This is a genomic window from Streptosporangium amethystogenes subsp. fukuiense, assembly GCF_042665875.1.
In the GTDB taxonomy this organism is placed as follows: domain Bacteria; phylum Actinomycetota; class Actinomycetes; order Streptosporangiales; family Streptosporangiaceae; genus Streptosporangium; species Streptosporangium fukuiense.
Genome location: NZ_JBHTEE010000001.1, coordinates 340,684 through 455,176, shown reverse-complemented (window position 1 = coordinate 455,176; position 114,493 = coordinate 340,684). Strand labels below are relative to the sequence as shown.

Annotated in this window: 101 protein-coding genes and 1 riboswitch (2 of these 102 running past the window's edge); of the genes, 52 read left to right on the top strand and 49 right to left on the bottom strand. The window is 70.7% G+C overall.

Annotated elements, in window-relative coordinates; genetic code table 11:
* Positions 1–925: the 3' portion of a M20 family metallopeptidase gene (locus tag ACFQVD_RS02040; protein WP_343967362.1), read on the top strand. 170 nt of this gene lie to the left of the window's left edge; the window shows 925 of its 1,095 coding nt (coding positions 171–1,095); its start codon lies off the left edge, out of view; it ends in the stop codon at positions 923–925.
* A 92-nt stretch (positions 926–1,017) separates the two neighbouring features.
* On the opposite strand, the gene ACFQVD_RS02035 is transcribed toward ACFQVD_RS02040, so the two are convergent.
* The 9 genes from ACFQVD_RS02035 to ACFQVD_RS01995 form a co-directional block, all read right to left on the bottom strand.
* Positions 1,018–1,917, bottom strand: coding sequence for a hypothetical protein (locus tag ACFQVD_RS02035; RefSeq protein WP_343967364.1), 900 nt, complete (start codon positions 1,915–1,917; stop codon positions 1,018–1,020).
* Between the two features lie 25 nt (positions 1,918–1,942).
* Positions 1,943–2,290, bottom strand: a complete 348-nt coding sequence (gene mnhG, locus ACFQVD_RS02030) for a monovalent cation/H(+) antiporter subunit G (RefSeq protein WP_343967366.1) — start codon at positions 2,288–2,290, stop codon at positions 1,943–1,945.
* On the bottom strand, positions 2,287–2,547 hold the full coding sequence (locus tag ACFQVD_RS02025) for a monovalent cation/H+ antiporter complex subunit F (RefSeq protein ID WP_343967367.1): 261 nt from the start codon (positions 2,545–2,547) through the stop codon (positions 2,287–2,289). Before ACFQVD_RS02025 ends, mnhG begins: the two co-directional genes overlap by 4 nt.
* A complete protein-coding gene (locus tag ACFQVD_RS02020; protein WP_343967368.1) occupies positions 2,544–3,104 on the bottom strand; it encodes a Na+/H+ antiporter subunit E in 561 nt (186 codons plus the stop codon). Before ACFQVD_RS02020 ends, ACFQVD_RS02025 begins: the two co-directional genes overlap by 4 nt.
* Positions 3,101–4,699, bottom strand: a complete 1,599-nt coding sequence (locus ACFQVD_RS02015) for a Na+/H+ antiporter subunit D (protein WP_343967370.1) — start codon at positions 4,697–4,699, stop codon at positions 3,101–3,103. Before ACFQVD_RS02015 ends, ACFQVD_RS02020 begins: the two co-directional genes overlap by 4 nt.
* On the bottom strand, positions 4,699–5,517 hold the full coding sequence (locus ACFQVD_RS02010; protein WP_343967372.1) for a Na(+)/H(+) antiporter subunit C: 819 nt from the start codon (positions 5,515–5,517) through the stop codon (positions 4,699–4,701). The genes ACFQVD_RS02015 and ACFQVD_RS02010 overlap by 1 nt, the downstream gene beginning before the upstream one ends.
* Positions 5,514–8,303, bottom strand: coding sequence for a Na+/H+ antiporter subunit A (locus ACFQVD_RS02005; RefSeq protein ID WP_343967374.1), 2,790 nt, complete (start codon positions 8,301–8,303; stop codon positions 5,514–5,516). Before ACFQVD_RS02005 ends, ACFQVD_RS02010 begins: the two co-directional genes overlap by 4 nt.
* Positions 8,304–8,513: 210 nt before the next feature.
* On the bottom strand, positions 8,514–9,191 hold the full coding sequence (locus ACFQVD_RS02000) for an SRPBCC family protein (RefSeq protein WP_343967376.1): 678 nt from the start codon (positions 9,189–9,191) through the stop codon (positions 8,514–8,516).
* Positions 9,192–9,298: 107 nt separating this feature from the next.
* Complete coding sequence (locus ACFQVD_RS01995; protein WP_386274231.1) at positions 9,299–10,366, bottom strand: fatty acid desaturase family protein; 1,068 nt, start codon at positions 10,364–10,366, stop codon at positions 9,299–9,301.
* Between the two features lie 262 nt (positions 10,367–10,628).
* Here ACFQVD_RS01995 and ACFQVD_RS01990 point away from each other — a divergent pair, with 262 nt between their 5' ends.
* The 3 genes from ACFQVD_RS01990 to cydB all read left to right on the top strand — a co-directional run bounded on the left by ACFQVD_RS01990 (position 10,629) and on the right by cydB (position 14,383).
* Positions 10,629–11,531, top strand: a complete 903-nt coding sequence (locus tag ACFQVD_RS01990) for a polysaccharide deacetylase family protein (protein WP_343967378.1) — start codon at positions 10,629–10,631, stop codon at positions 11,529–11,531.
* Positions 11,532–12,005: 474 nt separating this feature from the next.
* Entirely contained in the window at positions 12,006–13,430 is a 1,425-nt protein-coding gene (locus ACFQVD_RS01985; RefSeq protein WP_343967381.1) for a cytochrome ubiquinol oxidase subunit I, read from the top strand.
* Positions 13,431–13,441: 11 nt separating this feature from the next.
* Entirely contained in the window at positions 13,442–14,383 is a 942-nt protein-coding gene (cydB, locus tag ACFQVD_RS01980; RefSeq protein ID WP_343967383.1) for a cytochrome d ubiquinol oxidase subunit II, read from the top strand.
* Positions 14,384–14,467: 84 nt separating this feature from the next.
* Here the strand turns inward: cydB and ACFQVD_RS01975 are convergent, their stop codons facing one another.
* Entirely contained in the window at positions 14,468–16,030 is a 1,563-nt protein-coding gene (locus ACFQVD_RS01975) for an LLM class flavin-dependent oxidoreductase (protein WP_386274228.1), read from the bottom strand.
* 120 nt (positions 16,031–16,150) lie between these two features.
* Here ACFQVD_RS01975 and ACFQVD_RS01970 point away from each other — a divergent pair, with 120 nt between their 5' ends.
* From ACFQVD_RS01970 to ACFQVD_RS01950, 5 genes are all read left to right on the top strand, one after another.
* Positions 16,151–16,696 (top strand): MarR family winged helix-turn-helix transcriptional regulator, encoded by a 546-nt coding sequence (locus ACFQVD_RS01970; protein ID WP_343967387.1) that lies wholly within the window; start codon positions 16,151–16,153, stop codon positions 16,694–16,696.
* Positions 16,697–16,938: 242 nt separating this feature from the next.
* A complete protein-coding gene (locus ACFQVD_RS01965) occupies positions 16,939–17,952 on the top strand; it encodes a BtrH N-terminal domain-containing protein (RefSeq protein ID WP_343967389.1) in 1,014 nt (337 codons plus the stop codon).
* A 245-nt stretch (positions 17,953–18,197) separates the two neighbouring features.
* Positions 18,198–20,330, top strand: coding sequence for a protein kinase domain-containing protein (locus ACFQVD_RS01960; protein WP_343967391.1), 2,133 nt, complete (start codon positions 18,198–18,200; stop codon positions 20,328–20,330).
* 196 nt (positions 20,331–20,526) lie between these two features.
* Positions 20,527–21,603 carry a sigma-70 family RNA polymerase sigma factor gene (locus ACFQVD_RS01955; RefSeq protein WP_343967393.1) on the top strand — a complete coding sequence of 359 codons (1,077 nt, stop codon included), beginning with the start codon at positions 20,527–20,529 and terminating at the stop codon, positions 21,601–21,603.
* 169 nt (positions 21,604–21,772) lie between these two features.
* Entirely contained in the window at positions 21,773–22,195 is a 423-nt protein-coding gene (locus ACFQVD_RS01950) for a hypothetical protein (protein ID WP_343967396.1), read from the top strand.
* A gap of 157 nt (positions 22,196–22,352) precedes the next feature.
* On the opposite strand, the gene cutA is transcribed toward ACFQVD_RS01950, so the two are convergent.
* The 6 genes from cutA to ACFQVD_RS01920 form a co-directional block, all read right to left on the bottom strand.
* On the bottom strand, positions 22,353–24,761 hold the full coding sequence (gene cutA / locus ACFQVD_RS01945; RefSeq protein WP_343967398.1) for an aerobic carbon-monoxide dehydrogenase large subunit: 2,409 nt from the start codon (positions 24,759–24,761) through the stop codon (positions 22,353–22,355).
* A 79-nt stretch (positions 24,762–24,840) separates the two neighbouring features.
* Complete coding sequence (locus ACFQVD_RS01940; RefSeq protein ID WP_343967400.1) at positions 24,841–25,317, bottom strand: (2Fe-2S)-binding protein; 477 nt, start codon at positions 25,315–25,317, stop codon at positions 24,841–24,843.
* Positions 25,310–26,179 carry an FAD binding domain-containing protein gene (locus ACFQVD_RS01935; protein ID WP_343967402.1) on the bottom strand — a complete coding sequence of 290 codons (870 nt, stop codon included), beginning with the start codon at positions 26,177–26,179 and terminating at the stop codon, positions 25,310–25,312. Before ACFQVD_RS01935 ends, ACFQVD_RS01940 begins: the two co-directional genes overlap by 8 nt.
* Positions 26,176–27,558: a uracil-xanthine permease family protein gene (locus tag ACFQVD_RS01930; protein WP_343967404.1), complete on the bottom strand. Its 1,383-nt coding sequence runs from the start codon at positions 27,556–27,558 to the stop codon at positions 26,176–26,178. The genes ACFQVD_RS01935 and ACFQVD_RS01930 overlap by 4 nt, the downstream gene beginning before the upstream one ends.
* Before the next feature lie 316 nt (positions 27,559–27,874).
* Positions 27,875–28,096 (bottom strand): RNA-binding S4 domain-containing protein, encoded by a 222-nt coding sequence (locus tag ACFQVD_RS01925; RefSeq protein WP_343967406.1) that lies wholly within the window; start codon positions 28,094–28,096, stop codon positions 27,875–27,877.
* A 48-nt stretch (positions 28,097–28,144) separates the two neighbouring features.
* Positions 28,145–29,707, bottom strand: coding sequence for a PucR family transcriptional regulator (locus tag ACFQVD_RS01920; protein WP_364153282.1), 1,563 nt, complete (start codon positions 29,705–29,707; stop codon positions 28,145–28,147).
* A gap of 191 nt (positions 29,708–29,898) precedes the next feature.
* On the opposite strand from ACFQVD_RS01920, the gene ACFQVD_RS01915 reads away from it, so the two are divergent.
* The 5 genes from ACFQVD_RS01915 to ACFQVD_RS01895 all read left to right on the top strand — a co-directional run bounded on the left by ACFQVD_RS01915 (position 29,899) and on the right by ACFQVD_RS01895 (position 37,365).
* Entirely contained in the window at positions 29,899–30,783 is an 885-nt protein-coding gene (locus tag ACFQVD_RS01915; protein WP_343967413.1) for a DUF2877 domain-containing protein, read from the top strand.
* A complete protein-coding gene (locus ACFQVD_RS01910) occupies positions 30,780–32,168 on the top strand; it encodes an FdrA family protein (RefSeq protein WP_343967415.1) in 1,389 nt (462 codons plus the stop codon). The genes ACFQVD_RS01915 and ACFQVD_RS01910 overlap by 4 nt, the downstream gene beginning before the upstream one ends.
* Positions 32,169–32,238: 70 nt before the next feature.
* Entirely contained in the window at positions 32,239–33,645 is a 1,407-nt protein-coding gene (locus ACFQVD_RS01905) for a YlbE family protein (protein ID WP_343967417.1), read from the top strand.
* Between the two features lie 224 nt (positions 33,646–33,869).
* Positions 33,870–35,948, top strand: a complete 2,079-nt coding sequence (locus tag ACFQVD_RS01900) for a serine/threonine-protein kinase (protein ID WP_343967420.1) — start codon at positions 33,870–33,872, stop codon at positions 35,946–35,948.
* A gap of 55 nt (positions 35,949–36,003) precedes the next feature.
* Entirely contained in the window at positions 36,004–37,365 is a 1,362-nt protein-coding gene (locus ACFQVD_RS01895; protein WP_343967423.1) for an MFS transporter, read from the top strand.
* A 48-nt stretch (positions 37,366–37,413) separates the two neighbouring features.
* Here ACFQVD_RS01895 and ACFQVD_RS01890 read toward each other — a convergent pair whose 3' ends face one another.
* Both ACFQVD_RS01890 and ACFQVD_RS01885 read right to left on the bottom strand, forming a co-directional pair.
* On the bottom strand, positions 37,414–39,009 hold the full coding sequence (locus ACFQVD_RS01890) for a bifunctional 3'-5' exonuclease/DNA polymerase (protein WP_343967425.1): 1,596 nt from the start codon (positions 39,007–39,009) through the stop codon (positions 37,414–37,416).
* A gap of 39 nt (positions 39,010–39,048) precedes the next feature.
* Positions 39,049–40,557, bottom strand: coding sequence for a metallophosphoesterase family protein (locus ACFQVD_RS01885; RefSeq protein ID WP_343967427.1), 1,509 nt, complete (start codon positions 40,555–40,557; stop codon positions 39,049–39,051).
* A 199-nt stretch (positions 40,558–40,756) separates the two neighbouring features.
* On the opposite strand from ACFQVD_RS01885, the gene ACFQVD_RS01880 reads away from it, so the two are divergent.
* Positions 40,757–41,167, top strand: coding sequence for an acyl-CoA thioesterase (locus ACFQVD_RS01880; RefSeq protein WP_343967429.1), 411 nt, complete (start codon positions 40,757–40,759; stop codon positions 41,165–41,167).
* A 79-nt stretch (positions 41,168–41,246) separates the two neighbouring features.
* On the opposite strand, the gene ACFQVD_RS01875 is transcribed toward ACFQVD_RS01880, so the two are convergent.
* Positions 41,247–42,830: an FAD-binding oxidoreductase gene (locus tag ACFQVD_RS01875; RefSeq protein ID WP_343967682.1), complete on the bottom strand. Its 1,584-nt coding sequence runs from the start codon at positions 42,828–42,830 to the stop codon at positions 41,247–41,249.
* A 46-nt stretch (positions 42,831–42,876) separates the two neighbouring features.
* On the opposite strand from ACFQVD_RS01875, the gene ACFQVD_RS01870 reads away from it, so the two are divergent.
* From ACFQVD_RS01870 to ACFQVD_RS01855, 4 genes are all read left to right on the top strand, one after another.
* The gene (locus tag ACFQVD_RS01870) at positions 42,877–43,443 is read left to right on the top strand and encodes a TetR/AcrR family transcriptional regulator (RefSeq protein WP_343967431.1); all 567 of its coding nucleotides are present in this window, start codon (positions 42,877–42,879) and stop codon (positions 43,441–43,443) included.
* Entirely contained in the window at positions 43,440–44,942 is a 1,503-nt protein-coding gene (locus ACFQVD_RS01865; protein WP_343967433.1) for a glycerol-3-phosphate dehydrogenase/oxidase, read from the top strand. The genes ACFQVD_RS01870 and ACFQVD_RS01865 overlap by 4 nt, the downstream gene beginning before the upstream one ends.
* A gap of 101 nt (positions 44,943–45,043) precedes the next feature.
* On the top strand, positions 45,044–45,991 hold the full coding sequence (locus ACFQVD_RS01860; RefSeq protein WP_343967435.1) for a sucrase ferredoxin: 948 nt from the start codon (positions 45,044–45,046) through the stop codon (positions 45,989–45,991).
* 106 nt (positions 45,992–46,097) lie between these two features.
* Complete coding sequence (locus tag ACFQVD_RS01855) at positions 46,098–46,412, top strand: WhiB family transcriptional regulator (RefSeq protein ID WP_012893126.1); 315 nt, start codon at positions 46,098–46,100, stop codon at positions 46,410–46,412.
* A gap of 127 nt (positions 46,413–46,539) precedes the next feature.
* Here ACFQVD_RS01855 and rsgA read toward each other — a convergent pair whose 3' ends face one another.
* The 5 genes from rsgA to ACFQVD_RS01830 all read right to left on the bottom strand — a co-directional run bounded on the left by rsgA (position 46,540) and on the right by ACFQVD_RS01830 (position 51,881).
* Positions 46,540–47,658 carry a ribosome small subunit-dependent GTPase A gene (gene rsgA, locus ACFQVD_RS01850; RefSeq protein ID WP_343967452.1) on the bottom strand — a complete coding sequence of 373 codons (1,119 nt, stop codon included), beginning with the start codon at positions 47,656–47,658 and terminating at the stop codon, positions 46,540–46,542.
* Positions 47,659–47,993: 335 nt separating this feature from the next.
* Positions 47,994–49,250 carry a serine hydroxymethyltransferase gene (gene glyA / locus ACFQVD_RS01845; protein ID WP_343967454.1) on the bottom strand — a complete coding sequence of 419 codons (1,257 nt, stop codon included), beginning with the start codon at positions 49,248–49,250 and terminating at the stop codon, positions 47,994–47,996.
* A 32-nt stretch (positions 49,251–49,282) separates the two neighbouring features.
* Positions 49,283–49,366: riboswitch (ZMP/ZTP riboswitch) on the bottom strand.
* Between the two features lie 8 nt (positions 49,367–49,374).
* Positions 49,375–50,388, bottom strand: coding sequence for a YihY/virulence factor BrkB family protein (locus ACFQVD_RS01840; protein WP_343967456.1), 1,014 nt, complete (start codon positions 50,386–50,388; stop codon positions 49,375–49,377).
* Positions 50,389–50,465: 77 nt separating this feature from the next.
* A complete protein-coding gene (locus tag ACFQVD_RS01835; RefSeq protein WP_343967458.1) occupies positions 50,466–50,864 on the bottom strand; it encodes a YccF domain-containing protein in 399 nt (132 codons plus the stop codon).
* 180 nt (positions 50,865–51,044) lie between these two features.
* The gene (locus ACFQVD_RS01830; RefSeq protein ID WP_343967460.1) at positions 51,045–51,881 is read right to left on the bottom strand and encodes a TIGR03084 family metal-binding protein; all 837 of its coding nucleotides are present in this window, start codon (positions 51,879–51,881) and stop codon (positions 51,045–51,047) included.
* A gap of 72 nt (positions 51,882–51,953) precedes the next feature.
* Between ACFQVD_RS01830 and ACFQVD_RS01825 the strand changes: the two genes are divergently transcribed.
* The 6 genes from ACFQVD_RS01825 to ACFQVD_RS01800 all read left to right on the top strand — a co-directional run bounded on the left by ACFQVD_RS01825 (position 51,954) and on the right by ACFQVD_RS01800 (position 55,856).
* Entirely contained in the window at positions 51,954–52,079 is a 126-nt protein-coding gene (locus tag ACFQVD_RS01825) for a hypothetical protein (RefSeq protein ID WP_343967462.1), read from the top strand.
* Positions 52,080–52,160: 81 nt separating this feature from the next.
* Positions 52,161–52,244, top strand: a complete 84-nt coding sequence (locus ACFQVD_RS01820; RefSeq protein WP_350917820.1) for a putative leader peptide — start codon at positions 52,161–52,163, stop codon at positions 52,242–52,244.
* Positions 52,245–52,392: 148 nt separating this feature from the next.
* Positions 52,393–54,075, top strand: coding sequence for a nitrite/sulfite reductase (locus ACFQVD_RS01815; RefSeq protein ID WP_343967464.1), 1,683 nt, complete (start codon positions 52,393–52,395; stop codon positions 54,073–54,075).
* Positions 54,072–54,215 (top strand): hypothetical protein, encoded by a 144-nt coding sequence (locus ACFQVD_RS01810; RefSeq protein WP_012893136.1) that lies wholly within the window; start codon positions 54,072–54,074, stop codon positions 54,213–54,215. Before ACFQVD_RS01815 ends, ACFQVD_RS01810 begins: the two co-directional genes overlap by 4 nt.
* A 154-nt stretch (positions 54,216–54,369) precedes the next feature.
* Positions 54,370–55,098 carry a phosphoadenylyl-sulfate reductase gene (locus ACFQVD_RS01805; protein ID WP_343967467.1) on the top strand — a complete coding sequence of 243 codons (729 nt, stop codon included), beginning with the start codon at positions 54,370–54,372 and terminating at the stop codon, positions 55,096–55,098.
* Positions 55,095–55,856 carry a sirohydrochlorin chelatase gene (locus tag ACFQVD_RS01800; RefSeq protein WP_343967470.1) on the top strand — a complete coding sequence of 254 codons (762 nt, stop codon included), beginning with the start codon at positions 55,095–55,097 and terminating at the stop codon, positions 55,854–55,856. The genes ACFQVD_RS01805 and ACFQVD_RS01800 overlap by 4 nt, the downstream gene beginning before the upstream one ends.
* Before the next feature lie 10 nt (positions 55,857–55,866).
* On the opposite strand, the gene ACFQVD_RS01795 is transcribed toward ACFQVD_RS01800, so the two are convergent.
* From ACFQVD_RS01795 to ACFQVD_RS01785, 3 genes are all read right to left on the bottom strand, one after another.
* On the bottom strand, positions 55,867–56,676 hold the full coding sequence (locus tag ACFQVD_RS01795) for a hypothetical protein (protein ID WP_343967473.1): 810 nt from the start codon (positions 56,674–56,676) through the stop codon (positions 55,867–55,869).
* 1 nt (position 56,677) lies between these two features.
* Positions 56,678–57,175, bottom strand: coding sequence for a SigE family RNA polymerase sigma factor (locus ACFQVD_RS01790; RefSeq protein WP_343967475.1), 498 nt, complete (start codon positions 57,173–57,175; stop codon positions 56,678–56,680).
* Positions 57,176–57,494: 319 nt separating this feature from the next.
* A complete protein-coding gene (locus ACFQVD_RS01785; RefSeq protein WP_343967477.1) occupies positions 57,495–58,229 on the bottom strand; it encodes a DUF1707 SHOCT-like domain-containing protein in 735 nt (244 codons plus the stop codon).
* A gap of 187 nt (positions 58,230–58,416) precedes the next feature.
* Here ACFQVD_RS01785 and ACFQVD_RS01780 point away from each other — a divergent pair, with 187 nt between their 5' ends.
* The 4 genes from ACFQVD_RS01780 to glgX all read left to right on the top strand — a co-directional run bounded on the left by ACFQVD_RS01780 (position 58,417) and on the right by glgX (position 64,619).
* Entirely contained in the window at positions 58,417–59,865 is a 1,449-nt protein-coding gene (locus ACFQVD_RS01780) for an ankyrin repeat domain-containing protein (RefSeq protein WP_343967479.1), read from the top strand.
* Between the two features lie 205 nt (positions 59,866–60,070).
* Positions 60,071–61,690 carry an isovaleryl-CoA dehydrogenase gene (locus tag ACFQVD_RS01775; RefSeq protein ID WP_343967481.1) on the top strand — a complete coding sequence of 540 codons (1,620 nt, stop codon included), beginning with the start codon at positions 60,071–60,073 and terminating at the stop codon, positions 61,688–61,690.
* A gap of 101 nt (positions 61,691–61,791) precedes the next feature.
* Positions 61,792–62,220, top strand: a complete 429-nt coding sequence (locus ACFQVD_RS01770; RefSeq protein ID WP_343967483.1) for an OsmC family protein — start codon at positions 61,792–61,794, stop codon at positions 62,218–62,220.
* A 278-nt stretch (positions 62,221–62,498) separates the two neighbouring features.
* Complete coding sequence (glgX, locus tag ACFQVD_RS01765) at positions 62,499–64,619, top strand: glycogen debranching protein GlgX (RefSeq protein WP_343967485.1); 2,121 nt, start codon at positions 62,499–62,501, stop codon at positions 64,617–64,619.
* 19 nt (positions 64,620–64,638) lie between these two features.
* On the opposite strand, the gene ACFQVD_RS01760 is transcribed toward glgX, so the two are convergent.
* Positions 64,639–65,043, bottom strand: a complete 405-nt coding sequence (locus ACFQVD_RS01760; RefSeq protein ID WP_343967487.1) for a hypothetical protein — start codon at positions 65,041–65,043, stop codon at positions 64,639–64,641.
* A gap of 126 nt (positions 65,044–65,169) precedes the next feature.
* Here ACFQVD_RS01760 and ACFQVD_RS01755 point away from each other — a divergent pair, with 126 nt between their 5' ends.
* From ACFQVD_RS01755 to ACFQVD_RS01730, 6 genes are all read left to right on the top strand, one after another.
* Complete coding sequence (locus ACFQVD_RS01755; protein ID WP_343967489.1) at positions 65,170–65,907, top strand: pyrimidine reductase family protein; 738 nt, start codon at positions 65,170–65,172, stop codon at positions 65,905–65,907.
* A 66-nt stretch (positions 65,908–65,973) separates the two neighbouring features.
* The gene (locus tag ACFQVD_RS01750) at positions 65,974–66,339 is read left to right on the top strand and encodes a hypothetical protein (protein WP_343967492.1); all 366 of its coding nucleotides are present in this window, start codon (positions 65,974–65,976) and stop codon (positions 66,337–66,339) included.
* Positions 66,340–66,422: 83 nt separating this feature from the next.
* Entirely contained in the window at positions 66,423–67,862 is a 1,440-nt protein-coding gene (locus ACFQVD_RS01745; RefSeq protein ID WP_343967494.1) for an aldehyde dehydrogenase family protein, read from the top strand.
* Positions 67,863–67,915: 53 nt separating this feature from the next.
* Positions 67,916–70,063 carry an acyl-CoA dehydrogenase gene (locus ACFQVD_RS01740; RefSeq protein WP_386274207.1) on the top strand — a complete coding sequence of 716 codons (2,148 nt, stop codon included), beginning with the start codon at positions 67,916–67,918 and terminating at the stop codon, positions 70,061–70,063.
* A gap of 344 nt (positions 70,064–70,407) precedes the next feature.
* Complete coding sequence (gene msrB, locus ACFQVD_RS01735; protein ID WP_343967498.1) at positions 70,408–70,809, top strand: peptide-methionine (R)-S-oxide reductase MsrB; 402 nt, start codon at positions 70,408–70,410, stop codon at positions 70,807–70,809.
* 148 nt (positions 70,810–70,957) lie between these two features.
* Complete coding sequence (locus ACFQVD_RS01730; protein ID WP_343967500.1) at positions 70,958–71,095, top strand: hypothetical protein; 138 nt, start codon at positions 70,958–70,960, stop codon at positions 71,093–71,095.
* On the opposite strand, the gene ACFQVD_RS01725 is transcribed toward ACFQVD_RS01730, so the two are convergent.
* The 3 genes from ACFQVD_RS01725 to hemG all read right to left on the bottom strand — a co-directional run bounded on the left by ACFQVD_RS01725 (position 71,074) and on the right by hemG (position 74,046).
* On the bottom strand, positions 71,074–71,634 hold the full coding sequence (locus ACFQVD_RS01725; RefSeq protein ID WP_343967502.1) for a hypothetical protein: 561 nt from the start codon (positions 71,632–71,634) through the stop codon (positions 71,074–71,076). The two genes, ACFQVD_RS01730 and ACFQVD_RS01725, sit on opposite strands and share 22 nt — an antisense overlap.
* Before the next feature lie 265 nt (positions 71,635–71,899).
* Positions 71,900–72,640 (bottom strand): hydrogen peroxide-dependent heme synthase, encoded by a 741-nt coding sequence (gene hemQ, locus ACFQVD_RS01720; protein WP_084195536.1) that lies wholly within the window; start codon positions 72,638–72,640, stop codon positions 71,900–71,902.
* On the bottom strand, positions 72,604–74,046 hold the full coding sequence (hemG, locus tag ACFQVD_RS01715; RefSeq protein WP_343967504.1) for a protoporphyrinogen oxidase: 1,443 nt from the start codon (positions 74,044–74,046) through the stop codon (positions 72,604–72,606). The genes hemQ and hemG overlap by 37 nt, the downstream gene beginning before the upstream one ends.
* A 147-nt stretch (positions 74,047–74,193) precedes the next feature.
* On the opposite strand from hemG, the gene ACFQVD_RS01710 reads away from it, so the two are divergent.
* Positions 74,194–75,204 (top strand): DUF4349 domain-containing protein, encoded by a 1,011-nt coding sequence (locus ACFQVD_RS01710; protein ID WP_343967506.1) that lies wholly within the window; start codon positions 74,194–74,196, stop codon positions 75,202–75,204.
* Between the two features lie 40 nt (positions 75,205–75,244).
* Here ACFQVD_RS01710 and hemE read toward each other — a convergent pair whose 3' ends face one another.
* Both hemE and ACFQVD_RS01700 read right to left on the bottom strand, forming a co-directional pair.
* On the bottom strand, positions 75,245–76,282 hold the full coding sequence (gene hemE, locus ACFQVD_RS01705; protein ID WP_343967508.1) for a uroporphyrinogen decarboxylase: 1,038 nt from the start codon (positions 76,280–76,282) through the stop codon (positions 75,245–75,247).
* Positions 76,283–76,702: 420 nt separating this feature from the next.
* Positions 76,703–76,828: a hypothetical protein gene (locus ACFQVD_RS01700; protein ID WP_343967510.1), complete on the bottom strand. Its 126-nt coding sequence runs from the start codon at positions 76,826–76,828 to the stop codon at positions 76,703–76,705.
* A 138-nt stretch (positions 76,829–76,966) separates the two neighbouring features.
* Between ACFQVD_RS01700 and ACFQVD_RS01695 the strand changes: the two genes are divergently transcribed.
* Both ACFQVD_RS01695 and ACFQVD_RS01690 read left to right on the top strand, forming a co-directional pair.
* Positions 76,967–77,563 (top strand): DUF3000 domain-containing protein, encoded by a 597-nt coding sequence (locus ACFQVD_RS01695; RefSeq protein ID WP_343967512.1) that lies wholly within the window; start codon positions 76,967–76,969, stop codon positions 77,561–77,563.
* Positions 77,560–78,786 carry a ribonuclease D gene (locus tag ACFQVD_RS01690; protein ID WP_343967514.1) on the top strand — a complete coding sequence of 409 codons (1,227 nt, stop codon included), beginning with the start codon at positions 77,560–77,562 and terminating at the stop codon, positions 78,784–78,786. The genes ACFQVD_RS01695 and ACFQVD_RS01690 overlap by 4 nt, the downstream gene beginning before the upstream one ends.
* 89 nt (positions 78,787–78,875) lie before the next feature.
* On the opposite strand, the gene ACFQVD_RS01685 is transcribed toward ACFQVD_RS01690, so the two are convergent.
* Complete coding sequence (locus ACFQVD_RS01685) at positions 78,876–79,508, bottom strand: HNH endonuclease family protein (protein ID WP_343967516.1); 633 nt, start codon at positions 79,506–79,508, stop codon at positions 78,876–78,878.
* Positions 79,509–79,903: 395 nt separating this feature from the next.
* Here ACFQVD_RS01685 and ACFQVD_RS01680 point away from each other — a divergent pair, with 395 nt between their 5' ends.
* The 4 genes from ACFQVD_RS01680 to ACFQVD_RS01665 all read left to right on the top strand — a co-directional run bounded on the left by ACFQVD_RS01680 (position 79,904) and on the right by ACFQVD_RS01665 (position 83,893).
* Positions 79,904–81,046, top strand: a complete 1,143-nt coding sequence (locus ACFQVD_RS01680; protein WP_343967518.1) for a Gfo/Idh/MocA family protein — start codon at positions 79,904–79,906, stop codon at positions 81,044–81,046.
* Complete coding sequence (locus ACFQVD_RS01675) at positions 81,046–82,176, top strand: dihydrodipicolinate synthase family protein (protein ID WP_343967520.1); 1,131 nt, start codon at positions 81,046–81,048, stop codon at positions 82,174–82,176. The genes ACFQVD_RS01680 and ACFQVD_RS01675 overlap by 1 nt, the downstream gene beginning before the upstream one ends.
* Entirely contained in the window at positions 82,173–83,021 is an 849-nt protein-coding gene (locus ACFQVD_RS01670; protein WP_343967522.1) for a sugar phosphate isomerase/epimerase family protein, read from the top strand. Before ACFQVD_RS01675 ends, ACFQVD_RS01670 begins: the two co-directional genes overlap by 4 nt.
* Positions 83,022–83,146: 125 nt before the next feature.
* Positions 83,147–83,893 (top strand): hypothetical protein, encoded by a 747-nt coding sequence (locus ACFQVD_RS01665; protein ID WP_343967524.1) that lies wholly within the window; start codon positions 83,147–83,149, stop codon positions 83,891–83,893.
* A gap of 128 nt (positions 83,894–84,021) precedes the next feature.
* Here the strand turns inward: ACFQVD_RS01665 and ACFQVD_RS01660 are convergent, their stop codons facing one another.
* On the bottom strand, positions 84,022–85,014 hold the full coding sequence (locus tag ACFQVD_RS01660; protein WP_343967526.1) for a LacI family DNA-binding transcriptional regulator: 993 nt from the start codon (positions 85,012–85,014) through the stop codon (positions 84,022–84,024).
* A 189-nt stretch (positions 85,015–85,203) separates the two neighbouring features.
* Here ACFQVD_RS01660 and ACFQVD_RS01655 point away from each other — a divergent pair, with 189 nt between their 5' ends.
* Positions 85,204–86,403, top strand: coding sequence for a thiolase family protein (locus ACFQVD_RS01655; protein WP_343967528.1), 1,200 nt, complete (start codon positions 85,204–85,206; stop codon positions 86,401–86,403).
* A complete protein-coding gene (locus tag ACFQVD_RS01650) occupies positions 86,400–88,472 on the top strand; it encodes a 3-hydroxyacyl-CoA dehydrogenase NAD-binding domain-containing protein (RefSeq protein WP_343967530.1) in 2,073 nt (690 codons plus the stop codon). Before ACFQVD_RS01655 ends, ACFQVD_RS01650 begins: the two co-directional genes overlap by 4 nt.
* 58 nt (positions 88,473–88,530) lie before the next feature.
* Here ACFQVD_RS01650 and ACFQVD_RS01645 read toward each other — a convergent pair whose 3' ends face one another.
* On the bottom strand, positions 88,531–90,000 hold the full coding sequence (locus ACFQVD_RS01645; protein WP_343967533.1) for an amino acid permease: 1,470 nt from the start codon (positions 89,998–90,000) through the stop codon (positions 88,531–88,533).
* Positions 90,001–90,105: 105 nt separating this feature from the next.
* The gene (gene dxs, locus ACFQVD_RS01640; RefSeq protein ID WP_343967536.1) at positions 90,106–92,025 is read right to left on the bottom strand and encodes a 1-deoxy-D-xylulose-5-phosphate synthase; all 1,920 of its coding nucleotides are present in this window, start codon (positions 92,023–92,025) and stop codon (positions 90,106–90,108) included.
* Positions 92,026–92,216: 191 nt separating this feature from the next.
* Here dxs and ACFQVD_RS01635 point away from each other — a divergent pair, with 191 nt between their 5' ends.
* From ACFQVD_RS01635 to ACFQVD_RS01625, 3 genes are all read left to right on the top strand, one after another.
* Positions 92,217–93,035, top strand: coding sequence for a neutral zinc metallopeptidase (locus tag ACFQVD_RS01635; RefSeq protein WP_343967539.1), 819 nt, complete (start codon positions 92,217–92,219; stop codon positions 93,033–93,035).
* A gap of 125 nt (positions 93,036–93,160) precedes the next feature.
* On the top strand, positions 93,161–93,940 hold the full coding sequence (locus tag ACFQVD_RS01630) for a neutral zinc metallopeptidase (RefSeq protein ID WP_343967541.1): 780 nt from the start codon (positions 93,161–93,163) through the stop codon (positions 93,938–93,940).
* Positions 93,941–94,210: 270 nt separating this feature from the next.
* The gene (locus ACFQVD_RS01625; RefSeq protein WP_343967543.1) at positions 94,211–94,663 is read left to right on the top strand and encodes a hypothetical protein; all 453 of its coding nucleotides are present in this window, start codon (positions 94,211–94,213) and stop codon (positions 94,661–94,663) included.
* 186 nt (positions 94,664–94,849) lie between these two features.
* Here ACFQVD_RS01625 and ACFQVD_RS01620 read toward each other — a convergent pair whose 3' ends face one another.
* The 6 genes from ACFQVD_RS01620 to ACFQVD_RS01595 form a co-directional block, all read right to left on the bottom strand.
* Positions 94,850–96,058 carry an ROK family transcriptional regulator gene (locus tag ACFQVD_RS01620; protein ID WP_343967545.1) on the bottom strand — a complete coding sequence of 403 codons (1,209 nt, stop codon included), beginning with the start codon at positions 96,056–96,058 and terminating at the stop codon, positions 94,850–94,852.
* A gap of 35 nt (positions 96,059–96,093) precedes the next feature.
* Positions 96,094–97,341: a sugar ABC transporter permease gene (locus tag ACFQVD_RS01615; protein ID WP_343967547.1), complete on the bottom strand. Its 1,248-nt coding sequence runs from the start codon at positions 97,339–97,341 to the stop codon at positions 96,094–96,096.
* Entirely contained in the window at positions 97,338–98,102 is a 765-nt protein-coding gene (locus tag ACFQVD_RS01610; protein ID WP_030914731.1) for an ATP-binding cassette domain-containing protein, read from the bottom strand. The genes ACFQVD_RS01615 and ACFQVD_RS01610 overlap by 4 nt, the downstream gene beginning before the upstream one ends.
* A 189-nt stretch (positions 98,103–98,291) precedes the next feature.
* On the bottom strand, positions 98,292–99,410 hold the full coding sequence (locus ACFQVD_RS01605; protein ID WP_343967551.1) for a sugar ABC transporter substrate-binding protein: 1,119 nt from the start codon (positions 99,408–99,410) through the stop codon (positions 98,292–98,294).
* Positions 99,411–99,788: 378 nt separating this feature from the next.
* Positions 99,789–102,560, bottom strand: coding sequence for an aconitate hydratase AcnA (gene acnA / locus ACFQVD_RS01600; RefSeq protein WP_343967553.1), 2,772 nt, complete (start codon positions 102,558–102,560; stop codon positions 99,789–99,791).
* 190 nt (positions 102,561–102,750) lie between these two features.
* Positions 102,751–103,479 carry a metal-dependent hydrolase gene (locus ACFQVD_RS01595; protein WP_343967555.1) on the bottom strand — a complete coding sequence of 243 codons (729 nt, stop codon included), beginning with the start codon at positions 103,477–103,479 and terminating at the stop codon, positions 102,751–102,753.
* Positions 103,480–104,177: 698 nt separating this feature from the next.
* Here ACFQVD_RS01595 and ACFQVD_RS01590 point away from each other — a divergent pair.
* The gene (locus ACFQVD_RS01590; protein ID WP_343967557.1) at positions 104,178–104,939 is read left to right on the top strand and encodes a PadR family transcriptional regulator; all 762 of its coding nucleotides are present in this window, start codon (positions 104,178–104,180) and stop codon (positions 104,937–104,939) included.
* Between the two features lie 7 nt (positions 104,940–104,946).
* Positions 104,947–105,477, top strand: a complete 531-nt coding sequence (locus ACFQVD_RS01585) for a DUF1707 SHOCT-like domain-containing protein (RefSeq protein ID WP_343967560.1) — start codon at positions 104,947–104,949, stop codon at positions 105,475–105,477.
* Here ACFQVD_RS01585 and ACFQVD_RS01580 read toward each other — a convergent pair.
* The 3 genes from ACFQVD_RS01580 to ACFQVD_RS01570 all read right to left on the bottom strand — a co-directional run bounded on the left by ACFQVD_RS01580 (position 105,455) and on the right by ACFQVD_RS01570 (position 108,608).
* Entirely contained in the window at positions 105,455–105,868 is a 414-nt protein-coding gene (locus tag ACFQVD_RS01580; RefSeq protein WP_343967562.1) for an SRPBCC family protein, read from the bottom strand. The genes ACFQVD_RS01585 and ACFQVD_RS01580 overlap by 23 nt on opposite strands.
* A gap of 156 nt (positions 105,869–106,024) precedes the next feature.
* Positions 106,025–107,434, bottom strand: a complete 1,410-nt coding sequence (locus tag ACFQVD_RS01575; RefSeq protein ID WP_343967564.1) for a sugar porter family MFS transporter — start codon at positions 107,432–107,434, stop codon at positions 106,025–106,027.
* 250 nt (positions 107,435–107,684) lie between these two features.
* A complete protein-coding gene (locus ACFQVD_RS01570; protein ID WP_343967566.1) occupies positions 107,685–108,608 on the bottom strand; it encodes an LLM class F420-dependent oxidoreductase in 924 nt (307 codons plus the stop codon).
* A 148-nt stretch (positions 108,609–108,756) separates the two neighbouring features.
* On the opposite strand from ACFQVD_RS01570, the gene ACFQVD_RS01565 reads away from it, so the two are divergent.
* From ACFQVD_RS01565 to ACFQVD_RS01555, 3 genes are all read left to right on the top strand, one after another.
* The gene (locus tag ACFQVD_RS01565) at positions 108,757–109,821 is read left to right on the top strand and encodes a hypothetical protein (protein WP_343967568.1); all 1,065 of its coding nucleotides are present in this window, start codon (positions 108,757–108,759) and stop codon (positions 109,819–109,821) included.
* A 66-nt stretch (positions 109,822–109,887) separates the two neighbouring features.
* A complete protein-coding gene (locus tag ACFQVD_RS01560; RefSeq protein ID WP_343967570.1) occupies positions 109,888–110,655 on the top strand; it encodes a Clp protease N-terminal domain-containing protein in 768 nt (255 codons plus the stop codon).
* A gap of 3 nt (positions 110,656–110,658) precedes the next feature.
* Positions 110,659–110,805, top strand: a complete 147-nt coding sequence (locus ACFQVD_RS01555; RefSeq protein WP_343967572.1) for a hypothetical protein — start codon at positions 110,659–110,661, stop codon at positions 110,803–110,805.
* A gap of 79 nt (positions 110,806–110,884) precedes the next feature.
* On the opposite strand, the gene ACFQVD_RS01550 is transcribed toward ACFQVD_RS01555, so the two are convergent.
* From ACFQVD_RS01550 to ACFQVD_RS01540, 3 genes are all read right to left on the bottom strand, one after another.
* On the bottom strand, positions 110,885–111,178 hold the full coding sequence (locus tag ACFQVD_RS01550) for a hypothetical protein (protein WP_343967574.1): 294 nt from the start codon (positions 111,176–111,178) through the stop codon (positions 110,885–110,887).
* An 881-nt stretch (positions 111,179–112,059) separates the two neighbouring features.
* Positions 112,060–113,307, bottom strand: a complete 1,248-nt coding sequence (locus ACFQVD_RS01545; protein WP_343967576.1) for a class I SAM-dependent RNA methyltransferase — start codon at positions 113,305–113,307, stop codon at positions 112,060–112,062.
* A 66-nt stretch (positions 113,308–113,373) separates the two neighbouring features.
* Positions 113,374–114,493: the 3' portion of an APC family permease gene (locus tag ACFQVD_RS01540; protein ID WP_343967578.1), read on the bottom strand. 920 nt of this gene lie beyond the right edge of the window; 1,120 of the gene's 2,040 nt are visible here — the last part of the coding sequence; its start codon lies off the right edge, out of view — the gene reads right to left on this strand; the stop codon is at positions 113,374–113,376.

Here is a 114,493-nt window from a genome sequence, read left to right as displayed (position 1 = left end):
GGGCGTGCCCGTCACCCTCACCGGTCACCTCGACACGGTCCCGCTGGGCGGCCGGCCGTGGACGCACGAGCCGCACACCGCGGAGGTGGACGGCGACCGACTCTACGGGCGGGGGTCGAGCGACATGAAGGCCGGGGTGGCCGCGCTGGTCGTCGCCGCCGAGCGGCACGTGCGCGGGCCGAACCACCGGGTGGCGCTGGAGATCGTCCTCACCGCGGGAGAGGAGACCGGCTGCGAGGGGGCGATCGACATGGTCGCCCGTGGACTGGTCAGCCGGTCCCGGGGGCTGCTGGTCGCCGAGCCGACCGCGAACCGCGCCCTGCTCGGGCACAAGGGCGCGCTCTGGCTGAAGGCGACCGCCCACGGCCGGACCGCCCACGGCTCGATGCCCCACCTGGGCGACAACGCGATCTACAAGCTGGCCCGCGCGATCGGCGCCGTCGAGCGCTTCGATCCCGGCGTGTCCCCTCATCCCTGGCTCGGCGCGCCGACCGTGAACGTGGGGACCGTACACGGCGGGATCAACGTGAACTCCGTCCCCGACCTCGCCGAGGCGACCGTCGACATGCGCACGGTCACCGGTCAGGACCACACGGAGCTACGCGAGCGGCTCCGGGAGAGGCTCGACGGGGAGACCTCGCTGGAGGTGCTGACCGACCTGCCCTCGGTGTGGACCGACCCGGACGACCCCTTCGTGCGGGTCCTGGTCGCCGCGGGGGCCCGTCCCCCGGGCGAGCGACCGGCCGCCAGCTACTTCACCGACGCCTCGGTGCTGGCCACCGCCTGCGGTGACGCCCCCACCGTGATCTGCGGCCCCGGGGAGCCGGAGCAGGCGCACGTCACCGACGAGTACTGCGAGATTCCCCGGATCGAGGAGGCCGTCGAGATCTACGCCGGCGCCCTGGCGGGACTCTCGGCCCCCTAGCGCTCCGTTCCTCGGCGGAGGTTGCGAACGCGCTGCGGGAAACCGGCCTGCCTTCCCGATGCCGGGACCGGGGTGGATCTGTGCTTCCGGCGCTAGGGTACGTCGGTGATCTCCCCAAGTCGGGCGGCCAGTTGCCCGGATTCGCCGTCTACCAGCGCGGACACCCCACGCCACCAGGCGAACCACTCGCCGCTGCGCCACATCCAGTCGATCCGCTCGATGGCGGCGATGACGTCGCCCCTGTTGCGCCAGACCGCACCCGCCTGTTCCGCGGAGGCGCCCTGGCGCAGCGCCCAGGTGTGCAGGATCCCGGCCGCCTCGGCGTCGACCGGCTGCTCGTACGGGTCGGGGTGCTCGTCCAGCCGGTGCGGGCCCAGCCCCGCGGCGACGCCCCAGCTCCACTGGGCCTCGGCGGGACGGGAGTAGCGCAGGGAGTCGAAGTCGAGGTTGGAACCGAGCTCGTTGTCCGTCCGGCGCAGGACCAGCGCGTCGAGGCGGCCGCCCGCGTCGAAGGAGACCACGATCCGCTGGCCTGGGCGCGCGTCGGGTGGCAGCTCGACCCGGTCCTCGGCCTGCCAGGAGTTGAGGTCCGCGACCGCGGCGGGGCGGCCCCAGGCCTCGTCCGCCGCGTCGTCGGCGATCCAGGCGGCGAGCATCTCCAGGACCGTCAGGTCGGTCCACGGCTCGATCGCGGTGGAACTCCAGAGCACCTCGTCCGGCGCGGGCAGCTTGCCGCCGCGCTCGCGCCGCCACCACCGCTCGCCGAGCTCGCGGGTTCCGACCAGCAGGGCGGCCAGCGCGGCGAGCCCGGTGGATCTGCGGGTGAGGGGGGCGCCTCGGGCCAGTTCGACGGAACGCGCGACACGGTCGGCGCCCAGCACCGCTCCCGCCTCGCCCAGCAGCAGGGCGGCGTCCGGCCGCTCCTCGCCCAGTAGGTCACGGATCAGTCGTCTGGCCTCGGTCCTCGCGTCCTCCGCACGTCCCTCACGCATACCGACACGGTACGCCGGGAGATCCTTAGGCGCGAGCGTCACCGGAGGACGGTACGGCCGTGCCGTCGTCGCCGTCGTCGCCGCCCTGCGGCTTCGCGGTGAGATAGGCGGCCCTTCCCACCATGTAGGCGGCCACCGCGGCCGTCACCACCTGGTAGACGGCGACCAGGATGATGACACCGGCGATCTTCCAGCTGGGGTCGCGCAGCCACATGGCGAGCAGGATGAGGTGGAGGCCGAGCACCTGGGGCTTGGTCGCGGCGTGCATGCGCGCCAGGGTGCCGGGAAACCTGACCATGCCCACCCCCGCCGCGAACGCCAGCGTCGCCCCCAGCAGCAGGCAGACGGCCGCGGCCACGTCCATCGCGGTCATCGGGCACGCCCGGAGAAGAACCTGGCCAGCGAGACCGAGCCGACGAACCCCAGCAGGGAGAGCACCAGCAGCACGGGCAGCATCGAGTACTCCCGGTAGGTCGCCGCCCCCGCCCCGATCGCGCAGATGACGACGGCGGTGAGCACGTCCAGCGAGACGGCGCGGTCCAGCATCGTCGGACCGCGCACCAGGCGGTAGAGCGTCATCGCCGCCGCGGCGGCGAGCAGCCCCAGCGTGATCAGGTAAACCGTCGTCATCGCACCTCCTCCTGATCCGCGCGGGTGCCGAAGGCGGTCACGATGCGGTTCTCCAGCCGGGTCACGTCATCCTGGGTGACCTGGCCGACCGTCGACGGGTCACCGGGCACGCCGAGCACGTGAAGCAGGAGCGTTCTCTCCCGGACGTTCGCCTCCAGCACCAGGCTGCCCGGCAGCGCCGACAGCGCCACCGTCACCAGCACCGCCATCGCCTCCGACGAGGCGCGCAGCCTCACCTCGACGACCTGGACCGGCGGCGGTCTGCCCAGTCTCAGCGCCCAGAAGGCCACCCGGAAGCTGGAGATCACCATGTCCCGCGCGAAGCGGACGAGGAACAGCAGGATCCCGACAGGGTGCAGCCGGATGCCGGTGTCCTGGATCGGCAGGGGCAGCAGCCACACGAGGACCAGCCCGACCAGCAGGCCGCCGAGCACGTTGCCCACGCTCAGGTCTCCCCAGAGCAGCAGCCAGATCAGCGTCAACCAGAGCACCTGCGGCAGCGGCACGGGCCTGCCCAGCAGCCGTAGCACCGTGAACGCCGGGCGGGGCTCGCTCATCGCTCACCGCCGAGCACCGCGGAGATGTACGGTTCGCGGGCCAGCAGTTCCGCCGCGGCCCGCTCCGACAGGGCGGACAGCGGGCCGGCCAGCACGGTGAAGGACAGGGCCAGGGCCACCAGGGCGGCCGTGGAGGCGAACATGAGCTTCGGCATGGTGACGGAGGTGACGATCGTCTCGCCGGCGGGCCCGGCGGCGGGCCTCGGGTCCGCTCCGTCCCCGTCCCCGTCCTCCTGGGTCTCCAGCACGGTGCCCCCCTCGGTGACCATTCCCTCGGGCGGCACCCGCCAGAACGCCTTGTTCCAGGTCGTGGCCACCGCGTACAGGGTGAGCAGGCTGGTCACCAGCCCTCCGGCGACCAGGGTCAGGGCCATCGGACCGCCGTCCGCCACTCCCGCCTGGATCAGCCCGAGCTTGCCCAGGAAGCCTGACATCGGCGGGATGCCCGCCAGGTTCATCGCGGGCACGAAGAAGAGCACCGCGATCACGGGTGTCAGTTTCGCCAGACCGCCGAGACCGTCCAGTGAGGTGGTGCCGGTGCGGCGCTCGATCATGCCGGTCACCAGGAACAGACTCGTCTGCACGGTGATGTGGTGGGCCACGTAGAAGATGGCACCCGCCATGCCCTGGACGCTGAACAGGGCGACTCCGAACACCATGTAGCCGATATGGCTGACCAGGGTGAAGGAGAGCATCCGTTTTATGTCGGTCTGAGCTACCGCCCCGAGCACCCCCACGAGCATGGTCAGCAGCGCCGCCCACATCAGCACGCCGCCCACCGGGCCCCCGGGGAACAGCAGCGCCTCCAGCCGGATGATCGAGTAGACGCCGACCTTGGTGAGCAGCCCGGCGAAGAGCGCCGTCGCGGGGGCGGGCGCGGTCGGATACGAGTCGGGCAGCCACGCCGACATCGGGAAGATCGCGGCTTTGACCACGAAGACCAGCAGGAGTGTCAGCTCGACCAGCAGCCTGACGTGCTGGGGCAGCACCGAGAACCGCTCGGCCAGCTGCGCCATCGACACGGTGCCCGTGGCGCCGTAGGCCACCGCGATCGCGACCAGGAACAGCAGTGACGAGGCCAGTCCTATCACCGTGTAGGTGGCGCCCGCCCGGATGCGGGACTCGGTCCCGCCGAAGGTCAGCAGCACGTACGAGCCGCCGAGCAGCATCTCGAACCCGACGAAGAGGTTGAACAGGTCGCCGGACAGGAAGGCGTCCGACACTCCGGCGACCATGATCAGGTAAGCCGGGTGGAAGATCGACAGTGAGGCCTTGTACTCCTGGTCGGCCCAGGACTGGGACAGCGAGTAGATCATCACGCAGAGCGTCACCGCGGAGGAGACCGCCAGCATCAGCGTGGAGAGCCGGTCGGCGACGAGCGCGATGCCGATCTGCGCGCCCCAGCCTCCGGCGCGGGCCACCAGCGGCCCCTGCTGATCCGCCGCGAACAGCAGGACCAGCGACACGAGCAGCACCACCGTCAGCGTGCCCACACTGATGAGCGCCTGCAACCTGCGCAGCCGCTGGCCGATGGCCAGCTTGAGACCGACGGCCAGCAGCGGCAGCACCACGGGCACCGGGATCAGCGCCTCCATCAGTCCTCCCCCTCCAGCTCGGGATCTTCCGCCCTGGCCTGTCGTGCCCGGTCCTCCCGGATCGCGGCGCGCATCTGCCTGCGGGCGTCGCGCTGGCGGGCGCGGAGCCGTTTGCGGATCTCACGTTCGCGCGCCGCCTGCTCCCGCTGCCTGCGGGCGAACTCGGCGCGCACCTCACGGAGGCGCTGCTCCCGGCTTTCCTTGGAGACGTCCTCCGCCTGCTGGGCCTCGGCGAAACGCTCGGCGAGCCGCTCGGCGGACAGACCGTCGTTCTTGTGCTCCTGCAGCCAGCGGCCCAGGTCGACGTTCACGTCCAGGATCCGCTGCTCCAGTTCCTCGGCCTCCCTGCGCTCCCACTCGTGGTGTTCCTCCTCCAGCCGGGCCAGCTCGGCGCGCTGCTCGCGGACCAGCCGCTGGTAGGCGGCCTGCCGGTCGAGCACGGCCTGGCTCAGCTCGCCCTGCCTGGCGCGCAGCCGCACCTGGCGGTCCTCGGTGTCGTCCTGCACCTCGTCGGCACCGGTGAGCTGCCAGGACCGATGGATCATGGCGAGCAGGAAGGCGGTGACGCCCAGCGTGATGACGATGGAGGTGAGCACCATGGCCTGCGGCAGCGGGTCGGCCATCCGCTCCGGATCGGAGGCGCCCAGGATCGGCGGTTCTCCCGGTGGCCCGCCCACGGTGAGGATCAGCAGGTTCACCCCGTTGCTGAGCAGGATGACGCCGGCCAGCAGCCGGACCAGGCTCCTCTCCAGCAGCAGCGTGACCCCCGCGGCCACCAGCACGGCGACCACCAGGAGCGGCAGCACGGGCGCGGTCACCGGCCCTCCCCCTCGGCGATCTGCCGATCCAGTTCGGCGCCCAGGCTGCGCAGGATGTCCCGCACCATGCCGATCACCGTGATGTAGACCCCGAGGTCGAACAGGAGCACCGTCGACAGGTGCAGCTTGCCGACCAGCGGGACGTACAGGTCGGCGGAGAGCATGTCCAGCACTCCGGCGCCGCCCAGCAGCCCCACCAGCGCGGTGAGCGTGGACAGCAGGAGCCCCAGCCCGATCATCACCCCGGGGGCGACCGGCGCGGCGGCGGCCAGCTCGTGCCTGCCTCCGGCGAGGTAGCGCAGGACCAGCGCGAGACCGGCCACGATGCCTCCGGCGAACCCGCCGCCCACCCCGCTGTGCCCGGTGAACAGCAGGAAGACCGAGACCAGCATCACGGTGTGGAAGGTCACCCGGGCCACGAACTCGAGGACCACCGTCCGCTGCCCCTGCGGCAGGGTGGTCGCCAGCCAGTACGTCCGGGGCTCCTCCCCGGTTCTCTCCGACGGCGGCTGCGGCGCGTGCGAGCGTCTGCGCAGGAAGATCAGGCCGGTCATGCCAAGGGTGAGCACGACGAGCACGGAGCTCTCCCCCATGGTGTCCCAGGCCCGGATGTCGACCAGGAGCGCGCTGACGATGTTGGCGGCCCCGGCCTCCTTGGCCGCTTCGGCCATCAGTGTGCCGATCGGTGTCGCCTGCCGCGCGTTCATCGCGAACATGCCGGCCCCCGCCACCACGACACCGCTCACGATGCCGAGGGTGAGCCGCGCGCCGAACGACAGCCGCCCCCGCTCCTCCCTCGGCCCGAGCGGAAGCCTCCGCAGCACCAGCACGAACACGACCAGGCTCAGCGTCTCGACGAGGAACTGGGTCAGCGCCAGGTCGGGCGAGCCGTGGACGAGGAAGAGCAGCGCCGTGCCGTACCCGGTCAGGCCGGCCAGCAGCACGAGCACGATGTGCGCGCGCACCCTGAGCGCGATGGCCGTCGCGGCGATGACGAGCACGCCGATGACGGGCTGCTCGATGCGGTCCCAGGCCACCACGTCCAGCTGGAGGACGGGTCCGGGACCGTACAGCAGCGAGAAGGCCCCCACCGCCGCCACCAGGACGAATGCGATCATGAGGTAGTCGGGCAGCGAGCCGCGCTGGACCACGCCGGTCAGCTGCAGGGAGAAACGTTCCAGCCCGCGGACCAGGCCCCAGTAGGCCCGGCCGGAGTCGATCACGTGCAGGGTCTCCCCGATCCGCGCCAGCGGTCTCCTGGCCAGGAAGAGGAGCGCTCCACCCGCCAGCGCGACGGCCGAGAGCATCAGCGGCACCGGGGCACCGCTCCACAGCGCGAGGTGGGTGCCGTGGCCGGGCCCGGGGAAGGTGTCGGTGTAGCTCCGCATCGCCTCGCCGTAGCGTGCGGCGAGCGGGGCGACGGCGAGGCCGAGCGCGGAGAGCAGCGCGGGCGGCAGGAACAGCGCGGCACCGAAGGAGTGCACGGGCACCGGCTCGACACCGGGCTTGACGGCGAAGGCGCCCCACAGGAAACGCGCGCTGTAGCCGGCGGTGAGCGCCGACCCGAGGACGACTCCGGCGAGCACCACCGTGTCGATGCCCCGTCCGGTCAGCAGCGACTCGAAGGCGGCCTCCTTGCCGACGAACCCCAGGAACATCGGGATGCCCGCCATCGAGGCGGCGGCCCCGGTGGCGATCGCGGCCAGCCACGGCGCCGAACGCCGCAGGCCGCTCAGCTCTCGCAGGTCACGGGTGCCGGTGGCGTGGTCGATGATGCCGACGATCAGGAAGAGGGAGGCTTTGAACAGCGCGTGCGCGAGCAGCATGCCGACCCCGGCGATCGCGGTGTCGCGGGTGCCCGCGCCGAACAGCACCGTCAGGAAACCCAGCTGGCTCACCGTTCCGTAGGCGAGCAGCTTCTTGAGGTCGTGCTCGCGCAGCGCCCGCCAGGCGCAGAGCAGCATGGTGAGCAGGCCCAGGGGTACGGCGGTCCACCGCCAGGCGGCGAGCTCCCCGAAAGCCGGTCCCAGGCGGGCGAGCAGGTAGATTCCCGCCTTCACCATCGCCGCGGCGTGCAGGTAGGCCGAGACCGGGGTCGGCGCGGCCATCGCGGCGGGCAGCCACATGCTGAACGGGAAGACCGCCGACTTCGACAGCGCGCCGACCAGGATCAGCACCACCGCCACCGCCACCAGGCCGCCGGACGGCGGGCTCTGCACGATCCGCGAGATGCGGTACGTTCCCGCCGCCTCGCCGAGCATGATCATGCCACCCAGCATCGCCAGGCCACCGGAGGTGGTGACGATCAGCGCCTGCATCGCGGCGCGGCGGCTGGTCCTGCTGGCGGGGTCGTGGCCGATCAGCAGGTAGGAGAAGACCGTGGTCAGCTCCCAGAACACGTACAGCAGCAGCAGGTCGTCCGCGACCACCAGCCCGAGCATCGCCCCGGCGAAGGCGACGAGCACCCCGGCGAACCGGCCCAGCCCCTCGGCGTCGGCGGAGAAGTAGCGCGAGCAGTACAGCACGACCAGCGCGCCCACGCCCGTGACCAGGGCCATCATGAGCAGGGCCAGCGCGTCGGCGCGGAAGGACAGTCCCAGGCCGAGGCCGGGCGCCCAGTCGTGGTGTGACTCGACGGGGATGCCGGTCAGGGCGACCCAGATCGTGTAGCCGAACCCGCAGGCCGGTGGCACGGCGAGCATGAGGAACGCGGCCCTGCCGAAGCGGCGCACCAGCGCCGGAGCGATCGCCGCCGCCACGGCGTGCAGGATCAGCAGCGGCTCCATGTTCCCCCGTGACCCGTCGTGGCAGACGTACGCCAGGATCCTAAAAGGCGTAAGTTTGCCTGGTCAAACGCGCGAAGCGCTGACCCGAACACCGTAGATCCTTCACCTGGGCATGATCGACTCCTCGAATGTTCCTGCTGGCAGGGACATTGGCCCTCCCCGGCAACGCCGTCGGCGGAAGCGCTTACCCTTCTCCTTTTGTGAGCGACGTCACCGCTTCCTGCCGGTGCGGCCGAGCACCCAGCCGATCACCGCGCTGCCGAGCGCGATGCCCGCGCCCATGCCGAACGCGGCGAGGAGCGACCAGGCGGGGACTCCGGCCCGGGGCTGTTTCGCCGGGCGCTCGAAGACGTGCGCGGGGCCGACCTCGACCGGTGCTTTCGGTGCGGCGGACGCGGCGACCTCCGCGGGTACGGTCGCGGCGGGGATCTCGCCGGAGACACCGGATACGCCGGAGACGAGATGGCTCTCCACCGCGGAGAAGAAGTCACCCGCGGTCTTCCTCGCGACGGAGCCGAGCATGCGCTGGCCGACACCCCCGATCATGCCGCCGATCACGGCCTCGGCGTCGTAGTCGATCCGGGTGCCGCCCTCGACCTCGCTGAGACGGACCCGCACCGTGGCGTCCACGGTGCCGGGGGCCCCCTGGCCGCGGGCCCTGAGCACGAACCGTTCCGGAGCCTCGGGCTCCGACAGGGCGACCTCGCCCTGGTAGACGCCCTTGATGGAGGCCACGCCCGCGGTGACGGTCATCCGGTAGGTGTCCGGGCCCGTCTCCTCAAGGCGCTCGCACCCCGGAATCGTGCGTACGAGCACGGCCGGGTTCTGGAGCGCTGACCACACACGATCTCTGTCGATGCCGAGCACGGCACTGCCTGCGAGCTTCACACCAGCACCCTAGGCAATCTCGGGGCGGGCGGATAACAGCAACATCTGCCCGCCGGCGCGGCCCTTCGTTGTCAGTGCTGCCGCCCTGGCGCACGAGACCGGCCGGGTCAGCCGGGCGCGGGGCTGCCGGCTCGCAGGGACGCGCCCACGTCGTGCAGGTGACGCAGCGCCTGCGCGTACGAGCTGACGATCCCGGTCTCCAGGTAGTCGACGCCCAGCTCCTGGCAGTAGGCCTGGACGATCGGCTGGGCGCGGCGCAGGTTGGGCATCGGCATGCTGGGGAAGAGGTGGTGCTCGATCTGGTAGTTGAGCCCGCCGAGCACGGTGTCGAGGACCCTGCCGCCGCGCACGTTGCGCGAGGTCAGCACCTGGCGCCGGAGAAAGTCGAGCTTCTCGGAGCCCCTGAGCATCGGCATCCCCTTGTGGTTGGGCGCGAAGGTGCAGCCGAGGTAGACGCCGAAGATCGCCTGGTGCAGCAGCAGGAAGGCCACGGCCTTGCCCGGCGACAGCACGGTGAACAGCGCCCCCAGGTACAGGGCGGCGTGCACGGCCAGCAGCGACGCCTCCGCGGCCCGGTTCCTGGTCGTCGGGCGCGTCAGGGCCCGGACACTGGACACGTGGAGGTTGAACCCCTCCAGCGTGAGCAGCGGGAAGAACAGGAACGCCTGCCGGCGGCCCAGGAGCCTGGGCAGTCCCCTGCTCTCGGCGGCCTGCTCGTGCGACCAGATCAGGAAGTCGGGGGCGACGTCGGGGTCGTGGTCCTCGTGGTTGGGGTTGGCGTGGTGGCGGGTGTGCTTGTCCATCCACCAGCCGTAGCTCATGCCGATGGCGAGGTTTCCCGCCACCAGCCCGGCGAGCTCACTGGAGCGGCGTGAACGGAAGACCTGGCGGTGTGCCAGGTCGTGGGCGACCAGGCCGATCTGCGCGAACACCACCGCGAGGAAGGCGGCGACCAGCAGCTGGTACCACGAGTCGCCGACGGCGAAGAAGACGGCCCAGCCGCCGACGAAGGACGCCGCCACCAGGCCGAGCCGTGCGGCGTAGTGACCGGGGCGCCGGTCCAGCAGCCCCGCCTGGGTGATCCGGCGCGACAGGCGGGCGAAATCACTGCCCCGTTCCGCGCTTTCAGGGGGGATGGGGGGATCCGCGTCGTCGATCGCGGTGGAGTTGGTCACGGTTCTCCTCAGATGGGCCGGATCACTCGACATGACAACGTCAGCCGGCGACGCCACATATCCACGTCAACCGAACATCACGCCTTTCCCAGGATTGCGCGGCTGCCGTGATCGCAAACCCCCGCTTCCACCCCTAATCGTGGTAGTGCTGACCCTACCCCGCCGAATACCGCGATCACCGGAGTACAAGAACATAGCCACTCGGATCATCCTCGCGAGGCATGATCGATCAGACTCCCGGCTGCTGGCAGGATGGTCGCCCATGGCATCGGGGACGTACTGGACGACAAGAGCGGTGGCGGCGGCGACGGCCCTGGCGGTGAGCGCCGGGTGCGCCACAGGCCCGGACGGCGGGGCCGACGAGGGTGCCGCCCCCGCGCCGGGCGCCTCCTCCGGTGCGGGGAAGGCCCCCGCCGGCGGGAACGGCCGGGCCGCGAGGACACCGGCAGGGCCACCGGGCGCGATGCCCAGGCCCGGCGAGGTGGGCGTGATCCCCCGCCCCGATGACGGCCTGCCTCCGGTGATCAGCTCCATTCCCACCAGGCGGAAAGTCGTCTTCCTGACCATCGACGACGGCTGGGAGCAGGATCCCGGCTTCGTGGCACAGGTCCGTGACCAGCGGATCCCCGTGGCGGCCTTCGTCACCCGCGACGCCGTGGAGGCCAGGGGCGCGACCGATCCGACCGCCCAGGGCGGCAGATTCCTGGGCGCGGGCAAGTGGAGGTACGTACGCGACCTGCGTGACGCGGGGGCGACGATCGAGAACCACACACTGACGCACCCGAACCTGCCCGCACTCGGCTACGAGGGACAGAAGGCCGAGATCTGCGGCACCTCCACACTGATCCGCAGGCACACCGGCACCGCACCCACCCTGTTCCGCCCCCCGTTCGGCAACCACAACACCCTGACCCGCAGGGCCGCCAAGGCCTGTGGCATCGACGCGCTCCTGCTCTGGACCGCGACCGTGCAGCCCGGCGGGAAGATCGCCTACCAGGTGCCCGACAAGAAGCTCCGCCCCGGCGATGTGCTGCTGCTGCACTTCCGTCCGAACCTCGCCCGTGACTTCGAGATCCTGGTCGCCAAGATCAGGCGCCGGGGGTTCGAACTCGGCAACCTCGACGCGTACCTGAAGGCGGCGACCTCGAAGGCGGCGACCCGCTAGCCCCGGCCGGGCACCTCGACCGGCTTTCCGGCCGCCGTCCCGCCGCGGCCGTCACCGAATCCGGGGGGCACGGGCGCGCCCGTTTCACACGGCGAGGGCCGTGAATCCGGCGCGCGAGACTCGCGATGTCGCCCGCGCGACGTACCTCGAAATCACTCCGTAGGTGGATGCCCCGGGGGCGCCACCCGCCCCACCATGAAGTCACGCCTCCGGGGGGATGGCGGGCAGCGGGGATACGTCCCATGTGACGGGACATGCGTGGAGGTATTCCCCACGGCCGGAGGAGAGCCGGCGTCGCGAGCCGAAGGACGGTCTCGGTCCGGCTGAGAAGTGCGGTCTCGCACCGGACCATGTGACAAAGATCGCACCAGCTCGCGGCGCCCCTCCCACCTTTTGCTCTACAGCTTGTAGTACTACTAGAGATAGAACTACAAGCCGTAGAGCAACAGCCCGCGAGGGGAACGCGAAGGAAAGATGGACGCACTAGACCTGGCCCGGTGGCAGTTCGGGGTGACCACCGTGTACCACTTTCTGTTCGTGCCCCTGACCATCGGCCTCGGCGTCTTCGTGGCCGGCCTGCAGACCGCGTGGCACCGCACGGGCAAGGAGCACTACCTGCGGCTGACGAAGTTCTTCGGGAAGATCTTCCTGATCAACTTCGCGATGGGCGTGGTGACCGGCATCGTGCAGGAGTTCCAGTTCGGCATGAACTGGAGCGAGTACTCGATCTTCGTCGGCGACGTCTTCGGCGCCCCGCTGGCGCTGGAGGCACTGCTCGCGTTCTTCCTGGAGTCCACCTTCATCGGCCTGTGGATCTTCGGCTGGGACAAGCTCCCCAAACGCATCCACCTGGCCACCATCTGGATCGCGGTCATCGGCTCCACCGTGTCCGCCTACTTCATCCTCGCCGCCAACGCCTGGATGAAGCACCCTGTCGGCTATGAGGTGATCGACGGCAAGGCCCGGATGACCGACCTGTGGGCGGTGCTCACCAACTCCGCCGCCCTCGCGCAGGTGCCCCACGTGGTGGGGGCGGCCTTCGTGGTCGGAGGCGGTTTCGTGCTGGCGATCTGCGGCTACCAGGTCCTGAAGGAGCGGCGCGCCGCCACGGCGCGGCGGAACACCCCGAGCATCTGGCGGACCCCGATCCGAGCCGCGCTGGCCATGACGGCGATCGCCGGCGCGGTGGTCGCGGTCAGCGGGGACATGTCCGCCAAGCTGCTGTACGAGCAGCAGCCGATGAAGCTGGCCGCCGCCGAGGGGCTCACCCACGACACGGCCGGCGCGGCGTTCTCCCCGGTGCCGGGCGTGGAGATCCCCAAACTGCTCAGCTTCCTGTCCACCAACGACCCGAACGCGGTCGTCCAGGGCACGGCGGACATACAGACCCGGTTCACCGAGCAGTTCGGCCCGGCCGACTACCTGCCCAACCTGCCGGTGGTCTTCTGGTCCTTCCGCGTGATGATCGTCTTCGGGATGGCCACGGTGGGCCTGTCGGTTCTCGGTCTCTGGCTGACCCGAAGGCGCCGCGGCGGCGGCCGCCCGCAGCAGGAGCTCCCGACCTGGTTCGCCAGGGCCGCCCTGCTGGCGCTGCCGCTGCCGACCATCGCGATGATCTCGGGCTGGCTGCTCTCCGAGATCGGCCGCCAGCCGTGGACCGTCCAGGGTGAGCTGCTCACGGCCGCGAGCGTCTCGCCGGGCGTCAGCCTGACCGAGGTGGCCATCTCACTTGCGGTCTTCACCCTGGTCTACGGCGTGTTCGCGGTGGCCGAGGCCGTACTGATCATCCGCCACGTCAAGGCGGGCCCCCAGCCCGCCGCTCCCGCCGTGCCCCTCATCCCGCCCTCTCGCGACGACCAGACCGCGGACGTCCGGCTCCAGCCGACGCTGATGTACTGAAAGCGACGATCATGGAACTCACCACCTTCTGGTTCGTACTCATCGCGTTCCTGTGGATCGGCTACTTCGTGCTGGAGGGCTTCGACTTCGGCGTGGGCATGCTGGCACCGGCACTGGCCAGGAACGAGGCCGAGCGCAAGCAGGTCCTGGGCACGATCGGCCCGGTCTGGGACGGCAACGAGGTCTGGCTGATCACCGCGGTCGGCGCCATGTTCGCCGCCTTCCCCGCCTGGTACGCCGGGCTGCTCAGCGAGTTCTACCTGCCGATCACGCTGATCCTCGTCGGGTTGATCGTGCGCGGCGTCGGCCTGGAGTGGCGCGGCAAGGTCCAGCACGCCTCCGACCGCGTCTGGTGCGATCTGGGCGTGCTGGTCGGCAGCGCGCTGCCCGCGTTCCTGTGGGGCGCCGTCTTCGCCGATCTGCTGCGGAACAGCGCGGTGGCCGCGCTGGTCGGCGGGGCGCTCTCCCTCTCGCTGTGCGTGCTGCACGGAGCGGTGTTCGTCGCGCTCAAGACCTCGGGGCCGGTGCGCTCCCGTGCCCGGCACGCCGCGATGATCGCCGCCGCGGTGGCGCTGCCCACCGCGGTGGTGGCACTGCCGAACATCCCCGTCACCGAGGCGGTGGCCGCCGGCTGGTCGGCGGCTCCGTGGCTCTGGGCGGGCGCGCTCGCCTCGATGGCGGCTCTGGCCGCGGGGATCGCGCTGACCTGGCGCGGCCGGGACGGCTGGGCGTTCGCCGCCACCGCCTCGTCCATCGCACTGGGCGGCGCCGCCCTGTTCGGCGCCCTGTGGCCCGCCCCGCTCCCCGGCCTCACCGTCGCCGAGGCCGCCTCCGGCCCGTACACGCTGGGCATGCTCACCTGGATCGGCCTGATCGCGCTGCCGTTCGTACTCGGCTACCAGGCGTGGTCGTACTGGGTCTTCCGCAAGCGCCTGGTCGCCGAGGTGTCCTGAGACACCCCGGCCCGCCTCTCACGGGTCGGGCCTCCCGCTTCACCACCGGTCGCCGGTCGCCGGGAGAGCCCCGTCGCGGGGCGTTCAGTGCAGGCCCAGCCTGGCGAGCGGCTCGACCAGTTCCCTCTCCTCGTACGACAGGTGGGACAGGAGCGTGTCGGTGAGCAGGTCCATGGCCGCCCGCAGTTCCCTGTGGCCGTCCGGCCGGCCGACGAAGGCGACCAGTGCCCGGTCGACGCCTTCGAGGACCTCGTGGATGGCGTGGTGCTCCTGCTGGAGGCGGTCGACGACGGGCGCGAGCCTGGGGTCCGAACGGCGCAGATGCGGGAAGAGGCTCTGGTCCTCCAGGGTGTGATGGGTCGTGACGAGGCGGCAGTAGGACTCGCAGTACGTGCCGACGGTCCAGTTGTTCTGGCGCATCGTCATCGTGTTGATGTGCGAGCGCGCGGCGCCGGGGTCCATGGCACCGGTGGTGACCTGGTCGACGAGCCCGCGGATCTCGGTGAGCTCCTTGCGAAGGTGATCGTGGATGTCGACGAGGTGCTGTCCGGCCGCCCGCTGCCGAGAGGTGTAGACGCGGTCCGGGTCGGGATCGGGCCCGGTCGGGCGGGTGCTCTCGTCCCAGACCTGGACGTCGGCGAGCCGTACGCCGTCGTCCGGGGTGGGGGTGACTCCCAGGGCGGGCACCACTCCCCTGACCTGGGCGGGCGGGATGACGGCCGCCGACGTACCGCGTACCTCGGCGGCGGACGGCCCCGAACCGCCGCGCTCGGCCGCGACCAGTTCGCGGACGCCGGGAACGACCTCGGCGGCGAAACGCCGGATGTCGTCGGGGTCGTCACTGGCCAGGATGTAGGCGCTCATCCCCTGGGTGAGGGTGAGCTCGGCGAGCTGCTCGGCCCAGACCTCCGCCGGCCCCCGCAGGAAGTCGCGTCCCGAGCGGGTGAAGGCGCCGGAGATGTTGTACAGGCGCCGGACGTCACCGGGTGAGCGTCCCGCACCGGTCGCGGCCTCGTCGACGGCGGCGTTCATCGCCGGGAGCGCGTCCGGGGCGGCGTAGGCGCTGCTGGGCAGCCAGCCGTCCGCGAGCCGCCCGGTCAGGCCGAGCATCCGCCTCTTGTAGGCCCCCAGCCAGATGCCGACGTCGTGGGCGGGCGCCGGACCCGGGTGTGCTCCCCAGACGCGGTGGTACCGGCCGTCGAGGCGGACCGACCCGCCACCGGTCGCCCAGACGGCCCGGATGACCTCGATGCCCTCCGCCAGGGCGTCGACCCCCTGGGCGGCGTTCAGCCGGGGGCCGCCGACGGCGGCGATGGCCTCCCAGAAGGCACCCGCCCCGAGCCCGAGCTCGACCCGGCCGCCGCTCAGGATGTCCAGGGTCGCGACGCTGCGGGCCAGCACCGCCGGCGGGCGGAGCGGCAGGTTCGCCACGTTCGGCGACACCCGCACCGTCGAGGTGCTCGCCGCGATGACCGACAGCAGCGTCCAGGTGTCGAGGAACCGCGCCTGGTACGGATGGTCCTGCACGGTCACCAGATCCAGGCCGACCTGCTCGGTGAGCCGGGCGAGCGCGACGACCCGCTGAGCCTGCTCGGCGACCGGCGTCAGGAAGGTTCCGAACAGCAGCTCGTGCCCGTAGTCGGCCATGTCTCTCCTTGGAATGTCATGTCAGATGCTCGGCACTTATGGCATGACAGATCGTATTTAAAGCAGATAGATTGTCAAACAGAAGGTCTTTTTCACCTTTAGTACTGATAATCTGGCGGCATGCCCGCACCCCAACGTCCCGGCACGGAGACCTCGGACGCCCTGGACAGCGACCTGGGCTGGACCCTCGGGGTGGTCTTCCGCGCCTACATCAGGACGGTGGACGCGCTGTTCGGCCACCTGCCCGGCGGGCCCAGGGGCTACCAGGTGCTCGCCGCGGCCGCCCAGGAACTCCCCGGCGGCCAGGGAGCGCTGGCGCAACGCCTGGGCATCGACAAGACGGTCATGACCTACCTGCTGGACGACCTGGAGCAGGCCGGCCTGGTCGAACGCCGCCCGGACCCCGCCGACCGGCGCAACAAGCGCGTCGTCGCCACCGAGCACGGCAGGGCGACCTGGGCCGACGCGCAGACCCGGCTCGAACACGCCGAGGACCACGTCCTGGCCCCGCTGGAGGAGGCGGACCGCTCGGTCTTCCGCGAGCTGCTCAGGAGGCTTGCCGTCCAGGCCGACAGCCTGGACCCGGTGCACGACACCTGCCGGCTCGTCACCGAACTGGCCCCCGACGCCGCCCCTCCCAAACCACGCCGCTCCGCCCGCCGCTGACCGCCCGCCGACCGCCCGGTGTTCGCCTGCGTGCTGCCCGAGGGCCGGCACACCGACTTCCTGGACCGCCGGCGGGCCCGGCCGGGGACTTCGCCCGCTGCGTGACCCGGCCTATGAGGGCGGCGAAGAGGATTGGACTCTCCCACCGTGGGAGAGTCCAGCATGATGGCGTGCAAGACGAACTTCTCAGCATCGGGCGCTTCGCCCGCCCGGCCGGTCATCCCCGTCCAGGAGAGCATGGCATGACCACGGTCACAGACATGGATACCCGCGGTATGCGGCACTGCGAAACGACAGCTCTGGGAGCGCTGCTGCGGCACGAAGGACTCGATCTGTCCGAGCCCATGCTCTTCGGCCTCGGCTCCGGCCTGTCCTTCGTCTACTGGGACAGCAAGAGCATGGGCTTCCCCTTCCTCGGGGGACGGGTCAAGCCTTTCGAGCTCACCAGAAACCTGGCCGCCGGACTCGGGCTGGAACTCCTGGTCCAGGAGACCACCTCCCCCCGCAGGGCATGGCAGAACGTGGTGGCCCCGATCGACGCCGGCCACCCCGTCGGACTGCAGCTCGACAGCTACCACCTGGACTACTTCGGGTCGAAGGTGCACTTCGGCGGTCATGTCGTCGCCATGTACGGCTACGACGACCACGACGCCTACCTGGTGGACACCGACCAGCAAGGCGGAGCGGTATCCACCAGCCTGACCAGCCTCGCCCAGGCCAGGGCCGCGCGCGGCCCGATGACCGCCAGGCACCGGTCCTTCACCCTCACCGCTCCGAGGAACCCGCCCTCCCCACAGGGTCAGATCATCCCCGCCATCACCGCCTGCGCCGACGCCTTCCTCAACCCGCCCATCGCCAACCTGGGTCACCGTGGCATCGAGAAGGCCGGGAGGCTGGTACGCACCTGGCACCAACGCACCGACAACCCGAGGCGGGACCTGCCGCAGGCCGCCCTCCTGATGGAGAAGGCCGGCACCGGCGGCGCCCTGTTCCGTAATCTCTACCGCGACTTCCTCGCCGAATGCATCCAACTGCTCGACAGCGGTCACCTGCGCACCGGTCACACGCTGTACACCGAGGCGGCCACCCTGTGGACGGAAGCCGCAGCACTGATCGCAGAAGCCGGTGAATCAGACGACGCGCGGTATCTCGTACAGGCGGGCACCGTCCTCTGCGATCTCTCACGTATAGAGCGCGAGGCCATGCAGGCACTGAGCCGCCTGGGGAGTGAGAGCCCAGGCGCGATCCAGCCCTGACAGCCTTCGAAAACCAATTCGGGAAGGGGGCCATATCGGCCTCGATGGTCCGATCGCACATGCCGGGACGACCGTCGGGCCCACCTGGTCCGCCCTACCCGGCGTCGCTCCCGGGCCGGAGGGACGCAGGGACGGAATCCACGCCGAAAGTGCCTATCCTGGGGCATGATCGAGTCGGGCAGCCCCGCGGTCGCCATCCGCCGCGCCGCGCCGATCTCAAGATCACAAGACGCCGGGAGGCACACGTGTCGGAACCGCGCCCGTTGCGCCCCGGCGAACCGGCTCGGCTGGGGAAGTACCGGCTGCTCGGATGCCTGGGGAAGGGCGGCCAGGGATCCGTGTACCTCGGTGAGTCCCCTTCGGGGACACGGGTCGCCGTCAAGGTCCTGCACGGCCACGTCGCCGGTGACCCGAAGACCCACAAACGGTTCCTCCGCGAGGTGGAAGCGGCCCGCCAGGTGCCCCACTTCTGCACGGCACGCATCCTGGACGTCGGTACGGCCGACGATCAGCCGTACGTGGTGAGCGAGTTCATCGAAGGGGAGTCGCTGGAGCAGCGGGTCGGCTCACGCGGGCCGCTCGACCCGCATGACCTGGCACGGCTCGCGGTCGGTACGGCCACCGCGCTGGCGGCGATCCACCACGCGGGGATCGTCCACCGCGATTTCAAACCCGCCAACGTGCTGCTCGGTCCGGACGGGCCACGGGTGGTCGACTTCGGCATCGCGCGCAGCACGAACCTGGCCACCACGTCCGTCAGCCTGATCGGCACCCCGCCGTACATGTCGCCCGAGCAGCTCTCCGGGGATTCGGTGGGCCCGCCCTCCGACATGTTCAGCTGGGCCGGCACCATCCTGTTCGCCGGGACGGGCAGGACCCCGTTCGGCCATGATGTCGCCCTCGCGGCCCTGGTGTACCGGATCCTCCACCAGGAGTGCGACCTCACCGGCCTGCCGGACGGCCTGCGGCAGATCTCCGGCCGGTGCCTGGCCAAGGCGGCCGAGCACCGACCCACGGCCGAGGAGGTCCTGCTTGGTCTCATCACCGGCGACGGGGCGGCGGCCCCCACCGGTGACCTGCTGACGACGGCCATGAGGCGGATGGCGCAGCCGTCTCCACCGACCCCGGCCCCCTCTCCGGACCTGCCGCTCACCCGGGAGCGACCCGGCTCGGCACCGCCGGCCGGCGGCCCGCCTCGGACGACACTCCCCACCGGCCCCTCCGGCGGGCCGACGGCGTCCCCCTCCCGTGGGCTGCCCCGCCGGAGCTTCCTGATCGGCGGAGGAGCCGCGCTGGCCACCTGCGCGGCGGCGGGGGCCGCGGTGCTGGTTCCCCGCTACCTGAGGGCGGCGGCCGGTTCGACCACGACTTCGCCCGGGGCGAGCCCGAAGGCCGCGATCATCCCACCGTCGTCCTCGGCCACCCCGACGACCTCGCCCACGAACGGGCCGACGGCCTCCCCGAGCCCGTCCGGGCTGATCCCGCCCGGCCCGGACAGGCCGCTGGTGCTCGAGAACGGCAACACGGTGCAGGGCCTCGCGGTCTCCGCCGACGGCCGCCTGGTGGCCGCCGGGTGCTGGGACGGCAAGGTCCGCCTGTGGGAGGTCCCCACCGGGAAGATGGTCGCGGAACTCGACGACCGCACGTCCTACGTCGAGGGCGTGGCGCTGAGCCCGGACGGCCGGACCCTGATCAGTGTCGGCGGGGTGACCGACACCGAGACGCACGTGTGGGACGTCGCGTCCAGGCGTCGCGTGTCGAAGTCCGTGATCGGCTCCGTCTTCGTGGGGTTCAGCCCGGACGGTGAGCAGTTCGTCACCGGCAGCGGGTACGAGTGGGTCCGGCTCTGGCGAACCTCCGACCGCAAGCAGTCGGGCGCCTCCATGCGCCACACCGAACTGGTCAGGAACGCGGCGTTCAGCCCCGACGGGCGCCTGCTGGCCACCGCCGGGTGGGACGACACCGTACGGCTGTGGCGCACCTCCGGCTCCAGAGCGGCCGGCGGACCGTTGACCGGGCACAGGGACGATGTCAACGCCGTCGTGTTCCTCGACGGCGAGACCCTGGCGAGCGCGGGGTACGACAAGGTGGTGCGGGTCTGGGACGTGGCATCCCGCAAACCGAAGGGAACGACGTTCAAGGGGGCCGGTTCGACGATCAACAGCATGGCGTGCAGCCCCGACGGGACCGTTCTCGCCGCCGGAACCGACCGGGACGGCGTCCTGCTGTGGGACGTCGCCACCCGGCGGCGGCTCCGGCAACCCCTGGAGACCGGCCAGGTCCACACCGTGACCTTCAGCGCCAACGGGTCCGTCCTGGCGGTGGCCACCGGTAACGACGTGCTGCTGTACGACGTCGGCGGCCTGCGTACCGCCTGAGAGGGGACGACGCTGAGAGCTCACCCATCGTGGATCCGGTCCTCGACGATCCCGGTGCCGGTTGTGGTGTGGGCGGCAGTCTCGTGGAACGGCCGGAGGACAGGATCCCGAGGGCCGCAGGCGATCCGATTCCTTCCGGTGGTGGTGGTGGTCGTCCTATCGTCGTCAACATGTGTTGGCGCAGGGGGCGGTAGTCGTGGTCGAGGAGCAAGATGGTGGCGGTTCGGCGGAGGACGCGGCCATGGTGGGCGCCGCGTCGGCCGGCGACAAGGGGGCGTTCGGAGCGCTCGTCGAGCCTTTGCGGTGGGAGTTGCGAGTGCACTGCTACCGGATGCTGGGCTCCTACGACGACGCGGAGGACATCGTTCAGGAGACGTTCCTGCGGGCATGGCGCCGCCGGGAGACCTATGAGGGGCGGTCGACGTTCCGGGCCTGGCTGTACAGGATCGCGACGAACGCGTGCCTGGACCTGATCGACCGGAACAAGCGGCGGGCCGCGCCGTACCGGGTTCCACCGCTGGTGGAGTCGGGTACGCCGGTGCAGCCGCCCGCTGATGTGTCGTGGTTGCAGCCGGTCCCGGATCGGCTGCTGGAGCCGGCCGTCGACGGGGCCGAAGGACCGGAGGCGGTGGCGGTCGCGCGGGAGACGATCGAGCTCGCCTTCCTGGTGGCGATCCAGCATCTCCCCGCCCGGCAGCGAGCCGTGTTGATCACCAGGGATGTGCTGGGCTGGCCCGCCACCGAGACGGCCGCGCTGCTGGACACCAGCGTGGCGTCGGTGAAGAGCACGTTGCAGCGGGCGCGAGCGACACTGAGACAGCACCTGCCCCAGCGGCGCGAGGACTGGGCGCCTTCGGCCGAGCCGAGTACGGACGAGCGCGCGCTGTTGCGACGTTACGTCCAGGCGCATCAGCAGGCCGACCTGGACATGCTCACCGGGTTGCTCGCCGAGGACGTACGGATGACGATGCCGCCACACCCGGCGTGGCTGGTCGGGCGGGACGCGCTGCTGACCCTCACCGGACAGGTCTTCGACTCCGGCTCGGAGTGGTATCACGGGCGCTGGCACTGCGTGGTCACCGGCGCGAATCTCCAACCCGCGGTCGCGCACTATGCCGAACACTCCCGCGCACCCGAGACCAAGGACCTGACCGGGCGGTTCCGCGGCCAGGTGCTGGATGTGCTGCGGATCGACGGCGGCCGGATCACCGCGATCACGTCGTTCGCACCACGCCACTTCGCCGCGTTCGGCCTGCCCCTGGTCCTGCCGTGAACGTGGGATTCCAGCGGCGCGAGGTGCCCCTGGCCGGTGAGGTCCGCGGCTACGACGCGGCCGCGTGGAATTCCTGCACGGCTGAGCCGGGCACCGATTCCTTTTCCGGCGCTGTGCCGTCATACAGCTAAACCCGGCAGCAGCATCGAAGCGTACGAGAGAGGACCCCATGTCGAACAGGCAGGACACCGCGCTGGCCGAACTCGACCGGCTCGTCGGCACCTGGAAGGTGAGCGGCGAGGCCACCGGCCAGGTCACCTACTCCTGGCTGGCAGGCCGTCACTTCCTCAAGCAGGAGGTCGACCTTCGGCAGGCCGGCCAGCACATCACCGGCATCGAGATCATCGGCCGGGAAAGGCCGTTCGGCGCCGAGGAACCCAGCGAGGACATCACCTCCCGGTTCTACGGCAGCCAGGGCGAGACCCTCGACTACGTCTACGAGCTCAACGGCGACACGCTCACCATCTGGAGCGGCGGGAAAGGCTCACCCGCCTACTACCGCGCCCGGTTCAGCCCCGACGGCGACACCCTGTCCGGGGACTGGGTCTGGCCCGGCGGCGGCTACCACGCCGAACAGACCCGCGTCCACTGACCGCAGCCGCGCCCCGCTGTCCTTCACGTCGGGGACCGGCGTCGGAGGTCGGGGAGGGGCGGGGCGGGAAGATCAGGCGGTTGCCGGAGAGGGTGGGCAGGGCGAAGGCGACGACGCGCTCGTCGCGCGGCCCTGCGGGGGCCGATCACCCGAAAGGTCAGGTTCCGGCTGTGGACCGCCCGGGGGCCGCGCGGCGCAGGTCGAACAGCTCCGAGGGCGAGATCGGCATCTTGTCGATCCTGATCCCCTCCGCGTCCTCGATCGCCGAGGCGATCACCGCCGAGACCGGGATGACCCCCGCCTCCCCCGCCCCCTTGATGCCCAGGGGGTTGAGCGGTGACGGGGTCTCCAGGTGAGCGGTCTCGACGAGGGGCACCTCGGTGGCGTACGGCATCAGGAAGTCCATGAACGAGGCGTTCAGCAGCTGGCCGTGGCCGTCGTAGACCATCTTCTCGTACAGCGCGCCGCCGACGCCCTGGGCGACCCCGCCGTGGATCTGCCCCTCGACGATCATCGGATTGATCAGGTTGCCGCAGTCGTGCACGACCGCGTAGCGCAGGATGCGGATCTCGGCGGTCAGCGGGTCGGTCTCCACGATCGCCGCGTGCATGCCGGAGGCGAAGGTCGAGCGGATCGGCGAGTAGTAGTCGCGCCCCTCAAGGCCCGGCTCCTCCCCCTCGGCCACCGGCGGCCGGTCGAAGGACGAGGCGCCCGCGAACTGGGTCGCCCTGGCCGCCTCGGCGTCGAAGGCGTAGCGCAGCGGGTTGGACAGCACCGCCACCGTCGCCAGCGGGATCGCGCTGCCGGGGGCGCCGACCACCCGCACCTCCCCGTCGACGATCTCCAGGTCGCGGGGGTCGGCCTCCAGCGCCTCGGCGGCGATCCGCAGCGCCTTCTCCCTGACCTTCCTGCAGGCCAGGGCGATCGCGTTGCCGCTCATCACCGCGGCCCGCGAGGCGAAGGTGCCGACCGCGTAGCCGAACCTGCGGGTGTCGCCGGTGACCACCGAGACCCGTTCCAGCGGTACGCCCAGCTCGGCCGCGGCGATCTGGGCGAACACCGTCTCGTGGCCCTGGCCCTGGGAGGTGAGCCCGGTGGAGACGTGCACCCGGCCGTCGGAGGTGACCTGGACGTGCCCGCCCTCGTATGGGCCGACGCCGGTGCCCTCGACGTAGCAGCCGATCCCGATCCCGATCGCGCGTCCCTCGGCGGCGGCGCGGGCCTTCAGCCCGGGGAAGTCGTCCCAGCCGATCAGCTCCTTGAGCAGCCGCAGCGACTCGGGGTAGTCACCGCTGTCGTAGATCAGCGGCCGGCCGTCCTGGAAGATCAGCCCCTGGTCGTAGGGGAACTCGTCGGGCTGGATGAAGTTGGCCGCGCGCACCGCGGCGCGGTCGGCCCCCAGGTGCTCGGCGATGTGGTCCATGGTCCGCTCCATGCAGAAGACCGCCTGCGGGCGGCCCGCCCCCCGGTACGGGGTGACCTGCACGGTGTTGGTGTAGATCGAGGAGAACTCGACCCGGTAGGCGCCGATCCGGTACGGGCCGAGAAGCTGGGTGGAGGTGATGATCGGCACGATGATCCCGTACGGCGTGTAGGCGCCGTGGTCGTGCAGGATCTCGACGTCCAGGCCCAGAATCCTGCCCTCGTCGTCGAAACCGACCCGGACCGACTGCACCTGGGCGCGCTCGTGCGCGGAGGAGACGAAGTGCTCGCGCCGGTCCTCGGTCCACTTGACCTCCTGGCCGAGCGTGATCGCCGCCCACGGGACCAGGATCTCCTCCGGCCACGGGTGCACGATCTTCACCCCGAAACCGCCGCCCACATCCGGGGCGACCACCTCGACCTTCGGCAGCGGCAGGCCGAGCTTGGCCGCGATGGCCATCCGGACGCTGGTGGAGGTCTGGGTGCTGGAGTGGACGCGCAGCGAGCGGTCGTCGGCGTCCCAGCGGGCGTGCACGCCGCGCCCCTCCAGCGGCATGGACGCGCTGCGCTCGATGTCGAGCCGGAAGGCCAGCGTGTGCGGCGCGGCGTCGATGGCCTCGCGCGCGCCGAGCCCGGCGGCCGAAGGCACCTCCTGGACCAGGTGCGCGCCGACGTTGCCCGGCACGTCGGCGTGCACGAGCTGGGCGGACTGCGCGGCCTCCTCCACCCCGACCACCGGCTTGAGGATCTCGTAGTCGACCTCGATGAGCGCGCAGGCGTCCTCGGCGAGGTAGCGGTCGCGGGCGACGACCATCACCACGGGCTCGCCGACGTGCCTGACGATCTCGCGGGCCAGCGGGTACGCGGTGCGGCCGTGGGTCAGCGCCGGATGCGGGATGAGCAGCGGCAGCGGCTCGGCGAGCGCGCCCGGCAGGTCCTCCCAGGTGTAGATCGCCACCAGCCCGTCGACCTCGATGGCGGCCGAGACGTCGATGTCGCGGATCCGGGCGTGGGCGTGCGGGGAGCGGACGAACGCCGCCTGCAGCGCCCCCGGCGCCAGGTCGTCGAGGTAGAGGCCGCGCCCGGTCAGCAACCGGGGGTCCTCGCGCCGTTGGACCGGCTCGCCGAACAGTTTCGTGGTCATGATCGCCTCACCGGGACGTGTCTCCTGCCTCGCCCGCCCGCGGATCCTCCGGGACCGCCCGGGAATCTCCCGCGCCCGCTCAAGGTTCCTCCGCCATGATCTCGGCCGCGCGGTGGACGGACTTGACGATGTTCTGGTAGCCCGTGCACCGGCACAGGTTGCCGGAGATGCCCTCCAGTACCTCCTCGTCGCTCGGCGCCGGATTGTCCCGCAGCAGCGCGGTCACCGTGCACAGGAAGCCAGGCGTGCAGAAGCCGCACTGCAGGCCGTGGCACTCGGCGAAGGCCCGCTGCACCGGCGAGAGCGTGCCGTCCCGGTCGGCGAGCCCCTCCACCGTGGTGATGTCGCGCCCGTCCACGGTGACCGCGAACGTCAGGCAGGAGCGGACCGGCTCGCCGTCCAGCAGCACCGTGCAGCATCCGCAGACCCCGTGCTCGCATCCGACGTGCGTGCCGGTCAGGCCGAGGTCGTGCCGCAGGCAGTCGGACAGCAGCCGCCGCGCCGGGACCGAGGCCTGCCTGACCACCCCGTTGACGGTCAGCGTGATCTCATGCACCTACGGCCTCCCTGGCGGCGTCACGGAGTGCCTGCTCGGTGAGCACTCCGGCGAGATGCCGCCGGTAGGCGGCGGTCGCGTGGATGTCTGCCTCCGGCTCGATCCGGTCCTGCACGGCGCGGGCCGCCGAGGCCCAGTCCGCCGAGTCCGGCGGCCGGTGGCCGACGGCCGCGGTGACGTCGACGAGCACCGGGACGGGGCCGAGGCTCACGCAGGCCACCGTGGCCGAGGTGATCCTCAGATCGTCGTCCAGTGCGACCAGTGCCGCGATCCCGGCCAGGGCGTAGTCGCCGTGCCGCCGGGCGACCTCACGGAACGCGGTGCCCGAGCGCGGGGGCGGGGCGGGGAAGAACGCGGAGACGGCCAGTTCCCCCGGATTCATCGCCGACTCCAGGGGGCCGGTGAAGAAGTCCTCGGCCGCCACGTCCCTGACGGCGTCCGGCCGGGCCAGCCGTACCGATCCCTTGAGCAGGGCGAGGACGGCCGGCAGTTCGGCGGCGGGGTCGGCGTGGGCCAGGCTGCCGACCACGGTGCCCCGGTTGCGGATCACCGGGTGGGCCACCAGCCGGAGCGCCTGGCGCAGCAGCGGCTGCGCCGCGGCGACCTCCTCGGAGCGTTCCACCTGGGCGTGCCTGGCCAGGGCGCCGACCCTGACACCGCCCGGCTCGACATCGACGGTCGCCAGTTCGGCCAGCCGGTTGATGTCTACCAGGTGCGCGGGGGCGACCAGCCGCATGTTCAGCAGCGGGATCAGGCTCTGCCCCCCGGCGAGCACCTTGCCGTGCTCCCCGGCCCCGGCGAGGGCGTCGAGCGCCTCGCCGAGGGAACGGGGGGCGTGGTATTCGAAGGGGGGTGGTTTCACCCGGTGACCTCTCGTTGCGGCTCGGACACCTCTGCCGGACCGGCGCCGCCCCGTCCGGAGATGACCCGGAGCAGGTGGTAACCCACCACCACCACGATGGTGCCGAGGGCGATGCCCTCCAGCGTGAAGTCCGAGCTGATCATATGCTTGACCGGGCCGATCGCGAGGATGATTCCCGCCCCGATCGGGACGAGGTTGACGGGGTCCGCGAAGTCGACCCGGTTCTCGATCCAGATCTTCGCGCCGAGCAGGCCGATCATGCCGTACAGGATGACGGTGATGCCGCCGAGCACACCGCCCGGCGTGGCCGCGACCAGCGCGCCGAACTTCGGGCAGAGGCCGAACAGGATCGCGATGACGGCGGCGATGTAGTAGGCGGCCGTGGAGTAGACGCGGGTGGCGGCCATCACGCCGATGTTCTCGGCGTAGGTGGTGGTCGGGGAGCCGCCGAAGGTGCTGGCCACGACCGTGGCGGCGCCGTCTGCGATGACCGCCCGGCCCATGTACGGGTCGACGTCGGTCCTGGTCATCTCGCCGACGGCCTTGACGTGGCCGACGTTCTCGGCGACCAGCGCGATCACGGCGGGCAGCACCAGCAGCACGGCGGAGAACTTGAAGTCGGGGAAGTGCATGCTCGGCAGGCCGATCCAGTCGGCCGCCGCCACGTCTTTGAAGCTCACCCTGGGGTGCGTGTCGACCGCGCCGGTGACCGCGTTGAAGGCGGTGATGTTGCCGAATACCTTGTCGGCCGCCCAGGAGAGGACGAAGCCGATGATCAGGCCGAGCAGGATGCCGATCCTGCCGATGAAGCCCTTGAAGAGCACGATGGCGACGAAGGTGACGATCATCGTGATCAGCGCCATCCACTGGTCCTGCGGCCAGTAGACGTCGGCGACGACGGGCGCCAGGCCGAAGCCGATCAGCATGACGACGGCGCCGGTGACGACCGGCGGGAAGACCCGGTTGATGACCTGCACGCCGAGGAAGTGGACGGCCACGCCTACGAGCGCGAGTACCAGTCCGGCGACGAGGATGGCGCCGGTGACGATGGCGTCGGCGGCGGGTGTGTCGTCACCGCCCACGAGTGCCCGGATGGCGAGCACGCCGCCCACGAACGAGGCGCTGGTCCCGAGGTAGCTGGGGACCTTTCCCTTCACGATGAGCAGGAACATGATCGTTCCGACGCCGGAGAACATGATGGCGACATTGGGATCGAGTCCCATCAGCAGGGGGAAGACGAACGTGGCGCCGAACATCGCCACGACGTGCTGCGCCCCGAACCCGAGCATCCGCGGCCAGGACAGCCGCTCGTCGGGTCTGACCACCTCTCCCGGGGCGAGTGTCCGGCCGTCGCCGTGTTTCGTCCAACCTGCAACCATCGAGCCCCACCTTTCACCGGGCCGTCGGTCGGTGGCCACCCCGCGGGCATCCCTCCGGCGAGTCCCTTACTACCGTTGCGGGCACATTAGGACCGAGTCCATGCGCGGACATCGTCATGATCTGCCAAATCTAAACGGCCGACCGGTGAATGCCTCGCGCACCACCAGCGAGAACGCCCGGTGAAGGGCACGGGAGACGGCGAAAGATATAGGTATGTGACATAACCGGCAGCGCGGGCGGCCCTTCGCAGCCCGGAAGGACGGCCGCAGGCAGGCGGACGGAGTGTCGCGGAGCCGGGCGAGGCCGCTGCCGGGATCAGGCTCCGGCGGCGACCACCCGAATTTCGAAGCCGTCGCCGGTCACCACCTGGCCGTTGCGGATCTTGCAGGTCTTGCGCAGTTCGACCTCCCCGTCCACCAGCACGTTGCCGTCGGCGATGAAGTGCTTGGCCTGGCCGCCCGTCTCGGTGACACCGCAGTACTTGAGCAGGTCACAGAGCGGGATGTAGTCGGTCTCCAGCTCGAAGGTCTCGTTCACGCCGAACAGCTTAGGTCCCGCGCGCTCCCAGGGCGCGGAGCACCGGTCTCAGATCCCCCTCATCCGCAGGACGTGCAGGGCCAGGGTGAGGTTCAGCCGCAGGTGGGCGTCCTCGGTGAAGCCGCCCAGCATGCGCTCCAGCTTGCCGATCCGGTAGCGCAGCGTGTTGTAGTGGAAGTGCAGTCTGCGTGCCGTCTCGGCCACGTTGAGGTTGGTCTCCAGCAGCACCTGCAGGGTGCGGCGCAGGTCGGCGTTCTCGGCGTCGTCGTCGGAGGCGAGCGAGCCGAGCGTCTCACGGACGAAGGCGTGCAGCTCGGCGGTGTCGTTGACCAGGGAGAGCAGCCGGTAGACGCCGAGCTGGTCGAAGTGCGCGACCGCGCCGTTGCCGTGGAGCTGGCGGCCCACCCGCGCGGCCTTCAGCGCCTGCCCGTACGCCTCGGGCAGCGCCTCGGCGCCGACGGCGGTACGGCTGGCACCGGTGGAGAAGGTGGCGGGCAGGCACTCGGCGAAGGCCGCGGCGGCGTCCTTGGCCAGGCGATCCGCGTCGACCGCCGCGTCCACGATGGTGACGACCTCGTGGGAGAAGCCCGCCACCGCACCGCGCGCGTCGTGGCGGCGCATCGCACCGGTCCAGCAGGTGACCAGCCGGTCCTGGGCGGCGCGCTCGTCACCCTCCGGGTCGAGCTCGGCCACCAGCACGGTGACCGGGCGCTGCAGGTCCCACCCGAAGGCCCTGGCCCGGGAGGAGACCCGCTCGGAACCTCCCGCCCTGCCGGTGAGCACGTCGCGCAGGAAGTCGGCGCGGTACTTGCTCTCGACGGCGTTGACCGCCTCCTGCCGGGTCACCACCAGCGCGGCGACCGTAGCGGCACGTTCCAGAATGCCGACATCGCTGTCACCGATCGAGCCGACGGCGCCGCAGGCGACGATCCTGCCGTGGTGGTGGCCGCCCGCCACCACCGGCACCGAGGTGTGGCGGGAGTCGGGGGCGCCGCGCAGCGCGGCCACGTGCTCGGCGGGTCCGGCCGAGGCCAGCACGTGGCCCGTCCCGTCCAGCACCGCCACGCCCACGTCGAGCAGCCCCGCCACCTCGGCCGTCACCTCGCGCAGCCCGCCCCCGGCGAGCACGACCTGGACCAGCGCCCGGTGCGCCTCCTCCGCCCTGGCCAGCACGACGGCCTGGCGGTTGAGGATGTCGGTCAGCACCTGGTTGAGGATGTCGTCGAAGCCGACGTCGTCGGGGAGCTGGATCAGCGGGAAGCCCAGCCGGTCGGCCTGCTCCACCATCTCCTCCGGCAGCTCGTCGAGGTAGCGGCCGAGCTTGATGGCCAGCGCGGCCAGACCGCGCTCGTCGAGGTCGGCCACCAGCCTGCCGAGCGACTGGGGGGTGTTGCGCAGCGGGTAGCCGGTGGTGAGCAGCAGCTCGTGCGGCTTGACCCAGGCCAGGACGTCGGGCACCTCCATCACGTTGAGCCGCTGCACCACCCGGTCCAGGCCCCGCTCTCCCGCGATCAGCCGGGCTCCCGCCAGTGTCGAGACGCCGAGGACCTCGCCGACGGCGACTCCGTGAATGATCGTTCCGGTGCTCGCCGGCCGTACGGGAGGTTCCATGAGGCGATTGTGACCGATAGACCCGTCTGTCAGGAAGAGCCAACCTTTGGGCTGACTGTTGGCACCTTTATCCGTACGGCCTGCGTCCACGCCCGTTCTACCGTACGGCTCAATGGATGGGGGGAGTCCGTGAGCGAGCGAACCGCTGGAGAGAGCACCTTCACACCCACGGGGCCTGCCGAGGAGCGCTCATGAGCGTTGGAACGCGTCCAAAGGCGCGACGCGTACACGTGCGGACACATGGGACCGGTGCGGCCAGCACCACTCTGCGCCAGGTGCTTGAGGCGCCCCGCCGCCCGGCGCGGGTGCTGGCGGCCTTCCCCGCCGGCGTCTACCTTGAGATACGCACCGAGCTGGAACCACAGGTCATCGCGGTGGTGACCGGGCAGGCCACCCGCCTGCCCAACGCCATGGTGGTCAGCGACCCGATGCCTCAGGTCGCGGTGGGGGACGAGGCGTGCGTCGGCGACGGCTCGATCGACGTCGGACGGCTCAGCCTGCGGGCCCACCGCTGGTGGAACCCGGCCCCGCCGCTTGGCACCGTGAAGGTGGCGGAGCTGGTCCGCTCGCTGCCCGCGATGGCCGGGCTGTGCGAGCGCTCTTCGAGGCGTTCGGGGCTGGAGGGCAACGGTGCCGCCGATCTGCTGGCCCAGGGGTGCGCCGAGGGCTCGCTGCTGAAAAGCGTCGTGGCCGCCGAGCAGCTGATCGGTCTGGGCCCCGGGCTCACGCCGAGCGGTGACGACGTGCTCGCGGGGCTGCTGGTCGCGCTGCGCCACCTGGGCGGCGCGACGGGGGCCGATCGTGCCGTCTGGCTGGCCGACTGGCTGGCCGCCGCCGTCACCTTCGACGTACGGGGCAGGACCACCCCCATATCGGCGGCGCTGTTGCACTGTGCCGCCAGGGGCGAGGCCAGCGGCGAGGTCCTGGCCGTGCTGCGGGGCCTGGCGGGGCGGCAGTCCCTGGAGTCGGCGCTCCACCGCCTGCTCCAGCTGGGCCACACCTCGGGGGCCGACCTGGCGTGGGGGCTGCGCATCGGGCTCGCGGCGGTGATCGATCTGGAAGGCAGGGGCAATTGAGCACTGATGTGGTCCGGGTGCGCACCGGGGTCTACCACGACTCCGTGAGCCTGATGCGGGTCAGCCGGACGGCGACCGCGCTTCCCGGTGTGGAGGTCGCGGTGGTGGCGATGGCCACGGAACTCAACCTCGGGATCGCCGCCGAGCTGGGTTTCGACCTCCCCGAGGCCGGCCCCGCCGACCTGCTGATCGCGCTGCGCGGCGGCGGGGCGGACACTCTGGAGGCCGCCCTCGCGGAACTGGACGGGTTGCTGGCGGGACTCTCCGCCATGCCGGCCGGCGGCGCCGCCGTCGAGCACCCCCCGCACACGGTCCGTGCCGCGGCCCGCGAGCGCGCCGCCACGCTGGCCCTGGTCTCGGTGCCCGGGCCGTACGCGTTCGCCGAGGCGCTGGACGCGGTCGAGGCCGGCCTGTCTGTGATGATCTTCAGCGACAACGTGCCGGTCGAACAGGAGGTACTGCTCAAGCGACGTGCCGCCGAGCTCGGCGTGCTGGTCATGGGTCCGGACTGTGGCACCGCGGTGATCGGCGGAGCCGGTCTCGGATTCGCGAACGTCCTGCGGCCGGGCCCGGTCGGTCTGGTGGCCGCCTCGGGGACCGGTGCGCAGCAGGTGGCCTGCCTGCTGGACCACGCGGGAGTGGGGATCTCCCACCTGCTGGGGGTGGGCGGCCGTGACCTGTCCGCGGACGTGGGCGGGCTGTCCACCCTGCGCGCCCTGGAGGCCCTCGACGCCGACCCCGCGACCGAGCTGATCGTCCTGATCTCCAAGCCTCCCGCACCCGAGGTCGCGCGGGCCGTCGCCGAGACCGTCGCGAAGCTCGGCACTCCGGTCGTGACCGCCCTGCTCGGCCCCGGCCAGGACGACCTGACCGCGGCGACCGAGACCGCTCTGCGCGCCCTCGGCGCCCCGGTCCCCGCCTGGCCGTCCTGGCCCGCCCCCGGCACGACGGGGGAGCACGCGGGAAGTCTGCGCGGCATCTACTCGGGTGGGACGCTCTGCGTGGAGGCGCGGCTGATCACCGGGAGCGGGGAGTTCACCGACTTCGGCGACGACGCCTACACGGTCGGCCGGGCCCACCCGATGATCGACCCGACGCTCCGCCTGGAGGCCCTGGCCGAGGTGCCGCCGGGCGAGGTCGTCCTGCTCGACGTGGTCCTCGGCCACGGTGCCGACCCCGATCCCGCCGCGACGCTCGCGCCGGCGATCGCCGGGGCCGCCGCGCGAGGTGTCACGGTGATCGTCGCGCTGGTCGGTTCCGAGGGCGACCCGCAGGGGCTGAACGCGCAGGCCGAGGCCCTGAACGCGGCGGGCGCCGCGGTGTTCACCTCCAACGCCCAGGCCGCGGGACACGCCGCGGAGGTCGCCGCCGGGATCGCTCGTTGACCGCCGTCGGACGCCGGGGATCGGCCGCTCTCCCCCCGGCCGTCACCGCTCTTCGCTCAGGAGTTGACGCATGACGCTGACCATGCTTTCCGGCGAGCCGGAAGTGATCACGGTGGGGGCCGACCTGCTCGGCGAGGCGCTGGACTTCCAGGCCGTCCCTCGGACGCGGGTGGACTGGCGCCCGCCGATGCCCGGCACCGAGGCCGACCTGGCCCGGGTGCTGGCCGACCCGCGCAGGGGCCGCGCCAACGAGACGGCCGTGGGCCGCCTGGTCTCCGCCCGGCCGCAGCTCGTCGGGGTGCGGCCCGCGTACGAGGTGCTCGACCTGCCGAAGGGCACGTTCCTGCACGCGGGGCCGCCGATCGAGTGGGAACGGGCGTCGGGTCCGATGCGGGGCGCGCTCATCGGGGCGATGCTGCTGGAAGGGCTGGCCGCCGACGCCGCCGACGCCGAGGAACGGCTGGCCCGCGGGCAGGCGCGGCTGGACTCCTGCCATCACCACCGGACCGTCGGGCCGATGGCGGGCGTGGTCACCTCGTCGATGTGGATGTTCGAGGTTCGTGACGCCGAGCACGGCGGTACCGCCTACTGCTCGCTCAACGAAGGGCTGGGCAAGGTGCTGCGCTACGGCGCGTACGGCCCGGAGGTGCTGAGGCGACTGCGCTGGATGGCCGAGGTGCTCGGCCCCGCGCTCCAGGCCACCCTGGAGCGGAGCGGCCCGCTGGACCTGCGGGCGCTGACCGCGCAGGCACTGCAGATGGGCGACGAACTGCACAACCGCAACCGTGCCGCCACCTCGCTGCTGGTCCGCGAACTGGCTCCCGAGGTGGCGGAGGCCGCTCCCGGCCACGCCGCCGAGGTGCTCCGCTTCATCAACGGCAACGACCACTTCTTCCTCAACGCGGGCATGGCCGCGTGCAAGGTCAGCGCGGACGCCGCGCGGAACGTCCCCGGCTCCACGATGGTCGTCGCGATGGCACGCAACGGCACGGACTTCGGGGTCCAGGTCTCCGGGCTGGGTGATCGCTGGTTCACCGGCCCCGCGGGCGTGCCGGACGGTCTCTACCTCGGCGCGTACGGTCCGGACGACGCCAATCCCGACATCGGCGACTCCACGATCACCGAGACGGCCGGCCTGGGAGGCTTCGCGATGGCCGCGGCCCCGGCGATCGTGCGGTTCGTCGGCGGTGACGTCTCGGACGCGATGGCGGCCACCCGCTCCATGTACGAGATCACCCTGGCCGAGCATCCCGCGTACCAGATCCCGGGGCTGGACTTCCGGGGCACGCCGGTCGGCGTCGATGTCACGCTGGTCGCCAGGACGGGCCTGCTGCCCACCGTGAACACCGGCATCGCCGGCCGGGTCGCGGGGACCGGACAGGTCGGCGCGGGTCTGGTCAGCCCGCCCGCCTCGGCTTTCACCACGGCGCTGGCCGCGCTGGCCGAGGCGGTCGATCGTGGAAACGGATCGGTTTAGCGATCCGTTGGCTATTAGGAACGGGCGAAGCTGACAATTCACCCACTCGCCGGTAGCATTCGGCGACGTCAGGGCGCGGACACCGGCTCAGTGCTCCAAAGAACACCGATCACTGACAAATGCCGTCGCGCGCTTTCTCCGCAGGCCAACTTCCGTTACCGAATGACATCCCGATATCGTGTCCAGCCTTAACAAAAAGGGCTGGTTGTGGGGAACGGGGTACGATGACCGATCGCTTGCTCGGGAGAAACCCCCAGGGGCCTGAGGGGGGCGATTTCGCCGGAGCCACACCGGAGGGCCAGGGCAGGCTGGTGGGCAGGCGCTACCGCCTGGTGTCACCGGTGGGCCGTGGCGGGATGGGCATGGTGTGGCACGCCCACGACGTCCTGCTCGACCGGGACGTCGCGGTCAAGGAGCTGATCCTCCCCTACGGGCTCGACCACGCGGGCAAGCAGGGCGCGCACCGGCGGATGCTCCGCGAGGCCCGCTCGGCGGCCCGGCTCAGCCATCCCGGCATCGTCACGGTCCATGACGTCGTCGAGGAGGACGGCCGCCCCTGGATCGTGATGGAGCTGGTCCGCGCCTGGTCGCTTGAGCAGGCCGTACGGCAGAGCGGACCACTGCCGGTGGTCCAGGCCGCCGAGATCGGCATCCGGGTGCTCGACGCGCTCCGCCACGCCCACGCCGCCGGAATCATGCACCGCGACGTCAAACCCGGCAACGTGTTGCTGACCTCCGACCGAGTGGTGCTCACCGACTTCGGCATCGCCGCGATAGAGGGCGACGTCACGATCACCCAGACCGGCCTGCTGATGGGCTCCCCCGCCTACATCCCGCCGGAGCGGCTGTCCGGCCAGCAGGTCACTCAATCCTCCGATCTGTGGTCCTTCGGTGCCACGCTCTACGCGGCGGTCGAGGGCCGGCCCCCCTACGAGGGTCCTGACGCGGTGGCCGTGCTCGGCGCGATCCTCACCCAGGAACCCAACCGCCCCCAGCGGGCCGGCGCCCTGATCACCGTCATCGAGGGCCTGCTCCGCAAGAACCCCGCCGACCGGATGAGCGCCGCCCAGGTGTCGGACCTACTGGACCGGGTGCTGCGCAGCCACGGCTCCAGCACCCCGAACCGCACGCCCACTCCGTCGCCCTCGTCGATGCCGGTCCCCGGCGACTCCATTCCGATGCACCTGATGCCCCCGCTGGACGTGCCCTCGGGGCCGATGCCCTCCCGGATCATCGAGACGCCCTCCGGCCCGATCCGGGTGCCCTACGACCCGGCCGCCGACTCCTCGGGTGGCCACGCGCTCCCCTACGACGCACTCGCCGGCCCGAGCGGGGGCCACCGCGCGGACCTGCTCTCCCTCCCCGGGCACTCCTCGTCCCCCAGGACCCCGCAGAGCGGCGGGCACCAGCGCGGGTACGACGCACTGCGCATCCCGGCGACCGGACCTGACGGCAACCCGTTCGACGCGCTGACCAGCTTCTCCGGCGACCTCCCCGGCGTCCCGCCGTCCGCACCGCCGCGCGACGGGCGGGGCGGGGCCGCACTCTGGCCGATCCCGGGGCCCACCCCGGCCCCGCAGGAGCAGCCCACCTCCGACGCCGTACGGAACTCCCAGGCCCTGACCTCACCCGGCAGGGCCGGGACACGCGCGGGCACGCGCCGCGCCCCGGAGCGCGAGGGCGGCCGGTCGCGCGGCAGCGGCCCCGACAGCCGTCTGCTGATGCTCGGCGGGGGCGGCGTGCTGGCCATCGTGGTCGCCGGGCTCATCGTCTTCCTGCCCGGCGACGACTCCGGCACCGCGAACTCCACGGGCCCCTCGGCGGCGATCTCCGCACCCGCCGACCCGGGTACGTCCTCCGGATCCGACGAGGAGATCCCCGACGGCTTCAAACTGGCGAGCGCCGCCGGGGTCTCCGGCGCGGTGCCGGGCGACTGGACCGTGAAGGCCGACTCCAAGGGAACCGTCACCTTCTCCGGGCCGAAGGGCGGCGGGCAGAACATCGTCGTCGTCGAGGTGCCGGTCGAGGACCCGGTGGCGGCACTCGGCAAGGCGAGCAAGAAGGGCCTGGACGAATACACCGAGGTAGGCGTGACGGTGGTGAACTATCGCAGCTGGAAGGCCGCGGACTGGGAGTACACCTACGTCCAGCCCAACGGCGTTCCGATGCACGGGCTGACACGCTACGTCGCCGTCAACGGCCAGACCGCCTACCAGATCACGTTCAGGGTGCAGGATCTCGACTGGGAGAAGAACTCGGAGATCCTGGGCACCTTCTTCGCCACCTTCACCTCCGCCGACTGAGCCCGCCCGCGAGACGGTCTCCCGGTCCGGTCACGAGTGATGGCAGACTTCACTCGTGACCGCCGATACCACGCCCCCCGACATCTCCGGTGCCCGCGGTGACGGCGGTGCGCGGATCGCCACGGTACAGCGGCGAACGCTCGCCGTCCTTTCCACCGCCCAGATCAGCGGCGGGATCGGGGTCGCCGTGGGACTCAGCTTCAGTTCGGTGACCGTGCAGGAGCTCTCCGGCTCCACGACGCTCAGCGGACTGGCCGGGACCGCGACGGTACTGGGCGCCGCGCTGCTGGCACTGCCCACCGCCAGATCGTCCGGCCGGGGTGGCCGGCGGGCCGGGCTCACCCTGGCCTACGGGTGCGCCCTGCTCGGCTGCCTGGTCTCGCTGCTCGCCGTCGCCATGGGTTCGTGGCCGCTGCTGCTGGCCGGGCTGGTGCTGTTCGGCGCGGCCAGCGCGGGCAACCTGGCCTCCCGCTACGCCGCGACCGACCTGTCGGCGCCGGGGCACTCGGCCCGGCACCTGTCGCTGGTGGTGTGGGCCACCACCATCGGGGCGGTCGCCGGCCCGAACCTGGCGGGACCCGCCGAGCGGTTCAGTGCCGGGCTCGGCCTGGCGGCGGGCAGCGGCCCGTTCGCCCTCGCCCTGCTGAGCTTCACGATCACCCTCGGCGTCATCCTCCTCGCCCTGCGCCCGGACCCCCTGCTCCTGGCCCGCTCCGCGTCCCCGCCCCCGGACGCCGCGTCGTCCGTCCCCGGAGAGCGTCCGGACGAGGGACGGCAGACCGCGACGCCTCACACCTCTGCCCCCTCGCCCCCGGCCACGGCCTCGCGACAGGGCAAAGGCACGTTCCGCGCCGCCTGGCGGGTACTGCGTGAGACACCCCTGGCGGGACGCGCGCTGGCCGCGATCGCGGTCAGCCACACCGCCATGGTGTCGATCATGTCGATGACCCCGGTCCACCTCGACCACGGCGGCTCGACGTACACGGTCATCGGCATCGTGATCAGCCTGCACATCGCGGGCATGTACGTGCTGTCCCCCGTGGTCGGCTGGCTGGCCGACCGGGCCGGGCGGACACCGGTGCTGGTGCTGGGCATGGGCCTGCTGCTGACCTCCGCCGTCCTCACGGGCGGGGCCGAGGCGCACGACGTCACGCGGATCAGCGCCGGGCTGGTACTGCTCGGCCTCGGCTGGTCCTGCGGGCTGATCTCCGGTTCGGCGATGCTCAGTGAGGCGGTGCCGCCGGCACACCGCACCGCCGTACAGGGTCTGTCGGACCTGCTGACGAACCTCTGCGGCGCGACCGGCACCGTGGTCGCCGGGGTGATCGTCGGCAGCCTGTCGTACGGCGTGCTCGGCGCGGCCGTCGCGGTCATGGTGACGATCACCGGCGCCTGGCTGGCCTTGAGCAGGCCCTGAGCAGGCGTTTCCAGTCGTTCTTCCACCGGCATGCCCGCCGGGCGGAGCTCACTTGGCGTCGGCGTAGCAGCGCACCGGGACCGCCTGCATCGGGAAGCGGACGGGAGTCGATCCGAACAGCAGCCGGCTCGCCTCCTCCGCCGCCCTGCCGACCGCCGCGACGACCTCGTCGGCCTGCTCGGCCGGGCAGTGCACCATCACCTCGTCGTGCTGGAAGAACACCAGCCTGGCCGGGTCGGGCAGCAGGCCGCGCAGCACCGCCATCAGCGCGAGCGCCCACTCGGCCGCGGTCGCCTGGACCACGAAGTTTCTGGTGAACCGGCCGCGGTCGCGGGCCGCGCGGCCTCCCTCGGGACCCGAGACCAGCTTTCGCCAGCCGGCCGAGGGCGGCGGCGAGGTGCGGCCCAGCCAGGAACGGACCACCTTGCCCTCCTCCCCCGCGCGGGCGGCGTCCTCCACGAACTGGTAGGCGCGGGGAAAGCGCTGGCGCATCACGGCCAGCAACTTGGGCGCGTCTCCACTGGTGCCCCCGTACATCGCCGACAGCATGGCGATCTTGGCGTTGTCGCGCTCGCCACCGAACGCCTGTGCCAGCGCCTGGTAGAGGTCGATCTGCCCGGCCGCCCTGGCCAGGCCGCCGTCCCCGGCCATGGCGGCCAGCACCCGCGGTTCCAGCTGGGCCGCGTCGGCGACGACCAGTGTCCAGCCGTCGTCGGCCACGATGACCTTGCGCATCAGCTTGTGGATCTGCAGGGCGCCGCCGCCGTTGGTCGCCCAACGGCCCGTCACCACGCCGCCCACCACGTACTCCGGCCGGAAGCGGTGGCCTCGGACCCACTGGTCGGCCCAGGCCCAGCCGTGGAAGCTGTAGAACCTGGCCATCTCCTTGTAGGCGAGCAGGGGCGCGACACCGGGATGGTCGACCTGTCTGATGTCGTGGGCCCTGGTGGAGGAGACGGGCACGCCCGCCGCCTTGAACGCCCTGACGATCTGCTGCGGGGAGTCGGGGTTGAACGGGGTGCCGAAGGCCGCCGTCACCTGGTCGGCCAATGCCTGGAGCTTGGTCGGCCGCATGCCGTGCACCGGGCGCGGGCCGAGCAGGTCCGTCAGCAGTTCGTCGTGCACGTCCTCGCGCCAGGGCATGCCCTCGGCGGCCATCTCCGCGGCGATCAGCGCCCCGGCCGACTCCGCCGCGACCAGCAGCCGGAACCGCCGCGGGTCCGCGGTGGCCTCGACGCGCCGCAGTTGGTCGGCGTGGACCTCGGCGACCAGGTCCGCGTCGGGCGCCGGCGCCTCCTCCTCGAAAAGGGTGGCCTGTCGCGCCTGGGGTCCCTGGTGGTCGTCCGGCACGGGGAGCCCGTGCAGCCTGGCGTGGGCGGCCCTGGCCGAGCGGGGCTCGCCGAACCGTTCCTCGTGGGCCAGGAGCAGGCTCTCGGTCAGCGCCAGGTCGTGGCAGCGCGCCAGCCGCACGCCGGCGGCGAGCAACGCGGGGTAGACCTCCCGCGTGTCGGCCCAGACCCAGCGTGGCCGCCGGGCCTCCAGCTCGCGGACCGCCGAGACCAGATCGGCGACGGCCACGGCGGACTCGCCGTCCACGCGCAGCACGCCCCCACCGCCGGGAGTGGCCGCGACTGACACGTTCATACGCCAACAGTGCCACGCCGATACGACATTCCGGCCGGGTCAGACGAGCGGTATGACGATCTCGTCCTCGAGCGGGGGCTCGATCTCCTGCGGCAGGCAGCCGGTGGCGGCGAAGCAGCGGATCCGTAAGACCTCGGGCGTCACCGAGACATGCAGGAAGCTCTTGAAGAACGGCGGGGTGTCCCAGTCCGACAGCTCCGACAGGTAGCGGTGGAACACCCTGCCGACCGGAAGCCGGAACGGCATCGGCCAGCCGCCGAGTATCCGGGCCGCCCATCTCATCCGCCGGGTGATCGGCACGGCCGGGATGTCCCGCACCGGGGTGTTGCCGATCTGCCGGGACATCAGCGCCGCGCTCTCGTCCGGCGTGAGGTAGAACCACCGCATGCGCAGCCGGTCGCTGTAGAGCCTGCTGTAGAAGGACAACGAGTCACCGCGGAGCGGGTAGCACCGGTAGTCGTCCTCGTGCAGGCCGCCGACGGTGACCCTGGGGGTGGTGTGGGTGGCGTGCATGAAGGCCCCCGAGCCGCCCGCCACGATGTACTGGATGGTCCGCTCCCCGACCCTGATCGGGAAGCGCTGGTAGTTGTGCACGTCGCCGCCTATCGCCGCGACGTAGTTGTGCGCGGGGTCGGTGACGATGTCGTCGATGGTGCCGCCCCCGGCCAGCTTCGACGGTTTGTAGTCGTTGCGGGTGTAGATGGGCTTTCCGGTGATCAGCACCTTGGGCCTGGGGTCGCGGGAGACCTCGCGCAGCCAGTCGGCCTGCTCGGCGTCGATGTCGCCGCGTATCCCGGTGTCCACGCCGACGATGAGCAGCCCGGGGGTCTCCATCGCCCAGTAGGGGGCCGGCTGCGCGGCCTGCTGCTCGGGCTTCGACCGCCGCTCGCGCGCCCTGGCCAGCCTGGCCTCGTCGATCTTCTCGGGCCTGCGCCAGAGCAGGCCGCGCAGCCCGGAGGGCGACGGCTTGAACCCCTCGCCCTCCGCCTCCAGCGACGGGGCGTCACAGAAGACGCGCATGAAGCCGCCGAGCCCGTCGTACCAGTCGTGGTTGCCGGGGATCGCGTAGATCGGCGCCCGGTAGTCCTGGTAGGGGCGGAAGAACTTGTCCTCGTACTCGTTCCCCGAACCCGTGGGATAGATCACGTCACTGGCGACGACCGCGAAGGCGGTGTCCTCGCCGATCCTGAGCATGCCCGGCACCACGGCGTACTGCGAGGAGTCGCCCTCCCCGGTGTCACCGAGGACCAGGAAGGAGAACTCGGGACCGACGTCCATCGGGATGCGGAAGGAGGGGTCGGCGCCCCGGGCCCGCTGGGACGCCACCCAGCGCGCCCGTACCTGCCCCGACGGGTCTCCGAACAGGGCCGCGAGGACCTCGTTCCTGGAGCGCCAGACCGTACGCACGTCGAGCCAGGAGAAGGGCTCCCGGCTGGGCAGCAGGTCCTCGAAGGTCCCCCTGCGCGTGCAGGACCAGCCCGCACCCTCCTTGGACACCCGGGAGGAGACCTCACGCCCGCGCTGCGCCGCCCGTCCGACATCGACCATGACCATATCTTGGCAATGATCTTAAGGAGTCGCACCCGAATCACCGTCAACAAAGGAGGGCGATCCATACCCGAAGCGGATGAGGACGGGCCCGCCGTCCGGGTCCCGGGTGAGGAACGATCAGGCGATTCCCCCTTGCCGCCGGGACCCCACGGGGAGCGGGTCGTCCCCGCGCCGATCTCTGGAATACAGTTCCACCGTGTACGCCTACTGGGAGACCGTTCCGACCAGGTGGAAGGACAACGACGTCTACGGCCACGTCAACAACGCCGTCCACTACTCGATGATGGACACCGTGGTCAACACCTGGCTGATCAGGAGCGCGGGTCTGGACATCCACGACGGCGACACCATCGGCCTGTGCGTCGAGTCGCACTGCGTCTACAGGGCCTCGGTCTCCTTTCCCGAACCCGTCCGGGTCGGGCTGCGGATCGGGCACCTGGGCCGTTCCAGCGTCCGCTACGAGCTCGGGCTGTTTCGCGCGGACGGCGAGACGGTCGTGGCCGAGGGCCACTTCGTCCACGTGTTCGTCGACCGGGAGACCCGGCGGCCCACCGGAATCCCCGGGCCGCTCCGCGAGGCCATGGAGAAGCTGGTGGTCGCCGGTTGACCTCGTTCCCGCCCCCGCCGGAAGGCGGAAGGCGGAAAACGAGAGACCCGCCGGTAAACGGGTCCCAAAGGAGCAGGCCTCAGGAGACGGACTTCTCCGGGGCGACCAAGACACCCGGATTGAGGATGCCCCCGGGGTCGAGCCGGTCCTTGATCCCGCGCAGGATCTCCACACCCAGGTCGCCGATCTCGACCGCGTGGGCCTCCCGGTGGTCGCGGCCGACGCCGTGGTGGTGCGAGATGGTGCCTCCGGCCGTGACGATCGCCTCGTTGACCGACCGCTTGGCCGCCTCCCACTGCCCGACGGGGTCGTCGGCCTGCGCCGTGACGACCGTGAAGTAGAGAGAGGCGCCGGTGCCGTACACGTGGGAGATGTGACACATCACCAGTGGTGAGCCGAGCGAGGCGTGCAGCGAGAGCCGCACGGCCTCGTACAGGCGGGGCAGGTTGGACCAGAATCCGGCGGTCTCCAGCGTCTCGACGGTCGCCCCGGCGGCGAGCAGCGAGTCGCGCAGGTAGGGCGCGGAGTAGCGCCCGTGGGCCCACGACTCGCCGGGGCCGGGACCGAGGTAGACGCCGCCGAGCCCGGACGCCACGGCGGCGACCCGTTCCCTCAGGGCGGGCACCTCCGAGAAGCCCTCGTACCCGGCGATGGCCAGGCAGCCCGCGCCGGCGGACGGGGCGCCGATCTCACTCGGCCTGGCCAGCCCGATCATCGTCTCGGTCTCGTCGGACAGGCGCAGCACCGTGGGCACAGCGCCCTCCTGGACCAGGCGCCGCAGCGCGGCCGAGCCCGCCGCGAACGACTCGAACCGCCATCCCTCGTAGACGCGCTCGGCGGGCGCCGGCCGGACGCGGAGTCTCAGGGAGGTGATCACGCCGAAGGCCCCCTCCGATCCGAGGATCACCTGGCGCAGGTCGGGCCCGGCGGCCGAGGCGGGCGCCCGGCCCAGGTCGAGGGTGCCCCGCGGAGTCGCCACGGTCATGCCGACGACCATGTCGTCGAAGCGGCCGTAGCCGGCCGAGGCCTGGCCGCTGGAGCGGGCGGCGGCGAAACCGCCCAGCGTGGCGTACTCGAACGACTGCGGGAAGTGTCCTAGGGTGAGCCCGTGCCCAGCCAGAAGCTGCTCGGCCTGCGGGGCGCGCAGCCCCGGTTCCATCTCGGCGACCATCGACTCGCGGTCGACGGCGACCAGCCGGTTCAGCCGGGCCAGATCCAGCGCGACGACACCGGCGAAGCCCTGCCTGGACGCGACCAGGCCGCCGACCACGGAGGTGCCGCCGCCGAAGGGGACCACCGCGACCCGGTGCGCGGCACAGGTCGCCAGCACCGCCAGCACCTCCTCGTGGGAGCCGGGCAGCACCACGGCGTCGGGCGCGTCGGAGCCGTCTCCGGCGCGCATGCGCAGCAGGTCGGGGGTGGACTTGCCGCGGGTGTGCCGGATGCGGGCGTCGTCGTCGAAGCGCACGTGGTCGGCGCCGACGACACCGCGCAACTCGGTGAGAACCAGCGGTGACAGGGCCACGGCGGGCAGGCGCACCTCGCCGAAGTCGGCGGCCCGGCCCCGAGGCGGGCGCACGCCCAGCATCTCGTGGAGCAGCTTGCGAATCGGTTCCGGCAGGTCGGCGGCCTTGGCGGGATCCCCCCAGCCGGACCAGAGCATGGGTTCCGCGGCACTCGTCGGTTTTTCCACCCCTACACTGTGACATATGACGTCCATCCGTCACAACGCGGCCGCGGAGAGCGGCGACCAGATCCTCGACGCCGCCCGCGAGGTGGTCCTCGCGGTGGGGGTGCGGCGAGCCACGCTCACCGACGTGGCCCGCCGGGCCGGGGTGTCACGCATGACGATCTACCGCCACTGGCCCGACATGCGCACTCTCGTCGCCGACCTGATGACTCGCGAGTGGGTGCGCGTGGCCGGCCGGTTCGCCACCGAGGACCCGGTCACCGCGGCGGTGGCGGTGGTGCGGGCGCTGCGCGACCATCCGCTCTGGCGGAAGATCGTCGAGGTCGACCCCGAGCTGCTCCTGCCCTACCTGCTGGATCGCCGGGGCTCAAGCCATGAGGCCATGCTGGGCCTCGTCGAGTCGGCGATCACCGCAGGGCAGGACCTCGGCACCGTGCGCCCCGGTGACGCGGTGAGGCTGGCCAGGGGCGTGCTGCTGACGGCCCAGTCGTTCCTGCTCTCCGGCCCCACCATGCTGAACCCGCTCACCAGGGACGATCTGGACGCCGAGCTCGCCACGCTCCTGGAAAGGTACCTAAGACGGTGAAATCCTCTCTCAATGCCGCCCGCCGCGCCCGCGAGCTCGCCGAGGTCCGCGACCTCGTGGTGGACGTGCTGGTGGTGGGGCTGGGCGCGACCGGTGCCGGGGCGGCGCTCGACGCGGCCTCCCGAGGTCTCTCCGTGGCCGCGATCGACGCCCACGACCTGGCGTTCGGTACCTCCAGGTGGAGTTCCAAGATGATCCATGGCGGGCTCCGCTATCTGGCCAGAGGACAGGTCGGGGTGGCCTACGAGAGCGCGGTGGAGCGTGGTCACCTGCTCGGGCGTACCGCACCGCATCTGGTCAGGGCGCAGCCCTACCTGCTGCCGTTGGTCCCCGCGGTCTCCCGCCGCCAGGCGGCGCTGGTGATGACCGGGTACCGGCTCGGCGAGGGGCTGCGGATCGCGGCGCACACGCCCCGCCACCTCCTTCCCGGCCCCTTGCGCATCTCCGCCGAGCAGGCGCTCGCCCTCGCCTCCCCGCTGGGTTCGCGCGGGCTGCGCGGCGCTCTGCTGTCGTGGGACGGGCGGCTGACCGACGACGCCCGCCTGGTGGTCTCCGTGGCCAGGACCGCCGCCCGCTGGGGGGCTAGGGTGCTGACGCGCTGCCGGGCGCTGGAGGTGTCCGGCGAGGGCGCGCTGGTCCGCGACGAACTCGGCGGGGACACTTTCACGATCCGGGCCAGAACGGTGGTCAACGCCACCGGGGTATGGGCCGCCGGGCTTCACCCGGACATCCGGATGCGCCCCTCACGCGGCACCCATCTGGTGCTGCGACCCGAGACGCTGCCGGGTCTGGCCGCGGGGCTGCACATCCCGATCCCCGGCGCGAGCAACCGGTTCGCGCTGGTGCTCCCCCAGCCCGACGGACGGATCTACGTCGGCCTCACCGACGAGCCGGTGGACGGTCCCGTCCCGGATGTCCCACAGGCGCCGGAGGAGGACGTGACCTTCCTGCTCACCGTCCTGAACTCCGTGCTCGAGGAGCCGGTACGGCGTGAGGACGTCGCGGGCACCTACGCGGGGCTGCGGCCGCTGCTCGCCGCCGGCGGCCACACCGCCGACCTGTCCAGGAAGCACGCGCTACTGGCCACGCCGGACGGGATGGTGACGGTGGTGGGCGGCAAACTGACCACGTATCGGCGGATGGCCGAGGACGCGGTCGACCGGGCCGTGTCGCTCGGCGGGCTCAGCGCGGGCCGGAGCCGCACCGCGAGCCTGCCCCTCGTCGGGGCCGTCCGGCCGGAGGGCGGCGGCAAGGGCACGGACCGGCTCCTGGAGCGGTACGGGAGCGAGGCGGGCGCCGTGCGGGCGCTGATGGCCCGCGAGCCCTGGCTGGCCGAGGCCGGTCCGACCGGGGTCACGGGGGCCGAGCTCGTCTGGGCGGTCAGGCACGAGGGCGCCCTGGACGTGGACGACCTCCTCGACCGGCGGACCAGGATCGGCCTCGTCCCCTCCGACCGCGAGGCCGCCCTCCCGCTGGCGCGCGCGGCACTGGCCTACTGACACCACTGGCGCACTTTTACCCGCCTATGATCTTTTTCCCCCTGCGCCACCCTGATTCGATCGTTAGGTTAGTCTTGCCTAACTCGGAGCAAGGAGAGAGTGTGATCACGGGCGGTGGCGTGAGCATGGCGGACATGGCGAGCAGGGGATGCGAGCACCCCCGGGGGTGCCATACCGGCGAACTGCCCGTCCACGCCAGCGCGACCGTCGGGGCCCGCTTCTGGCTGCTGATCGAACACTCCGGCCCCTGGGCCTCCCACCTCGAGGACTGCAAACTTCCTGAGGGCGTTCACACTCTTATCAAACGGGCCACGCGGCTCGGCATCCGGCCCCAGCTGATTCGCCGCCCGGGTCGCAGAAACCCCGTGGAAACCGGCATTCACGTCATGGTCGCCGACTCCACCGCCGCCGAGCCGTGGATCGCCGAAGGCATCTTCGCAGGTCCAGACGATCTTGACCTTGACAGCGTGGTGGCCGGAGTGGTCCCGGAGTCCTGCATACTTGTGAGTGAGCCGGTTTTTCTGGTCTGCACGCATGCCAAGCGCAACGCGTGCTGCGCCCGCATTGGACTACCCCTAGCTCGGTCCTTGGCAAAATCATTGCCGGACACAGTATGGGAAACATCACATGTTGGCGGCGATCGATACGCCGCCAACCTCGTGTGCTTGCCACACGGGCTTTACTACGGCAGCATGTCTCAGGCTGCTGCGATCGCGGCAGCCGACGCGTACCGGTCCGGCGAGATCATTCTTGACCGTTTCCGGGGACGCGCAGGCATCCCTGAGCCACTGCAGGCCGCTGAGCATTTCATCCGCATTCATACGGGTGAACTCTCGGTTGGCGGAGTGGCCGTGGAATCCTCCAGGTCGGACGGCGCCGTCACCGAGGCATTTGTGCGCGGTAGCGGCGCTCGTTTTCGGGTAGTGGTTGAACCCATGACGCTGACAACGCCATGTGGTACGGCTTGCGCCGATACGATCACTACCTACCGGCTGGTAGCGCTGGACAGGCTGACCCCTGTGCTGTACGCCACGTCCGCGCTGACCTGACTTGAGGGAACATCACGGCCAATCCAGGCGTTGGATCCAGGGACGCCACAAGCGTCCAAATGCGGCATCAACCAGAAATACCTCTCAACTATAAGGTGGTTTTCTCATGTCTCAGGTACGTCGGCAGACCGCCCGGCCTCGGCCCAGCTGGGGATGGCAGGATGACGCCGCGTGCCGGGGCGAGGACCTCGTGCTCTTCTTCGGTCCCGACGGTGAGCGTCAGCCCGAGCGTGACATTCGCGAACGTAAGGCCAAGGCGATCTGCGCCCAGTGCCCTGTTCGCGCCGAGTGCCTGGACTACGCGCTGTCCCGTCCGGAGAAGTACGGCACCTGGGGCGGTCTGAACGAGGACGAGCGCGCCTCCGAGCGTCGCCGTCGTATGCGCCGCGCCGCCAGCGCCGGCATCAGTGCCGTCGCCTGAGCAGTACCTCCACCCGGCTTCCCCTCACGTGTGATCTCGCGCACCCCCTGCGAGATCACACGTTGTCGTGTCGGGCCCCGCACGTGCGGCGTCTGGAGCAGACCACCGCACGGCGGGCATTTCCCCTTTACGGCCTGCTGCGGCCCGGCTTCCGCATCTCCTTGTGGATGATCTTCCACTTGTTCTGCAGTTCCTTGCGGAGTCGCGCGTCACTCCTGGAGGCCATCCAGGCGGCCTCCCTCTGCAGCTTGTTCCAGCTCTCCAGCCGCCGCTCGGGAAGCGTGCCGTCCTCGATCGCGGCGAGCACCGCGCAGCCCGGCTCGCTGTCGTGGCCGCAGTCGCCGAACCTGCACCGCTCGGCGAGTTCCTCCAGGTCGGAGAAGACCATGTCCACGCCCTCGCCCATGTCGTACAGGCCGATGCGGCGGATACCGGGCGTATCGATGATCAGTCCGCCTTTCGCCAGCGGGATGAGCTCGCGGTGCACGGTGGTGTGACGCCCCCGGCCGTCGCCGGCCCTGACGTGCTGGGTCTCCATGACGTCCGCCCCGGCCAGGGCGTTGACGAGCGTGGACTTGCCCGCACCGGAGGCGCCGAGCACCACCGCGGTACGCGTGCCCTGAAGGTATTCGCGGACGATGCCGACCCCCTCCCCGGTGACCGAGCAGACCGGGTGCACGTCCACCCCCGGCGCCGCCGTGGCCACCTCCCTCAGCAGGAAGTCGAGCCCCTCGCCGATCAGATCGGACTTGGTGACGAGCACCACGGGACGGCCACCGCTCTCCCAGGCGAGCGCGAGCAGCCGCTCGATCCTGCCCAGATCGGCGGTGTCGGTGGCGTGCAGCGCGGGTTCGGCGACGAAGACGACATCGACGTTGGCGGCGAGCACCTGCCCCTGTGAGTCACCTGAGAGCCCGCCCCTGGAGACCCTGCCGACACCGCCGCGCACGAACGCGGTGCGCCGGGGCAGGAGCGCCTCCAGCTCGAAGCGGCCCTCGGACAGCCGGCGGAGCCCGACCCAGTCACCGACGCAGGGCAGTGCCACGGGATCGGCGGCGGCTTCGCGCCGCACTCGGGCACCGTAGTCGGCCCGGAGATGGCCGGCGGCGGACAGCACCTCGGCGGCACCGCGATCGACGCGGGACACCCGGGCGGGAGTCAGACCGGCGGGGAGTTCGGCGGCGAAGAAGTCGTTCCAGCCGAGCGCGGTGAGAGCGGCGGATGAAGAGATGATTGGCGAAGACAACGTGGGTACACCCTTTTGAAAGGTCGGGTGCCCCGTCACGAATCGGCTAGGCGGGCACCCGAAGGTTGGTGGATGGCATGATCATCAGAACAACCCGCATGATCTCCACCTCCTCGTGGCTCACGACCGCCCGTCTCTCGGACGACGTCTTCCGGAGAACCATAGCGCAGCCCCTCCCGTCCGGCGCAAACCCATTTCGGCCGTAGCCCGGGAACGCGTCGGGGCCCCGGGACGCGTGACGTCCCGGGGCCCCGACGGATCCGGCCCTCGAAGATCTGTTCAGCCTCGCCGGCAGGGCCTCGGGCGCGCCCGAGGCCCTGCCGGCGAGGGCCCGGTCACAGGCCCGGTGCCGGGAAGTGGGAGGTGAGCTCCCTGACCTCGCCGTGGACTCGGGTGATGACGTGCTTGGCCTCGTCCTCGTCCTTGGCCAGGGCGGTGACGACCTGGTCGATCCAGGCGCCGATCTGCCGCATCTCGGCGACACCCATGCCACGGCTGGTCACGCCCGCGGTGCCGATGCGGATACCCGACGGGTCGAACGGCTTGCGCGTGTCGAACGGCACGGTGTTGTAGTTGGTCTCCAGACCCGCCTTGTCCAGAGCCTGGGCGGCGGGCTTGCCGCCGATGCCCTTGGGGGTCAGGTCGAACAGGATGAGGTGGTTGTCGGTGCCACCGGAGACCAGGTCGAAGCCGCGGCCGCTGAGCTCTTCGGCCAGCGCCTTGGCGTTCAGGACGACCTGGCGGGCGTAGTCCTTGAAGTCGTCGGTCGCCGCTTCCTTCAGCGCCACCGCGATGGCCGCGGTGGTGTGGTTGTGCGGGCCGCCCTGCAGACCGGGGAAGACCGCCTTGTTGAGGGCGGTGGCGTGCTCGTCGGAGGTGGCCATGAGCATGGCGCCCCTGGGCCCGCGCAGGGTCTTGTGGGTGGTGGTGGAGATGACGTCCGCGTAACCGACCGGGGACGGGTGGGCGCCACCGGCCACCAGGCCCGCGATGTGCGCGATGTCCGCGGCGAGCACGGCACCGACCTCGCGGGCGATCTCGGCGAAGGCCGGGAAGTCGATGGTGCGCGGGATCGCGGTACCGCCGCAGAAGATCACCTTGGGTCGCTCACGGAGGGCGATCTCGCGCACCTCGTCCATGTCGACGCGGCCGGTGTCCTTGCGAACCCCGTAGCGGACCGGGTTGAACCACTTGCCGGTGGCCGAGACCGACCAGCCGTGGGTCAGGTGGCCGCCGAAGGGCAGGCCCATGCCCATCACGGTCTCGCCCGGCTTCAGGAAGGCCAGGTAGATCGCGAGGTTGGCGGGCGAGCCCGAATAGGGCTGGACGTTGGCGTGGTTCACCCCGAACAGGGACTTGGCCCTGTCGATGGCGATGGTCTCGATCTGGTCGATGACCTGCTGACCCTCGTAGTAGCGCTTGCCGGGGTAGCCCTCGGAGTACTTGTTGGTGAGGACGGTGCCGGTGGCCTCAAGGACGGCCTTGGAGACGTAGTTCTCCGAAGCGATCAGCTTGACGGTGTCGGCCTGCCGCCGCTCCTCGGCCTTGATGAGTTCGGCGATCTGCGGATCCACACTGGAAAGAGCACTCATGCGCCTTCACTCCCCTGTCATCGTCGACATCGCGTGAAGACCCAGGCGCTCGGCCTTCTCGCCCTTCAGCTCCCCGGTGGTCTCTCCCACCCTATGCGCCAGTCGCCGCATAGACGATAGCGGACTAACCCATGCGGCTGGCGCGACCTGCGCCGTCGACCGGCCAGAGCCGGTCGACCTCGGCGTTGAGCGTGGCCCCGATGAGCACGGCCAGCGCGGTGATGTAGAGCCAGAGCAGTACGGCGATGGGCGCGGCGAGCGAGCCGTAGATGGAGACCGGGGAGAACCAGGCGGCGAGCACCGCGCGCAGCACCGCGGCGCAGACGATCCAGATGACGAGGGCGAGCACCGCTCCGGGCAGCTCCCGCCACCAGCGCGTGCGTACGGGCACGCTCACGTGGTAGAGCAGGGTAAGGAAGATCACCGAGCCGATGACGACCACCGGCCAGTAGAGGACGTCGACCAGCGGGGCGTAGTCGGTCGGCAGGGCGCCGCGCAGCGCGACGGGTCCCAGAACGAGCACGGGCATCACCACCAGCCCGATCAGCAGGCCCGCGAGATAGAACCCGAAGGACATCAGGCGGGTGCGGATGATGCCCCGCTCCTCGCCGAGGCCGTAGGCGACCGAGATCAGGTCGACGTAGACGAACAGCGCCCGCGAGCCCGACCAGAGCGCGAGCAGAAAGCCCAGGGAGATCAGCGAGACCTGGTTCTCGGGCTTCAACACGTCCTCGATGAGCGGGGTGACCACGGTGTCGACGGCGTTGTCCGTGAAGAGCAGGTGGGCCTGCTGGTCGATCCAGTCGCTGACGTTCTTGACGGTCTCGGGGCCGAACACCCGGGTCAGCTGGCCGAGCACGCCGATCAGGCCGAGCATGAACGGCGGCAGCGACAGCAGCGCGAAGAAGGCCGCCTCCCCCGCCAGGCCGGTGACCCGGTAGGTGACGCCCGCGTTCGTGGTGGCGGTGACCAGCGCCCACAGGTCGGTTCCGCGAATCCACGCGAGCATCGCCAGCAGCCGGGTCCAGACATCCGTGCCGCGGATCCACCCGAGACCCGTGTGCAGCCATGTCCCGGGCCCGCGCGAAGGGCTCCGCTCGGGTTCGGGCCGCTGGGCCGGGGCATCAGTGGACGTCATGCCACACAACGGTATTCCTAGCCGTGCTTGATCACGAGCCAGGCGGGCAACGATCGAATCTCACCCGCCTGCCCGGGCTATCTGTGGTAAAACGCCTGGGCGTCGTCGCTGTCGACGATACGGGCGCCCAGCGGCAGCAGGGAGATGGGAATCAGCTTGAGGTTGGCGAGGCCCAGCGGGATTCCGATGATCGACAGGAAGAGCGGGATCGAGGTCAGCAGGTGCCCGATCGCCAGCCAGATCCCGGCCACGACGAACCAGATCACATTGCCGATGGTGGACATCACCCCCGCCTCGGGGTCGCGCACCACGGTCCGGCCGAAGGGCCACAGCGCGTAGGCGGCGATCCGGAACGACGCGATACCGAACGGGATCGTGATGATCAGCACACAGCAGACGATGCCCGCGAGGACATAGCCGATCGCCAACCAGATTCCCGCGAAGACCAACCAGATGACGTTCAACAAAGTCCGCATATTCACGAGCATGTCAGACAGTGCCTATGGCGACGCTAACGCGTCGCGGTTCGGCCGCTCTTACCCGGCTCCTTCCCTCGTCGACCGGGGCCGCTCGTTCCTCGCAACCCCGCTCTCCTCAGTCCAGTCCCCGGCGCGGCCTCACGGGTGGTCCCTCCGCCGTGAGGGCGGACGCGTCCCTTACAAGGGGTCCTCGGTCCGGTTGGTGTGACCTTGTGTTCGGCTCTCTCCTTGGTCGAGGGGGGCTCTTCCCTTGCCCGGGGGGCCGGCGAAGGCCTGCGCGACCGCTGTCCAGGCCCTCGCGGTCTCACCGCGTACCAGCAGGGACGTGTCGGCGAGGTGGCGGCGCTGGACCACCAGGAGGCAGAAGTCGATCATGGTGCCGCGGACCAGGTCGGGGACGCCCGAGGGCCCGGCCGCCCACGACGATCCGTCGGGCATGGTCAGCTCCACCCGCACCGGCCGCGCCGGCGGCTTCAGGCCGCGCACCGCGAAGCCGTACGGCATGGCGCGTACCCCGAGCGTCGCCACGTGCCTGAGCCTGGTGGTCGGCACGCGCGTGACGCCGAGCGCGTCCGCCACGTCCTGCCCGTGAGCCCAGGTCTCCATCAGGCGCGCGGTGACGAAGGAGGCGACCGACATGTCGGGTCCGTACCAGGGCAGCCTGGCACCGGCGTCCAGCCGGGCGAAGGCCTCCAGACCGCGGGCCCTGGCCTCGCGGAACCAGTCGTGTATCTGGCCGGCGGCCAGGCTGCGCGAGGCGACCGCGAGCTCGTCCACCGCGGAGTCGCCGCGGGCCAGGAGGGCGGGCAGGGCGGCGCGGAAACCGTCGGGGTCGGTGGCGGAGACGGTGGCGGCGTCGTCGAACCAGGCGAGATGGCTGATCTGGTCGCGCACCATCCAGCCCTCGGCCGGAGTGGCCAGCTCCCACTCCTGCGCGCCGAGCCTTCCGATCATCGCGTCGAGTTCGGCCGTCTCGGCGCGCAGATCCGCCAGCAGTTCGTCCACCAGGCCCATCGCGCCTCCCTGTTCCGGCCAAGGCCAGGGTAACCGAGCGATGTTCTAGAGGGAACAGCGCAGAATGGAAGCATGATCTGCCAGGAGTGCAAGGCGCGGCGGCACGAGAAGTGCCGGGGTGGCTCGTGGTGCGACTGCCAGCACAAGCCCGCCGACAGGCCCAGGGAGCCGGCGCTGGGCTGGCCGCGCCAGGGGTGAACCGGGCCCGGATCTCGGCTTCGCGTCCAGATTGTGGACCCGACATTGGACATCCAGTGTCACCAAGGTATCGTCGGTGACATGCCAGCGGACCCATTGCTCGTCGTGCGACGCCACGTCGACCTTCTGCGTGTCCGCAGTGCCATCTGTTGTGACGTCCGTTAACCGTCGCCCTCTGCTGATTTCACCCAGCTCGGCCGCGTAACAGGCGTCCTCCTCTGAGTAATCGACCCCCGCACTCAACGACGAGGCGGGAGGTGCCGCCCGTGCGCGTCCGGAAATCATCCCATCGAGCCTCAAAAAGGACGCGCACATGACGACCCCGGCCCGGCCGGTCAACCGACACCACAAGCGCCCGCGTGGCGAAGGTCAGTGGGCTCTCGGTTACCGCGAACCGTTGAACAAGAACGAGGAGAACAAGAAGAACGATGACGGGCTCAACGTCCGTCAGCGGATCATCGACATCTACTCCAAGCGGGGCTTCGACTCCATCGACCCCTCCGACCTGCGTGGCCGGATGCGCTGGTTCGGTCTCTACACCCAGCGCAAGCCCGGGATCGACGGCGGCAAGACCGCGATCCTGGAGCCGGAGGAGCTCGACGACCGCTACTTCATGCTCCGGGTCAGGATCGACGGCGGCCGGCTCGACCTGGCGCAGCTGCGGGTCATCGCCGACATCTCCAACCTCTACGGCCGGGGCACCGCCGACGTCACCGACCGGCAGAACATCCAGCTCCACTGGATCGAGATCGAGGCCGTCCCCGACATCTGGGAGCGCCTGGAGTCGGTGGGCCTGTCCACCACGGAGGCCTGTGGCGACACCCCGCGCGTCATCCTGGGCTGCCCGTTGGCCGGGATCGACACCGACGAGGTCATCGACGGCTCCGCGCAGATCCAGGAGATCCACGACACCTACATCGGCGACCCCGCCTTCTCCAACCTGCCGCGCAAGTTCAAGGCGGCGGTGAGCGGGTGCCCGGCGCACTGCACCGTGCACGAGATCAACGACGTGGCGTTCGTGGGCGTCGTGAACGACAAGGGCGAGCGGGGCTTCGACCTCTGGGTGGGCGGCGGCCTGTCCACCAACCCGATGCTCGGCAAGCGGCTGGGGGTCTTCCTCACCCCCGAGCAGGTCGCCCCCGCCTACGGCGGCGTGATCGGCATCTTCCGCGACTACGGCTACCGCCGCCTGCGGCACCGGGCCCGGATCAAGTTCCTGATCAACGACTGGGGCGCGGAGAAGTTCAGGGAGATCCTGGAGACGGAGTACCTCGGCCACGCCCTGCCCGACGGCCCCGCGCCCGAGCAGCCGCGCGGCGGCCGCAGGGACCACGTGGGCGTCTTCCCGCAGAAGGACGGCAACTTCTACGTCGGCTTCGCGCCGAAGGTCGGCCGCCTGGACGGTGACAAGCTGCACCTGATCGCCGACATCGCCGAGCGGCACGGTTCCAACCGGGTGCATACCACCGTCGAGCAGAAGATGGTCATCCTCGACGTGGCCCCCGACCAGGTCGACAGCCTCGTCGCCGAACTGGAGGCCGGCGACCTGCAGGTCAACCCCTCCACCTTCCGGCGCCAGACCATGGCGTGCACCGGGATCGAGTTCTGCAAGCTGGCCATCGTCGAGACCAAGGCCACCGCGGCCGACCTGATCGACGAACTGGAACAGCGGCTGCCCGATTTCAAGAACCCGCTGACCATCAACGTCAACGGCTGCCCCAACTCCTGCGCGCGCATCCAGGTCGCCGACATCGGCCTGAAGGGCCAGCTCGTCGTCAACGACAAGGGCGAGCAGGTCGAGGGCTTCCAGGTGCACCTGGGCGGCTCGCTGGGCGTCAACCCGGGCTTCGGCCGCAAGGTCCGCGGCCTGAAGACCACCTCCGAGGAGCTTCCCGACTACGTGGAGCGGGTGCTGCGCAACTTCGAGGAGCAGAAGAAGGACGACGAGACCTTCTCCGACTGGGTGCAGCGCGCCGACGACGCGGACCTGAAATGAGCGAGCGAGCGGTTCCCTTCCACTGCCCGTACTGCGGCGAGGAGGACCTGGAGCCCTACGAGGGCGACGGCGGCTGGTACTGCCGGTCGTGCGTACGTGCCTTCAAGTTGAAGTTTCTCGGAATCGGGGTGCGCTCGTGACGCGCGGCGAATCCGACGCGGTCCACGCGAGAGCCGGCGCGAGAGCCGGCGCGAGAGCCGACGATGCCCTCGCGAGCCGCACGGTCCAGACGGCGAGTTCCGGCGCGACGAGCGCACCGCTCCGCGGGGCGAATGAGGATTGGGTGAACGAGCGATGACACTGGTGGACATCGAGATCGGGTTACGGCAGCAGCGGAGCGCGTTCGAGCTGCAGGACATCGTCGAGTCGGCCTCCCGGTTCCTGGCGGACGCCTCGGCCCTGGAGATCATCCGCTGGGCGGCGGCGACCTTCGGCGACCGGCTCTGCCTGACCGCCTCCATGGCCGACGCCCTGCTGATCGACCTGGTCAGCCGGGTCAAGCCCGGCGTGGACGTGCTGTTCATCGACACCGGTTACCACTTCGCCGAGACGATCGGCACCCGTGACGCGGTCCAGCAGGTCTATGACGTGAACGTGATCAACGTGCAGCCGTCCCGGACCGTCGCGGAGCAGGAGCGCGACCTGGGGCCGCGCCTGTTCGGACGCAACCCCGACCTCTGCTGCTACCTGCGCAAGGTCGAGCCGCTCAACCGCGCGCTGGAGCCCTACCTGGCCTGGGTCTCCGGTATCCGTCGCGACGAGGCGGCCACCCGCTCCGGTGTCAAGGTCGTGGAGTGGGACGCCAAGCGCCAGATGGTCAAGATCAACCCGATCGCCGGCTGGTCACAGGACGACGTCGACAACTACATGGCCGACAACGGAGTGCTGATCAACCCGCTGCACTATGACAACTACCCCTCGATCGGCTGCGCCCCCTGCACCCGCCAGGTCGCTCCCGGGGAGGACCCGCGCAGCGGTCGCTGGGCCGGCATGGGCAAGACCGAGTGCGGGCTGCACGTATGACGTGGCGCTCCCCCGGCGCCGCTTCCGTGACACCGCTGATCGCGGTGGCGCACGGGTCCCGTGACCCGCGCGCCGCCGCGACCGTGGAGGACCTGCTCGACCTGGTACGGGACGCGCGCCCGGAACTCCCGGTGCGCACCGCCTACCTCGACCACGCCGCCCCGACGCTCCCCGCGGCGCTGTCGGGTCTGACCGAGGCGGTGGTGCTGCCGCTGCTGCTCACCGAGGCCTACCACAGCCGGGTCGACATCCCCGGCGCGCTGGCCGAGGCGACGGCCCGCCGGCCCCTGCTGCGCGTGCACGCGGGCGCCACCTTGGGCCCGCACCCGCTGCTGGTCACCGCGCTGGAGCGGCGCCTGGCCGAGGCGGGGGTGGAGCCCGGCGAGACGGGCACCGCCGTGGTGCTGGTCTCGGCCGGCTCCAGCGACCCGCGGGCCAACGCGACGATCGCCCGGATCGCCGGAGACTGGGCGACGCGGCGCGGCTGGCGGTCGGTGAGCGCCGCCTACGCCTCGGCCGCGGGTCCCACTCCGAAGGAGGCGGTGCTGCGCCTGCGGCGCTCCGGGGCCGCCAGGATCGTCGTCGCCCCCTACCTGCTGGCCCCCGGCCACTTCGCCGACAAGATCCGCCGTGAGACCCTGGCCGCGGGCGCCGACGTCGTCGCCGACGTGCTGGGCGCCGCCCCGGAGCTCGCGACGGTACTGCTGGAGCGCTACGACCGGGCCGCACACCGGCGAAGGGCGCTCGCCACCGCCTGATCCCGCCGGGTCAGGAGGGGTTCGGGGGCACGGTGGCCTCGCCCTCACAGCGCAGCAGGACCACCTTCCCGGTTCTCGGGTCAACCTGGCGCACATTGTCCCGGCAGGCCGGGAAGGCTATCCCCCTCACGCTGAGCGACCAGCTGAGCGGGAAGGGCTCGGCTCCGGCGAGCTCCTCCTCCCAGCCCTCGAAGTAGCCGTCCATCCCCTCGATCAGTTCGTTGACCGTCCTGCCCGCCCTGTCGACCTCGCCGGGCAGCACGACCGCGGACACGACCCGCTCACCGGCCGCCGGGCTCTCCGCGCCCCTGGCAGGCTCGTCGTTCCAGCTCTCCCACAGGACCTCCATGGTGAATCCGTCGGGACCGGTTCCGCAGAGCTGCCTTCTGGGAGGGCCGTCGTCGATCCAGACGATCGCCCGCCGCAGCGGCCCCGAGCAGTGGACCTTCACCGTCATCGGGCTGATCCCGGCTCCGATCCGGAATTCCTCACGGGTTCCACCTGTGTGGTAGCCGCGGGTCACGACCTCGCGCCCGGGGTAGGGCTCTCCAAACGGCTGTGACGTGGTCGGCATGTCGGCGGACGGCCGGGCCATGACTCCGGTCCAGACATCGGTGCCGTTCGCGGTGCCACCGCCGGGGAGGACGTTGAGTGCCACCGCCACGGTGAGGGCGGCCGCGGCCGCACCGGCCGCGCCCCAGCGGCGGCGCCTGATCGCGCGGACGCGCCGGTGGACGTCGGCGACGGCCACGCCCCTGTTGTGATCCTCACCCCTGTCTCCGGCCAGGATCTCGCGCAGTTCGGACTCGGTGATCGTCATCTCAGCTCCCCGTGGTGATCGCGGCGGCGGTCGCGGGATCGACCCGCAGTTTGCACAGTGCGCGGCTGGCCTGGCTGCGCACCGTCGGCACCGAGCAGCCGAGGATCTCGGCGATCTGCTGGTCGGGCAGGTCGGCGAAGTAACGCAGCACGATCACGGCCCGCTGCCTGCCGGGAAGCCCGGCCAGCATCTGCCTGACCGCCTCCCGGCCGGCCACCGCGTCCTCCGCGGCCTCGTCCGGCGTCTCGGGGAGGTCCGCGCTCGGCACCTCCCCCCGCCACCTGCGCCGCCACCAGCTGGCATGGGTGTTGGCCAGGATGCGGTAGACGTAGGGGTCCGGATCGTCGCCCACTCTCCGCCAGGCGAGCCACGCCTTGGCCAGGGCCGTCTGCAGCAGGTCCTCCGCCGTGCCCCAGTCGCGGCACAGCAGGTAGGCGGTCCGCAGCAGGCGGGCCGAGCACTGCTCCACGTAGCGCTCGAAGTCGGCCCGGTCTCGCATCGGGGGTCCTCCCTGCTCGGTGTTGTCACCGATCACTACGCTCCGGACGCCCCGAGACGTTGCACGCGTCCGGAAACTCACCCGCCGGGGCGCGGGAAGGGGTCCCGGACGGGGACAGAGGCGGCCGGGCGCACGGCCACGCGGCGCGGTGCGGCGGGCGGGCCCCAGAGTGGCGCTGAGTGGCGCTGAGTGGCGGCTGAGTGGCGCGGTCCGGGTACGGAGCGGCCCGAGGCGCGCTCGGTCGTGCCGCGGGCCGGGAGTGACCCGGCGCCGAGCGGCGCGGGGCAGATGAGAGGCCGCGCGGGTGGGGGGACGTCCGTCAGTGGCCGGGCAGCCTGGGCGGCCGGGGAGGGTGCGCTGAGCTCCAGGGCTGGGGGGGCGGGTGGATCTGGTGGCGGTGTGCCTCACCGGGCAGTTCGCCGCGCATCTGGTCCCACTGCTCCCGCCAGGCGGCCCACTTCTTCTTGAGGGGCTTGGCCCGCGAGTCTCCGACCACCTTGATGTCCCCCATGAGGACGTAGGCCTTGACCCGGACGATCGGCACGTTCGTGCCCGGGGGCGCCTCGATCACCTGGACCTTCTTGTCCCCCATGATGGCGATGCCGTCGAGCTCGACGTCCACGCCGTCCGGGACGATGATCTTCACATCGCCCATGATCGCGGTGGCCATGATGTCGACCACCCCGGTGCGGACCTCGGCCTGGCGCAGGTCCAGCACGACGTCGCCCATCACGGCGACGGCGCCGAGCGGCTTGTCGATCCGCCAGGTACCACGCCGCTTGGAGCTGCCCATCACCGCCACGAACCAGCGGCGCGCCGCGCCGCCCCGCTCGGCCTCGGCCGGAGGGTAGGCGGGGGCGGGCGCCGGGTGACCACCTGGCAGGTCCGCGGTGAGCACGGCCAGTTCGGCCTGGGTGAGGGCGGTGTAGGCCGCCTCGGTGCGCTCGGTCAGCTCACCGAGGGTCAGCCGTCCCTCGACGGAGGCGACCCGCAGCCATTCGACGGCGGCCTCCCGCTCGGCGTCCGAGACCCGCATTTCCCCAGGATCATTCATGACTCACAACATATCGCGAGTTGTCTGGATAGAGGATCCCCAGAAGGTAGGAAGCATGGTGCGTCCGCACCTGCCGACGCCCCCTCACCGGGCACCCCGTCCACCATACGGCGACGCGGGGCACCGTGCCGGGCGTCACGGCCGCTGCACGGCCTCCTCCCCGAGGCAGGCAATAGGATCCGTAGGCATGTACCGAGAACTCCTGGACGCGGTGACGGGTAACGACGCCGAGCGGGTCGAGCGGCTGCTGCAGAACGGGACGAGCGCCGACCCCGGCGGCGCGGAAGAGCCCACCGCCCTGTACCTGGCATCGGGCACGGGGCGCGTGGCCATCGTGCGCGCACTGCTGTCCCACGGAGCCGACCCCAACCGGATCAGCGGCGGACAGGACGCGGGGCTGCCCCTGTGCGCCGCCTCGGCCTGGGACCGCGTCGAGACCGTGGAGGCGCTGCTGGCCGCCGGGGCCGACGTGTCCGGGCGGGAGGCCGACGGGTGGACAGCCGTGCTCTGGGCCGCCGCCAACGGGCGGGCCGACGCCGTCCGTACGCTGCTCGCGGCCGGGGCGGACGCCGAGGACGCCAACGAGGGTGGCGACACCGCGCTCACCCTGGCCACCCGGCGCGGCGCCCTGGGCGTCGTGCGCACGCTGCTGGAGGCCGGCGCCGAGGCCGACCGGCCCGACGGCGACGGCGACACGCCGCTGTCCATCGCCTACGACTGGCTCGGCACCCAGTTGGAGAGCGCGCTTCTCGAGCAGCTCACCGAGCAGGCCCCCGAGGGCTCGCAGTTCGTCGTGGGCCGCAGCCGGGCCACGGACGGCACCGACCTGGTGACCGTCGCGGCGGCCGGCCCGGACGGGACCCGGGTGGCCGAGCTCACCTGCCAGCGCGGGCACGCGGCCGTCGCGACCCTGCTGGAGGACGCGACGGGCGAGCGGTTGCCCTTCGAGGAGATGGTCGAGCGGGCGATGCCCTACCGCGACATCGACGAGGAGGCCGAGACCTGGTGGACCGTGGCGAGCTCGCTGAGCCGGCGCGGCGACGGCGAGACCTTCGACGCGGCGGCGCGGCTGTGCGCAGCTGAGGATCCGCGCAAGCGGGAGTTCGCCGTCGACGTGCTCGCCGAGTTCGGCTTCACCGAGGACGAGAAGCCCTTCCTGGAGGAGACGCTGCCGATCCTGCGGCGGATGGCGGCCACCGAGGGCGACGAGCGGGTGCTGCGCTCGGTGCTCGGCGCGCTCGGTCACCACGCCGACCCGCGCGCCCTGCCCGAGGTGCTGGAGATCATCACCTCCGACGGCTGGACCCGCACCCAGGCCGACCCCGCCGCGCTGGCCGCCGTCCTGCCGTCCGGCCACGCCGAGGGGCTCGCGCTGCTCATCTCGATGACCGAGGACCCCGACGCGGAGGTACGCGACTGGGCGACCATGGGCCTGGCGGGTCTGGCGCAGGACAGTGAGCCGATCCGCGACGCGCTGGCCGCCAGGCTCGACGACGAGGATCTGAACACTGTCGCCGAGGCCACCCGCGGTCTTGCCACCCGGGGGGACGCCCGCGCCCAGCGGGGCGCCGACCGCGTGCTCGCCGAGAGCGACGAGGACGACGACTACGTCCGCGACCTGGTCAAGAACCTCTGAGCCACGAGCCGTGCGCGCGACTCCGCACGGCCGGTGCCGGGGCGGAGGACGCGTACGGCGGGAGACCGTTCCGGGAGACCATCCCCGCCAACTCCACGCGAAAGTCGGACATAGCGCCACAATCAAGTGCGCCAATACTCCGGAGGGATGTTGAGATAGGCACAGGAGCCGGCGACGGGCCGGATGAGTTCACCGGAGGCCCCACGTGACCCATGACGTCTTCAACCAGGCAGATCCGCTCACCGGGCACGACGTGTCCGCCGACGCCGCCCTCATGGACGGCGTGGACCGGGAGGGCGCGGGATGGGCCACGGGGGAACTGCGCAGGCTCGGTCTCCTCGCCGGTTCCGAGCAGGCCCAGGAGTGGGGACGGCTGGCGAACGAGCATCCGCCCGTGCTGCGCACCCATGACAGGTACGGGCGGCGGATCGACGAGGTGGAGTTCCACCCCGCCTGGCACGAGCTGATGACCGTCGCCGTCGGCAACGGCATGCACGCCACCCCGTGGACGAGCGCCAGGCCGGGCGCGCACGTGGCCCGCGCCGCCAAGTTCTATCTCTGGAGCCAGGTCGAGGCGGGGCACGGCTGCCCGATCTCGATGACCTACGCGTCGATCGCCGCGCTGCGCCACAGCCCGGTGCTCGCCGCCGAGTGGGAGCCGCTGCTGGCCTCGCGGAGCTACGACTTCGGGCTGCGCCCGCCGCTGGGCAAGCGCGGCGTGCTCGCCGGGATGGCGATGACCGAGAAGCAGGGCGGCTCGGACGTGCGGGCCGGCACCACCCGCGCCGAGCCGCTGAGCGACGGAAGCTACCTGCTGACCGGGCACAAGTGGTTCAACTCCGCCCCGATGTGCGACGTGTTCCTGGTTCTCGCCCAGGCCCCCGGCGGGCTGTCGTGCTTCCTGCTCCCCCGGATCCTGCCGGACGGCACCCGCAACGCCGTCCGGCTGATGCGGCTGAAGGACAAGCTGGGCAACCGGTCCAACGCCAGCGCCGAGGTGGAGTACCACGGCGCGACGGCCCATCTGGTGGGCGAGGAGGGCCGGGGCGTGCGGACCATCCTGGAGATGGTCAACATGACCCGGCTGGACTGCGTGATCGGCTCCGCGGCCGGCCTGCGGTACGGCGTCACGCAGGCGGTCCACCACGCCGGGCAGCGCGCCGCGTTCGGCAGGAAGCTCGCCGACCAGCCGCTGATGCGCAACGTGCTGGCCGACCTGTCCCTGGAGTCGGAGGCGGCGACCGTCCTGATGACGCGGCTGGCCGGCGCCACCGACCGGGCCATCGCCGGGGACCGGGCCGAGGCCGCGCTGCGCCGCACCGCGCTGGCCGTGAGCAAGTACTGGATCTGCAAGCGCGCTCCGGTGCACGCGGCCGAGGCGCTGGAGTGCCTGGGCGGCAACGGCTACGTCGAGGAGTCGCAGATGCCCCGGCTGTTCCGCGAGTCGCCGCTCAACGGCATCTGGGAGGGCTCGGGGAACGTCGCGGCACTGGACGTGCTGCGCGCCCTGGGGCGCGAGCCCGAGGCGCAGGAGGCGTTCTTCGCCGAGGTCTCGCTCGCCTCCGGCGCCGACCGCCACCTGGACGCGGCCGTCGACCGGCTGCGCAAGTCCCTGGACGACACGACGGACATCGAGGCCCGCGCCCGGCGCGTCGCCGAGGACATGGCCCTGGTACTGCAGGGGTCGCTGCTCGTCCGGCTGGCGCCGACGGCCGTCGCCGACGCCTTCTGCGTCTCCCGGCTGTCCGGCGACGCGGGCCGCGCCTTCGGCACGCTTCCCCCCGGCCTGGACCTGGACGTCCTCGTCGAGCGCGCCTCCTACTGACCCGCCTCCGGCGTGCGTCGCGGGGCCGTTCGGGCATTGCCTCCGGGGAGGCGAGTAGGGTCGGTCCTGGTTGACTCTTCATGATCGAAAGGATGATCGCCATGGCGACGACACGTACCGCGACGACCCAGTGGAAGGGCTCGCTGATGGAGGGCGCGGGCAGCGTCTCCCTCGACTCCTCCGGGGTGGGCACGTTCGACGTGTCCTGGCCCTCGCGCGCCGAGCAGGCAAACGGCAAGACCTCTCCGGAGGAGCTCATCGCGGCCGCGCACTCCTCGTGCTTCTCGATGGCCCTGTCCCACGGGCTGGCCCAGGCGGGCACCCCGCCGCAGACCGTGGAGACCAAGGCCGACGTGACCTTCCAGCCGGGTGAGGGCATCACCGGGATCGTCATCTCGGTCCGCGCCCAGGTCGACGGCCTGACCGCCGAGCAGTTCCAGGAGGCGGCCGAGAAGGCCAAGGCGAACTGCCCGGTGAGCAAGGCCCTCGCGGGCACCACGATCAGCCTCAACGCCGAGCTGCTGAGCTGATCGCGGCCGACCGCCCACGGTCGTGTCCGGTCACGACCCACCGGGCATGATCGGGCTGATCGCGGCCGGCCCGCTCACCGGGTGGTCACCGCCTGGCTGATCACCGCGTCCGCGTGACCACGCGTGCCCCACAGGGCACGCGTGGTCACGAAACGGCCACGGACCGCGTACGGACGACGCGCAGAGAGACTAGGACAAAGCTCCTCAACACCGCCATAAGGTGACAAGGGCGAGAACACCCTGCACAAGGGGGCCCGACCAGAGGAGAATAGGGTCACATGCGCGAAGTCTGGCCAGGAGAGTCCTATCCGCTTGGCGGCACCTGGGATGGTGTGGGCGCCAACTTCTCCCTGTTCTCCGAAGCCGCCGAACGAGTCGAGCTCTGTCTTTTCGAAGACGACGGGCACGAGGAGCGCGTCGAGCTGACCGAGGTCGACGGGTTCGTCTGGCACGGCTACCTCCCGGGGATCATGCCGGGACAGCGGTACGGCTACCGCGTCCACGGTCCCTACAACCCCTCCCAGGGGGACCGGTGCAACCCCTCCAAGCTGCTCCTCGATCCCTACGCCAAGGCCGTCGAGGGCGACCTGAGATGGAACGAGGCGCTCTTCTCCTACCGATTCACCGACCCCGGCAGCCGCAACGACACCGACACCGCCCCCTTCATGCCGAAGAACGTGGTGGTCAACCCGTTCTTCGAGTGGGGAAACGACAGGCCGCCCCGGACCCCGTACCACCAGACCGTGATCTACGAGGCGCATGTCCGCGGGCTCACCATGCGCCACCCCGCGGTGCCCGCAGAAAAGCGCGGCACCTACGCGGGACTGGGCCACCCCGCGGTCATCGACCACCTGCTGGGCCTGGGCGTCACCGCGGTGGAGCTGATGCCGGTGCACCAGTACGTGCCCGAGCACGCGATGGTCGCCAGGGGCCTGACCAACTACTGGGGTTACAACACGATCGCCTACCTGGCCCCGCACGCCGCCTACTCCGCCTCGGGCCAGCGCGGCGAGCAGGTGCAGGAGTTCAAGGCGATGGTACGGGCGCTGCACGAGGCGGGGATCGAGGTCATCCTCGACGTGGTCTACAACCACACCGCCGAGGGTGACCACATGGGGCCCACGCTGAGCTTCCGCGGCATCGACAACAGGGCGTACTACCGCCTGCACGACGGCGACCGGCGCTACTACCTCGACTACACCGGCTGCGGGAACTCCCTCAACGTCCGCTCGCCGCACGCCCTCCAGCTGATCATGGACTCGCTGCGCTACTGGGTCCTGGAGATGCACGTGGACGGCTTCAGGTTCGACCTGGCCTCCGCCCTCGCCCGCGAGCTGCACGACGTCGACCGGCTGAGCGCCTTCTTCGACCTGATCCAGCAGGACCCGGTGATCTCCCAGGTGAAACTGATCGCCGAACCGTGGGACGTGGGGCCCGGCGGCTACCAGGTCGGCAACTTCCCGCCGCTCTGGATGGAGTGGAACGGCAAGTACCGCGACAGCGTCCGCGACTTCTGGCGCGGCAGCGGGTCCGCGCTGCCCGAGTTCGCCTCCCGGCTGACCGGCTCCGCCGACCTCTACGCCACCTCGGGACGCCGCCCCGTGGCCTCCATCAACTTCGTCACCTGCCACGACGGATTCACCCTGACCGATCTGGTCTCCTACGACCACAAGCACAACGAGGCCAACAAGGAGAACAACCGCGACGGCACCGACGACAACCGGTCGTGGAACTGCGGGGTCGAGGGCCCCGCGGAGGACCCGGAGATCGTGAGCCTGCGCAAGCGCCAGCGCCGCAACTTCCTGGTCACCCTGTTCATCTCCCAGGGCGTGCCGATGCTGCTGGCCGGTGACGAGTTCGGCCGGACCCAGGGCGGCAACAACAACGCCTACTGCCAGGACAACGAGATCTCCTGGGTCGACTGGTCACTGGCCTCCGAGGAGGCGGGCCTCCTCGACTTCGTCAGGAGCCTTTCCAGGCTGCGGCGCGAGCATCCCGTGTTCCAGCGGCGCCGTTTCTTCCACGGCCACAAGGCCGACGACGGCACCCGCGACATCGTCTGGCTCACCCCGGCGGGAGAGGAGATGTCGGCGAGCGACTGGCACACCGGCTACGCCAAGTCACTGGCCGTCTTCCTGAACGGCGACGCCATCACCGAGCCGGGCACCCGCGGCGAGCGGATCACGGACGACTCGTTCCTGCTCCTGATCAACGCCCACCACGAGGAGATGATCTTCACCCTCCCCGGGGCGAAGTACGGCAAGCGGTGGCGGCGGGTGCTGGACACCGCCGAGGAGGGGACGGAGCTCCTCTCGTCTTCGCAGGAGTCCTGGCCGGCCGAGAGCGTGGTGGAGGTGACCGCCCGCTCGGTGCAGATCCTGCACTGCGAGCGGGCGTAGGACCGGCCGCTCGCGGCCTTCAGGCCCCTGACGCGATCGCGGCGGTGAGCAGGACGAGCACGAACGTCGCCACACCGGCGGCGCCGTGCAGCACGACCGCCACCATGGGGAAGCGCTGCTCGGCGCCGCGGGCGTGGCGTCCGCCGCCCAGCCAGCGGGTGAACATGGTGAAGCCCAGCAGCGCGGAGAGCGCGAGGACTCCGAACGACAGCCAGGCGAAGGTCGGCTCCAGGGTGCGTACGTAAACGATCCAGCTGGCCAGGGCGGACACCGCCAGGGCCGGATGGGCGAAGATGAGCAGCGCGGGAAAGCGGGTGACCTTGGTCGCCTGCTGGCGGAGCCCTCCCCCGGAGAGCCACAGGTACAGCAGGTAGATCCCGACCGTCGCGGTGATCAACCATGTCACGATCGTGACCAGCCCCACACAGCCCTCCCGTGTCTCCCGGAACGAATCATGTACCGGGAGCCGTCCCGAGTCACCCCAGCCCTCGGATCCAGTATCGAACGCTCCGGGAGAACTCACAGGTCGTTTCCATGCGAAGGTAGGAGAATGCGCCTCATTCACCCCGAGACCTCGGCCGAGGTCGACCTCGTCCGCGCCTATGCCTACCCGGCCGGTCCCTGCCTGCGGGTCAACATGGTCGCCAGCGCCGACGGCGGCACCTGGCTGCAGGGGCTGTCGGGCGGGCTGTCCGGCAGGGGCGACCGCCAGGTCTTCTGGACGTTGCGCGGGCTGGCCGACGTCGTCCTGGCCGGTGCGGCGACCGTGCGGGCCGAAGGGTACGGCCCGGCACGGCCCAGGCCATCGTGGCAGGGGCTGCGCGAGGGCCGCCCGGCCGCCCCGCCGGTGGCGGTGATCACTCGCGGGCTCGACCTCGACCTGTCGGGCCCCCTGTTCACCGAGGCGGAACCGTACGCCCGGACCATCGTCATCACCTGCGAGGCCGCCCCCAAGGAGCGCCGCGAGGAGGCCGCCGGGCGCGCCGAGGTGATCGTGGCCGGGGGCGAGCGGGTGGATCCGGTGCTGGCGCTGGAGGCGCTCCGCGAGCGCGGCCTGAGCCGGGTGCTCTGCGAGGGCGGCCCGAAGACCAACGCCCAGCTGGCCGCCGCGGACCTGGTCGACGAGCTCTGTCTCACGGTGAGCCCGCTGCTGATCGGCGGGGACGCCGCCCGTGCCCTCGACGGCCCTCCCTCCCTCACCCACCTGCGCCTGGCCCACGTGCTGGAGGACGAGGGGTTTCTCTTCACCCGGTATGTCCGGCGAGACGAGAAGGCCGGAGCCCTCTAGCGCCGGAGGTCCCGGCGTTCCATGATTCGTGTGGACATACCGCTAGAGAAACGATATATCTCGACCATGGAACGATCATCCTCCTCCGGTGACGAATTGCGCGCCTCACTCGAGGCCCGCCGGGACCTCGGACCGGAATACGAAGACTCCCTCGTCGAGGGTTTCCTGGAGAAGATGGACCGGGAGATCGACAAGCGGGTGGACGACCGGCTCGCCGCCCGCAAGGAGAGCCCCGCGGTCCGTCCCTCCGTGGACGCCGGGCAGCGGCTGGCATTGGCGATCGTCTCCCTGGCGACCGGGATACCCGCGACGATCGGGCTGGCCTTCTCCGGCCTGGGCGACTCGATCCTCGCGTTCATCCTGGTGCTCGTGTGGGTCGGCATCATCAGCGTGAACATGTCTTTCGCCCTCGCACGGCGGCGCCAGGGCTGACCGTCCGCCTCCCGCTTCCACTTCCATGTCAAGCAAGCGTACGCTTGGGCAAGTTTCCGGTACGGCTGACGCGGGAGTGACGAGTGGACGAGTACCGCAATCTGATCGGCGGCCGCCTGTTGGCCGCGGCCGACGGCCGCACGCTGGACTCCGTCAACCCCGCCACCGGCGAGGTCTGGGCCCGCGTCCCGGCGAGCGGCAGGGCCGACGCGGAGGCCGCCGTCGCGGCGGCGCGCGCGGCCTTCCCCTCCTGGTCCGCCATGCCCGCACTCGGCCGGGCGCACTTCCTGCGCGGGGTGTCGGAGGTCTTCGCCCGGCACGCCGAGGAACTGGCCAGGATCGAGACCACGGACAACGGGCGCATCCTGCGGGACACCCTGAAGAAGGACCTGCCCGGCATGACCCACCTGTGGCAGATCGCCGCCGGGCAGGTGCTCGACGCGGTCAAGGGCGAGACGGTGATCCTCGGCCCGGACAGCCTGGGTCTCACCCGGCGCGAGCCGTACGGGGTGGCGCTCTGCGTCATCCCGTGGAACTCCCCCGTCTCGACGTTCTCCGCCAAGGCGGCCTACGCGCTGGCCGCGGGGAACACCGTGATCGTCAAGCCCGCCGAGCAGGCCTGCGCCTCGGTGCTGCGCCTGGGCGAGCTGCTGGCCGAGGTGCTCCCGCCCGGCGTGCTCAACATCGTCAGCGGCCTCGGCGAGGACGTCGGCGACCCGCTGGTCAGGCACCGCGGGGTCAACAAGATCAGCCTCACCGGCTCCACCCAGACCGGGCAGGCGATCACCCGGGCCTCGGCCGACCACCTCAAGCCGCTGACCTTCGAGCTGGGCGGCAAGTCACCGAACATCGTGTTCTCCGACGCCGACCTGGACGCCGCCGCCCAGGGGGTGACCGTCAACTCGGTCTACACCGGCAACGCCGGACAGGTCTGCGTGGCCGGGTCCCGCATCCTGATCCACCGGCCGGTCTGGGACGAGATGATCGGGCGGATCACCGCGATCGCCTCGCACGTCCGGCTGGGCGACCCGCTCGACATGGCCACCACGATGGGCCCGATCGTCTCGGCCGGGCAGTACGAGCGGGTCGCCTCCTACCTGGAGATCGCCGAGAAGGAGGGCGCCGAGCTGGTGTTCGGCGGCCAGACGGGGGCCGACGTGGTCCCGTCCATGCCCGGTGGCTACTGGGTGGCCCCCACCCTCTTCACCACCTCCGACAACGCGCTGCGCGTCTGCCAGGAAGAGATCTTCGGCCCGGTGGCCGTGGCCATCCCCTTCGACACCGAAGAGGAGGCTCTGACGATCTCCAACGACTCCCCCTACGGACTCGCCGCCGGCGTGTGGACCCGCGACCTCGGCCGCGCCCACAGGTTCGTCCGCGACCTGCAGAGCGGCACCGTCTGGGTCAACACCTTCCGCCAGATGCCCCCGGGACTGCCCTTCGGCGGCGTCAAGGACTCCGGGTACGGGCACGACGCCGTACTGGAGTACACCAGGGAGAAGGCCGCGATCATCCACATCTGACGGGCGAGCCCCGCCCTTTACCAGAAACCGAATATGGTTCTAGAGTCTGGGGCATGGGAATCGCGATCACCGAGGAGCACCTGGCGCTGGCCGTCTCCGTGCACGGCTTCGCCGGACGGAACATCACGGCGCGCGGCATGGACCACGAGCCGTTCCGCGCCGCGCTGGCCGCGCAGGGCCTGCTCGGGCTTCATCTGCCCGAGACGTGCGGAGGGCAGGGCGGCGGCCTGCGGGAGCTGGTGGTCGCCCTGGAGGCGCTCGGCGAGCACTGCACGCCGGGCTCCCACCTGCCCACGGTCCTGGCCTCGGCCGTCATCGCCCGCGCCGCCCCCGCGCCGTCCCCCCACCACGACCTGCTGCGCGCACTGGCGGACGGCACGCTGACCGCCGCGATCGCCCTGCCCGGCGGTGCCCGTACGGCCACGGCGAGCGCGGCGGACGCGACCGGACCGGCCGCCGTGACCGTGCTCGGCTCCGCGGATGCCGGGGTGTTCGTGGTCCCGCTTCCCGACGGCCGGTGGGCCGCGCTCGACCCCGGCGACTGCTCGGCCAAGGCGGCCGACGGCATCGACCTGACGCGGCCGCTGGCGGCGGTGACGGTGATGGTGACGGCCGTACCCCAGGAGCGTGTGCTGGGCGGTGTGACCTCCCGCCTCGTCTCGGACCTGGCCGCCGTCCTGCTCGGGGCGGAGGCCTGCGGCGTGGCGGCGTGGGCGGTGTCCACCGCCGCCGAGTACGCCCGGGTACGGGAGCAGTTCGGACGCCCGATCGGCCAGTTCCAGGGGGTGAAGCACAGGTGCGCGGCCATGCTCGTCGCCCTCGAACAGGCCCGCGCCGCCGTCTGGGACGCCGCGCGTGCCCTCGACGGGGCCGCTCTGGGGGCCGGTGTCGATCCGGAGGGCGAGGTCGCGCTGGCGGCGGGGGTGGCCGGGGTGCTCGCCGCGGACGCCGCCGTGCGGTGCGCGGCGGACACGATCCAGGTGCTGGGCGGCATCGGTTACACCTTCGAGCACGACGCCCACCTCTACTACCGCCGCGCGCTCTGCCTGCGGGCGCTGAGCGGCGACGCCGGGGAGTGGGCCGAGCGGGTGGCCAGGATGGCGGTGGCCGGAGCGCGGCGGCCGATGGAACCGGACCTGCCCGAGGAGGCCGAGGAACTGCGGCACCGGATCAGGGCGGAGGCCGCGTCACTGGCCGCCGAGAAGCGGGAGGTCAGGCACGGTCGCATCGCCTCCGAGGGGTGGATCATGCCGTACCTGCCCAGGCCGTGGGGGCGCGGAGCCTCCCCGCTGGAGCAGGTGGTCATCCACCAGGAGTTCAGGGATGTCAAGCGCCCCAATCTCGGCATCGCCGCCTGGGCGGTCCCCTCCATCGTCCGCCACGGCACCCCTGAACAGCAGGAACGCTTCCTGCCCGGCACGTTCACCCGCGAGATCACCTGGTGCCAGCTCTTCAGCGAACCCGGTGCGGGCTCCGACCTCGCCTCGCTGTCCACCAGGGCCGTGCGGGTGGAGGGCGGCTGGTCGCTGAACGGCCAGAAGATCTGGACCTCCCTCGCGCAGTGGGCGCAGTGGGGGATCTGCCTGGCCAGAACCGACCCGGACGCCCCCAAGCACGAGGGCATCACCTACTTCCTGGTCGACATGTCCTCCCCCGGCGTCACCGTCCGCCCGCTGAAGGAGATCAACGGCGACGAGATCTTCAACGAGGTCTTCCTGGACGACGTCTTCGTCCCCGACGACCTGGTCGTCGGCCAGGTCGACGCGGGCTGGCGGGTCGCCCGCGACACCCTTTCCCACGAGCGCGTCGCCCTGGGTGACTCCTGGGGGCCCGGCTCCCGGCACACCGACATGGTCGCCCTGATCGACACCCTGGGCGGGCCCGGGGCACTCCGCCCCTCCGCCCTGGAGGAGGCGGGCCGCCTGTGGGCGTCGGGGCAGGCCATCTCCGCCCTGGGCCTGCGCGTGACGCTCTCCCAGCTGGCCGGGAACGACTCCGGTACCGCCTCCAGCGTCCGCAAGCTGCTGGGGATGCGCCACTCCCAGGCCGTGTCGGAGTTCTGCTGGTCCATCGCGCCGGACTCGCCGTACTGGAACCGCATGATCCTCGCCACCCGCGCCTTCACCATCGGTGGCGGCACCACGGAGGTCCAGCTCAACATCATCGCCGAGCGCGCGCTCGGCCTCCCCCGTGACCCCTGAGTCCGGGGCCGCCGTTCACCGGAAGCCGAGGGCAGGTCCGCCCCGGAGCCGCCACGGCGGCGGGACCGGGCACTCGACGGGGCGGACCTTGTGACCACCTGCCTCATGCCCACCGGGCCCAGGCGCTGGCGCGCCACCCGGACGGCGGCATTCCGGCCGGCCCGCGGAACGTGGGCGACCGGGCAGGTGATCTCACCCCTCAACGGGAAGGTGAATCACCCTCCACTCTTTTAAAGACGCCAAAACGGTCATCAAAGGATGCTTCGCCCGTCAAGATTTTTCCGAACGGGACCGTCCCGGGCCTTGCCCCGCCACACACCACGGCGACCGCATAGGCTGATGTGATGGACAAGGTGGTAAAGAGCGACGCCGAATGGCGCGTCCAGCTCTCTCCCGAGGAGTTCCGCGTGCTTCGCCAGGCCGGGACCGAGCGGCCCTTCACCGGGGAGTACGTCGACACCAAGACCGTGGGCGTCTACAGCTGCCGGGCCTGCGGCACCGAGCTGTTCCGGTCCGACACCAAGTTCGACAGCCACTGCGGCTGGCCGAGCTTCTACGAGCCGTCGAAGTCCGACGCGGTGACGCTGATCGAGGACCGCTCGATGGGCATGGTCCGCGTCGAGGTCCGGTGTGCGACCTGCGACTCGCATCTCGGCCACGTGTTCCACGGCGAGGGCTACGGCACGCCCACCGACGACCGCTACTGCATCAACTCCGTCTCGCTGAGGCTGGAGCCCGCCGAATAGACCTGCGCCTCGCGATCCGGCCGGTCCGCGACGCGCGGGGACAGCCACATCGGTCCATCCCGGAGGTTAGCGAGGCGCGGGAAGGGGCAGAGCGACCTCACGCAGTGTATTCACCTATCTCCGTAGCGTGTCTGCCCAAGGAGCCCCCGTGCATCTCCGCCACAAGTGGGAGATCGTTGAGACCATCGGCCGGGTGATCACCCAGCGCTGTTCGATCTGCGGCAGGACCAGGGTCCGGGTGACCCGGCCCGAGCACCGTGCGGACTACCGCTTCGGCTTGGGGTAGGTGACGCGGCAGTCGGGGTCGTCAGGGCCCAGCACGTTGGCCAGAACCGGGTTGCCGTTCTCGCCGAACTCGGCCTGGACGAAGACCACGGGGCTGGGCATGCCGAGCTCTCCGACGAGATAGTCGACACCCGCCTCGCACAGCTTGATCGCCTGCTTCGAGTTGTCCGCCGATTCCGGCAGGTCTGTATATATCCGTAGATAGCCACCGACCATCCGGATATCCCTGACCCGCTTGGTCACCTTGCGGCTCTCGAAGTAGGCCAACGCCTTCTTGTCGGTGTGCTTGGAAGGCCCCGACGCCTCGGCCTCACCGGCCTTCTGACGCTTCTTTTCCGCCTTGGAGGACTTCGCGTCCTCCTTGCCCTTCCCGTCCAGCTCGGCGGCCACCACCGCGCCCGCCACGGGGTCCCCCTGCGGCACCGCGACGGGCGGGCCGCTGGAGACCGGCGCCTGAGCCACCCCGCTCCCCGGAGCCGTCTCCCCGGAAGACCACACCCCGCTCACCGCGAACGCCACCACCAGCGCGGCGGCGCCCACAGAGATCTCAGGAAGCCACGAGCGGGACTTCTTTCTCCGGCGTCCCCGAGTACGCCGCCTGGACCGTGCCAGACCTTCACCCCTTTTCACCCTCGGCCTCACATAGACCGGTGATCTCCCACGAGTATGACAAAGGCAAGGGATGGCAAAGAGACCCTGCGCGGGATTATTTTCGGCGGGCCGTCACAGCGGCCACATCCCTCATCTCACGGAACAGGGGTCCCGCCGCCGGAGACCGGACTCCGCGGCGACGGGTCCTCGGAGGCTACGGCAGCGCGGCGATCAGCTCGCTGGGCGGCTTGCGGACACCGGTGTAGAAGGGGATCTCCACCCGGGTGTGCCGCCGCGCCTCCGCGCCGCGCAGGGTGCGCATCAGGTCGACGATGCGGTGCAGTTCGTCGGCCTCGAACGCCAGCATCCACTCGTAGTCGTTCAGCGAGAAACAGGCCACCGTGTTGGCGCGCACGTCCGGATAGTCGCGAGCCATCCTGCCGTGCTCGGCGAGCATCCGGCGGCGGTCCGCGTCGTCCAGCAGGTACCACTCCAGGGAGCGCACGAACGGATAGACGCTCACGTACGCGCGGGGCTCCTCCTCGGCCAGGAAGGCCGGGATGTGCGACTTGTTGAACTCGGCCGGACGGTGCAGCGCCATGGCCGACCAGACCGGCTCGGACAGCCGCCCCAGGCCGGTACGGCGGAAGCGGGAGTAGGTCTCCTGCAGGTCCTCAGAGGTCGGAGCGTGCCACCAGAACATGAAGTCGGCGTCGGCGCGGAAACCCGCCACGTCGTACAGGCCGCGGGTGACCACGTCCTTGCGTTCCATCTGGGCCAGGAGCTCCTCGACCTCGTCGGCCATGCCCTCACGGTGCCCCGGGCAGCGCTCGCTCAGTTTGAAGACCGACCACATCGTGTAGCGGATCACCTGGTTCAGGTCTCGTGCCTTGGGCCGCGGGTTCCCGTCCGTCGTCCTCACCCCTTCGTCAGCGAATCGGTTCTGTCCTGCCATTCTCCCGTGGGGTCCAGGTGGTCGAGAATCCGGGCTGCCGCAGTGCGGGCCGTGGAGACGCAGGCGGGGATGCCAAGGCCGTCGTAGGCTGCGCCGCACAGCGCCAGCCCCGGCGAAACGGCGGCGGCCGCCCGGATGCGCGCCACCCGGTCGAGGTGACCCACCTCGTACTGTGGCAGGCCACCGCCCCAGCGGGTCACCCGCGAGTCGCGAGGCAGCGCGCGCACGCCCATGACCTCGACCATCTCGGCCATCGCCAGCGCGACCAGCTCCGCGTCGTCGCGCTGAAGCACCGCCTCCTCGCCGAGCCTGCCGATCGAGCAGCGCAGCAGGACCAGGTTGGGGTCCGTCTCCGCCAGGTGCGGCCACTTGACCGAGCTGAACGTGGCGGCCTTGATCGGACGCCCGTCGACGGCCGGAACCAGGTAGCCGCTGCCGGACGGCGGCCGGGGAAACGCCTCCCGCGGATAGGCGAGGGTGACGACGGCCATGCTGGCGTACTCGATCCTGGCCAGCTCCGCGGCCGCCCGGGGCACCTCCTCCGCGAGCAGCCGGCTCGCCGCCGGGGCGGGAACGGCGATGATCACCGCGTCGGCCTCGATCGTCTCCGGCTCCCTGGCGGGTCCGGCCACCAGCTTCCAGCCGCCCTCGGTCCGCCGCAGCTCCCTGACCATGACGCCGGTCCTGATCTCGGCCCCGGAGGCGGCGGCGACGGCCTCGGGAAGGCTGCCCATCCCCCGGCTCAGAGTGGTGAAGACCGGCCCCGCGTCCTTCGGGGCGTCCGCGGCGATCTCCCCGGCGGCGGCGAGCAGCGACCGCTCGGTCCTGGCCGCGATGGCGACCCTCGGCATGGTCGCGTCCAGCGAGAGCCGCTCGGTCCTGCCCGCGTAGACACCGCCGAGCAGCGGCTCGACGAGCCGGTCGACCACCTCGTCGCCCATCCTGGCCCGGATGTAGGCCGCCACCGACACGTCGGTGCTGACCCGCGTCGCCGGAAGGATCCGGTCCAGCGCCGCCCTGGCCAGCCCTCCGGGGGAGAGGATGCCCGACCTCGCCAGCGCGAGCAGGTCGGACGGCACGCCCATGACCTGCCCCTTGGGCATGGGCCGCAGCGCGCCCCGGGTCAGGATGGCCGCCTGGGTGGTGCCGGGAAGCCGCAACTCCTCGCCCAGCCCGACCATCCTGGCCAGTTCCTTGCCCTCGGGCCGCCGGGCGAGCATCGCCTCGGCCCCCACGTCCACCGCGACGCCCGCCACCTCGGTGGCGTGCAGCTTGCCCCCGACCCGCGAGGCGCCTTCGAGGACGGTCACCCGCAGGTTCTCGCCGCCCTGACGCAGGTGCCACGCGGCGGCCAGGCCGGCGATCCCACCGCCGACGACCACCACATGTCTCCGGTTGCCTTCCATGACTCCTGACCGTACCGGTCCGCCTCCCCGGTCCCGTCGCCCACCTCGGCGCCCCGCCCTCCCCGTGACCCGACGGCGCGCAGAACGTGACGCCATCGTGACTGCCGCTCACCGAACTCCGCCACCGCACCCGCCGTCATGAGATTCATGAGCAGATTCCGGTACGGTCCGCGCCTGGCGGTCCTCTTGACGGGCCTGACCCTTTTGGTGTCCGCCTGCGGCGGGAGTTCCCTCCAGTCCACGTCCTACGAGGGAGCGGCACCCGCGGCCGACACGCAGGCGGGCGGCCAGGACCGCGTGGCAGTTCCCCAGGGCGCGAGCAAGGCCGAGGGCGGCTCCCCGCAGACCGGCCAGGTGAGGATCGTCCCGCAGGACCGGGCGATCGTCTACACGGCGGAGATGACGGTCCGGGCGAAGGAGGTCACCGCGGCGGCCGACCGGGCCCGGCAGATCGTCACCTCCGTGGGCGGCTACCTGGCCATGGAGAACTCCGACGCCCGCTCCGACGGCGAGGGCTCCGCGACGCTGGTCTTCAAGATCCCGCCGGGGAACTACCCGGGCACGCTCGACCGCCTGGGCAAGGAGCTGGGCACCCGCGAGTCGCTCCGGCAGAACACCGAGGACGTCACCGAGCAGGTGGCCGACGTGGAGAGCCGTTTGAAGTCGGCCAAGGCCGCGCTCGACTCCCTGCGCACGCTGCTGAAGCGGGCCAACACCATCGGTGAGGTGCTCAAGGTGGAGCGTGAGGTCTCCAACCGCGAGAGCGAGCTGGAGTCCCTGCAGGCCAGGCAGAAGACCCTGGCCTCGCAGACCAGCGCGGCGACGCTGACGCTGAACCTGGTCGGCCCGGCGGCCGTGGTGCAGAAGAAGGAGGACGACGAGCCCGCCGGCTTCCTCGGCGGTCTGCGGACGGGCTGGCAGGCTTTCGTCGTCGCCGTCAAGCACGGCCTGACGCTTCTGGGCGTGCTGCTCCCCTGGCTGATCGTGATCGTCCCGGCCTGGCTGCTGACCGCCTTCCTGCTCCGCCTCAGGCGGAACGGGGAGCGGCCGCTCGCCGTGGGCTCCGAGGACCCGGAGCCCGACCCCGACGAGGAGCCTCTCCCCGCGAGTGATCCGCGGGGAGACGACGAACCCGAGGGAGCGGACAGGCGACCCTAGTCCCGGGCGAGTGGCGAGGGTGCACCGGCGCCGGGGGCGGTCAGCGGGCGGAGGCCTCGTGGACGAAGTCGGTGAGGCGGGCCAGCTGGTCGGGGTCGGTGCCCGGCAGCACGCCGTGCCCCAGGTTGAACACGTGTCCCTCGGCCTTGGCCGCGCGGGTGAGGATGTCGCCCGCGCGGCGCTCCACGACCTCCCACGGGGCGAGCAGGATCGCCGGGTCCAGATTGCCCTGCAGCGCCTTGCCCGGGCCGACCCTCCGGGCGGCCTCGTCGAGCGGTACCCGCCAGTCGACGCCCACCACGTCGGCCCCCGCCTCGCCGAGCAGGCCGAGCAGCTCTCCGGTGCCGACGCCGAAGTGGATACGCGGCACGTCCAGACCGGCCAGGCCGTCGAAGATCCTGCTGGTGTAGGGGAGGACGAACTCCCGGTAGTCGTCGGGCGACACCGCGCCGACCCAGGAGTCGAAGAGCTGGACGGCGGAGGCTCCCGCGGCGAGCTGCACGCGCAGGAACCCCAGGGTGATCTCGGTCAGCCGATCCATGAGGGCGTGCCAGAGGCCCGGCTCGCCGTACATCATGGCCTTGGTGTGGTCGTGGTTCTTGGAAGGACCGCCCTCGATGAGGTAGGAGGCCAGGGTGAAGGGAGCACCCGCGAAACCGATGAGCGGGGTCGCGCCCAGCTCCTTGGTCAGCGCCTGGACGGCCTCGGTGATGTAGGAGACGTCGCCCGGCTCGATCGGGCGCAGCGCCTCGGCCGCCTTGGCGTCCCTGATCGGCTCGGCCACCACCGGGCCGATGCCGGGCTTGATGTCGAGGTCGACGCCGATCGCCTTGAGCGGGACGACGATGTCACTGAAGAGGATGGCCGCGTCCACGCCGTAGCGGCGGACCGGCTGCATCGTGATCTCCACGACCAGGTCGGGGGTGGCGCAGGCCGTGAGCATCGGCACCCCCTCGCGGAGCGCCCGGTACTCGGGCAGCGAGCGGCCTGCCTGGCGCATGAACCACACCGGTGTGTGGGATACGGGCCGGCGGCGGCAGGCGCGCAGGAAAGCGGAGTCGGCGGGCTCGGAAGTCACCCCACCAGGGTGCCATGCCCGGTGACCGGTCGGCTCACCACGGTCGCTGACCGGCGAAATCAGCCCGAAATCACCAGTTATTCAATGAGATTGCACCTCACACCACCCTGGCACCGTCAAGTGATGACAACGATAATGTCTTACCGGTTTCGAGAGCTTCGTCCACTGAAATCCGATGTTGTCGCCAGCCGGATGGCGCCGCACGGCACGAAGCGATCATGTTTCCGGGTACAGTTCCTCCCATCGGTGATCCTGGATCGGCCCCCGGCTGGTCCAAATGTTCGCCAAGTCACCGCGCGGCATCGATTCCTGCACCACTTTGGGGACACGCCGAGCACGCTGCGCGGAAATGTCGGCGCGACGTGCCAACGTCGGACCACGACCCGACGAAAGGCCCGTGCGATGTCCACCATGTGGAGTTCACCCGAACGTCGCGGTGAGCACCGTGCCTCCTGCGCCCGCGTGCGGGTTCCCGAACGACAATCCCGCCCCGCCGATCACCGCCGGCCCGAACACCCGGAACGGGCCGGCGCCGAACGCGGTCACGCGTTCCTCCCCCAAGTCTCCCACGGCGAGGTCATCCCCGCCCTGCACAGGCCGCCGGCAGCGTCTTGATCGGTTCCAATGGCTCCTACACATACCCCAGTGGTCCCCATGCGATCAGTTTCGACCTACGCTTCCGATATGACCGTCGGTGACGCGCCGCCCGCTCCCGCCGCCTTCAGGCGTGCGGTGGCGAGCATGCGCCCCGCGGAGGTCAGACCCGAGATCGAGCTGGAGGACATTCCGGCGCCGCAGCGCCTGGCCCCCTACTCGGCCGCGATCGGCGCGTCGGTGTACCGCGACGACGACGAGCTCGCGATCGGCCGCCTCATCGTGCTCTTCGACCCGGACGGCCAGCGCGGCTGGGACGGCCAGTTCCGGCTCGTCGCCTACGTGCGGGCCGACATGGAGCCGGAGATCACCGAAGACCCGCTGCTCGGCCCCGTCGCGTGGAGCTGGCTCACCGAGTCGCTCGACGCGCACGGCGCCGGCTACGCCGCCGCCGGAGGCACCGTCACCAGAGCGGTCTCCGAGGGCTTCGGCAACAAGGCCGAAGACCCGGTGACCACCGAGCTGGAACTGCGTGCGTCCTGGTCACCGCTGCAGGAAGACCTCTCCGGCCATGTCGCCGCCTGGTGCGATCTGATGTGCCTTGCCGCGGGCATACCACCCCTGCCACCCGATGTGGCGGCGCTGCCGCCGCGCCGTCGCGAGGATCCGGAGCCCTTCAGAACGTGACCGATGAGACGACCGTAATTCCACTGCTGGAGCCTCGTGAGGGAATCCCACCCGTCATCGAGGACTCCGCCTCCCTCGCGCGCGTGGTGCGCGCCTTCGCCGAGGGCACCGGCCCCGTCGCCGTCGACGCCGAACGCGCCTCGGGCTACCGCTACAGCGGCCGCGCCTACCTGGTACAGCTGCGCCGCGTCGGCGCGGGCAGCGCCCTGATCGACCCCATCCGCTGCCCCGACCTGTCCGAGCTCGACGCGGCACTGGACGGCGCGGAGGTGGTGCTCCACGCCGCCTCCCAGGACCTGCCGTGTCTCGCGGAGGTGGGCTTCCACCCGCAGGAACTGTTCGACACCGAGCTGGCCGGCCGGCTGCTCGGCTACGAGCGGGTCGGTCTCGGGCTGATGGTGGAGAACGTCCTGGGTTTCAGGCTGGAGAAGGGGCACTCGGCCGCCGACTGGTCGACCCGCCCGCTCCCTGAGGACTGGCTGCGCTACGCCGCGCTCGACGTCGAGGTCCTGATCGAGCTCCGCGACGTCCTGCACGAGGAGCTGAGGTCCAGCGGCAAGCTGGCGTGGGCGCAGGAGGAGTTCGCCTCCGTGCTCGCGCACAAGGCGCCCGCCCCGCGTTCCGACCCGTGGCGGCGCACCTCCGGAATCCACAAGGTCCGCTCGCTGCGCGGGCTGGCGGTGGTACGGGAACTGTGGACGCTCCGCGACGGGCTCGCCCGCGAGTCCGACGTCGCCCCCGGCCGTGTGCTGCCCGACTCGGCGATCGTCACCGCCGCCCTGGAGTTGCCCCGCACCACCAAGGCGCTCACCGAGATCCCTCCCTTCACCGGCCGCAGTGCCCGGCGGCACCTGCGCGACTGGCTGGCCGCGATCGGCACCGCCCGCTCGCTGCCCGACTCGGAGCTGCCGCAGCCCAGCACCCCCGGCGACGGGCCCCCGCCGGCCAACCGGTGGATGGACCGCGATCCGGTGGCCGCCCGGCGGTTGGCCGCGGCCAGGACCGTGGTCGCCGCGCTCGCCGACGAGCACCACATGCCCGCGGAGAACCTGATCCAGCCCGACGCCGTACGCCGCCTGACCTGGGAACCGCCGGCCGTCATCGACGACGGGACCGTCGCCGCCCGGCTGCGCGAGCTGGGCGCCCGCGAGTGGCAGATCGGGTTGACCGCCCATCCGATCGCCAAGGCCCTGCTCCGCCTGGAGCTCAAGGGCCAGGTCTGACGAACCGGCCGATGCCCTTTACAAAGTAGATCATTGGAGCGACGTCAGTCCCTGTGCGGGAACAGGTCCCGCACAGGGAGACGGAAGGCTCAGCAGGTCGCGAGCATGCTCTGCAGGGCGCTCTTCTCCGAGCTCTGCAGCGTCAGCTTCCAGTAGTACTTCACCTGGATCCACGCTCTGGCGTAGGTGCACCTGAACGAGCTCAGCGGCGGCTGCCATGTCGACGGGTCCTGGTCACCCTTGGCCTGGTTGACGTTGTCGGTCACCGCCCACAGCTCGGGCCCGCCGAGGTCGTTGGCGTAGGACTGCCGCTGCGCGCTGGTCCAGGCGTAGGCGCCGGAGCGCCAGGCCTCGGCGAGCGGCACCATGTGGTCGATGTCGACGTCGCCGGCGGCGGTCCAGGTCGCACCGTCGAACGGGGAGTACCAGCTGCCGGAGGTCGGTGCGCAGCTGGAGTTGACGACCACTCCGACGCCGTCCCTCTTGAGCACCGTCTCCCGGGTGTTGCAGGTGCCACTGATCGTTATCCAGTGGTTGAACAACGACCGGTCATAGGAGGACTGGTTGGTTTCCGCGGCGACGGTGAGCGTCGCGAGCCTGCTGGCGGCGGTGGCCGCCGAGGGAATGTTCGGCGGGGTCGCCGAAGCCGTTCCGGCTGTCAGGGAAAAAGTGATGAGAATTGCCGTTAGGGCAGCGAAAGCCGCGGTGACGACTCGTTTCACGAGTGGCCCCTTCTGTCGCTCCACCTCGGCCAGCCGGGGGGTCTGGGCGCCGCGAGAGGAGGACAGAGGGAACGTCTCAAGTCATGACAAATACGCAAATGTCATGGTTTGACGACGAGTCAGGATGCGCTTGGTCGGATACTGCGTCAATCCATGGTCAGGTGCACTTGATCTGCAATGACATAAATTATGGCGATTTGGACACCTGGCCTTTTCGCGCGAACACCCGGCGAAGTTCCGGTGACCGGTGGATTTCCTTTTGGGGCAGGACCTGGGCCGCCGGCTTCCCCGGATGCGCACCTCGCCTCCCCTCCGCCCCTGACGGGCGCTTGCAGCGGGTGCGGCGACTGTCGTACCGTGGCACGGAAAGCGCTTTCCATAGGAGGTCGGAGAAGATGTCCCCGCAAAGCATCGGCATCGTGATGAACGGTGTCACCGGTCGCATGGGCTACCGCCAGCACCTGGTCCGATCGGTCCTGGCGATCAACGAGCAGGGCGGTGTGACACTGTCAGACGGCGGCCAGGTCCTGCTCAGGCCGGTTCTGGTCGGCCGGTCCGCCGAGAAGCTCCAGAGACTCTCGGCGGAGCACGGCATCGCCGACTGGACCACGGACCTCGACTCCGCCCTCGCCGACGACGACAATCTGATCTACTTCGACTCTCAGGTCACCCAGGCCCGGGTGAAGTCGGTGCTCAAGGCGATCGAGGCGGGCAAGCACGTCTACGCGGAGAAACCGACGGCCGAGACGTCCCAGGACGCGCTGGCACTGGCCGAGGCCGCGACCGCCAGGGGCGTGAAGAACGGCGTCGTGCAGGACAAGCTCTTCCTGCCGGGCCTGCTCAAGCTCAGGCGCCTGATCGACGGCGGCTTCTTCGGCCGCGTCCTTTCGGTCCGCGGCGAGTTCGGCTACTGGGTGTTCGAGGGCGACTGGCAGGCCGCCCAGCGCCCATCGTGGAACTACCGCGTCGAGGACGGCGGCGGCATCGTCCTCGACATGTTCCCGCACTGGGCGTACGTGCTGGAGAACCTGTTCGGCCGGATCACCTCCGTCTACGCCCAGGCCGTCACCCACATCCCCGAGCGGGTGGACGAGCGGGGCGAGACCTACCGGGCCACCGCCGACGACGCCGCCTACGGGGTGTTCGAGCTGGAAGGCGGGGTCATCGCGCAGATCAACTCCTCCTGGAACGTCAGGGTGAACCGCGACGAGCTGGTGGAGTTCCAGGTGGACGGCACGCACGGAAGTGCCGTCGCGGGCCTGCGCGACTGCCGCGTCCAGCACCGTGCCGCCACTCCCAAACCGGTCTGGAACCCCGACCTGCCCGCGGGCGCCCGCTTCAGGGACGGCTGGCAGGAGGTGCCCGACAACGAGGAGTTCGACAACGGGTTCAAGGTCCAGTGGGAGCGGTTCGTCCGCCACGTGGTCGAGGACGCGCCGTTCCCCTACGACTTCGCCTCCGGCGCGCGCGGTGTCCGCATCGCCGAGCTGGGCCTGCGCTCCTCCGCGGAGGGCCGCCGCCTGCCGGTGGAGCCGTGATGAGGATCGCGCTCCCGGGCGGGGAGCACGTCCTGCGCGAGCCGGTCACCTGGGTCAGGCCCGGGGGCCCCGCCCGGAGCCGCACCGTCTACGCCGCCGCCCACGTGGTCGCCGACCCGCTCGGCGACAACACCCCGGGCTCCCGGGCCGTCGTCGACTGGGACGCCACCCTGCGCTTCCGCCACCACCTGTGGTCCCACGGGCTGCGGGTCGCCGACGCCATGGACACCGCGCAGCGCAACATGGGCCTTGACTGGGCGGCCACCCGCGAGCTGATCCGGCGCAGCGCCGCCGAGGCGAAGGCCTTCGGCGACCCGGCGGCGCTGGTGGCCTGTGGCGCGGGCACCGACCAGGCGCCGGACGCCCGGACCCTGCGGGAGGTCGTGGCGGCCTACACCGAGCAGATCGAGACCGTGCGGGACGCGGGCGCCGGGGTCGTCGTGATGGCGAGCCGGCAACTGGCCGCGATCGCGCGGGGCCCGGAGGACTACCACCGGGTCTACGGCGAGTTGCTCTCCCAGGCCGATCGCCCGGTGATCCTGCACTGGCTGGGCGAGATGTTCGACCCGCTGCTGGCGGGCTACTGGGGCTCGCGGGACGTGGCCGAGGCCACCGCGTCGTTCCTGTCGCTGATCCGCGACCACACGGCGAGGGTGGACGGGGTCAAGGTCTCGCTGCTGGACGCCGAGCACGAGATCGGGCTGCGTGCGGCGCTGCCCGAAGGCGTCAGGCTCTACACCGGCGACGACTTCAACTACCCCTCGCTGATCAGGTCGGGCAGCCACGCGCTGCTGGGCATCTTCGACGCGATCGCCCCCGCCGCCGCCTCGGCCCTGCAGGCGCTCGACGCGGGCGACCTCGGACGGTACGACGAGATCATGGGCCCCACGGTCCCGCTCTCCCGGAAGATCTTCGAGGCCCCGACGTACAACTACAAGACGGGCATCGTCTTCCTGGCCTGGCTCAACGGCCACCAGGACGCCTTCAGCATGGTCAACGGCGCCCAGGCGGCCCGCTCCCTGCCCCACCTGGCCGAGGTGTTCCGCCTGGCCGACAGGGCCGGGCTGCTGGCCGACCCCGAGCTGGCGGTCTTCCGGATGCGCTCCCTGCTGGCGGTGAACGGCCGGTGAGGGCACGGGCGAAGAGCCGTTTCTCGCTGAACCAGTGGACCACGAGGCGCTGGTCGGTGGCCGAGGCCGTCGACGGGTGCGTGCGGCACGGTGTCGAGGCCATCGGCCTGTGGCGCCAGGACGTCGCCGCGCAGGGCCTGAAGGAGACCGTCGAACTCGTCGCGGACGCCGGGCTGCGGGTCTCGTCGCTCTGCCGGGGCGGCTTCCTCACCTCCGGCGATCCGCAGGCCCTGGACGACAACCGCAGGGCGATCGACGAGGCCGCCGAGCTGGACGCCGCCTGTCTGGTCATGGTGGTCGGCGGCCTGCCGGGCGTGGTGCCCGGCAGGCCACTGGGCGCGATCTCCCGCGACCTGCCCGCCGCGCGGGAGCGGGTCGCCGAGGCACTGGCCGTGCTGGCCCCGTACGCGGGCGAGCGCGGGGTGAGACTGGCCCTCGAACCGCTGCACCCGATGTACTGCGCCGACCGGGCCGTGCTGTCCACACTGGGCCAGGCCCTCGATCTGGCCGAGCCGCACCCTCCCGAGCAGGTGGGCGTCGTCGTCGACACCTTCCACGTGTGGTGGGATCCGGACGTCCTGGAGCAGATCGCCAGGGCCGCGGGGCGGATCGCGAGCTACCAGGTGTGCGACTTCCTGTCTCCGCTCCCCGCCGACGTGCTGCTCGGCCGGGGAGTGATGGGCGAAGGCGTGATCGACTTCGCACCGCTGACCGAGGCGGTGGCCGCGGCGGGCTACTCGGGGGACATCGAGGTGGAGATCTTCAACGCCGACGTGTGGGCCGCCGACCCAGACGAGATCCTGGCCAGGGTGCGGTCCTCGTTCGCCGAGCTCATCGGAGAGTGACACGCGGGCCCGCGGAACGGAATCCGAGACGACAGGAGCGTTCCAATCGAAGGAAACCGCGTTCGCGGGGCCCGGATTACCGCTTCACGGTGAAGTGACCTGGCGGCTGCTCGTACGGTAGGGGTATGACGACCGCAGAAAGCGAAGCCAGCCCCGCCATACAGCGGCCGCCGGAACATGTCCTTGCCGTACTGGAAGCGATCATGGAGTGGGAGGCCGCCAACCCCGACTCGGCCCCTTCCGGCCAGGGAGAGGCGATCCTCTGGGCCCTGGGCCGGCGTGAGCAGGCGCCGATCAGCGGCCGCCCGGCATCGGGGTCCCCGCCCACCCTCGCCGAGGCCCGCGCGGAGATCGACGCCGCCGAGCGGGTTCCGCGCGAGGGCCGGGTCGTCCCCGCCGACGGGGTCATCAGCACCCTGAACTGGCTGATCGGCGTCAAGGACGGGTTGCCGATCCCCGGCCGCCGATCCTCGGAAGGCTGGGGACACCTGGTCGGCGGCCGCGGCGTGATCCTGCGCACCGAGGCCGAGATAGGCCGGATCGCCGAGCTGGCCCATGCGGGCCGGCCGAACGCGGCGGGCGAGTGGGAGAAGGAGTGGTGCTCCGGGACCATCGCCGTGTGCGAGTGGGTGCTCGGCACCCGCAGGAAGTCCCCGGTCCGTAACACGCCGCGCCCCATCCACGGGCCGACCGGACTCAACCTCGGCATGGAGGAGAGCGCGGCCGAGGACGTGTCGCGACAGCTCGGCCGGGGCCGCCAGCACTCCCCCGGCTACGGAGACGGAGTCATCCGGACGATCCGCTGGCTGCGCGGTCAGATCATCGTCCCGCCGGTCAACGAGCAGGGAAGACCGATCTCCGGCATCCGCTGACCGCCTGTCCCGATCCTCCCCCCGGCTCCCCCTTTCGAGCCTCCCCTACGACGCGGCGGGCCCGGACCCCGCAGGGGCCGGGCCCGCCGCCATGACGTCGTGGCGGAGGTGGGCAGGCCGAGGCGACCTCACCCCAGAGCGCGGGTGCTCTCGCGGAGGATCACCTCGCCGGTCACGACCTGGGCCCCGGTCCCCTCGTCCGGGGCGAGGGCCATCTCCAGCGCGCGGGCACCCATCTCCGCGAGTGGCAGCCGCACCGTGGACAGCGAGGGAACCAGGTCGCGCAGGGTGGAGATGTCGTCGAAACCCGCCACCGAGACGTCCTCGGGGACGCGGATGCCCCGGTCCCTGAAGGCGGCCAGGGCACCCACCGCCATCACGTCGGTGACGGCGAAGACACAGGTGACCCCGGACACCTGGGTGGCCGCCGCGTAGCCGCCCTCCCTGTCGAAGGAGCTGTGCAGAACAAGCGGCGCGGGCAGGCCGAGCTCTTCGAGCGCGCCGGCGAACCCGGCCACCCGGTCCATGGGGGCGATCAGCCGGTCGGGCCCGGCGAGGACGGCGAAGCTCCGGTGCCCCAGCCCGGCGAGGGCGCGGGCCAGCGCGGCGGCGCCCAGGCGGTTGTCCGGCACCACCGTGTCGACCCCGAGCAGGTCCTGGCCCACGCAGGCCACCCGGCCGCCGGTCTCCCGGTAGCGGTCGAGCTCCTCGCGGAGCCGCCGGGTCAGCTGCTCGTCGGCGACCCGGGAGCCGACCAGCAGCACCGCGCGGACCCGCTGCGCGTTCAGCGTCGAGACATAGGCGATCTCCCGCTGGGGGTCGCGGTGCGTGGTGCCGATCATGACCATCAGCCCCTGGTTCTCCGCGACCCGCATGGCCCCGTCGGCGATCGCGGCGAAGTAGGGGTCGGTGAGATCGTGAACGACCAGGCCGATCACGTTGCTGGCCCCTCTGGCGAGGGTCTGCGCGGCCACGTTGGTGCGGTATCCCAGCTGGGCGGCGGCCAGCTCCACCTTGACCCGCAGGGACGCGCCCACCTGTCTGGTGCTGCCGTTGAGCACCCGTGACGCCGTGGCGAGCGAGACGCCCGCGTGCCGGGCGACATCCTCAAGCGTGACCACCGACAACCTCCCGGAAAGCGTTTTCCAAAGTCTGTCAGAGTTGCCGCCGTCCCGCATCCGGGCTGTGCCGCACCGGACCGCGCACCTTAAAGAACAACTTACCCACCTCGCACGGGACCGGCCGCGCCAAGCGTTGTTACCCACGAGTAGCATAGGGGGGAAGCCATCCAGCAACGAGGAGCGAACCCCGTGCCTTCGTCTCGTGACGTCGTATTCGTCGACGGTGTGCGCACACCCTTCGGCAGGTCGGGCCCCAAGGGCCTGTACGCCGAGACACGCGCCGACGACCTGGTGATCCGCGTCATCCGCGAGCTGATCCGGCGTAACCCGAATCTGCCTCCCGAGCGCGTCGACGAGGTGGCCATCGCGGCCACCACGCAGATCGGCGACCAGGGCCTGACCCTCGGCCGCTCCGCCGCGATACTGGCCGGGCTGCCCAAGAGCGTGCCCGGCTACTCGATCGACCGTATGTGCGCCGGCGCGATGACCGCGGTGACCTCGGTCGCCGGAGGCATCGCCTTCGGTGCCTACGACGTCGCCATCGCCGGCGGCGTCGAGCACATGGGCCGCCACCCCATGGGCGAGGGCGTCGATCCCAACCCTCGTTTCCTGGCCGAGCAACTCGTGGACGGCTCCGCCCTCGTCATGGGCATGACCGCCGAGAACCTGCACGACCGCTACCCCTCCATCACCAAGGAGCGCGCGGACGCCTTCGCCCTCGCCTCCCAGGAGAAGGTCGCCAAGGCCTACGCCGACGGCCGGATCCAGCCGGACCTGGTCCCGATGGCGACCAGGTCCGCCGAGAAGGGCTGGGGGCTGGCAGGCGCCGACGAGGCTCCCCGCCCCGGCACCACGCTGGAGGGGCTGGCCGCGCTGAAGACCCCGTTCCGCCCGCACGGCCGGGTCACCGCGGGCAACGCCTCCGGTATCAACGACGGCGCCACCGGCTGTGTGGTGGCCGCCGCCGACGTCGCCGAGGAGCTCGGCCTCGCCCCGAAGATGCGCCTGGTCTCCTATGCCTTCGCCGGCGTGGACCCGGAGGTCATGGGGGTCGGGCCGATCCCGTCCACGGAAAGGGCGCTGCGCCTGGCCGGGCTCTCCATCTCCGACATGGGACTGTTCGAGATCAACGAGGCCTTCGCCGTGCAGGTGCTGGCGTTCCTCGAGCATTTCGGCATCGCCGACGACGACGCCCGGGTGAACCCCTACGGCGGCGCCATCGCCTTCGGCCACCCGCTGGCCTCCTCCGGGGTGCGCCTGATGACGCAGCTCGCCCGCGAGTTCGGTGAGCGCCCCGACGTCCGCTACGGCATGACCACGATGTGCGTCGGCCTGGGCATGGGTGGAACGGTCATCTGGGAGAACCTCAGCTGGGAAGGTAACAAGTGACGGACATCAAGGAACTCTTCGCCGACGAGATCGTCACCCGGGCGACGGTTCACGACGTGGAGCTGCCCCAGGGTGCGGGCACCATGGCCCTGATCACGCTGGACAACGGCTTCGACCACACCAAGCCGTCGACGTTCGGCCCCGGGGGGCTGGCCTCGCTGGGCGAGGCCCTGGACGCGATCGCCGGGCGCGGCGACCTGGCGGCCGTGGGCGTCGTCGGCAAACCGTTCGTCTTCGCCGTCGGCGCCGACCTCAAGGGCGCCGCGCTGGTCTCGGAACGGGACCAGGCGCTACAGATCGGCCGGCTGGGCCACGAGGTGTTCCGCCGCCTCGGCGAGCTGGACGTGCCGTCGTTCGCGTTCGTCAACGGCGCGGCCATGGGCGGCGGTCTGGAGATCGCGCTGCACTGCACCTACCGGACCATCTCCGCCGGTGTGCCCGCCGTGGCGCTGCCGGAGTGCTTCCTCGGCCTGGTCCCCGGCTGGGGCGGCACCCAGCTGCTGCCCCGCCTGATCGGGCCGGCCGCGGCCGTCAAGCTCATCATCGACAACCCGCTCTCGCAGAACCGCATGATCAAGGGCAGGGAGGCGTTCGGGCTGGGCGTCGCCGACGCGATGTTCGAACCCGCCGACTTCCTTGAGGAGTCGCTGCGCTGGGCCTCGGCGGTGCTGCGCGGCGACGTCACCGTCTCCCGCGCCGACCACACCGCCGAGGACTGGTCCAAGACCGTCTCCGACGCCCGCTTCCTGCTCGATATGAAGCTGCACGGCGCCTCCCCCGCCCCGTACCGGGCGCTGGAGCTCCTCGAGCTGGCCCGCACCGCCACCCGCGACGAGGGCTTCGCCGCCGAGGACCAGGCACTGGCCGACCTCCTCATGGGCGACGAGCTCCGCGCCGGCCTGTACGCCTTCGACCTGGTGCAGCGCCGGGCCAAGAAGCCCGCCGGGGCCCCGGAGGCGGCCCTGGCCCGTAAGGTCACCAAGGTCGGCGTCGTCGGCGCGGGCCTGATGGCCTCGCAGATGGCACTGCTGTTCGCCCGCCGCCTGGAGGTCCCGGTCGTGCTGACCGACCTGGACCAGGCCCGGCTGGACAAGGGCGTGGGCTACGTGCACGCCGAGATCGACAAGCTGCTGGCCAAGGGCCGCGTCTCCGGCGACCAGGCCAACCGGCTCAGGGCCCTGGTGACCGGCTCACTGACCAAGGACGCGTTCGCCGACGCCGACTTCGTCATCGAGGCCGTGTTCGAGGACATGAAGGTCAAGCAGAAGGTGTTCGCCGAGGTGGAGGCGGTCGTCTCCGCCGAGTGCGTGCTGGCCACGAACACCTCCTCGCTCTCGCTGACCGAGATGGCCTCGGGGCTCCGGCACCCCGAGCGCGTCGTGGGCTTCCACTTCTTCAACCCGGTCGCGGTGATGCCGCTGCTGGAGATCGTCCGAGGGGAGCGGACGGACGACGCGACGCTCGCCACGGCCTTCGCCGTCGGCCGGTCGCTGAAGAAGTCGTCGGTGCTGGTCAAGGACGCGCCCGCGTTCGTGGTCAACCGCCTGCTGACCCGCTTCATGGGCGAGGTCATCGGCGCCGTCGACGAGGGCACCCCGCTGGAGCTCGCCGACCACGCGCTGGACGGGCTCGGCCTGCCGATGACCCCGTTCGCGCTGCTGCAGCTCGTCGGCCCGGCCGTGGCCCTGCATGTCGCCGAGACGATGCACGAGGCGTTCCCGTCCCGCTACGGGGTGTCGGAGAACCTGGCCCGGCTGGTCGCGGCGGGCAAGCCGGGTGTCTACGCGCCGGACTTCTCCACAGACCCCGAGGCGGTGGCCCTTTTCGCCGGGGGCACCTCACCGTCCACGGCCGAACAGGTCCGGCTGCGGGCGCTGCGGGCCCTGGCCGAGGAGATCCGTCTCATGCTCGACGAGGGTGTGGTCTCCGCTCCCCAGGACATCGACCTGTGCATGGTCCTCGGTGCGGGGTGGCCGTTCCACCTGGGCGGCATCACCCCCTACCTCGACCGCGAGGGGATCTCCGAGGTGCGCTTCCTGCCGCCGGGCGTGGCCTCGGTGCCCGCCTGACGCACCCCTTTCCCGGTGTGGCTCCCCGTCTCGCGACCGTCGCGGGACGGGGACCGCGTTACCGGGTCGCCGCCCGCCGCTCCGACAGCCTGCTGTGCCGGTAGCCGTAGCCGGCGTAGATCAGGAGTCCGAGCAACATCCACGCCCCGAACCTGATCCAGGTCTCCACCGGCAGGTTGAGCATCAGGTAGAGGCAGGCGAGCACCGACAGGAGGGGCACCAGCGGCACCAGCGGGGTGCGGAAGGAGCGGGGCAGGTCGGGACGGGTGCGGCGGAGGACGACCACCGCGATCGAGACCACCGCGAACGCGAAGAGCGTGCCGATGTTGACCAGTTCGGCGATCGTGGACAGCGGCACCAGCCCGGCCAGGGCCGCGACGACGCCCCCCATGATGATGGTGATGACGTACGGCGTGCGGTATTTCGGGTGGACCTTGGCCAGCCCGCTTGGCAGCAGTTCGTCGCGGCACATGGCGAACATCACCCGTGACATGCCCAGCATGAGGATCATCACGACGGCCGTCAGGCCGACCAGCGCGCCGACGCTGATCAGCGCCGCGGCCCAGGTCTGGCCGACGGCCTTGAACGCGTCGGCCAGCGGCGCCGCCTCGCTGAGCTGACGGTAGGGCTGCATGCCGACCACGACCAGCGAGACCGCGACGTAGAGCACGGTGCAGACACCGAGTGAGGACAGGATGCCGATGGGCAGGTCCCGCTGCGGGTCGCGGGTCTCCTCGGCGGCGGTGGCGACCACGTCGAAGCCGATGTAGGCGAAGAACACGATCGCCGCGGCGCTGAAGATGCCCAGCACCCCGTACGCGACCGGGGTGATCCCGAACAGTACCTGGATCAGCGGCGCGGCCAGTCCCTCCACCGCGGGGGTCGCCTTGGACGGCGGAACGAACGGCGAGTAGTTGGCGCCCCTGACGAAGAACAGTCCCGCCACCACGACCAGCAGGATCACCGCGAGCTTGATCGTGACGATGATCAGATTGAACCGGGACGACAGTTTGATCCCGAGGACCAGGATCCCGGTGAGCAGCAGCACGACCAGCGCGGCGGGCAGGTTGAACACCGCCCCCTCCCCCGCGATCACGCCGGGCAGTGGGACCCCCAGGGCCGCCAGCAGTGAGGTCAGGTAGCCCGACCAGCCGACCGCGACGACCGCGGCGCCGAGCATCATCTCCAGCGTCAGGTCCCAGCCGATGATCCAGGCGGGCAGTTCGCCCAGGGTGGCGAAGGCGAAGGTGTAGGCGGACCCGGCCACCGGGACCGTGGAGGCGAACTCGGCGTAGCAGAGCGCCGCCAGCGCGCAGACGATCCCGGCGGCCACGAAGGACAGCGCCACCGCGGGCCCCGCCGTCTCCCTGGCGACCCGGCCGGTGAGCACGAAGATGCCGGTGCCCACGATGACGCCGATACCGAAGACCGTGAGGTCCAGCGCGCTGAGATCCTTGCGCAACCGGTGTTCCGGTGCCTCGGTGTCCGAGATCGACTGCTCCACCGACTTGACGCGAAGAACACCCACGACCCCTCCTGATGCGCCGGTGGTCACCCTTGCCGACGCATCAGGTCATGCCCAGCGGATCACCGCCTGAACGGCGGAGCCGAGGATGTTCGGAAGAGGAGGCGGTCAGCCGGCCGGCTCGTTCTCCAGGGCCGGAGAGCGCTTCGCGATCGCCTCGGTGACCTGCCGGGCGATGTCCTGCGAGGTCAGGCCGATCTCGCTGAGGATCTTCGCACGCTTGGCGTGGTCGAGGAAGCGCCGCGGGATGCCGTAGGTACGGACCGGGAGGTCGACGTCGGCGTCGCGCAGCAGGCGGGCGACCGCGTCACCCACACCGCCCACCCTGCTGCTGTCCTCGACGACCACGACCAGCTTGTGGTCGCGGGCGGCCGCCACCAGGGCCTCGTCCAGCGGCTTGACCCAGCGCGGGTCGACCACCGTGGCGGAGATCCCCTGGGCGTCGAGCAGGTCGGCGGCCTCCAGGCACAGCTCGGCCATCGGCCCCACGGAGACGAACAGCACGTCGGCGTCGCCCCCGCGCAGCACGTCCATCTCGCCGAGGCGGCCGACCGCCTCGATCTCGACGGCCACCGGGCCCTTGGGGTAGCGCAGCACCGTCGGGCCGTCGTCGACCTTCACGGCCTCGGCCAGCAGTTCGCGCAGCCGGGGCTCGTCGCGGGGAACCGCGATCGACAGGCCGGGGACGACCTGCAGGATCGACAGGTCCCACATGCCGTTGTGGCTGGCGCCGTCGTCGCCGGTGACGCCCGCCCGGTCGAGCACGACCGTGACAGGGAGGCGGTGCAGGGCGACGTCCATCAGGAGTTGGTCGAAGGCCCGGTTCAGGAAGGTCGCGTAGACGGCCACCACCGGGTGCAGGCCGCCGAGCGCCAGGCCCGCGGCGCTGGTCAGGGCGTGCTGCTCGGCGATGCCGACGTCGTAGAGGCGGTCGGGATATGCCTCGGAGAACGGGATCAGGCCGGTCGGGCCGAGCATCGCGGCGGTGATCGCCACGATGTCCTGACGCTCGGCGCCCAGGCGCACCATCTCCTGGCCGAAGACGTTGGTCCAGCCGTGCGGTTTCGGCTTCTCCTCGCCGGTCAGCGGGTCGAACACGCCCGGCGAGTGGAAGCAGTCCTCGTCGTGGTTCTCCGCCGGGGAGTAGCCGAAGCCCTTCTTGGTGAGCACGTGCACGATGACCGGGCGGCGGAAGTCCCTGGCCCTGCGCAGCGCGGACTCCACCGCCTGCTCGTCGTGGCCGTCGACCAGCCCGATGTACTTCAGGCCGAGGTCCTCGAACATGACCTGCGGGGCCAGGACGTCCTTGAGGCCCTTCTTGACGCCGTGCAGAGCGTCGTAGACGGGTGCCCCGACCACCGGCACCCTGTTCAGGCTGTCCTTGACGAAGTCGAGCATGTCCTCGTAGCGCTGGGTGGTGCGCAGCGAGGCCAGGTGGGAGGCGAGCCCGCCAATGGTCGGCGAGTAGGAGCGGCCGTTGTCGTTGACCACGATGATCAGTGGCAGGTCCTTGCGCGCCGCGATGTTGTTGAGCGCCTCCCAGGCCATGCCCCCGGTGAGCGCCCCGTCTCCGATCACCGCGACGACCGTGCGCTCCTCCTCGCCCCGCAGCCGGTACGCCTTGGCCAGGCCGTCGGCGTACGACAGCGCGGTCGAGGCGTGGGAGTTCTCGATGACGTCGTGCTCGGACTCGGCCTGGCTGGGGTAGCCCGACAGGCCGCCCTCCTGGCGGAGCGTGTCGAACTGCCCGGCCCTGCCGGTGAGCATCTTGTGGACATAGGCCTGGTGACCGGTGTCCCACAGGATCCGGTCACGCGGCGACTCGAAGACCCGGTGCATCGCGATCGTCAGCTCGACGACACCCAGGTTGGGGCCGAGGTGGCCGCCGCTGCGAGCCGTGGAGGCGATCAGAAGGTCTCTGATCTCGCCTGCGAGCAGTGGCAGCTCGTCCACCGCCAGCAGCTTGAGGTCCCCTGGCCCCTTGACCGACTCCAGAAGACTTCCAGGCTGCCCGGTCCGCTCGCTCACGGAATCATCCCCTCTGTCCAGTCACCGTCACGACGAGTCTAGTTCGACTGAGGGGCGCAACCCTCAGGAGCGGCGATTCTGCACGTTTTATCCACACTTGCAATAATCTTTGCCCCACCATGAAAACTCTTCCCTTTAAGCAACTTTCGCCTCTTGTTGCCGCCTCGTTGACGTTTGCCCTGGTAACAGGGGTGGAAACGGCCAACGCCTCCACCTCACCGGACGTCGTGACCTCAGTCTCGCAGCAGGTCACGCCGCTCACCGGAACGACACCGGGTTCGACCGCGGCCACCGGCAGGCAGGCACTCCCACGGGACCGCGCTGCGGCGACATCCAGTCCCCTCTACCGCACCGGCACCCTGCCCACCATGAACTGCCAGGCCGGCCAGATCCGCGCGGGGAGCGCGGCCTCCTACCGGATCTTCGTGCAAAGGATCGTCAACTGCCTGAACCGGGCCTGGAAGACCCAGTTCAGGAAGACCAAACTGGCGTTCTCCCACCCCAAGCTGCGTTTCTCCACCACCAAGGTGAACACTCCCTGCGGCCGGTGGCCCAGCAGCGCCGGCGGGCTGTACTGCTCCAGCAACCGCACCATCTACATCGGCGTCACCCGCGAGGTCCTGAAGAACCCCTACCCGGCCAACCACGCCCAGTTCATCGCCCACGAGTACGGCCATCACGTGCAGCAGCTGGCGGGCATCATGGACTACTACGCCACCAGCGTCTGGCGCGCCAAGTCGGCGACCAAGCTGGCCTTCTCCCGCCGCCTCGAACTGCAGGCCGACTGCCTGGGCTCCGCCTTCCTGCGCCAGATCGCCGGCGACCTGCCGGTCGAGCAGGCTCAGTGGGAGGCGATGGTCAGCTGGGTCAACTCCAACGGTCACAAGAACTGGCCCAAGAACGACCACGGCAAGGGCCGTAGCCAGGCCTACTGGATGGAGCGCGGCTTCAACTCCGGCTCCCCCTCCGGCTGCAACACCTGGACCGCCCCCACGGGCCGGGTCGCCTGACAGCCTGTCGGTCCCGAAGGAAGCGGCACGAAACTCACCCGGGCTCGCCGCACCTGACCGTATTCCCAGAGTGTGACCGCATAACAGCTTTACCCGGTGTTTTGCCTCCCATAGGGTTCAGGATCATGCGTACCCCCCTTATCGCACTGCTCTCCGGCGTTCTGGCGAGCCTGCTGTTCGCCGGTACGGCGAATGCGGGCCCCACCGAGCAGGTCAGGCCGGTACCCAAGGGCAAGACCGCCCTCGTCGCCAACCCGATCTACAAGTCGGGCAAGCTCGAACCGGACCCCTGCCCGGAGCAGCCGGCCTACGACAACGATCTGGAATCCGCCGAGGCCTATCTCAACGCCGTCCTGGACTGCCTCAACGAGGGCTGGGGATACCAGTTCTCCAAGACAGAGCTGCCCTTCTCCAAACCCAGATTCTCGACCACCTCGCGCCTCGGTGTCCCGACCGGCTGTGGCAAGTTCCCCCGAGGCGCTCAGGCGGTCTACTGCCCGGCGAACAAGAAGATCACCTTCTACCTCAGCAAGGAGATCCTCTCCCAGGCGAGCGAACTGTTCCTTTTCCAGGTGCTGGCCCACGAGTACGGCCACCACGTCCAGCAGCTCTCCGGGATCTGGCGCGCCATGTCCTCCGTGAAGTACAAGAGCAACAAGGAGGCCCTGGCCGCGATCCGCAAGGTCGAACTCCAGGCCGAGTGCCTGAGCGGAGTCTTCATCGGCAGCGTCTGGCGCTCCCTCGGCCGTCGCGAGTCGGACTTCAGGTACGTCATGAACGCCGCCTACAGCACGGCCAGCCATGGTAAGGCCGCCAACATCGCCTACTGGCTGACCCGAGGCTTCCGCCAGGAGGCACCCGGCGCCTGCAACACCTTCTCCGCCCCCAAATCCAGGGTCTCCTGACCTTCGCACCTGACAACCACCCGCCGCCGCCCCACGGGCGCGCGACGGGTGGTTGTTCTTTTCCATCCGTCGCGCGCCATCCCCACGGAGTGCGGACCTCGTCCCTGCCCGGCGCGAGCGCTCTCCCCCCGAAATGCGACCACGGGTGGCGACACACTCGTGACATTGAGTAATCTGGCGACGCCGCCTGAGCACCTACCCGTGGGCGCCCTCCACGCCACGGAAGCAGGCCCGGTCCCCCCGCTGGCATGACGGCAAGGAGAAGACAAATTGGACACAACAGATATCCGCATGCGCGTCCTGGAGACCGACGTCGCCAAGCTCCGCCTGCAGAACGAGGAGAGCAAGGTGATCAACGCAGGAATCTTCGAGGTTCTGAACGACCTGCGAACGGTGACGACGGAGCTCCGGGCGGAAATGACCGGGCTCCGCTCGGACATGGACGGCTTCCGCACCGACATGGACGGCTTCCGCACCGACATGGACGGCTTCCGTACGGACATGGACGGCTTCCGCACGGAGCTGGACAAACTCCGGGTCGGGCAGGACGAGCTCCGCGCCGAGATGCGAACCGGTCACGCCGAGCTCCGTGAGGAGATCTCCGTGGTCAAGCGCTCCGTCGGCAACCTGGAGCTCTCGATGAAGCGTGTCGAGGGTGACGTCGCCGAACTCAAGGCGGGCCATATCGAGCTGCGCCACCTGGTCGCCGGTCTCGTCAAGTAACACCCGCGACGCCGTCGGCACCCACGACCCCGGGTGCCGACGGGGCGACATCTCGCGGTCCGGCGCGTTGCCGTTTCCCCGTCTCGCCTTCGGGCGCGCGAGATCGCCGAGCGGGGGTTCGCAGGAACCTCTCGGCCCGCTCACAGACGATCGTGTCGAAACCCGGCCCGGACAGGCCGGAAGCGGTCAGGATCCGGCGCGGGCGAGGACTTCCAGGGGGTCGGCGAGGACCTGGGAGAAGGCCAGTTCGGCGGCGCCGACCAAGGTGGCGTCATCGCCGAGGGCCGAGGTGCGCAGGCGCAGGTGCTCGCGGGACGGAGGCAGGGCGTCGAGGGCGAGACGGCTGCGGACCTGGGCGGCGGAGCCGAGGTAGATCTCCCTGAGCATGCCCCCGAACACCACCATCTCGGGGTTGAAGATGTTGACGAGGTTGGCGACGCCCAGGCCGAGCCAGTCACCGACGCGGCTCAGCGCGGCCTGCGCGACGACGTCGCCCCGGTCTGCGGCGTCGACCACGGCGCGAACCGCGTCCCTGCCGACCTGGGGGCCGAAGCGGCCCGCGGCCTCAAGGAGGGCGCGCTCGCCGACCTCCGCCTCCAGGCAGCCGAGCGAGCCGCACCCGCAGAGACGGCCCTTGTCGGGGTTGACGATCATGTGCCCGACCTCGCCGCCGAAGCCCAGGTGGCCGCCGAGCAACTGGCCGTTGGCGATCACGCCGCCGCCGATGCCGACGTCGCCGTGGAGGTAGACGAGGTCCCGGCAGCCAACGCCGACGCCCCGGGTCTGCTCGGCGAGGGCGGCGAGGTTGGCGTCGTTGCCGACCGTGATCGGCAGGCCGAAGGCCAGCCGGCGGGTCATCTCCTCGGCGAACGGCACGTCCTCCACGGTGGCCATGTTGGGCCCGAACCTGATGCCCCCGTCATCGCGGCCCACGCCGCCCGAGAAGGCCGCCGCCACCCCGACGCACACCGTGTCGGGCCGGGTCCTGCGGTGCATCTGCCGGGCGAAGGCGGCGAGCGGGCCGACGATCTCCTCCAGCGAGAAGGCTCCGCGCCTCCGTACCGTCTCGCGGCGGTCGAGGATCGTGCCGCCCAGGCCGACGCGGGCGGCGACCATCCGGTCGACGCCCACGTCGAAGGCGAACACGTAGACCCGCGCCGACTCTGGACGGACCACCAGGGAGGGGCGCCCGGCCCGGCCGGTCTCCCTGGGAAGTTCCTCCCTGACCAGGCCGGCGGCGGTCAGGTCGGCGGTGAGGGCCATGATGGTGCTGCGGTTCAGGCCCATCCGGTTGGTGAGCTCCGCCCGCGAGGTGGGGCCGCTCAGATGGACGTGGCGGAGCAGGGCACCAAGGTTATGGCGCCTGATCTCCTCTTGGGAGGGGCCTGCCCGCATGACTAGGGGTTCCTTCGGTGGATCGGAGTCGCTGATCACCTTAGACCAGTGGCGGCCGCCCGCTTGCGGGAGAGCGCGTCCACCACGGCGGCCAGCAGCAGGACCGATCCGGTGACGATGAACTTGACTCCGGAGCTGTAACCCATCAGACCCATGCCGTTCTCGATGACCGCGACCACCGCACCGCCGAGAATGGCGTCGAGCACCCGGCCCTTGCCGCCGAACAGGCTGGTGCCGCCGATGACCGCGGCACCGACCGCGTACAGCAGCACGTTGCTGCCGCCGGTGTTGGGGTCGACGGAACTGGCCCTGGAGGCGGCGATGACGCCGCCGATCGCGGCCATGGAGGAACAGATCACGAAAGCGCTGATCTTCATCCGGTCGACGTTGATGCCCGCCCGGCGTGCGGCCTCGACGTTGCCGCCGACCGCGTACAGGTGACGTCCGTACGCCGTGCGGCGCAGCACGAACGTCAGGACCAGCAGCAGCACCACGATGATGGGCACCACGAGCGGCACGCCCGCCAGCGAGACGACCGCCGCGTTGCGGCTCCGCTCGATGTTGAGGAAGTAGACGGCGAGCCCGCCGAGCAGCGCGAGGGCGCCCACCCGGACCGCGATCAGCGAGACCGGATCGGCGGTCAGCTCCCGGGCGGCGCGCTTGCGGGCACGCAGCAGCTGGAGGCCGGCGTATCCGGCGACCCCCACGGCCAGCAGGATCCAGCCCAGCGCGGGCGGGAGGTTCTTGTTGGCGATCGCCAGGATGGTCTCGTCCCGGATGGCGATGATGGTGCCGCCCTTGACCAGCAGCAGCACGAGCCCCTGGAAGGCCAGGAAGGCGGCGAGCGTCACCACGAACGAGGGGATGCCGAGTTTCGCGACGATGGAGCCGATTCCGGTGCCGATCACCACGCCAGTGAGGATGGCCGCGCCCACCGCCACGTACCAGGGCAGTCCCTGGCTGCTGAGCAGGATCGCGAGCACCGCGGCGCAGACACCGCTGGCGAAGCCCGCCGACAGGTCGATCTCGCCGAGGAGCAGCACGAAGACCAGGCCCATGGCGATCACCGTGACCGCGGCGCCCTGGGTGAACAGGTTGGCGAAGTTCCCAGCGGTCAGGAAGGACGGCCGGAGGATGGCGAAGATGGTGCAGAGCACCACGAGACCGAACACCGCCGGCAGCGCACCCATGTCGCCGCCGCGGACCCGCTCGGCGTAGCCGCGAACGTTGCTCCTGATCGAAGGGGCCTCGGGTACGCGCTTCGGGGAAATCGTGGCGGTCATACGGTGGCTCCGTTGGTGAGGCCGAGGTCCCCGCTGCGGCCGGAGGTGATCAGTTCGACGACCTGCGCGTGTGTCACGTCCGAGGTCTTGACCTGGGCCGCCATCCGGCCCAGGTAGAGGGTGGCGATCCGGTCCGACACGGCGAACACGTCGTTCATGTTGTGCGAGATCAGCACGACGGCCAGGCCCTGGTCGGCCAGGCGCCGGACCAGTTCGAGCACCTGCGCGGTCTGGGCGACGCCGAGCGCCGCGGTCGGCTCGTCGAGGATGACCACCTTGCTGTTCCACAGCACGGCCTTGGCGATGGCCACCGTCTGGCGCTGGCCGCCGGAGAGGCTGGCGACGAGCTGGCGGATGGACTTGACGGTCCTGACCGACAGGCTCTCCAGGGTCTTGGCGGCCATCGCCTCCATCGTGTCCTCGTCGAGGACGATGCCGCGCCGGTGTTCACGGCCCAGGAACATGTTCTGGACGATGTCGAGGTTGTCGCAGAGCGCGAGGTCCTGGTAGACGATCTCGATGCCCAGCTCGGCCGCGTCGCGCGGGCTGCCGATCCGGACGGGCCTGCCGTCGAAGAAGTACTCGCCGGAGTCGATCGGATGGATGCCGCCGACGCACTTGACGAGTGTGGACTTGCCTGCGCCGTTGTCGCCGACCAGCGCGGTCACCTCTCCCGCGTAGGCGGAGAAGGCGACGTCGTGCAGGACCTGTACGGGACCGAAGCTCTTGTCGATCCCGCGGAGTTCCAGTGCGGGGGTCATGGGGTTGTGCTCCCTGTGTTCATTTCGCGCGGTGAAGCTCGCGCGGCTCGGGCGCCTGCGGGCGGTGTCCTGCCCCATAGCCGGAATGGACGACTCACCTGCCGCGTCCCTCCGGCGTCACAGTGCGAATACGCCGCGATGGAGCGCGGGGGACGGACGGCCGGGGCGGCCGTCCGTCCCCCGCACGCCCTACTGGATTCCGGCCTCGGTGCACTTGTCGGCGAACTCGCCGGTGCACAGCTCGTCCTTGGTCACGAAGCCGTCGGCGACGACGTCCTTGACGCTGTCGAAGAAGATCGGCTGCGGGTCGAGGAGAACGGCCGGCACATCGGCGCCGCTCTCGGTGTCCTTGACCGTACCGGTCGCCGCGGGCTTCTCGCCCTTGGCCAGGCCGATGGCCAGCGCGGACGCCGCGTCTGCCTCCTTCTTGATCGCCTTGTAGACCGTCATGCACTGGTCACCGGCGAGAATGTTCTGCAGGCCCTGCACCGTGGCGTCCTGACCGGTGACCGGGACCTTGCCGTTCAGGCTGTTCTTCTTCAGGACCGAGATGGCCGCGTTGCCGAGGCCGTCGTTGGCGGCCAGGACGCCGGCGATCTTCGGCTGCTCGGTGAGCATCTGCTCGAAGATCGTGCCCGCCTGGGTGTTGTCCCAGTCGGGAACCGACTGGTCGGGGCCCTTGACGTAGTCCCCCGAGTCGTACTTGGCCTTGAGCACGCCGTCGTAGCCGTTCTTGAACAGCGTGGCGTTGTTGTCGGTGGGCGAGCCGTTGAGCTCGGCGATGATGGGCTTCTTGGCCTGCTTATCTGACAGGCACTTCACCAGGCCCTCGCCCTGCAGGGTGCCGACCTTGGTGTTGTCGAAGCTGACGTAGTAGGACGCGCCGCCGTTGAGAGTGAGGCGGTCGTAGTCGATGGTGGCCACACCCTGCGCCTTGGCCTTGTCGAGTACGGCCTTGCCGGTGCCGCTGTCAAGGTTGACGATCATCAGAACCGTGGCGCCGTTGGTGATCATCTGGTCGGCGATGGTCTGGAACTGGGTCTTGTCACCCTGGGCGTTCTGGATGTCGTAGGCGACGCCCGCGGCCTTGAACGCCTCCTCCAGGTACTTGCGGTCCGCGGTCTCCCAGCGGGCGGAGGACTTGCTGTCGGGGAGGATGACGCCGACCTTGCCCGCCACGGCAGCCGAACTCTCCGCGGGGGACGCGCCGCTCGACGCGCTGGTGTCGGCGTCTTCGCTCCCGCAAGCGGCGAGGCCAAGGGTCATCGCCGCGGCGGCGGCGGTAAGGCTGAGGATCCCCTTGCGCATGGTGCACGGGTCCTTTCTTCGAAAGTGGGGGGTACGACGGAGGTGCGGCATGCCGAATTCGCGGGTACGGCTCCACCGGGTCTCGGCTTGCCGTTCCGTTGAATGTTGTTTGCGGCAACGTATTCCGCCACCGGCCAGGAGCGCCAGACCTTCTATGGGTAAAGTTTGTTGTGGCCGGTAACAATCCAGAAACGCGTCATTAACCCCCGTGGCCCCGCCCGGCCACCTCGCCTGGGATCACGCCCCCCACCTGCCGCTTCTGGGCGGTGACCGGGAGAACGAAAAAACCGCCCGGCGGGATGATGTCCCGCCGGGCGGTTCCTGTCTGGGGTGTCCCCCGATGTGAGCGGGGCCTGCGTGCGGCCCCGCCCCTCCTGCTCAGCTCTTGGCGAGCAGGGAGCGCAAGACGTACTGCATGATGCCCCCGTGCCGGTAGTAGTCGGCCTCTCCGGGAGTGTCGATGCGTACGACGGCCTGGAATTCCTTGTCGTCGGCCCTGACCGTCACGGTCCGCGGGATGCCGCCCCCGTTGAGGGCCTCGACACCGACGACCTCGAAGGTCTCCTCACCGGTCAGGCCCAGCGACTGCGCCGTCTCCCCCTCGGGGAACTGCAGCGGCAGCACGCCCATGCCGATCAGGTTGGAACGGTGGATGCGCTCGTAGGACTCGGCGATGACGACGCGGACGCCGAGCAGCGCGGTGCCCTTGGCCGCCCAGTCACGCGAGGAACCCGAGCCGTACTCCTTACCGGCCAGCACGACGAGCGGGATCCCCGCGGCCTGGTAGTTCGCGGAGGCGTCGTAGATGAAGGCCTGCGGCCCGCCCGGAACGGTGAAGTCGCGGGTGTACCCACCCTCCACGCCGTCGAGCAGCAGGTTCTTCAGCCGGATGTTGGCGAAAGTGCCGCGGATCATGACCTCGTGGTTGCCCCGGCGCGAGCCGTAGGAGTTGAAGTCCTTGACCGCGACACCGTGCCCCTTGAGGTAGTCGGCCGCCGGGGTGCCGACCTTGATCGCGCCCGCCGGGGAGATGTGGTCGGTGGTGACCGAGTCGCCCAGCTTCGCGAGCACCCTGGCCCCGGAGATGTCGGTCACCGGCTCCGGCTCGGGCGGCATGCCCTCGAAGTAGGGGGCCTTGCGGACGTAGGTCGAGTCCGGGTCCCACTCGAAGGTGTTACCGGTCGGGATCGGCAGCGAGCGCCAGGTCTCGTCGCCCTTGAACACGTCGGCGTAGTCGTGCAGGAACATCTCCTGGTCGATCGAGGAGGCGACGACCGCCGCGATCTCCTCGGGCGCCGGCCAGATGTCGGCGAGGAAGACCGGCTCACCGTCCGTGCCGGTGCCCAGCGGCTCGGTGTTCAGGTCGATGTCCATGGTGCCCGCGAGGGCGTAGGCGACCACCAGCGGCGGCGAGGCCAGGTAGTTCATCTTGACGTCGGGGTTGATCCGGCCCTCGAAGTTACGGTTGCCGGACAGCACCGCGGTGACCGCGAGGTCGTTCTCCTGGATCGCGGCGGAGATCTCCTCCTGCAGCGGGCCCGAGTTGCCGATGCAGGTGGTGCAGCCGTAGCCGACCAGGTTGAAGCCGATCTTGTCGAGGTAGGGCTGCAGGCCCGAGCGCTCGAAGTAGCCGGTGACGACCTGCGAGCCGGGGGCCAGGGAGGTCTTGACCCACGGCTTGCGGGTCAGGCCCTTCTCCACCGCGTTCCTGGCGAGCAGCGCGGCGCCCATCATGACGTACGGGTTGGAGGTGTTGGTACAGCTGGTGATCGCGGCGATGGTCACCACGCCGTGGTCGATCTCGAAAGAGGTGCCGTCCGCCAGGGTGACCGGCACGACCCTGTGCGGGCGCCTGCCGTTGTGACCGGCGGCGTGCGGCTTGTCACCGCTGCCGTCGTGGGAGATCGCCGGGGAGTCCGAGGCGGGGAACGACTCGTCGGACGCCTCGTCGAGCGGGCCCTGGATGCTCGACACGTAGTCCTTGACGGACGCGCGCCAGGCGCTCTTGGCGTCGGACAGCGCGATGCGGTCCTGGGGACGCTTGGGACCCGCGATCGACGGGACGACCGTGGCCAGGTCCAGTTCGATGTACTCGGAGAAGATCGGCTCCTCGGCCTCCGGGTCGAGCCACAGCCCCTGGGCCTTGGCGTAGGCCTCGACCAGGGCGACCTGCTCGGCGGGGCGGCCGGTCAGCGTGAGGTAGTCGATCGTCTGGCCGTCGATCGGGAAGATCGCGCAGGTCGAGCCGAACTCGGGGCTCATGTTGCCGATCGTGGCCCGGTTGGCCAGCGGCACACTGGAAACGCCCTCGCCGTAGAACTCCACGAACTTGCCGACGACGCCGTGCTTGCGGAGCATCTCGGTGATCGTGAGCACCAGGTCGGTGGCGGTGGCACCGGCCGGGAGCTTGCCGGTCAGCTTGAAACCGACCACCCGCGGGATCAGCATCGAGATCGGCTGGCCGAGCATCGCGGCCTCGGCCTCGATGCCGCCGACGCCCCAGCCCAGGACGCCGATGCCGTTCTCCATCGTGGTGTGGGAGTCGGTGCCGACGCAGGTGTCAGGGTATGCCTTGCCGTCGCGGACCATCACCACCCGGGCCAGGTGCTCGATGTTGACCTGGTGCACGATGCCGGTGCCCGGCGGGACGACCTTGAACTCGTCGAAGGCGGTCTGCCCCCAGCGCAGGAACTGGTAGCGCTCGCGGTTGCGCTCGTACTCCCGCTCGACGTTGCGCTGGAAGGATTCGGGCCCGCCGAAGAAGTCGACGATGACCGAGTGGTCGATGACCATCTCGGCCGGAGCGAGCGGGTTGATCCTGGCGGGGTCGCCGCCGAGGTCGCGGACGGCCTCACGCATGGTCGCCAGGTCGACGACGCACGGGACGCCGGTGAAGTCCTGCATGATCACGCGAGCCGGCGTGAACTGGATCTCCACGTTCGGCGCGGCGGACGGGTCCCACTGGCCGACCGCGCGGATGTGGTCGGCGGTGATGTTCGCGCCGTCCTCCGTGCGGAGCAGGTTCTCAAGAAGGATCTTCAGGCTGTACGGGAGACGCCCCGACCCCTCCACGGCGTCAAGCCGGTAGATCTCATATCCCGCGTCACCGACGCGGAGCGTGTCACGGCTGCCGAAGCTGTTCGAGGACACGGTTCGCCTCCCTCATCACCCTGATGTCTGTCGCGCCGGCACATAGGCGCGATTGAATCCTGCCGCACCGCCGGAGCACCCCGGACTGTTAGGTACACCTAACCTCTGAGCCGCCCGCGGACTGCAACGAGTGTCTCGACATCAAGATATCCCTCCGGGTATCTCGACATCAAATTACCCCCCAGTATGATCACTGCGGGACGAGGCGGAGGTACAACAGTCCGAGAACGATGACGGAAAGTACCGGGGCGAGAAACTTCTGCTCGAAAGCACGGCCCGTCTTGATGCCGATCTTCCACGGCAGCAGCCATTTCTGCCGCATCGGCCAGAGCACGGGACAGCCCTTCTCGGTGCAGCAGTCACCCACGACGTGGGTCAGGCATCCGATCGCGACCGCCAGCCCCAGCCAGGCGTAGCCCACACCGTCGCTGCGGAACACCACGAACAGCCCCGCCGTCATGCCGACGTTGAGCATCGCCGAGGCGAACTTCTTGCCCGGGATGCCGATCCCGATCGCCCGCAGCGCCAGGCCGATGAGCAGGACCACCAGGATGTCGCGGCCGATCGGATAGGCGCCGGCCAGGTAGTGCGCGCCGAAGCCCATGGCGGCCGCGAACACGAGCGAGTGGGTGGCGTTGCGGTGCCCGCCGGCGAGCCATGACACCGCCTTGCTCAGGCCCCAGGTGACCGGCCCGAACGTCTGCGCGATCGTCGCGCTCGGGTGGTCGAGGTCGGGCAGCATCGCGGCACCGGCACAGATGATGGCCCCGGCGACGAACTCGGCCGGGTTGAGCGCGTTGACCATGACGCCGGTCTCCATGAACTTCGACGTCTCGGTCAGCAGGGGCAGCGCGGCCAGTCCGGGCGCCACCCCCAGCCAGGCGATCGCGCCCGTCAACGCGTGCGTATGCCCCATCATCGCTCAGACACCACCATCAAGATCACGCCGGGAGACTGTACGGCAAAGACCCCTCCAGGTGGAGGACCGTGCCATTTTGCGCGATCGGCGTGTCGCGTGGGCGAGAGGATCCCGGCACGTGAGCACCGGTCGCCTCCACCCGCTTCCAGGATCATTCGAGGGCGACGCTCGTCCGCTTCGATCTCCCCGTCCCTTCACGAGAAGTGCCTGCCATCGGCATCTTCCTACGAATGAGGAACGGATGGAACCGCCGATCGGTGCCGGGGACGGCCTATCGGAGCACCCACCCGGGAAGATCGCCTTCACCCTGACGACCTCACCCCGGGATCTTCGCCGAGCACCCTCCGGATCGCCTCCACGGAGGCCGGAGACGGGCGGGGAAAGATCGATGAGCAGACGGCGGCCTGCGGAAACGACAGACGGGACCGTTCCGCGCCGAAAGCACCCCCCAGCCCTTCCGGCGCGGAACGAATCCCGTCTACGTCCTTTGTAACGTGCAGGTCTCAGTACTTGTTCCAGAATCCGGCAAGAATTACGTGATCTGCCTCACTTACACGCTGAGCACTCGCGTGGTGACCGTGGGCCGCCCTCCAAGAGCAGAGGCATATTTCATGACAAGAGTTGCTATCAGAATGTTCTCGATATATCTTTGAGCCATCAAGAGCGATCAAAGGACGATCGCGATATGGAGGTACGACATGACGGCAGCGAACGCGGCGAGTGGCCCCTGGGCCGGCTTCGGCCCCCAGGAGGTCAGGCGCGAGATGAAGCGCGTGGCCAGGGAGGCACGGCGGCAGCTGGCCGCCGGATGGCACGAGGGCGGGCCGCAGCACGGGCCGCACCAGCACCACGAGGGCGGACCGCACGAGCACCGGCATCGCGGGCACCGCGGCCCCTTCCCCGGCGGCGGGTTCCCCTGGGACTTCGGCAGAGGCGGTCGAGGCGGCGGCCGGGGGGGCAGAGGCCCATTCGGTGGAGGGCCGCCGTTCGGGCGCGGGCGCAAGGCCAAGCGCGGCGACGTCCGCGCGGCGATCCTCGCCCTGCTCACCGAGTCCCCGCGGAACGGTTACCAGATCATCCAGGAGATCGAGCGGCGCAGCGAGGGTGGCTGGAAGCCCAGCCCGGGAGCGGTCTACCCGGCGTTGCAGCAGCTCACCGATGAGGGCCTGGTCCTGGCCGAGGAGAACGAGGGACGCAAGACCTTCGAGCTCACCGAGGCAGGCCGCGCCTACGTGGCCGAGCACTCCGAGGAGGTGCGCGCGCCGTGGGAGGAGATGACGCCCGACATCGACGACAGCACCTGGGAGCTGATGGACACCGCCCGCCAGTCGGGGTTCGCCATGCTCCAGATCCTGCAGACCGGCAGCGAGTCGCAGATCCGGCAGGCGAAGCAGACGCTGGCCGAGACGCGCCGCAAGCTCTACCAGATCCTGGCCGACGGCGACACCGGCGAGGAGTGACCCGACGATGACGCCCCGAGACGACCTCCGCATCGGAGACGCCGAACGTGACGTGGCGATGGAGGCCCTGCGCGAGCACTACGCCGAGGGCCGCCTGACCCGCGAGGAGCTCGACGAGCGCCTCGAGCTGACCCTGTCCGCTCGGACGGGCGGCGACCTCGCCGTGGTGTGCGCGGACCTGCCCGGTCTGCCCGGCCCGCGCGACCCCGGGCCGGAGAGGTTCGAGGACACCGGGAACCCGGGAGACCGCGGGTGGCACGCGCACGCCTGGGGCGTCCATCGTCCCGGGTTCCGGCCCGGATCCCGGTTCCGTCACCGCGCGGCCTGGAGTCACCACCACCCGGGACGCCGGGGCGGGCCTCTGTTCGCTCCCGCGGTGATCCTGCTGCTGGTGGCGGGAGTGGCGATGGCCGGGGCCGGGGTGCTGAAGTTCCTCCTTCTCGCCTGGCTGGCGGTGGCCGTGTCGGGCCTGCTCCGCCACAGGCGGTGGCACTCCCGGGCACGGGCCCGCCGGTTCAGCCCTCCAGGCGCGTTCTGAGCCCCTGGAGGCCGGGCAGGTAGACGGAGTCGCGGAGCATCGCGATGCTCGCCTCAGCCTCGGCCGCGTCCGCCTCGAAGACGCCCGTCCACTCGACGAAGGCCCGGTTCCCGTCGGTGACGGGCGTCACGGTGATCGTCCCGATGTAGTCCTTCAGGCCGAAGACGGACTCGAGGATGGCGTAGACCTGCCTGCGCGCGGCATCGTCCAGGGCGACGAGCCGCTCACGGACCATGACCTGGCCGTCGACCTCGATCCGCCGGACGCAGCCCACCTCGGTGGAGGCCCGGCCGTCCTCGATGACGGCCGGGGGTATCCCGTCGAACCAGCCGTCCATGTGCTCGAAGTCCCTGATCAGCGCCCACACGTCGTCGGCCGATGCGTTGATCACCGTACTGATCGTCACCTGTGGCATCTCCGCCCCTCCCGTCGCTCGCCATCAGCGTGCACGCACCAGGTGGCTTGAGCAAGCGCTAGGCTAAAATCAGTTCGCCGGGTGGGGGTTCCGAAGCCACCGCACCACCCGCCCTCCCGGGGCGGCGCGGGGCTAACCCATCTCCTCGAGCCTGCGCCCCTTGCTCTCCCTCACCTTGAACAGCACGAAGACGAAGGAGAGCGCGGCGAAGCAGGCATACCCCATGTAGGCCCCCGACAGGTTCCACGCGGACAGCGCGGGGAAGGAGACGGTGATCAGCCAGTTGGCCAGCCACTGGGCGGCGGCGGCCACCGAGAGCGCGATCGCCCTGATCCGGTTGGGGAAGATCTCCCCCAACAGCACCCAGACCACCACACCCCACGACAGCGCGTAGAACAGCACGAAGACGTTCGCGGCGACCAGCGCGATCGCCCCCTGTGCCGCGGGCAGCCTGACGGCGCCACCGCTCTGGAGCCCCGCGCCGAACGCCCACGCGGCGGTCGCGAGCGCCATCGCCATGCCCGCCGAGCCGATCAGCAACAGCGGCCTGCGGCCGATCCTGTCGACCAGCGCGATGGCGACGAACGTGCCGACGATGTTGATGATCGAGGTGGAGAAACTGATCAACAGCGAGTCGCTCTGGTTGATGCCGACCGACTGCCACAGCGACGCCGAGTAGTAGAAGATGACGTTGATACCGACGAACTGCTGGAAGACGGAGAGCAGGATGCCGACCCAGACGATCGGCAGCAACCCGAGCCGGGGACCGCGCAGGTCACGCAGGCGGGGCCGGTGCTCGCCGCGCAACAGGACCCGGATCTCCGCGATCCGGGCGTCCAGGTCGCCCTCCTCGCCCTCGACCTCCGCGAGCACCTCGCGCGCCGCGGCCGACTTTCCGACCGCGATGAGGAAACGCGGCGACTCGGGAATGATCGTCGCGAAGAGCAGGTAGAGCAGGGCGGGGAGCACGCAGGCGCCGAGCATCCACTGCCATGCCTCCAACCCGAGCAGCCTGTTGTTGACGTTGCCCCCGGCCCGCTCCGCGATCACGTAGTTGACCAGCTGGGAGACGGCGATGCCCAGCACGATGGCGAGCTGCTGGAAGGAGCCCAGGCGTCCCCGGTAGGCGGGCGGCGCGACCTCCGCGATGTAGGCGGGGCCGATCACCGAGGCCATGCCGATGCCGACTCCGGCGAGCACCCGCCAGAAGCCCAGGTCCCAGATCGCCAGCGGCAGGGCCTGCCCGACGGAACTTGCCGCGAACAGGCTCGCGGCCACCTGCATCGTCCTGGTCCGCCCCCAGCGGTCGGCCAGCCCTCCGGCGAGCCACGCCCCCACCGCCGAACCCAGCAGCGCGACCGCCACGACGAGACCGATCTGGACCGGGCCGACCTCGAAGTACCGCTGGATTCCGGTCACGGCCCCGTTGACGACGGCGCTGTCGTACCCGAAGAGGAAACCGCCCACCGCCGCCGCCGCCGCGATGAAGACGACGTGCCCGATGTTCTCACCGGGGCCCCCCGAAGGGGTGGTGCCGGTCATGAGGGTCCCTTCACCCAACCGGGCAGCACGGCGTCCCACAGTGCCCGGTCGCCAGGTCTTCGAAGACTAGGGACCGGGAGGGAGACACCGGTCGCCGCGACCCGGAGAATGTCCTCCTTCTTCATCGGGCTTTGTCGAAAAATCACAGATGGAAATCGACGTGCCGGAGCGGCGAGAACCGTCTCGCGCTCGCGCGGGGCACTCGCGGCGCGCCGACGCCCGCGCCCCGAGGAGGGGCGCGGTGCCCGGCCTACACGTGAGGCAGGACCTCCTCGGCGATGAGGTTCAGATGGTCCAGGTCGGCCAGGTCAAGCACCTGCAGGTAGATCCGCTCGACGCCCAGTTCGGCGAAGCGGCCGATCTTCTCGGTCACCTCGGCGGGGGTGCCCGCCAGACCCGTCGCGCGCAGCACGCCGAGGTCCTGCTCGACGACCCCGGCCCGCCGCGCGATCTCCGCGTCGTCGGAGCCGACACAGACGGTCTGCGCGACCGAGAGCAGGACCGGCTCCCTGCCCTCCGCCTCGCATGCCCTGCCGACCCGGTCAAAGGCCTTCGCGGTGTCGTCCAGGGTACGAAACGGCACGTTGTACTCGTCGGCGAACCTGGCGACCAGGCGCGGGGTGCGCGTGGCGCCGACGCCGCCGATGATGATCGGCGGCCGGGGGCTCTGCGCGGGCTTGGGCAGCGCGGGCGAGTCCGCCAACCGGTAGTGGGCGCCTTCAAAGGAGAACGTCTCGCCCGCCGGTGTGGTCCAGAGCCCGATCAGGATCTCCAGCTGCTCCTCGAAGCGGCCGAACCGCTCGCCGACCGGCGGGAAGGGGATGCCGTACGCGACGTGCTCGGCGTCGAACCAGCCGGTGCCCAGGCCCAGCTCGACCCGGCCGCCGCTCATCTGGTCGACCTGGGCCACGCTGATCGCCAGCGGCCCCGGCAGCCGAAAGGTGGCCGGGGTGACCAGGGTGCCCAGGCGAATCGTGGAGGTGTCCCTGGCCAGGCCCGCCAGGGTCGTCCAGGCATCGGTGGAGCCGACGCCGGGGTCGCCCGCCCCGATCCGCATGTAGTGGTCGGAACGGAAGAAGGCGTCGAACCCCAGCCGCTCCGCGGCCAGCGCGACCATCAGCAGCTCGTCGTAGGTGGCACCCTGCTGCGGTTCTGTGAAGATCCTCAACTTCATGACGACCATTATCCGGGCACTCCGGACGGCATCCGCAGAAAGCCCACGCCGCAGCCGGAACGCTTGCTAACGTTCTGCCCTTCGACGCAACGGGTAGCGGGTCCGACACTCAAAGTGATCACCCCTGTCGTTGAGGAAGGGGGATCACATGCCCGTGGCGACCGACCGTCCGGACACTCGCCGGGCCCGCGAGCCCGGCACCCCGCCCCGGCCTCTCGTGGTGCTCGCCTCCATCGCGCTCGCCGCGGGAACCGGTGGCGCGATCTGGTTGCTGCCCCCCAGGGCACAGGGCGAGTGGGCCGTCGTCGGCAGGCGTGCCGGGGCGGGCGCGCCGCCCTCGGGGACCGCCCCCCGGCCCGCGGCCGAGCCGGCGCCCACACCGGCCGTCGTCCGCCCGTCGGGCTTCGTGGCGTTCGTGGACGCGGTCCACGAACCGCGCTTCAACCTCTCCAAGGCGGCCAGGAAGAGCCGCGTGCGCTGGTTCACGCTCGGCCACCTCACGGCCGGGCGCAGCGGCTGCGTCCCCAGGTGGGGCGGACTCCAGGGGCAGAGACGCAATCCGGTCGCCAACCGGCTCGGCCCCCTGCGCGCCGCCGGCGGGGACGCGGGCCTCGCCTTCGGTGGCCCCGCCGGACGCGAACTCGCCACCGCCTGCGCGGACCTCGGCCGGCTCACCGCCGCCTACCGCCGGGCGATCGACGCCTTCGACGCCAGGTACATCGACTTCGAGGTCCACGCCCCGGCCGGTGACGCCGCCGTGCGGCGGCGCGCCAGGGCGATCGCGACCCTGCAGCGGCAGGCCGCCCACGAGGGCCGCCCCCTCACGGTCAGCTTCACCCTCCCGGTCACCGGGACCGGCCTGACCCTCGGCGACCAGGAGTTGCTCCGGGCCACCCGGGCGGAAGGCGTCGAGATCGCCACCGTCAACCTGCTCGCCCCCGTTGGCACCTCCCCCGGTTCCGGGAGCCGCCTGCACCCGATCGCCTCCGCCGTCCGCGCCGCGCACCCGCAGATAGCCCGCTCCCTGGGGGAGAGCGCCGCCTGGAACCGGATCGCCCTGACCCCCGTGCTGGCCAGGTCCGGCGACCTCACCCGGCTCGACGCCCGCAGGCTCGCCGCCTTCACCAGCCGCAACAACCTGGCCTGGCTCTCCGCCAGGGGTGCGGCCCTCGCTCCCGGCATCACCCGGTTCCTCACCGGCGCGGCACGCTAGACAATCACCCCCCTCTGGGGTTATCTATGGGTTATAACCCTTCCATAACCCCCAGAGGAAGATGCGATGCCGAAGATCAACGTCTACCTGCCGGACGAACTGGCCGAGGCGGTCAGGAAAGCCGGTGTGCCGGTCTCCGCCGTGTGCCAGCGGGCACTGGAACAGGCCGTACGGCGGGTCACCTCCATCCGCGAGACGGCGCTCAGCGCCCCCGACCTCGACGACCTGGCGGCGCGCTTCCCCCACTTCACCCCGCGGGCCCGGTCCGTGATCAAGCTGTCGGTGGAGCAGGCCCGGGCCCTGGGCGCGGCCGAGGTCGGCACCGAGCACCTGCTCGGCGGCATGCTCGCCGAGGGGGGCAACCTAGCGCTCCAGGTCCTGGGCGCCCTGGAGATCGACCCCGAGGAGGTGCGGCGCCGGCTGGACCGGCCGGGCGTCGATGCCCCGGCCGCGACCGGCGGCGAGGCCGAACTCGCCTTCGGGGCACCCGCGGCGGCGGCCCTGGAGATGACCGTCACCGAGGCCACCTCGCTCGGCCACAACTACATCGGCTGCGAACACCTGCTTCTCGGGCTGATCGCCGAACCGGAGGGAGCTGCCGGGCATGTCCTGCGGGAGCTGGGCGCCGAGCACCGGCTGACCCGCCGCGCGGTCTCGGCGGCCCTCGCCGGCTATGTCCACCTGCGCGCGCAGACCCAGGCCGCCTCCGCCGTCCCGGCCCCGCCCGCCGACGCGGCGAGCGCACTGTCGGCGGCCGTACGCGAGGAGCTCCGTCCCGTCCTGCGCAGGCTCGAACGGCTGGAGGAACACCTCGGCCTCCCGGACGAGGCGTAGCCGGTGAGCGCGGCCGTGCACGTGGTCGCAGCTGTGATCACACGCCTGGCCGTGGGCGTCCTCGTCGGCGTACTCGTGGGCATGGGCTCGGATGCGGTCACGGGTGTGGTCACAGGTGTGGTCACAGGTGTGGTCGCCGGCAGGTTGTGACGCGGCGTGGATGCGCCTGTGGAAAGCCGCCAAGGCCTGAGTGTGCGGCCTGGGGCTCGCCCGTCACACCTGTCGAAGCTCAGGGGATGTACACCTCGTAGTAGAAGCCCGCCAGATAAGGGCCACTCCTGCTGACCCAGTAACAGCCGACGAGCCCGGTGTACAGACCGCTCTGCGCGGCGTCATCGAAGGCGAGCTCGCAGGCGGCCAGGGTCTGGTAGGGGCCCTGCCGGTACCAGTCCGGTGTCGGCCAGCCCCCGGCGGTCACGGCCGCACCGGTCTGGGTGGCGGCGAAGGCGGGTGCGGTACCGGCCAGGACACCGGCGCCCAGCGCCACGGCGAGTACAACGGAATGTAACCGGCGGATCTTCATCGTGGGACCCCTCACATCCGGGAAGGAGAACACCTTCAGATGAGCACCGGCTACCGGGCCTGAGGAGATACCGGTTCTCCATATTTCGGCCGGATGGTGCGTTCGTCGAGGCTATTTCGCCCGGCCTGAACACGCGAGCGCCTCGCTCCTCCTCGCGGAGGGCAGGCGGGGCGCTCTTTCATGTGTCCTCAGCCAGGCTGAGATGATCACGTTGGGCCGGCCCAGGCAAGCGCGGTTCCGGCCCACCCGACCATCGACCCCAAGGTGATCACACCTAGGATCATGAGACGTGCACGTATACGTCCTCCTCCGTGTCTGTGCTTGGTAACGAGCGTGCGTTCGCATTCGGAGCGATGGGTCGACTCCGAGGAGTAGGCCACGGACCGGCCGTACGTTGCCCTGACCGTGCCTGTCCGCAGCCACGTGAACCCAAGGCGGACCGGGGCTCTCGCACGTGCGGGACCGACGGTGGTGGCGATGGAGCGGAGGACAGGCATCTTCACGCGGCCCCCACGGCCGCCGAGAGGGCGGAGCCGGACCTCGGTGCGGGTGTGGGGTTCCCTAGTGGCCGAGCGGGCCGACGGAGGCGTTGAGGTGCTTCCTGGGGACGCGGCGGAGATCCAGCTGGAACGACGAGAGGCCCCCGCGGTGGAGCGGGGGCCTCTGCCCGGCCGCGAGGCTAGGGCGACCCCCTGCACGGCCGTACGGGGACCTACCGGGTGTCGCCGTTGCGGCCCCCCTGGCCTGTATCGGTCCGGGTCTCTTGTCTACTTGCCGTAGCGGCGAGACGTTCCAAGATCATGCGTCACACATGCGTCATGATCTTGGAAAACGCTGACCCCCACTGAACCATGACGTGTTGCATAACAGCGGGTCAGAGCCTAGATCGACCCGCTGACCAGCAGCGCCACACACTCCACGTGGTGGGTCATCGGGAAGGCGTCGAAGGCGCGCAGGTCGGCGAGGCGGTAGCCGCTCTCGGCGAACCAGGCGAGGTCGCGGGCCAGGGTGGCCGGGTCACAGGAGACGTACACGATCCGAGTGGCCTCAAGCGTGGTCACCCGGTCGACGACGTCGCGGCCCAGACCCGCCCGGGGCGGGTCGACGACGACCAGGTCCGCGCGCTCGATGCCGAAGCGGTCGAGGGCGTTCTCCACCCGTCCCCTGGCGAAGCGCGCCTGGGGGAGGTCACGGAGGTTACGCTCCGCGTCGCGGACGGCGACGGACTCGGACTCGACGCCGAACACGGCCCCCTCGGGGCCGACCGCCTCGGCGAGTCCGGCGGCGAACAGGCCGACGCCGCAGTAGAGGTCGAGGGCCCACTCGCCGGGCCGCGGTGCGGCGAACTTCAGGACCGCGTCGAGCAGGGTGGCGGCGGCGCCGGGGTGGACCTGCCAGAAACCGCTGCCGGTGACCTGGAAGTCGCGCTCACCGACGCGCTCGACGAGATGGTTGCGGCCGTGGACGACCCGACTGCGGCCCTTGCCCTCGTCGACGAAGACGGCCACGCTCGTGTCGAGATCGGGTACGGCCACCGTGCGCCGGGGCCTGGGGGCGACCACGACCGCCTGGTCGCCGGTGGAGGAGGCGATGACCTCGACCGAGGAGGCGTTGCGCCAGTTCATCACCTCGGCGCCGACGTTCTCGACCTCGGGGTGGGCGATCAGGCAGGCGTCCACCGGCTCGATGTCGTGGGAGCGGTGGCGGCGCAGGCCCAGCCCGCCCTCGCGGTCGACGGCGAACTGGACGCGGGTGCGCCAGCCGAGACCGTCGGGGGCACCCGGGACCTCCTCGACGACGCCCTTCCAGTCGATTCCGCCCAGACGCTTGAGCTGCTCGGCCACCACGTCGGCCTTCAGCCGGCGCTGGGCGTCGAGGGAGGCGTGCTGCCAGTCGCAGCCACCGCAGCGGCCGGGCCCGGCGAACGGGCACGGCGGACTCACCCGGTCGGCGGAGGACTCCAGGATCTCGACGGCGTCGGCCCGCAGGAACCGGGAGGTCTCCTCGGTGATCTCGGCCATGACGCGCTCGCCGGGCAGCGCGTGCCGCACGAAGACGACCCGGCCGTCATGGCGTGCGACACACCAGCCACCGTGCGCAACCGGTCCCACCGTCAGTTCGATCGCCATGGCCGTTGCCCCCAGAGAATTCGTCGTCGGTCGAGCCTCCTTGCGGTCAGGAGCGCATGTGCAAGGTTATGCCTTGACGTCCTCGTCCCGGGCCGCCTCCTGTCGCGGGCGGCGGGAGGCCCCCGGGGCGAGGGGCTCTGGGCGGCCCTTGAGCCGGTCGGAGGAGTGCAGCTGCCAGGGCACGCTGATGACCATCACACCGGGCTGGAAGATCAGGCGGGTCTTCAGGCGCAGCGCGCTCTGGTTGTGCAGGATGTGCTCCCACCAGTGGCCGACGACGTACTCGGGGATGTAGACGCTCACCACGTCGCGGGGAGAGCGGCGGCGCAGCGACTTGACGTACTCCAGGATCGGCCGGGTGATCTCGCGGTAGGGCGAGTCGAGCGTCTTCAGCGGCACCGGGATGCCGCGCCGCTCCCACTCCTCCTGCAGCTCTCTGGCCTCCGCGCCCTCCACGCCCACGGTGATCGCCTCAAGCTTGGAGGGGCGGGTGGCGCGGGCGTAGGCGAGGGCACGCAGGGTCGGCTTGTGGATCTTGGAGACCAGGACGATGGCGTGGTTGCGCGCGGGCAGTATCGACTCGTCCACCGCCGACTCGTCGACGGCGAGCTCGCGGGACACGTTCTCGTAGTGGCGGTGGATGCCCTTCATCATCAGGAACAGCACCGGCATGGCCACACAGACGATCCACGCCCCGTGGGTGAACTTGGTGAACAGCACGACCAGCAGGACCAGGCCGGTCATGACGCCGCCGAAGAAGTTGATGGTCCGCGAACGGTACATCTGGTGGCGGACCTTCGGGTCGGTCTCGGTTCTCAGACGCCGGCTCCAGTGCCGGACCATGCCGATCTGGCTCAGCGTGAACGACACGAAGACGCCCAGGATGTAGAGGTTGAGCAGGCGGCTGACGTCGGCCTCGAAGCCCCACAGCAGCAGGCAGGCCCCGGCGGCGAGGATCACGATGCCGTTGGAGAAGGCGAGCCGGTCGCCCCGGGTGTGCAGCTGGCGGGGCAGGTAGCGGTCCTGGGCCAGGATCGAACCGAGCACGGGAAAGCCGTTGAAGGCGGTGTTGGCGGCGAGGAACAGGATCAGCGCGGTGACGGCCGAGATGACGAAGAAGGGCAGCGAGCCGTTTCCGAAGACCGCGTCGGCGACCTGGGAGATGATCGGCTGCTGGTAGTAGCCG

Bases quoted from the DNA above. Each gene is read 5' to 3' on its own strand.
- ACFQVD_RS02035 (WP_343967364.1), bottom strand. From the start codon at position 1,917: ATGCGTGAGGGACGTGCGGAGGACGCGAGGACCGAGGCCAGACGACTG.
- mnhG (WP_343967366.1), bottom strand. From the start codon at position 2,290: ATGACCGCGATGGACGTGGCCGCGGCCGTCTGCCTGCTGCTGGGGGCG.
- ACFQVD_RS02025 (WP_343967367.1), bottom strand. From the start codon at position 2,547: ATGACGACGGTTTACCTGATCACGCTGGGGCTGCTCGCCGCCGCGGCG.
- ACFQVD_RS02020 (WP_343967368.1), bottom strand. From the start codon at position 3,104: ATGAGCGAGCCCCGCCCGGCGTTCACGGTGCTACGGCTGCTGGGCAGG.
- ACFQVD_RS02015 (WP_343967370.1), bottom strand. From the start codon at position 4,699: ATGGAGGCGCTGATCCCGGTGCCCGTGGTGCTGCCGCTGCTGGCCGTC.
- ACFQVD_RS02005 (WP_343967374.1), bottom strand. From the start codon at position 8,303: ATGGAGCCGCTGCTGATCCTGCACGCCGTGGCGGCGGCGATCGCTCCG.
- ACFQVD_RS01990 (WP_343967378.1), top strand. From the start codon at position 10,629: ATGGCATCGGGGACGTACTGGACGACAAGAGCGGTGGCGGCGGCGACG.
- ACFQVD_RS01985 (WP_343967381.1), top strand. From the start codon at position 12,006: ATGGACGCACTAGACCTGGCCCGGTGGCAGTTCGGGGTGACCACCGTG.
- cydB (WP_343967383.1), top strand. From the start codon at position 13,442: ATGGAACTCACCACCTTCTGGTTCGTACTCATCGCGTTCCTGTGGATC.
- ACFQVD_RS01975 (WP_386274228.1), bottom strand. From the start codon at position 16,030: ATGGCCGACTACGGGCACGAGCTGCTGTTCGGAACCTTCCTGACGCCG.
- ACFQVD_RS01970 (WP_343967387.1), top strand. From the start codon at position 16,151: ATGCCCGCACCCCAACGTCCCGGCACGGAGACCTCGGACGCCCTGGAC.
- ACFQVD_RS01965 (WP_343967389.1), top strand. From the start codon at position 16,939: ATGACCACGGTCACAGACATGGATACCCGCGGTATGCGGCACTGCGAA.
- ACFQVD_RS01950 (WP_343967396.1), top strand. From the start codon at position 21,773: ATGTCGAACAGGCAGGACACCGCGCTGGCCGAACTCGACCGGCTCGTC.
- cutA (WP_343967398.1), bottom strand. From the start codon at position 24,761: ATGACCACGAAACTGTTCGGCGAGCCGGTCCAACGGCGCGAGGACCCC.
- ACFQVD_RS01930 (WP_343967404.1), bottom strand. From the start codon at position 27,558: ATGGTTGCAGGTTGGACGAAACACGGCGACGGCCGGACACTCGCCCCG.
- ACFQVD_RS01920 (WP_364153282.1), bottom strand. From the start codon at position 29,707: ATGGAACCTCCCGTACGGCCGGCGAGCACCGGAACGATCATTCACGGA.
- ACFQVD_RS01915 (WP_343967413.1), top strand. From the start codon at position 29,899: ATGAGCGTTGGAACGCGTCCAAAGGCGCGACGCGTACACGTGCGGACA.
- ACFQVD_RS01905 (WP_343967417.1), top strand. From the start codon at position 32,239: ATGACGCTGACCATGCTTTCCGGCGAGCCGGAAGTGATCACGGTGGGG.
- ACFQVD_RS01900 (WP_343967420.1), top strand. From the start codon at position 33,870: ATGACCGATCGCTTGCTCGGGAGAAACCCCCAGGGGCCTGAGGGGGGC.
- ACFQVD_RS01890 (WP_343967425.1), bottom strand. From the start codon at position 39,009: ATGAACGTGTCAGTCGCGGCCACTCCCGGCGGTGGGGGCGTGCTGCGC.
- ACFQVD_RS01885 (WP_343967427.1), bottom strand. From the start codon at position 40,557: ATGGTCGATGTCGGACGGGCGGCGCAGCGCGGGCGTGAGGTCTCCTCC.
- ACFQVD_RS01875 (WP_343967682.1), bottom strand. From the start codon at position 42,830: ATGCTCTGGTCCGGCTGGGGGGATCCCGCCAAGGCCGCCGACCTGCCG.
- ACFQVD_RS01870 (WP_343967431.1), top strand. From the start codon at position 42,877: ATGACGTCCATCCGTCACAACGCGGCCGCGGAGAGCGGCGACCAGATC.
- ACFQVD_RS01855 (WP_012893126.1), top strand. From the start codon at position 46,098: ATGTCTCAGGTACGTCGGCAGACCGCCCGGCCTCGGCCCAGCTGGGGA.
- glyA (WP_343967454.1), bottom strand. From the start codon at position 49,250: ATGAGTGCTCTTTCCAGTGTGGATCCGCAGATCGCCGAACTCATCAAG.
- ACFQVD_RS01840 (WP_343967456.1), bottom strand. From the start codon at position 50,388: ATGACGTCCACTGATGCCCCGGCCCAGCGGCCCGAACCCGAGCGGAGC.
- ACFQVD_RS01835 (WP_343967458.1), bottom strand. From the start codon at position 50,864: ATGCGGACTTTGTTGAACGTCATCTGGTTGGTCTTCGCGGGAATCTGG.
- ACFQVD_RS01830 (WP_343967460.1), bottom strand. From the start codon at position 51,881: ATGGGCCTGGTGGACGAACTGCTGGCGGATCTGCGCGCCGAGACGGCC.
- ACFQVD_RS01825 (WP_343967462.1), top strand. From the start codon at position 51,954: ATGATCTGCCAGGAGTGCAAGGCGCGGCGGCACGAGAAGTGCCGGGGT.
- ACFQVD_RS01820 (WP_350917820.1), top strand. From the start codon at position 52,161: ATGCCAGCGGACCCATTGCTCGTCGTGCGACGCCACGTCGACCTTCTG.
- ACFQVD_RS01815 (WP_343967464.1), top strand. From the start codon at position 52,393: ATGACGACCCCGGCCCGGCCGGTCAACCGACACCACAAGCGCCCGCGT.
- ACFQVD_RS01810 (WP_012893136.1), top strand. From the start codon at position 54,072: ATGAGCGAGCGAGCGGTTCCCTTCCACTGCCCGTACTGCGGCGAGGAG.
- ACFQVD_RS01805 (WP_343967467.1), top strand. From the start codon at position 54,370: ATGACACTGGTGGACATCGAGATCGGGTTACGGCAGCAGCGGAGCGCG.
- ACFQVD_RS01800 (WP_343967470.1), top strand. From the start codon at position 55,095: ATGACGTGGCGCTCCCCCGGCGCCGCTTCCGTGACACCGCTGATCGCG.
- ACFQVD_RS01795 (WP_343967473.1), bottom strand. From the start codon at position 56,676: ATGACGATCACCGAGTCCGAACTGCGCGAGATCCTGGCCGGAGACAGG.
- ACFQVD_RS01790 (WP_343967475.1), bottom strand. From the start codon at position 57,175: ATGCGAGACCGGGCCGACTTCGAGCGCTACGTGGAGCAGTGCTCGGCC.
- ACFQVD_RS01785 (WP_343967477.1), bottom strand. From the start codon at position 58,229: ATGAATGATCCTGGGGAAATGCGGGTCTCGGACGCCGAGCGGGAGGCC.
- ACFQVD_RS01780 (WP_343967479.1), top strand. From the start codon at position 58,417: ATGTACCGAGAACTCCTGGACGCGGTGACGGGTAACGACGCCGAGCGG.
- ACFQVD_RS01770 (WP_343967483.1), top strand. From the start codon at position 61,792: ATGGCGACGACACGTACCGCGACGACCCAGTGGAAGGGCTCGCTGATG.
- glgX (WP_343967485.1), top strand. From the start codon at position 62,499: ATGCGCGAAGTCTGGCCAGGAGAGTCCTATCCGCTTGGCGGCACCTGG.
- ACFQVD_RS01755 (WP_343967489.1), top strand. From the start codon at position 65,170: ATGCGCCTCATTCACCCCGAGACCTCGGCCGAGGTCGACCTCGTCCGC.
- ACFQVD_RS01750 (WP_343967492.1), top strand. From the start codon at position 65,974: ATGGAACGATCATCCTCCTCCGGTGACGAATTGCGCGCCTCACTCGAG.
- ACFQVD_RS01740 (WP_386274207.1), top strand. From the start codon at position 67,916: ATGGGAATCGCGATCACCGAGGAGCACCTGGCGCTGGCCGTCTCCGTG.
- msrB (WP_343967498.1), top strand. From the start codon at position 70,408: ATGGACAAGGTGGTAAAGAGCGACGCCGAATGGCGCGTCCAGCTCTCT.
- hemQ (WP_084195536.1), bottom strand. From the start codon at position 72,640: ATGGCAGGACAGAACCGATTCGCTGACGAAGGGGTGAGGACGACGGAC.
- hemG (WP_343967504.1), bottom strand. From the start codon at position 74,046: ATGGAAGGCAACCGGAGACATGTGGTGGTCGTCGGCGGTGGGATCGCC.
- ACFQVD_RS01710 (WP_343967506.1), top strand. From the start codon at position 74,194: ATGAGCAGATTCCGGTACGGTCCGCGCCTGGCGGTCCTCTTGACGGGC.
- ACFQVD_RS01695 (WP_343967512.1), top strand. From the start codon at position 76,967: ATGACCGTCGGTGACGCGCCGCCCGCTCCCGCCGCCTTCAGGCGTGCG.
- ACFQVD_RS01680 (WP_343967518.1), top strand. From the start codon at position 79,904: ATGTCCCCGCAAAGCATCGGCATCGTGATGAACGGTGTCACCGGTCGC.
- ACFQVD_RS01675 (WP_343967520.1), top strand. From the start codon at position 81,046: ATGAGGATCGCGCTCCCGGGCGGGGAGCACGTCCTGCGCGAGCCGGTC.
- ACFQVD_RS01665 (WP_343967524.1), top strand. From the start codon at position 83,147: ATGACGACCGCAGAAAGCGAAGCCAGCCCCGCCATACAGCGGCCGCCG.
- ACFQVD_RS01630 (WP_343967541.1), top strand. From the start codon at position 93,161: ATGCGTACCCCCCTTATCGCACTGCTCTCCGGCGTTCTGGCGAGCCTG.
- ACFQVD_RS01620 (WP_343967545.1), bottom strand. From the start codon at position 96,058: ATGCGGGCAGGCCCCTCCCAAGAGGAGATCAGGCGCCATAACCTTGGT.
- ACFQVD_RS01615 (WP_343967547.1), bottom strand. From the start codon at position 97,341: ATGACCGCCACGATTTCCCCGAAGCGCGTACCCGAGGCCCCTTCGATC.
- ACFQVD_RS01610 (WP_030914731.1), bottom strand. From the start codon at position 98,102: ATGACCCCCGCACTGGAACTCCGCGGGATCGACAAGAGCTTCGGTCCC.
- ACFQVD_RS01605 (WP_343967551.1), bottom strand. From the start codon at position 99,410: ATGCGCAAGGGGATCCTCAGCCTTACCGCCGCCGCCGCGGCGATGACC.
- ACFQVD_RS01595 (WP_343967555.1), bottom strand. From the start codon at position 103,479: ATGATGGGGCATACGCACGCGTTGACGGGCGCGATCGCCTGGCTGGGG.
- ACFQVD_RS01590 (WP_343967557.1), top strand. From the start codon at position 104,178: ATGACGGCAGCGAACGCGGCGAGTGGCCCCTGGGCCGGCTTCGGCCCC.
- ACFQVD_RS01585 (WP_343967560.1), top strand. From the start codon at position 104,947: ATGACGCCCCGAGACGACCTCCGCATCGGAGACGCCGAACGTGACGTG.
- ACFQVD_RS01575 (WP_343967564.1), bottom strand. From the start codon at position 107,434: ATGACCGGCACCACCCCTTCGGGGGGCCCCGGTGAGAACATCGGGCAC.
- ACFQVD_RS01570 (WP_343967566.1), bottom strand. From the start codon at position 108,608: ATGAAGTTGAGGATCTTCACAGAACCGCAGCAGGGTGCCACCTACGAC.
- ACFQVD_RS01565 (WP_343967568.1), top strand. From the start codon at position 108,757: ATGCCCGTGGCGACCGACCGTCCGGACACTCGCCGGGCCCGCGAGCCC.
- ACFQVD_RS01560 (WP_343967570.1), top strand. From the start codon at position 109,888: ATGCCGAAGATCAACGTCTACCTGCCGGACGAACTGGCCGAGGCGGTC.
- ACFQVD_RS01550 (WP_343967574.1), bottom strand. From the start codon at position 111,178: ATGAAGATCCGCCGGTTACATTCCGTTGTACTCGCCGTGGCGCTGGGC.
- ACFQVD_RS01545 (WP_343967576.1), bottom strand. From the start codon at position 113,307: ATGGCGATCGAACTGACGGTGGGACCGGTTGCGCACGGTGGCTGGTGT.